94 protein-coding genes and 1 tRNA gene (1 of these 95 cut by a window edge) are annotated in these 115,343 nt (G+C 33.8%); 27 read left to right on the forward strand and 68 right to left on the reverse strand.

Annotated elements, in window-relative coordinates; translation table 11 throughout:
- Positions 1 to 85 precede the first annotated feature (85 nt).
- A complete protein-coding gene (locus Q0857_RS02325; RefSeq protein ID WP_298531555.1) occupies positions 86 to 604 on the forward strand; it encodes a hypothetical protein in 519 nt (172 codons plus the stop codon).
- A gap of 72 nt (positions 605 to 676) precedes the next feature.
- Here the strand turns inward: Q0857_RS02325 and Q0857_RS02330 are convergent, their stop codons facing one another.
- Complete coding sequence (locus tag Q0857_RS02330; RefSeq protein WP_298531558.1) at positions 677 to 1,390, reverse strand: hypothetical protein; 714 nt, start codon at positions 1,388 to 1,390, stop codon at positions 677 to 679.
- A 208-nt stretch (positions 1,391 to 1,598) separates the two neighbouring features.
- Here Q0857_RS02330 and Q0857_RS02335 point away from each other — a divergent pair, with 208 nt between their 5' ends.
- Positions 1,599 to 2,066: a CBS domain-containing protein gene (locus tag Q0857_RS02335; RefSeq protein ID WP_298531559.1), complete on the forward strand. Its 468-nt coding sequence runs from the start codon at positions 1,599 to 1,601 to the stop codon at positions 2,064 to 2,066.
- Between the two features lie 80 nt (positions 2,067 to 2,146).
- Here Q0857_RS02335 and Q0857_RS02340 read toward each other — a convergent pair whose 3' ends face one another.
- From Q0857_RS02340 to Q0857_RS02355, 4 genes are read right to left on the reverse strand one after another with little or no spacing between them, the layout of a single operon-like run.
- Positions 2,147 to 2,497 (reverse strand): hypothetical protein, encoded by a 351-nt coding sequence (locus tag Q0857_RS02340; RefSeq protein WP_298532162.1) that lies wholly within the window; start codon positions 2,495 to 2,497, stop codon positions 2,147 to 2,149.
- 2 nt (positions 2,498 to 2,499) lie between these two features.
- Positions 2,500 to 3,030, reverse strand: a complete 531-nt coding sequence (locus Q0857_RS02345) for a GNAT family N-acetyltransferase (protein ID WP_298531562.1) — start codon at positions 3,028 to 3,030, stop codon at positions 2,500 to 2,502.
- Positions 3,031 to 3,040: 10 nt separating this feature from the next.
- The gene (locus tag Q0857_RS02350) at positions 3,041 to 3,991 is read right to left on the reverse strand and encodes an aldo/keto reductase (RefSeq protein ID WP_298531567.1); all 951 of its coding nucleotides are present in this window, start codon (positions 3,989 to 3,991) and stop codon (positions 3,041 to 3,043) included.
- 53 nt (positions 3,992 to 4,044) lie between these two features.
- Complete coding sequence (locus tag Q0857_RS02355; protein ID WP_298531570.1) at positions 4,045 to 4,554, reverse strand: DinB family protein; 510 nt, start codon at positions 4,552 to 4,554, stop codon at positions 4,045 to 4,047.
- A gap of 179 nt (positions 4,555 to 4,733) precedes the next feature.
- Here Q0857_RS02355 and Q0857_RS02360 point away from each other — a divergent pair, with 179 nt between their 5' ends.
- Positions 4,734 to 5,066, forward strand: coding sequence for a single-stranded DNA-binding protein (locus Q0857_RS02360; protein WP_298531573.1), 333 nt, complete (start codon positions 4,734 to 4,736; stop codon positions 5,064 to 5,066).
- Positions 5,067 to 5,120: 54 nt separating this feature from the next.
- Here Q0857_RS02360 and Q0857_RS02365 read toward each other — a convergent pair whose 3' ends face one another.
- The 5 genes from Q0857_RS02365 to Q0857_RS02385 are packed head-to-tail and all read right to left on the reverse strand — an operon-like array spanning position 5,121 to position 9,805.
- Entirely contained in the window at positions 5,121 to 5,924 is an 804-nt protein-coding gene (locus Q0857_RS02365; protein WP_298531574.1) for an alpha/beta hydrolase-fold protein, read from the reverse strand.
- Positions 5,925 to 5,962: 38 nt separating this feature from the next.
- Positions 5,963 to 7,078, reverse strand: coding sequence for a Zn-dependent alcohol dehydrogenase (locus Q0857_RS02370; protein ID WP_298531576.1), 1,116 nt, complete (start codon positions 7,076 to 7,078; stop codon positions 5,963 to 5,965).
- A 9-nt stretch (positions 7,079 to 7,087) separates the two neighbouring features.
- Positions 7,088 to 8,329, reverse strand: a complete 1,242-nt coding sequence (locus tag Q0857_RS02375) for an FAD/NAD(P)-binding oxidoreductase (RefSeq protein WP_298531578.1) — start codon at positions 8,327 to 8,329, stop codon at positions 7,088 to 7,090.
- A gap of 5 nt (positions 8,330 to 8,334) precedes the next feature.
- A complete protein-coding gene (locus Q0857_RS02380; RefSeq protein WP_298531580.1) occupies positions 8,335 to 8,643 on the reverse strand; it encodes a 2Fe-2S iron-sulfur cluster-binding protein in 309 nt (102 codons plus the stop codon).
- Positions 8,644 to 8,647: 4 nt separating this feature from the next.
- Positions 8,648 to 9,805, reverse strand: a complete 1,158-nt coding sequence (locus Q0857_RS02385) for a cytochrome P450 (protein ID WP_298531583.1) — start codon at positions 9,803 to 9,805, stop codon at positions 8,648 to 8,650.
- Between the two features lie 126 nt (positions 9,806 to 9,931).
- Here Q0857_RS02385 and Q0857_RS02390 point away from each other — a divergent pair, with 126 nt between their 5' ends.
- Positions 9,932 to 10,777 (forward strand): AraC family transcriptional regulator, encoded by an 846-nt coding sequence (locus Q0857_RS02390; RefSeq protein ID WP_298531586.1) that lies wholly within the window; start codon positions 9,932 to 9,934, stop codon positions 10,775 to 10,777.
- A gap of 20 nt (positions 10,778 to 10,797) precedes the next feature.
- Here Q0857_RS02390 and nadB read toward each other — a convergent pair whose 3' ends face one another.
- The 3 genes from nadB to Q0857_RS02405 all read right to left on the reverse strand — a co-directional run bounded on the left by nadB (position 10,798) and on the right by Q0857_RS02405 (position 15,307).
- Positions 10,798 to 12,351 carry an L-aspartate oxidase gene (gene nadB, locus Q0857_RS02395; RefSeq protein WP_298531589.1) on the reverse strand — a complete coding sequence of 518 codons (1,554 nt, stop codon included), beginning with the start codon at positions 12,349 to 12,351 and terminating at the stop codon, positions 10,798 to 10,800.
- Between the two features lies 1 nt (position 12,352).
- Entirely contained in the window at positions 12,353 to 13,279 is a 927-nt protein-coding gene (nadA, locus tag Q0857_RS02400) for a quinolinate synthase NadA (protein ID WP_298531590.1), read from the reverse strand.
- Positions 13,280 to 13,498: 219 nt separating this feature from the next.
- On the reverse strand, positions 13,499 to 15,307 hold the full coding sequence (locus tag Q0857_RS02405) for a hypothetical protein (RefSeq protein WP_298531594.1): 1,809 nt from the start codon (positions 15,305 to 15,307) through the stop codon (positions 13,499 to 13,501).
- Between the two features lie 303 nt (positions 15,308 to 15,610).
- Here Q0857_RS02405 and Q0857_RS02410 point away from each other — a divergent pair, with 303 nt between their 5' ends.
- The 4 genes from Q0857_RS02410 to Q0857_RS02425 all read left to right on the forward strand — a co-directional run bounded on the left by Q0857_RS02410 (position 15,611) and on the right by Q0857_RS02425 (position 22,454).
- Positions 15,611 to 18,202 carry a phosphoenolpyruvate carboxylase gene (locus Q0857_RS02410; RefSeq protein WP_298532165.1) on the forward strand — a complete coding sequence of 864 codons (2,592 nt, stop codon included), beginning with the start codon at positions 15,611 to 15,613 and terminating at the stop codon, positions 18,200 to 18,202.
- A gap of 296 nt (positions 18,203 to 18,498) precedes the next feature.
- Entirely contained in the window at positions 18,499 to 19,644 is a 1,146-nt protein-coding gene (locus Q0857_RS02415; protein WP_298531597.1) for an AraC family transcriptional regulator, read from the forward strand.
- A 156-nt stretch (positions 19,645 to 19,800) separates the two neighbouring features.
- A complete protein-coding gene (locus tag Q0857_RS02420; RefSeq protein WP_298531599.1) occupies positions 19,801 to 20,916 on the forward strand; it encodes an alpha/beta hydrolase in 1,116 nt (371 codons plus the stop codon).
- Positions 20,917 to 20,954: 38 nt separating this feature from the next.
- Positions 20,955 to 22,454, forward strand: coding sequence for an amidohydrolase family protein (locus tag Q0857_RS02425; protein WP_298531602.1), 1,500 nt, complete (start codon positions 20,955 to 20,957; stop codon positions 22,452 to 22,454).
- A gap of 226 nt (positions 22,455 to 22,680) precedes the next feature.
- Here Q0857_RS02425 and Q0857_RS02430 read toward each other — a convergent pair whose 3' ends face one another.
- The 4 genes from Q0857_RS02430 to Q0857_RS02445 all read right to left on the reverse strand — a co-directional run bounded on the left by Q0857_RS02430 (position 22,681) and on the right by Q0857_RS02445 (position 26,932).
- Positions 22,681 to 23,919, reverse strand: a complete 1,239-nt coding sequence (locus Q0857_RS02430; RefSeq protein WP_298531605.1) for an ammonium transporter — start codon at positions 23,917 to 23,919, stop codon at positions 22,681 to 22,683.
- A 21-nt stretch (positions 23,920 to 23,940) separates the two neighbouring features.
- Positions 23,941 to 24,279, reverse strand: coding sequence for a P-II family nitrogen regulator (locus Q0857_RS02435; RefSeq protein ID WP_298531608.1), 339 nt, complete (start codon positions 24,277 to 24,279; stop codon positions 23,941 to 23,943).
- Between the two features lie 238 nt (positions 24,280 to 24,517).
- On the reverse strand, positions 24,518 to 25,801 hold the full coding sequence (locus tag Q0857_RS02440; RefSeq protein ID WP_298531609.1) for an ammonium transporter: 1,284 nt from the start codon (positions 25,799 to 25,801) through the stop codon (positions 24,518 to 24,520).
- A 102-nt stretch (positions 25,802 to 25,903) separates the two neighbouring features.
- Positions 25,904 to 26,932, reverse strand: a complete 1,029-nt coding sequence (locus tag Q0857_RS02445) for an outer membrane beta-barrel protein (RefSeq protein WP_298531612.1) — start codon at positions 26,930 to 26,932, stop codon at positions 25,904 to 25,906.
- Positions 26,933 to 27,440: 508 nt separating this feature from the next.
- Between Q0857_RS02445 and gltB the strand changes: the two genes are divergently transcribed.
- Both gltB and Q0857_RS02455 read left to right on the forward strand, forming a co-directional pair.
- Positions 27,441 to 31,955: a glutamate synthase large subunit gene (gene gltB / locus Q0857_RS02450; protein WP_298531615.1), complete on the forward strand. Its 4,515-nt coding sequence runs from the start codon at positions 27,441 to 27,443 to the stop codon at positions 31,953 to 31,955.
- 4 nt (positions 31,956 to 31,959) lie between these two features.
- Positions 31,960 to 33,423 (forward strand): glutamate synthase subunit beta, encoded by a 1,464-nt coding sequence (locus Q0857_RS02455; RefSeq protein ID WP_298531617.1) that lies wholly within the window; start codon positions 31,960 to 31,962, stop codon positions 33,421 to 33,423.
- Between the two features lie 63 nt (positions 33,424 to 33,486).
- Here the strand turns inward: Q0857_RS02455 and Q0857_RS02460 are convergent, their stop codons facing one another.
- From Q0857_RS02460 to Q0857_RS02485, 6 genes are all read right to left on the reverse strand, one after another.
- Positions 33,487 to 34,014, reverse strand: a complete 528-nt coding sequence (locus Q0857_RS02460) for a nuclear transport factor 2 family protein (RefSeq protein WP_298531619.1) — start codon at positions 34,012 to 34,014, stop codon at positions 33,487 to 33,489.
- Positions 34,015 to 34,116: 102 nt separating this feature from the next.
- Positions 34,117 to 34,695, reverse strand: coding sequence for a nicotinate (nicotinamide) nucleotide adenylyltransferase (gene nadD, locus Q0857_RS02465; RefSeq protein WP_298531622.1), 579 nt, complete (start codon positions 34,693 to 34,695; stop codon positions 34,117 to 34,119).
- A 9-nt stretch (positions 34,696 to 34,704) separates the two neighbouring features.
- Positions 34,705 to 35,292 carry a guanylate kinase gene (gene gmk, locus Q0857_RS02470; protein WP_298531625.1) on the reverse strand — a complete coding sequence of 196 codons (588 nt, stop codon included), beginning with the start codon at positions 35,290 to 35,292 and terminating at the stop codon, positions 34,705 to 34,707.
- A 15-nt stretch (positions 35,293 to 35,307) separates the two neighbouring features.
- The gene (locus Q0857_RS02475; RefSeq protein WP_298531627.1) at positions 35,308 to 36,165 is read right to left on the reverse strand and encodes a YicC/YloC family endoribonuclease; all 858 of its coding nucleotides are present in this window, start codon (positions 36,163 to 36,165) and stop codon (positions 35,308 to 35,310) included.
- A 118-nt stretch (positions 36,166 to 36,283) separates the two neighbouring features.
- The gene (locus Q0857_RS02480; protein WP_298531630.1) at positions 36,284 to 37,387 is read right to left on the reverse strand and encodes a BamA/TamA family outer membrane protein; all 1,104 of its coding nucleotides are present in this window, start codon (positions 37,385 to 37,387) and stop codon (positions 36,284 to 36,286) included.
- Between the two features lie 107 nt (positions 37,388 to 37,494).
- Entirely contained in the window at positions 37,495 to 39,063 is a 1,569-nt protein-coding gene (locus Q0857_RS02485; RefSeq protein ID WP_298531633.1) for an arylsulfatase, read from the reverse strand.
- A 203-nt stretch (positions 39,064 to 39,266) separates the two neighbouring features.
- Between Q0857_RS02485 and Q0857_RS02490 the strand changes: the two genes are divergently transcribed.
- Positions 39,267 to 39,896 (forward strand): outer membrane beta-barrel protein, encoded by a 630-nt coding sequence (locus Q0857_RS02490; protein ID WP_298531636.1) that lies wholly within the window; start codon positions 39,267 to 39,269, stop codon positions 39,894 to 39,896.
- A 65-nt stretch (positions 39,897 to 39,961) separates the two neighbouring features.
- Here the strand turns inward: Q0857_RS02490 and fbp are convergent, their stop codons facing one another.
- Positions 39,962 to 40,969, reverse strand: a complete 1,008-nt coding sequence (gene fbp, locus Q0857_RS02495; RefSeq protein ID WP_298531638.1) for a class 1 fructose-bisphosphatase — start codon at positions 40,967 to 40,969, stop codon at positions 39,962 to 39,964.
- Between the two features lie 119 nt (positions 40,970 to 41,088).
- Here fbp and Q0857_RS02500 point away from each other — a divergent pair, with 119 nt between their 5' ends.
- The 4 genes from Q0857_RS02500 to Q0857_RS02515 are packed head-to-tail and all read left to right on the forward strand — an operon-like array spanning position 41,089 to position 45,711.
- Positions 41,089 to 41,568 (forward strand): GNAT family N-acetyltransferase, encoded by a 480-nt coding sequence (locus tag Q0857_RS02500; RefSeq protein WP_298531640.1) that lies wholly within the window; start codon positions 41,089 to 41,091, stop codon positions 41,566 to 41,568.
- 1 nt (position 41,569) lies between these two features.
- Positions 41,570 to 42,820 carry an aspartate kinase gene (locus Q0857_RS02505; RefSeq protein ID WP_298531643.1) on the forward strand — a complete coding sequence of 417 codons (1,251 nt, stop codon included), beginning with the start codon at positions 41,570 to 41,572 and terminating at the stop codon, positions 42,818 to 42,820.
- A gap of 21 nt (positions 42,821 to 42,841) precedes the next feature.
- Positions 42,842 to 44,674 (forward strand): lysophospholipid acyltransferase family protein, encoded by a 1,833-nt coding sequence (locus tag Q0857_RS02510; protein WP_298531645.1) that lies wholly within the window; start codon positions 42,842 to 42,844, stop codon positions 44,672 to 44,674.
- Between the two features lie 8 nt (positions 44,675 to 44,682).
- Positions 44,683 to 45,711, forward strand: coding sequence for a carboxypeptidase-like regulatory domain-containing protein (locus Q0857_RS02515; protein ID WP_298531648.1), 1,029 nt, complete (start codon positions 44,683 to 44,685; stop codon positions 45,709 to 45,711).
- Here the strand turns inward: Q0857_RS02515 and Q0857_RS02520 are convergent.
- The 3 genes from Q0857_RS02520 to Q0857_RS02530 are packed head-to-tail and all read right to left on the reverse strand — an operon-like array spanning position 45,698 to position 47,196.
- Entirely contained in the window at positions 45,698 to 46,321 is a 624-nt protein-coding gene (locus Q0857_RS02520; protein WP_298531651.1) for a protein-tyrosine-phosphatase, read from the reverse strand. The genes Q0857_RS02515 and Q0857_RS02520 overlap by 14 nt on opposite strands.
- A gap of 12 nt (positions 46,322 to 46,333) precedes the next feature.
- Positions 46,334 to 46,822, reverse strand: a complete 489-nt coding sequence (locus tag Q0857_RS02525; RefSeq protein WP_298531653.1) for a DUF6428 family protein — start codon at positions 46,820 to 46,822, stop codon at positions 46,334 to 46,336.
- A gap of 50 nt (positions 46,823 to 46,872) precedes the next feature.
- The gene (locus Q0857_RS02530; protein ID WP_298531656.1) at positions 46,873 to 47,196 is read right to left on the reverse strand and encodes a helix-turn-helix transcriptional regulator; all 324 of its coding nucleotides are present in this window, start codon (positions 47,194 to 47,196) and stop codon (positions 46,873 to 46,875) included.
- A gap of 220 nt (positions 47,197 to 47,416) precedes the next feature.
- Between Q0857_RS02530 and Q0857_RS02535 the strand changes: the two genes are divergently transcribed.
- The 8 genes from Q0857_RS02535 to bglX all read left to right on the forward strand — a co-directional run bounded on the left by Q0857_RS02535 (position 47,417) and on the right by bglX (position 68,833).
- On the forward strand, positions 47,417 to 47,896 hold the full coding sequence (locus Q0857_RS02535) for a hypothetical protein (RefSeq protein ID WP_298531658.1): 480 nt from the start codon (positions 47,417 to 47,419) through the stop codon (positions 47,894 to 47,896).
- 177 nt (positions 47,897 to 48,073) lie between these two features.
- The gene (locus Q0857_RS02540; RefSeq protein WP_298531662.1) at positions 48,074 to 52,258 is read left to right on the forward strand and encodes a hybrid sensor histidine kinase/response regulator transcription factor; all 4,185 of its coding nucleotides are present in this window, start codon (positions 48,074 to 48,076) and stop codon (positions 52,256 to 52,258) included.
- A gap of 432 nt (positions 52,259 to 52,690) precedes the next feature.
- Entirely contained in the window at positions 52,691 to 55,705 is a 3,015-nt protein-coding gene (locus tag Q0857_RS02545) for a TonB-dependent receptor (protein WP_298531665.1), read from the forward strand.
- Between the two features lie 19 nt (positions 55,706 to 55,724).
- The gene (locus Q0857_RS02550) at positions 55,725 to 57,149 is read left to right on the forward strand and encodes a RagB/SusD family nutrient uptake outer membrane protein (RefSeq protein WP_298531667.1); all 1,425 of its coding nucleotides are present in this window, start codon (positions 55,725 to 55,727) and stop codon (positions 57,147 to 57,149) included.
- Between the two features lie 168 nt (positions 57,150 to 57,317).
- Positions 57,318 to 60,575 (forward strand): VCBS repeat-containing protein, encoded by a 3,258-nt coding sequence (locus tag Q0857_RS02555; RefSeq protein ID WP_298531668.1) that lies wholly within the window; start codon positions 57,318 to 57,320, stop codon positions 60,573 to 60,575.
- A gap of 14 nt (positions 60,576 to 60,589) precedes the next feature.
- A complete protein-coding gene (locus Q0857_RS02560) occupies positions 60,590 to 63,955 on the forward strand; it encodes a VCBS repeat-containing protein (protein WP_298531671.1) in 3,366 nt (1,121 codons plus the stop codon).
- A gap of 16 nt (positions 63,956 to 63,971) precedes the next feature.
- Positions 63,972 to 66,503, forward strand: a complete 2,532-nt coding sequence (locus tag Q0857_RS02565) for a glycoside hydrolase family 9 protein (RefSeq protein ID WP_298531674.1) — start codon at positions 63,972 to 63,974, stop codon at positions 66,501 to 66,503.
- A 47-nt stretch (positions 66,504 to 66,550) separates the two neighbouring features.
- The gene (bglX, locus tag Q0857_RS02570; RefSeq protein ID WP_298531676.1) at positions 66,551 to 68,833 is read left to right on the forward strand and encodes a beta-glucosidase BglX; all 2,283 of its coding nucleotides are present in this window, start codon (positions 66,551 to 66,553) and stop codon (positions 68,831 to 68,833) included.
- 47 nt (positions 68,834 to 68,880) lie between these two features.
- On the opposite strand, the gene Q0857_RS02575 is transcribed toward bglX, so the two are convergent.
- The 17 genes from Q0857_RS02575 to Q0857_RS02655 all read right to left on the reverse strand — a co-directional run bounded on the left by Q0857_RS02575 (position 68,881) and on the right by Q0857_RS02655 (position 87,551).
- Positions 68,881 to 71,073 carry a glycoside hydrolase family 3 protein gene (locus Q0857_RS02575; protein ID WP_298531679.1) on the reverse strand — a complete coding sequence of 731 codons (2,193 nt, stop codon included), beginning with the start codon at positions 71,071 to 71,073 and terminating at the stop codon, positions 68,881 to 68,883.
- Positions 71,074 to 71,097: 24 nt separating this feature from the next.
- On the reverse strand, positions 71,098 to 73,533 hold the full coding sequence (locus Q0857_RS02580; RefSeq protein WP_298531682.1) for a glycosyl transferase: 2,436 nt from the start codon (positions 73,531 to 73,533) through the stop codon (positions 71,098 to 71,100).
- 27 nt (positions 73,534 to 73,560) lie between these two features.
- Positions 73,561 to 75,168, reverse strand: coding sequence for an MFS transporter (locus tag Q0857_RS02585; protein ID WP_298531685.1), 1,608 nt, complete (start codon positions 75,166 to 75,168; stop codon positions 73,561 to 73,563).
- A gap of 321 nt (positions 75,169 to 75,489) precedes the next feature.
- Positions 75,490 to 75,894: a hypothetical protein gene (locus tag Q0857_RS02590; protein WP_298531688.1), complete on the reverse strand. Its 405-nt coding sequence runs from the start codon at positions 75,892 to 75,894 to the stop codon at positions 75,490 to 75,492.
- 54 nt (positions 75,895 to 75,948) lie between these two features.
- Positions 75,949 to 76,713, reverse strand: coding sequence for a sulfite exporter TauE/SafE family protein (locus Q0857_RS02595; RefSeq protein WP_298531691.1), 765 nt, complete (start codon positions 76,711 to 76,713; stop codon positions 75,949 to 75,951).
- A 33-nt stretch (positions 76,714 to 76,746) separates the two neighbouring features.
- Complete coding sequence (locus Q0857_RS02600) at positions 76,747 to 77,133, reverse strand: VOC family protein (protein WP_298531694.1); 387 nt, start codon at positions 77,131 to 77,133, stop codon at positions 76,747 to 76,749.
- A complete protein-coding gene (locus Q0857_RS02605) occupies positions 77,130 to 77,594 on the reverse strand; it encodes a DUF1801 domain-containing protein (protein ID WP_298531697.1) in 465 nt (154 codons plus the stop codon). Before Q0857_RS02605 ends, Q0857_RS02600 begins: the two co-directional genes overlap by 4 nt.
- Before the next feature lie 31 nt (positions 77,595 to 77,625).
- Positions 77,626 to 78,561 carry a 2-hydroxyacid dehydrogenase gene (locus Q0857_RS02610; protein WP_298531699.1) on the reverse strand — a complete coding sequence of 312 codons (936 nt, stop codon included), beginning with the start codon at positions 78,559 to 78,561 and terminating at the stop codon, positions 77,626 to 77,628.
- Between the two features lie 67 nt (positions 78,562 to 78,628).
- The gene (gene mgtE, locus Q0857_RS02615) at positions 78,629 to 80,005 is read right to left on the reverse strand and encodes a magnesium transporter (protein WP_298531702.1); all 1,377 of its coding nucleotides are present in this window, start codon (positions 80,003 to 80,005) and stop codon (positions 78,629 to 78,631) included.
- Positions 80,006 to 80,025: 20 nt separating this feature from the next.
- On the reverse strand, positions 80,026 to 80,820 hold the full coding sequence (gene rsmA, locus Q0857_RS02620; RefSeq protein WP_298531705.1) for a 16S rRNA (adenine(1518)-N(6)/adenine(1519)-N(6))-dimethyltransferase RsmA: 795 nt from the start codon (positions 80,818 to 80,820) through the stop codon (positions 80,026 to 80,028).
- Positions 80,821 to 80,874: 54 nt separating this feature from the next.
- A complete protein-coding gene (locus Q0857_RS02625) occupies positions 80,875 to 81,198 on the reverse strand; it encodes a DUF4286 family protein (protein WP_298531708.1) in 324 nt (107 codons plus the stop codon).
- 2 nt (positions 81,199 to 81,200) lie between these two features.
- Entirely contained in the window at positions 81,201 to 81,710 is a 510-nt protein-coding gene (locus Q0857_RS02630) for a GNAT family N-acetyltransferase (protein ID WP_298531710.1), read from the reverse strand.
- Between the two features lies 1 nt (position 81,711).
- Positions 81,712 to 83,490: a tetratricopeptide repeat protein gene (locus tag Q0857_RS02635; RefSeq protein WP_298531712.1), complete on the reverse strand. Its 1,779-nt coding sequence runs from the start codon at positions 83,488 to 83,490 to the stop codon at positions 81,712 to 81,714.
- Positions 83,491 to 83,710: 220 nt separating this feature from the next.
- Positions 83,711 to 83,833 (reverse strand): hypothetical protein, encoded by a 123-nt coding sequence (locus tag Q0857_RS02640; protein WP_298531715.1) that lies wholly within the window; start codon positions 83,831 to 83,833, stop codon positions 83,711 to 83,713.
- A gap of 158 nt (positions 83,834 to 83,991) precedes the next feature.
- A complete protein-coding gene (gene serS, locus Q0857_RS02645) occupies positions 83,992 to 85,263 on the reverse strand; it encodes a serine--tRNA ligase (protein WP_298531717.1) in 1,272 nt (423 codons plus the stop codon).
- A gap of 43 nt (positions 85,264 to 85,306) precedes the next feature.
- Complete coding sequence (locus tag Q0857_RS02650) at positions 85,307 to 86,623, reverse strand: HTTM domain-containing protein (protein ID WP_298531720.1); 1,317 nt, start codon at positions 86,621 to 86,623, stop codon at positions 85,307 to 85,309.
- Positions 86,616 to 87,551, reverse strand: a complete 936-nt coding sequence (locus Q0857_RS02655; protein ID WP_298531722.1) for a bifunctional riboflavin kinase/FAD synthetase — start codon at positions 87,549 to 87,551, stop codon at positions 86,616 to 86,618. The genes Q0857_RS02650 and Q0857_RS02655 overlap by 8 nt, the downstream gene beginning before the upstream one ends.
- A gap of 80 nt (positions 87,552 to 87,631) precedes the next feature.
- Between Q0857_RS02655 and Q0857_RS02660 the strand changes: the two genes are divergently transcribed.
- A complete protein-coding gene (locus Q0857_RS02660) occupies positions 87,632 to 90,328 on the forward strand; it encodes a reprolysin-like metallopeptidase (protein WP_298531725.1) in 2,697 nt (898 codons plus the stop codon).
- 8 nt (positions 90,329 to 90,336) lie between these two features.
- On the opposite strand, the gene pth is transcribed toward Q0857_RS02660, so the two are convergent.
- The 3 genes from pth to Q0857_RS02675 all read right to left on the reverse strand — a co-directional run bounded on the left by pth (position 90,337) and on the right by Q0857_RS02675 (position 92,657).
- Positions 90,337 to 90,963: an aminoacyl-tRNA hydrolase gene (pth, locus tag Q0857_RS02665; protein ID WP_298531728.1), complete on the reverse strand. Its 627-nt coding sequence runs from the start codon at positions 90,961 to 90,963 to the stop codon at positions 90,337 to 90,339.
- Between the two features lie 75 nt (positions 90,964 to 91,038).
- Positions 91,039 to 91,671, reverse strand: a complete 633-nt coding sequence (locus Q0857_RS02670; protein ID WP_298531731.1) for a 50S ribosomal protein L25/general stress protein Ctc — start codon at positions 91,669 to 91,671, stop codon at positions 91,039 to 91,041.
- A 44-nt stretch (positions 91,672 to 91,715) separates the two neighbouring features.
- A complete protein-coding gene (locus tag Q0857_RS02675; RefSeq protein WP_298531734.1) occupies positions 91,716 to 92,657 on the reverse strand; it encodes a ribose-phosphate pyrophosphokinase in 942 nt (313 codons plus the stop codon).
- Positions 92,658 to 92,801: 144 nt separating this feature from the next.
- On the opposite strand from Q0857_RS02675, the gene Q0857_RS02680 reads away from it, so the two are divergent.
- Positions 92,802 to 92,883 (forward strand) — tRNA-Leu (locus Q0857_RS02680).
- 24 nt (positions 92,884 to 92,907) lie between these two features.
- On the opposite strand, the gene Q0857_RS02685 is transcribed toward Q0857_RS02680, so the two are convergent.
- The 3 genes from Q0857_RS02685 to Q0857_RS02695 all read right to left on the reverse strand — a co-directional run bounded on the left by Q0857_RS02685 (position 92,908) and on the right by Q0857_RS02695 (position 95,867).
- The gene (locus Q0857_RS02685; protein ID WP_298531737.1) at positions 92,908 to 93,699 is read right to left on the reverse strand and encodes an adenylate/guanylate cyclase domain-containing protein; all 792 of its coding nucleotides are present in this window, start codon (positions 93,697 to 93,699) and stop codon (positions 92,908 to 92,910) included.
- Entirely contained in the window at positions 93,699 to 94,772 is a 1,074-nt protein-coding gene (locus Q0857_RS02690) for a carboxymuconolactone decarboxylase family protein (RefSeq protein ID WP_298531740.1), read from the reverse strand. The genes Q0857_RS02685 and Q0857_RS02690 overlap by 1 nt, the downstream gene beginning before the upstream one ends.
- 144 nt (positions 94,773 to 94,916) lie before the next feature.
- Positions 94,917 to 95,867, reverse strand: a complete 951-nt coding sequence (locus Q0857_RS02695) for a nicotinic acid mononucleotide adenyltransferase (protein WP_298531743.1) — start codon at positions 95,865 to 95,867, stop codon at positions 94,917 to 94,919.
- A gap of 131 nt (positions 95,868 to 95,998) precedes the next feature.
- On the opposite strand from Q0857_RS02695, the gene Q0857_RS02700 reads away from it, so the two are divergent.
- Positions 95,999 to 97,000: an NAD(P)H-dependent glycerol-3-phosphate dehydrogenase gene (locus Q0857_RS02700; protein WP_298531746.1), complete on the forward strand. Its 1,002-nt coding sequence runs from the start codon at positions 95,999 to 96,001 to the stop codon at positions 96,998 to 97,000.
- A 4-nt stretch (positions 97,001 to 97,004) separates the two neighbouring features.
- On the opposite strand, the gene Q0857_RS02705 is transcribed toward Q0857_RS02700, so the two are convergent.
- From Q0857_RS02705 to Q0857_RS02720, 4 genes are all read right to left on the reverse strand, one after another.
- Positions 97,005 to 97,748: a hypothetical protein gene (locus tag Q0857_RS02705; protein ID WP_298531749.1), complete on the reverse strand. Its 744-nt coding sequence runs from the start codon at positions 97,746 to 97,748 to the stop codon at positions 97,005 to 97,007.
- 9 nt (positions 97,749 to 97,757) lie between these two features.
- On the reverse strand, positions 97,758 to 98,153 hold the full coding sequence (locus Q0857_RS02710; protein WP_298531752.1) for a hypothetical protein: 396 nt from the start codon (positions 98,151 to 98,153) through the stop codon (positions 97,758 to 97,760).
- A 3-nt stretch (positions 98,154 to 98,156) separates the two neighbouring features.
- Positions 98,157 to 99,176, reverse strand: a complete 1,020-nt coding sequence (gene pheS / locus Q0857_RS02715) for a phenylalanine--tRNA ligase subunit alpha (protein ID WP_298531756.1) — start codon at positions 99,174 to 99,176, stop codon at positions 98,157 to 98,159.
- Positions 99,177 to 99,306: 130 nt separating this feature from the next.
- Positions 99,307 to 99,663, reverse strand: a complete 357-nt coding sequence (locus tag Q0857_RS02720; protein WP_298531758.1) for a hypothetical protein — start codon at positions 99,661 to 99,663, stop codon at positions 99,307 to 99,309.
- A gap of 78 nt (positions 99,664 to 99,741) precedes the next feature.
- Here Q0857_RS02720 and Q0857_RS02725 point away from each other — a divergent pair, with 78 nt between their 5' ends.
- Entirely contained in the window at positions 99,742 to 100,266 is a 525-nt protein-coding gene (locus Q0857_RS02725; protein ID WP_298531761.1) for a CvpA family protein, read from the forward strand.
- A 51-nt stretch (positions 100,267 to 100,317) separates the two neighbouring features.
- Here Q0857_RS02725 and Q0857_RS02730 read toward each other — a convergent pair whose 3' ends face one another.
- The 14 genes from Q0857_RS02730 to Q0857_RS02795 form a co-directional block, all read right to left on the reverse strand.
- Entirely contained in the window at positions 100,318 to 100,947 is a 630-nt protein-coding gene (locus Q0857_RS02730; RefSeq protein ID WP_298531764.1) for a carbonic anhydrase family protein, read from the reverse strand.
- A gap of 15 nt (positions 100,948 to 100,962) precedes the next feature.
- Entirely contained in the window at positions 100,963 to 102,825 is a 1,863-nt protein-coding gene (locus Q0857_RS02735) for a SulP family inorganic anion transporter (RefSeq protein WP_298531767.1), read from the reverse strand.
- Positions 102,826 to 102,955: 130 nt separating this feature from the next.
- On the reverse strand, positions 102,956 to 103,768 hold the full coding sequence (locus tag Q0857_RS02740; protein ID WP_298531770.1) for a universal stress protein: 813 nt from the start codon (positions 103,766 to 103,768) through the stop codon (positions 102,956 to 102,958).
- Between the two features lie 11 nt (positions 103,769 to 103,779).
- Positions 103,780 to 105,360, reverse strand: a complete 1,581-nt coding sequence (locus tag Q0857_RS02745; protein WP_298531772.1) for a SulP family inorganic anion transporter — start codon at positions 105,358 to 105,360, stop codon at positions 103,780 to 103,782.
- 105 nt (positions 105,361 to 105,465) lie between these two features.
- Positions 105,466 to 105,768 carry a hypothetical protein gene (locus Q0857_RS02750; RefSeq protein ID WP_298531775.1) on the reverse strand — a complete coding sequence of 101 codons (303 nt, stop codon included), beginning with the start codon at positions 105,766 to 105,768 and terminating at the stop codon, positions 105,466 to 105,468.
- A 48-nt stretch (positions 105,769 to 105,816) separates the two neighbouring features.
- Positions 105,817 to 106,575: a tetratricopeptide repeat protein gene (locus tag Q0857_RS02755; protein ID WP_298531778.1), complete on the reverse strand. Its 759-nt coding sequence runs from the start codon at positions 106,573 to 106,575 to the stop codon at positions 105,817 to 105,819.
- Position 106,576: 1 nt separating this feature from the next.
- Complete coding sequence (locus tag Q0857_RS02760) at positions 106,577 to 108,355, reverse strand: BatD family protein (RefSeq protein WP_298531781.1); 1,779 nt, start codon at positions 108,353 to 108,355, stop codon at positions 106,577 to 106,579.
- 50 nt (positions 108,356 to 108,405) lie between these two features.
- Complete coding sequence (locus tag Q0857_RS02765) at positions 108,406 to 109,245, reverse strand: tetratricopeptide repeat protein (RefSeq protein WP_298531784.1); 840 nt, start codon at positions 109,243 to 109,245, stop codon at positions 108,406 to 108,408.
- A 77-nt stretch (positions 109,246 to 109,322) separates the two neighbouring features.
- Positions 109,323 to 110,360, reverse strand: coding sequence for a VWA domain-containing protein (locus Q0857_RS02770; RefSeq protein WP_298531788.1), 1,038 nt, complete (start codon positions 110,358 to 110,360; stop codon positions 109,323 to 109,325).
- A 2-nt stretch (positions 110,361 to 110,362) separates the two neighbouring features.
- The gene (locus Q0857_RS02775; RefSeq protein WP_298531791.1) at positions 110,363 to 110,821 is read right to left on the reverse strand and encodes a cytochrome c oxidase assembly factor Coa1 family protein; all 459 of its coding nucleotides are present in this window, start codon (positions 110,819 to 110,821) and stop codon (positions 110,363 to 110,365) included.
- A gap of 2 nt (positions 110,822 to 110,823) precedes the next feature.
- A complete protein-coding gene (locus tag Q0857_RS02780; protein ID WP_298531795.1) occupies positions 110,824 to 111,828 on the reverse strand; it encodes a VWA domain-containing protein in 1,005 nt (334 codons plus the stop codon).
- Positions 111,828 to 113,486, reverse strand: coding sequence for a hypothetical protein (locus tag Q0857_RS02785; protein ID WP_298531798.1), 1,659 nt, complete (start codon positions 113,484 to 113,486; stop codon positions 111,828 to 111,830). Before Q0857_RS02785 ends, Q0857_RS02780 begins: the two co-directional genes overlap by 1 nt.
- Before the next feature lie 15 nt (positions 113,487 to 113,501).
- Positions 113,502 to 114,368 carry a DUF58 domain-containing protein gene (locus Q0857_RS02790; RefSeq protein WP_298531801.1) on the reverse strand — a complete coding sequence of 289 codons (867 nt, stop codon included), beginning with the start codon at positions 114,366 to 114,368 and terminating at the stop codon, positions 113,502 to 113,504.
- 42 nt (positions 114,369 to 114,410) lie between these two features.
- On the reverse strand, positions 114,411 to 115,343 hold the 3' portion of the coding sequence (locus tag Q0857_RS02795; protein ID WP_298532168.1) for a MoxR family ATPase. Its footprint extends 69 nt past the window's final position; only the last 933 of its 1,002 coding nucleotides appear in the window; its start codon lies off the right edge, out of view; its stop codon occupies positions 114,411 to 114,413.

The raw sequence follows: 115,343 nt of genomic DNA on the forward strand, positions 1-115,343 counted from the left end.
TCTAATCCTGATTTGATTGTATTATAATTGATTAAAAAAACAACTATTACTATATATTTGTAACATATCATTTCAAACAAAAGCTATGCGTTTTAAAATATTAACTTTATTAAGCTTAATACTCTTATTTTCTAGCTGTAAAAAAAATGCAGAAAACAATAAAGTTGCACCCCTTAAGGAAGGTAACGCCCAGGGGATATCTGAACGTAATATAATGGATTTGGATTATATTGAATATGCCCTTGACCAGAAAGTAGACACTATCGTTCAGGATTGGGATGAATACACCCAAATTCAAGATGTTATTGATGAAGTTAAAACAACTGATTTGAGTTTTTTTAACGATAACGAAAAGGCCATTAAATTACTTCTAAAAGATTTAAAAGTTAACATTCCAGAACCTTTAAAAGCAGCTTCCATTGAAGCCCGATTATTAGTTGTTGAAACCAAGCTTTATAAACTAGAAAGTTTATCAAATTTATCATCTACTAGTAAGGAAGAACTTTTATCCACGATAGAGGAGTTTTTAGTAGCTTTTTCTAATTTGAATTTACAAATGAATAAAAAGATAGAGTTTGACACAAGGGTTATTGAAAAACCTTAAGACATCTCTTTTCAAATAAAAAGGGCTGTTCTGAAATTTCAGAACAGCCCTTTTTATTTGAAAATGCTAAGCTTACTGCTTAGGTTGATCAGCTTGAGATTGTAGCACTTGCTTTTGCCTTAACAATTCATTTTTAGTAATCTGGATGAGATTAAAGTTGGGAGCTATTTTTAATGCCGCATCCAAGATATCAACAGAAGCATCAATATTCGCTTTAGTGTCTTTATTGTATGTGGACAAAGCATTTAGATACATAAAAGCTGCTCTTAATGGCACCTCATAAGGTTGCTGTGTCTCGTAAAACGCATGTTTCATATCATCCTTAGAATTTGCTAAACCATAAGCAATATGCTTATCAGCTTCCTCCAAATTTTTAATTTGCAAACTTAATTCAGCCATCTCATAAGCCACCGAAGGATTAGGTGCTCTTTTAAAAACTTCTTCAAATTGCTCTAATGCTAACTTCGGTTGCTTTACTGCCTTTAACGAAATGGCTTTAACCTCAACAGCAATATCAGAATCAGTAGTATTATTCTCAATACCAATAGTGTTTAAAGCCTGCACATACTTACCCTCACTCATATAAATATATGCCAAAGTGTCTTTTCGAGCTTGTGATGGCGCTAATATATTTAAGTGCGTCATTCCATTAATAATACCCTGCACATCTCCTTGAGATTTCATCTGTAAATAATAAGCTTCATAGTGCTCAATTAATTCTGAGTTAGCTTGCCCACTCATCATAAAACTGCTCATCACTAAAACCAATCCAACTACTTTTTTCATTTTTATAATTATTTAAATTTAGAGCGCTAAAACTATAAAAAATTAACATTTAAACTCTTAAAAGAATGCTAATTATTTGAAATTGTATTAAAACCCATCCTTGATTTAAACATTTTATAGCATATTAAAGGCTTCCTGATAAGATAATTTTCTAGGAAATATGAAAAAAAATAATTATATTTAAGATTACTAATTAAAGAAATATTATATGGGAATTAAGAGTTTTCAAGGGGCGAGGAGACAGCAATCAAGTAGTGCTGACTCACAATCGTTAACGGTAAGTGATTATATGACAAGAAATTTAATAACATTCACCCCAAACCAAACTATTGAAAGTGTTATGCAAGCGTTAATTAGCAACCGGATTTCTGGTGGCCCTGTAATTAATGATAAAAGAGAATTAATAGGAATAATTTCTGAAAGTGACTGTATAAAACAAATTAGTGAAAGTCGATATTACAATATGCCAATGCAAGATATGACCATTGAAAAATATATCACCAAAGATGTTGATACTATAGATGGAAATATGAATATTTTTGATGCAGCCAGTATTTTTGCTAAAAGCCCAAGACGTCGTTTCCCTATTGTTGAAAGAGGAAAACTCGTTGGTCAAATAAGTCAAAAAGATGTACTTAAAGCAGCAATGACTATGAAAGGGCAAACCTGGAAATAGAGTATTTTGTTTTAATGCAAAAAAGCCTTTAGTTTAAAACTAAAGGCTTTTTTTTATTTTTATCACTTGAAAGCAGCATATTAACTTTCTCTTTTAACGAGGGCGTAATATTCATTTTCTAGAGGCAAATATCCTTGATCGTAAACAAAATAATATACAGTTCCTACTTTGGTCGTATAAATATTAGTAAAGTAATTAAAATCAAAACCAGCTTCAATAAGTTTAGCTCTAGAGGTTCTAGTTTTTTGTTCGGGGTTTAAAGTTTCCAGTATTCTATAATTTTTACGAAGTCTATTATTAGTATTCCTAATGAGGTTCTTACTATCCTTATTTACCTTATTATTATAGGAATTCCGACAGCCATCACTACAAAACTTCTTATCAACCCTACCAATTATTTTATCCCCACATTCTAAACATTGCCTTTCCATCATTATTTATTTTCAATTTTATACCATCTTAGGTTTAACTTTTCATCTTCAAAATAGAAGTCTTCAACATAGTTCAATCCTATTTTTAATAAAGCGTTATGCGAGGCTTGATTTCCTATTTCTGTAGTTGCATAGAGTTCAGTTAATTTCATAATATTAAAAGCATAATCTACAGCAGCCTTTCCAGATTCGGTAGCATAGCCCTTGCCCCAAAATGGTTTCATTAATCTATAACCAACATCGTAATACTCTGTAAACCCGTTCATATTATACTCGGTATTTAATCTAATTCCAGACCACCCAATACATAAACCCGAAGATTTCTCAATAGCTATCCATCTGCCTATGCCTCTTTCTTCATATTGATTAAGAACACTTTCAATAGTATTTTGAGCCTCAACTCCAGTTTTAATAGGTTTATTTCCTAAATACCTATGCACCTCAGAGTCAGAATCCAATTCAAACATGGCATCTAAGTCACTGAGTCGCATATCTCTTAAAATAAGTCGTTCTGTTTCAATATTAAATATCATTTCTAACTGATTATGCCCAAATACTATCAAGCGTATAAGGACTACCTTCGTATACCCAGTGTTCTCCTGTTAAAAATCTGTAATTCATGTCCAGAGCAGCTATCGTATTCATTTCACTATCTGACAACTCAACAGCTTGTGCTTCATAATTTTGTACGATTCTACTAGGGTTAACTGACTTAGGTATAACCGATGTCCCTCTATGTAAAGCCCAACTTATTAAAATTTGACCGGATGTTGCATTTTTAGATTTAGCGATTTCAGTAATCACTGGATCTTCCAAAAGTCTAGGCTCATTTTCCGCTTTAAACTTCGCTGCTCTATCTCCTGAACCTAGTGGTGCATAGGCCGTAAGATGCATATCATTCGCTTTACAAAGCGCCAACATGTTATTCTGCTGATAATAAGGGTGTGATTCCACCTGATTTATTTCAGGTTTAATTTTGGAATTTGAGATCAGCTGCTTTAAGGCTTTAGGCCCGAAATTAGAAACGCCTATATGTTTTACTAATCCTAATTCCACCCCTTTTTCCATACCTTCCCAAGTTAATTCGTTTGGTAAATCTTCCAACGAAATAAAATCTTCTACCTTACTAACAAAAGGAATTTCCTTTTTTTGAGCAATTGGCCAATGAATTAAGTATAAATCCAAATACTCTAATTGTAAATCGCTTAAGGTTTGTTTTAATGCAAGAATAACATCATTTTTTGCATGCATATTACTCCATACTTTAGAGGTAACCCAAACATCTTCTCTAGTTACAACACCTTCTTCAAAAAGTTCAGATAAAGCCTTTCCAACTTCCTTTTCATTCCCATATGCTGCAGCACAATCAATATGTCTGTAACCTGCTTTAATGGCAGTTTTCACGGCATTATAAACGTCGCCTTCAGCCGATTTCCATGTACCTAACCCGAAAGCCGGCATATGATCATTATTTTTAAATTGTAGTGTTCTCATTGTTTATATAAGAGTTTTTATTTTTGATTTTACCGAATAAAAGTAAGTCGTTTTTACCAATTTCCTGCGTAACTCAAGGTTATTTTTGACGATGACATTAGGAACTCAAATTTATACCGAAGAATTTGCCTAATATGTAAATAATCATGAGCCAACCAATTGCGTAAAAATAATTCTCCTGATAAATCTCCAAGCTCTGGGTGGCTTAACGAACTGCTCCAGTTAACATCTTTAATTTGTTTCAACCACGCAATTGAATTTACACGCTCCTCTAGAAATAAATCAAGCACCTTATTAAAATCTTTATTACCATAATCATGAGATTTAACCCATCCTACAGGATCAATAGGCTCCAACTCGTTGTCCGGATATTCTAAAGCATGTTTTACCCGCGCTCTAAAGTCATAGATTTCTTCATCTAAAAGGTGGCAGACAATCTCTAAAAGATTCCACTTCTCCGGATTTGGTCGCCATTTATATTGCTGCTCCTCAATATTTTTTAATAGATTTTCAAAAACTAAACCATTTTTTTCTAATTGATCAAATATACCTTGAACCTCCATTTCTACTAAAATTTTGGTTAATATACGTAAAATACAATCGTTTACAAACGACTACAAACACTTACAAACGATTTTAAATAAGTAACAACCGAATAAAATTTGAAGACCATCAGATCTTTGCATTGTCGAAACATAAGAACTCGATAGTATTAACTGTTTAATACAAAAAATTTAAAATTATGAACACACTTAGAAACAAAGTACAGTTGATTGGTAACCTAGGAAACGACCCAGAAATCATCAACCTTGAATCAGGAAAAACATTGGCAAAATTCAATATTGCAACAAACGAAAGTTACACCAATAATAAAGGTGAAAAAATAACAGATACGCAGTGGCACAATATTGTAGCTTGGGATAAGACAGCTCAGATTATTGAAAAATATGTTGAAAAAGGGAAAGAAGTTGCTATTGAGGGCAAATTAACATCACGTAGTTATGATGATAAAGATGGGAACAAAAGATATATAACCGAAGTAGTATGCAGTGAATTATTAATGTTAGGAAAATAAATTTTCCTTCTCAATAAAAAAGAGTGATTTCAACTGAGGTCGCTCTTTTTGTAATTATTTATTTAACCCATTAAAAAAAAGCAAACTATCTTTTACATGCGTTTCCCAATAAATCCATTCATGCTTACCTGAAAACTCTTCGTATATGTGAGGAATATTTTCATCTTCCAATTGGGTATGTAGTTTTTGATTATGCACTATTAATTCATCATCACTTCCGCAATCAAAACGAAAAGGTGACAATTGATTTTTATTTTTTTTCATTAGTGCAATAACCGCTTCTTCCTCGTCATTCTCTTGCCTATAGTTCTCTAAGCCTTCTTCAACAAACAATGCCATTTGCGGAACATCTGTAATTGAACTATGCCCAGAAAAACCATCAAACACCTCGTGATATTTAGCACCAAGTCTTAAGGCTCCGTACCCCCCCATAGACAAGCCTCCAATAAATACTTTAGATGCCTTAGTAACTTCAGGTATATTTTCCTTTACAGCCGCTATTACATCTTCGGCTATCCATTTTTCAAAGTTTAAGCTATTGTGAGGTAAATATGCTGAACCGTCTCCCCATAACCCATCAGAAGGCATAGCAATAACCATGGGCTTTATAGATTTTTCTTCTATTAATTTTTGAGCTGTCCTATGAACGCCTGCTTTTTGACTCCAAATCCAAGCACTTCCATAAACACCATGCAACAAAATAACTAAAGGAGTATCCGTCGTTAATTCCACATTTGGCACAAACAGACAAATATCACCACGTCCTTTAAGATTTGGTGTTTTAACGGTTATAAATCTTAAATTATCCGATTCAAATTCAGGATTAGATATTTCTGTAGTTTTAAATTTTGATGCCATAAATAAAAAAAAATGTTTATAATGAAACTACATTTCATTTAATCAAATACAATTACCCCTTTAGCATTCTTACCTGTCAACATATCATCAAATGCCTGTTGTAAATCATCTAAAGGATAGGTTCTCGTAATCATTTCATCTAATAATAAATCTCCCTTATCATAAAGAGATACTAGCTTTGGAAAATCTATATGCGGACGACATTTTCCATATAATGGATTTATGTAAATCTTATCCCATTCAAACAAATTCATGTCTATGGTAATTTCCTCTTCAATACCACTTACCTGAACTGCAGTTCCTGCATTACGAACCATGGCCAATGGGGCCGCTCCTAGCGCAGGGATTGCTGTACATTCAAATGCAAAATCGGCTCCTCGACCTTCAGTCATAGTCTTTACTTTTTTAGCTGCAAGCGTTAAACTAGCATCATTTTTATCAGCTAGTATCGTATGTGTAGCTCCAAATTGCTTAGCCATCTCTAATCGATTTTCATTAATATCGATAGCAATAATTTTTGAAGCTCCAGAAATTCTCGCTCCTTGAATCACGTTTAATCCAACACCTCCAGTTCCTAAAATAACGGCAGAACTTCCAGCCGTTACTTTAGCAGTATTTACCGCAGACCCATAACCCGTCATCACGCCACAACTAATAATACTGGCCGACGGCATAGGCATTTCACCATCCAGTCTTACACAAGCAGACTCCTTAACAAGTGCATATTCTGCTATGGTTCCTATATTGAACGAACGTTCGACAGGTTCATCATTCCATTTACTGCCTTCTAAATGAGCATGTCCAGGAGTATATCCGTTTCCACCGGCGGTAACAGGTGAATTATTTTCACAGATATGCTGATTTCCTTCTTGACATTGAAAACACTTCATACATGGAGTTGCCCAGTTTAGAATCACTTTATCTCCAGACTTCAAACCAGATACATTTTTTCCAACTTTTTCAATTATTCCAGCACCTTCATGTCCTAAAACAATGGGTTTACCCCAAGTTAACGAATCATGATCGGTATGACACAACCCTGCAGCTAATATTTTTACGATGACTTCATCTTCTTTAGGATCTTCAATAACTAAATTTTCGATACTAAATGTTCCATCTCCTTTTGCAACTGCACTTCTAGAAATTAATGACATATTTTAATTTTATAAAAAACTTGTAGGCTTCATAGGAATTGAAGAGTCTACTAATTTTGTTTTGTTTATTTTTTGTTTTCCTTTTATAAACCGTGCGCCTAGTACGTAGGCTTTAGCATTGTTTACCGCATCAACAGCTAGCAATTCTTCATCTTTAAAATACCAAACTGAAAAACTTGTTTGTTCCACTTCTTCTTTTCTTACTAAGACCTCGTTATAACCCCAAGAAAGTCCAACCATTTGAAGTTTAATATCATATTGATCTGACCAAAACCATGGAATAGCATTATACTCTTGTTCTTTTCCGCAAATAGAAGCAGCAGCAATTTTACCTTGATCAACAGCATTTTGAACGGATTCCAATCTCACATAACGTTGATAATGTGAGTTATAATGATAGGTGCAATCTCCAATGGCATAAATATTCTCATCATTAGTTTGAGTGAATAAATTAACTTTGATACCATTCTCAATGTCTAATCCAGCATTTTTAGCCAATTCGGTATTTACACGAATACCAACACCAATTACAATTAAATCGGCGTCATAACACATTCCATCATCACAAACAACTTGATTATAGCCATTCTTTTTGCTTATAGAAACTACATTTTTATTGGTTAGAACCTTAACTCCTTTTTCTTGATGTAGATCTGTAAAAAAATCAGACATCACTGGGGCTGTAACCCTTGCTAATACGTGTTCTTCGCGCTCTAAAACAACTACTTTTGCACCCAATTTATTAAGAGAAGCCGCAGTTTCTAAACCTATATATCCACCTCCAATAATAACGACACGTTTAGTTTTTGATGCATCAACAGCATTTTTAATATTAATGGCATCTTCACCCGTTCTCATGGCAAATATACCTTTAGGATCTTCAATACCTTTAATAGGTGGAATAAATGGCCTTGCACCTGTTGATATGACTAATTTATCAAAAGCCTGAGCGCTTCCATCTTGTAAAGAAATCGTTTTATCAGCCCTATTTATACTGGTAACTGTTTGCCCTAATTTTAAAGTGATATTATCATGCTCATAACTCTCTTTTGGTTTTAAAAGATTTCCTTCCAAATCTCCCTCTGTAAGATACGCTTTAGATAATGGAGGTCTATGGTATGGTATCATTGGATCTTTGTCAAATAATATAATTTGGCCTTCCCAACCTTCACGACGCAGGTAAGACGCAAAATTGACACCTCCATGACTTGCTCCAATAACAACACATGTTTTATTTTTTGTGTCTGCCATAAAACTTATTTAGCTACCTTAAACACAACACCATCTAAATCATCACTTACTTGAAGTTGACAAGAAAGGCGACTATATTCGTTTGTTAAATCATCAAACTCTAGCATATCACTTTCAAGCTCGCTTGCCTCTCCTGTTTTTGATGTAAACTCAGGCTCAACATGTACATGACATGTAGCACATGAACACACACCTCCGCAATCTCCATCGATACCTTTTACATTGTTCTTAACTGCCAGTTCCATAACCGACCCTGAATTTCCCTCTACTGTAATAGTCTCATTATCACTTGTAATAAATGTAATCTTAGCCATTTCTTTATTTTTTATTAAATCTTACTGTTATACTATCAAAACCAACCTTTCTCTTCATTTTGTCGATTTCCTCAATATTTTCAACACTCTCAATAATGTCCATTGAATCTACTTTCTCTGTTAAAGTAGTCATTAAAACTCTAAGTATTTGTCTCGCATGAGTAGCTCCTAAACAACTATGTTTTCCAAACCCAAACCCAACATGTGGGTTAATTTTTCGATCCAAAACAACCTCATTAGCATTTTCAAAAACAGAAGCATCTCTATTTGCAGATGCCCAGCATAATGATATACGAGAATCGGCTTTAGCGGCATGTTCGCATACTTGAGTATCTTCTGTTACGACACGCCCCATTTGAGTAAGTGGAGAAAAATACCGAATAAGTTCCTCGATTGCAGTTCCTATTATTTCAGGATTATCCTGTAAATTTTGTAATGACTTTGGATGTTCAGCAAAATATGCGATTGTATTTGTAACTGCATTTATTACCGTATCTCTTCCTCCTGCAAAAGTTAAAATCATAACCCCTTTAATCTCTTCCTTGGTTAGTTTTTTACCATCAACTTCTGATGAAAGAAGCACAGAGTACAAATCTTCTCCGGGATTTTCAATAGCCTTATCTATTTGCTCGTCTATATAGTCATATAATATATTTGCTTTATCTGCATCTAATGCTGATTCTTCACTTCTAAAAACATGTGTTCCCCAAGAAATCCATAAATCTGCTTCAGAGTATGGAATATTGAGTAATAGGGTTAACGCACGAGATTGAAGAACTAAAGAAAATTCACTGATCACCTCAACCGCATCTTTCTCTAGAACCTCATCTAGTAATGATGAAATTTGCTGAGTTAATTTTGCAGTATAAACTTCCTCCAACGGCCTTTTAAACCAAGGCTCAACTAAATCTCTATATGACTTATGAGCAGGAGGGTCAACCTCAAAAGGAATTTGTCTGACGTCTCTAATATCGACTTCCGAAGGAATCACAATACGCCCAGGCACTGCTCCTGATTGAAATGTTTTCCAATTATGAGCACATTTCCTAACATCCTTATGCCCTAAAACCATCATTGCTGGATCATCTTGATCATTAATATAATCAACCCCTTTATCTAATCTGGCCTCCTCAAAAGCATCTGAAAATTTACTACTCTTCATATCTATACATTTTTAGGGTACAAAATTGTTATTAATCCTTTTATCATCACAGACGAATATTGTCAAATATTTGAACTATATTTCCGAAATAAAGATGATTTAACATAACTTAGACCATATTGAGTCATGAAAGCCATTAAAGAACATGTTTTTCAGCCCTATTTACAATCTTTTATAACTACGGAGTACAAACAAGATTACTTTGATTCGTCATGGCATTTTCATATTGAATATGAACTCACTTATATAAAATCTGGTTATGGCACTAGGTTTGTTGGAACTAGTGCAGAACTATTTAATGCTGGAGATCTTGTTTTAATTGGGTCTCAGGTTCCACATTATTGGAGGTGCGATAATGCTTTTTATCAAAACAAAGGGTTGCTTGCAGAGAGTCTGGTTATACAATTTAATGATGATCTGTTTTTTAAAAATGAACTCCCTGAAATGAAAAACATTCATTTATTGTTAAAAAAATCAGCAAGTGGGATTCTTTTTCCTAAAAGTGAAAAATATGAAACACAAATTAGGTCTCTTTTAAGCTCAAATGGCATGAACAGATTACTTGCTTTTTACGAACTATTAAATCAATTAAGTCAAGAAACCGAACACACCTTACTATCAACAACACAAGAATCTCAGTTTTATCAAGCTCAAGATAGTGTGACTTTTCAAAAAATATTGAATTATATTTTTAACAATCTACACCATGAAATCTCTCTTACTGAAATTGCTACGAAAGTACATATGAGTAAATCTTCATTTTGTAAATATTTTAAAAAAAGAACTAAAAAAACTTTTACGGAATATGTAAACAAACTCAGAATTGCTCATGCATCCAAATTATTATCAGAATCAGATTTAACCATCTCTCAAATATGCTTTGAATCTGGTTTCAACAGTTTAAGTTATTTTAACAGGCAGTTTAAAAAGTATAAAAAAATAAGTCCAAAGGAGTACTCTAAACTACGATAATAAGAAGTGAAGGTTCTGAGTTAGAGATTATCAATATTATAATAACCTCCTTTATTTTCAGTTCTATCCAAAGACTGCCTGATAATTAAATGCGCCACATTAATCATGTTACGTAATTCGCAAAGTGAAGTAGTAATTTTAGACTCTTTGTAGAGATCTTCTACTTCTTCATAAATCACATCTAAACGCTTTATTGCTCTTTTTAAACGCTTATTACTTCTCACAATACCAACATAATCGCGCATTAAAGCCTGAAGTTCTTTTAAATTATGCTGAATTAAAATATGCTCTTCTGGTATCTTGGTTCCTTTGTCATTCCAATCAGGAATATCAACACGAATCATTGCATGATCTTGCTTAGATAATTTTTTAAAAATATTATGAGCATACACTAATGCTTCTAGCAAAGAATTAGAGGCCAACCTATTGGCTCCATGTAATCCTGTTCTAGAACATTCGCCACAAGCAAATAAATTATTAATGGTCGTATTCCCTTTCTTGTTCACCTTTATACCTCCACATAAATAATGAGATGCGGGAACAACAGGAATCCAATCGGTTTTTATATCAATATGATGTTCTAAACACTTTTTATAAATATTTGGGAAATGATCCATAAAAGCATCCATATCCAAATGTGTACAATCTAAATAAACGTGAGACTCACCAGATTTTTTTAACTCACTATCAATACTTTGAGAAACAATATCTCGTGATGCTAGTTCGGCACGGTCATCGTAACCAGGCATGAATCGATACCCTTTTTTATTTCTTAAATACGCACCAAAACCTCTAACTGCCTCAGAAATTAAAAACGAAGATTCTCCTTCAACTTCGTATAAAGCAGTTGGGTGAAATTGGACAAACTCCATATCTTTTATACGTGCTTTTGCCCTGTATGCCATGGCAATACCATCTCCAGTTGCTATAACCGGATTCGTAGTATGACCATAAACACAGCCAATACCTCCAGAAGCCAATAAGGTGCTATTGGATTTTATGGTAAAAATTGAACCCGACTTTTGATTAAAAATATAGGCACCATAACATGCTAATTCCTCTGAATCTAAATCTTTTATATGGTGATTAGTTACCAAATCAATAGCAAAATGATGTGGTAAAATAGAAATATTTGATAATTGATGAGCTTTACTTAATAAGGCACGTTCAATTTCGAAACCTGTAATGTCTTTATGATGGATTATGCGATATTCAGAATGACCCCCTTCTTTTCCTAAATCGAACTTACCAGCATCATTAATATCAAAATTCGCCCCCCAAAGCAATAATTCTTCCAAACGATCTGGACCCTCCTTAACCACCATTTCAACAACATCTTCTTCACAAAGTCCGTCGCCTGCAATTAAGGTGTCGTTTATATGTTTTTTAAATGAATCTTCTTCTTTGTTAGAAACAATAGCCACTCCGCCCTGAGCATACTTCGTATTCGATTCATCTTCATTAGCCTTGGTAACAATAACCACTTTTCTCTCAGGAAATTTCTCAGCTATTTTAACGGCAAAGGTTAAACCCGCCACACCAGAACCAATTACTAAATAATCCGCAGTCATCATATTATTTTGATAACTCCAACATACGTTCTATAGGTAACAAAGCGCGATCAATAATGGCTGGATCGACCTCTACTTGAGGCGATTCGTTCAACAAACAATCATATAACTTTTGCATGGTATTCATTTTCATAAAATGACACTCACTACAAGCACAGGTATTATCTTCTTTCGCTGGAGCAGGCACCAACTCTGTATTAGGCATTTCCTGTTGCATTTTATGCAAAATACCAGCTTCAGTAGCCACTATAAATTTCTGATCTTGATGTTCTTTTACGTAATTAATCATCCCCGATGTAGAACCAATATAGGTCGCCGTATCTAAAATATGTGTTTCAGATTCTGGGTGCGCTATAATCTTATAATCCGGATATTTTTTATGGAGTTCAATAAGTTTATCCATTGAAAAGGCTTCGTGAACAATACAACTCCCATCCCAAAGCAACATGTCTCTTCCTGTTTCATTTATAATGTATCTGCCCAAATTCTTATCTGGAGCAAAAATAATAGGCGTCTCTTTTGGAATAGATTCTACAATTTTCAAAGCATTAGACGATGTACAAACAATATCACTTAAAGCCTTTATCTCTGCAGAACAGTTCACATAAGTAATGACAACATGATTTGGATGTGCCTTGGTAAATTTTTTAAAAGCGTCAGGAGGGCAAGAATCTGCTAACGAACACCCAGCATTTAAATCTGGAAGCACCACTGTTTTTGACGGATTTAAAATTTTTGCTGTTTCTGCCATAAAATGCACACCAGCAAAAACAATAATATCTGCATCCGTTTCTGCAGCCTTTTGAGACAAACCTAAACTATCTCCAACATAATCGGCTATATCTTGAATTTCACCTATTTGATAATAGTGCGCTAAAATAACTGCATTCTTTTCCGCTTTAAGGCGTTTTATTTCTTTTACTAAATCCATTTTAATCTTTGAGAATATTAACAAATACTAATGGTACAAGATAACCATTAATAAAGTTACAAATATCTTAATTAAAACCGTTAGTAAAATGCGAATTCCTTAAAAAATAGCATTGAATAGAAAACCTATAGTTTTTTTATTAAATCATTAAACTTTTGTTAAACAAACACTTTAATAATTGGCAAAACGGGAAACCTGTTTTAATAAAAAATCAACCTTCTAAGCCACAACAGACATGTTTTGAATATCTGCCTGTATTTCATTTAACTTTAACTCTGTCTTTTCAAGCTCATGCAATATAGTCCCTTTTACATCCTGAAAACTAACCTTTAAATTGCTAAATAAACCTTGGTAATAGTTTATTCCAGCCATCATATTTTTAGTAAATGTTTTAAGATACTTCTCTTCTTTCCTGTTCATAGCATACTTCGTCTCATCTAACTTATTCCTTAAATAATCCATATAAATATGAAGTTCTTTAATAAAGAAATTAGGACGATCAATTCTGGAAACCATATTAGCTCTTCCATAAATATGATCTGTAATATTTTCGAGACTCATTACCTTCGAATAATAAGCCATATTTGGGCCAGGACAAACAGAAACACCTTCACCTTCCACCTTAGTCTCTAATTTATATTTCAATAAAGCCGAGGTTCCTAAACCCACACAGGTACATGACTTTTCAATAATTTTATTATACTCTTTTTGATAACCTTCTGAATCTAAATTTTGCTCATCAAGTGCTTTAATTTTTAAATATTGAAACTCTCTTGAGGCTGTGCAAATTCCGGTTTCTTTAAATTCTTTATTCATAGCCACAAACTTCTTAGGGCACGAACTCCCTGGTCTACCTTTATTAATCAAAGTCTGCTTTTCGGCGTCCTTAGTATTGTTTTTTAAATTATTAAAAGGAATACCTAAAGGCGAAATATCACTTAAATACAAATCTTGCTCTTCAGCTTTAGCAAGTTTATTTAAGGTTTTATCATCTACTGTTGTTGCTTCTGGCACTAATAAAAAAGGACTTCCCCAACCTACTGAATCCAACTCGTAATGATCCAATAAAAAAGCATGCTCTTCTTCTGTTCCAACTCCACCTTGCGCTGTAATTTCAAAGGTTAATGGATTTGTTGGAATTTCTCTATTTTGATTTTGAAGTTCTTGATTTAAAACACCTTGTATAGCATCTTGCAACTCTTGTCGTTTCTCTTTAAACTCTGCTAAAACAGGCCCTAATAAATAGCCATCTGTAGCAAAAGCATGTCCGCCACAATTGAGACCTGATTCAATGCGATATTCAGAAACCCAAAGTCCTTTTTTTGCTAAAAACTTCCCTTGAATAAGCGCCGATCTATAATCACTTACTTTTAAAATAATTCGTTTTTTAAGGTTCCCTTTTTTGTCTGGAAAAAAGTCGTCAAATTGACCCATATAACTATAAAGCCTAGGGTTCATACCCGCGGAAAGCACCACCGAAGATTGTAATTTACTATTTGCAAAACCCCTTAAAGCTGCATGAGCGTCGTTATATTCAACAGGTAATTTCTCGTCTTTTTTATAATTATCCTTATCGACTTTAGTCATGATATTAACATCAATAGCTCCCATAACTAAATTCTTGGAAGCCCAAGCCTTAATTTCAGAAAAGTCAAATCCTCTTGATGTTAAATTTCTAAATTCTGCTTTAAGCTTAGAATTATCAGGTAACATATGAATATAGGCTAAAAGTTCATCACCCTTTTTAGCAGTCATATCTTTTAAAGATTCAAACTTTTTATCAGCTAAATCACTAATTAAGTCTAAGTAGGATGTAATTCTCTTAGCTCTAAAATCTTCTATTTTATCAGTAATCTCATGGTAAGGGATCTCAAATTTCTCACTATACATCTTTCTTAGTTTCTCTAGTAAAATGTCATCAACTAGAGAAATAACCGAATCCATACCATACTGTGCCACTTTTAAAGGAGTATCAATTGTAAAACCTATTCCCATAACTGGGATATGAAACGAATGTGCTTTTTTCATATATAAAATATTTAGACTATTAAATCACAGTAAACACTGGATTTTAGTGTTCATCATTTTGTTAATCGCCAAAAATATGGATGAATTCACTCCTATTATATGACATATGTCATAAGCCCTTGTATTCAAAATATGCCATTCCTTTGTAAAACTAAAATGAAAAACACGAGTATTACGACCTATTTTTTTAATTATCATCAAATTAAATTCACTATCGATTGTATATCTGTAAAACTTGTAAAAAGCTATGAGGTTAAGCCTTTCTTTAGTACTTTTATGCTCAATTTTCAACAGAATGATACTATGTCAGTAGAGCCAAAATTAACCCGATTTAATCAAAGTGTTTTATCAAAATACCAGATATACAATAGTATATTTATGACATTACCTTTTGATGCAGTCACAAAAACAGGAGTACTTCTTCCCTTATTTCATGAAACATGTGAAAAAGGATTCCGAAATGGAGATGATCCAACAAAAATTGTTGAAACCTTCTTCCAAAAATACCAAGGACGCAGAAATAAAGAAAGTCAAATAAACTTATTGTTTAGATTTATTCAATATATTGAAAGACAAGTGGTTTTATTTGACGCCATAGAAGATGCTGCCTTTTCAACAGTTAACAACATGGAAGGTGTTGGTACCTTAAGAAATTTAAAAGGATCTGCCAGATCTGAAGGAAAGCTTGACGAACTAAAAGAGTTTCTTGAAGAATTTAAGGTGCGTATTGTGTTAACTGCGCACCCAACTCAATTTTATCCAGGCTCTGTATTAGGTATCATCACAAACCTTACAGATGCTATAAAACGAAACGATCTTACCGATATAAATAATTTATTTGGTCAATTAGGGAAAACACCTTTCTTTAAGCATAAAAAGCCCACGCCGTATCAAGAAGCCAAAAGCCTAATCTGGTATCTAGAAAACGTGTTTTATGAAACTTTTGGTAATATTTACAACTATATCCAAACAAATATTTATGATGATGGCAAAAAACATAACGATATTATAAATATTGGTTTCTGGCCAGGAGGTGATAGAGATGGAAATCCTTTTGTAAAACCAGAAACCACTTTGAAGGTAGCTAAAAAACTTAAAAAAGCTATTCTTAAAAAGTATTATCAAGATTTAAGGGATTTAAGAAAAAAACTAACATTTAGAGGTGTTGAAGAGCGTATTATACGCTTAGAAACGATCATGTATGATTATAGCATCAACCTTAAAACCAAAAAGGCTATTAGTGCTAAAGAACTAAGAACTGAGCTTTTAGAGATAAGGAATATTATTGTTAATCAACACCAATCGTTATATGTTAATGAAATAAACAACTTAATTAACCGAATACACCTGTTTGATTATAGGTTCGCAACTTTAGATATTAGACAAGATAGTAGAATTCATCATGCTGTTTTCACAACGGTAATAGACCATTTAATCGCATCAGGAAACTCGTCTTTCCCTAATAATTACCATGATTTATCAGAATCTGAACAGATTGAAATTCTTTCCAAAGCAGATGACTCTATTGAAGATTTAGAAATCTTTGAAGACGAAATGGTACGTAACACCTTAAAAACTATTTCTGTTATTAAAGACATACAGAAAAGCAATGGAGAACGAGGTGCTAATCGTTACATTATTAGTAATAACCAAACAGCACTTAACGTCATGCAATTATTTTCTATGCTCAAAATAGTAGCATTTAAAGATGAGTTAACCGTTGATGTTGCTCCGCTCTTTGAAACTATCCCTGATTTGGAAAATGCGCCTGGTGTTATGGAACAATTATACCAAAACCCAGAATATATGGCTCATTTAAGAGCTAGAGGAAATAAGCAACACATTATGCTTGGGTTCTCTGATGGAACTAAAGATGGGGGGTATTTAATGGCTAACTGGGGTATTTATAAAGCCAAAGAGTTGCTCACAGAAATGTCAAGAAAATATGATATTACAGCGATATTCTTTGATGGACGAGGTGGACCGCCAGCACGTGGGGGTGGAAAAACACATAACTTCTATTCATCATTAGGACCTACTATTGAAGATAAAGAAGTGCAGATAACGATTCAAGGACAAACCGTGAGTTCTAACTTTGGAACAAATGATTCTTCTCAATATAACTTAGAGCAGCTAATTAGTTCTGGTATCAAGAATAGAATTGATGGAGAAAAGAACCGTTTATCTGATGAAGACAGAGTGGTTATGACTGATTTAGCTGAAACAAGTTATCAAACCTATAAAGACTTTAAAAGCCATGAGATGTTTATTCCTTATTTGGAGCGCATGAGTACATTAAAGTATTATGCTAAAACCAACATTGGTAGTAGACCATCAAAACGGGGTAAATCTGACAAATTAGTATTTTCAGACCTAAGAGCTATTCCTTTTGTGGGATCTTGGAGTCAATTAAAACAAAATGTACCTGGGTTTTATGGAGTAGGAACCGCACTAAAACAATATGAAGACAGAGGAGAATGGAGTAAGGTTGAACATTTATATCACAACTCTAAATTCTTCAAAACCTTATTAGAAAATAGTATGATGTCTTTAACCAAGTCGTTCTTTGATTTAACAAAGTATATGTCTAATGACCCAGAATTTGGTGGGTTTTGGACTATTATTTTTGAAGAATATAAAGTCACCAAAAGATTACTATTAAAGCTTACAGGCTATAGCGAATTAATGGAAAACGAGCCTTCTGGAAAAGCTTCTATTCAAGTTAGAGAGTCTATTGTTTTACCATTATTAACAATTCAGCAATATGCGCTTAAAAAAGTTCAAGAACTTGAAAAGGCAGGCGTCGCTGCAGATGACCCAGAAAAGTTAATTTTCGAAAAAATAGTAACACGATCTTTATTTGGAAATATTAATGCGAGTAGAAACTCGGCGTAAATATTTTTTAAACATAACTTATAAAAAAAGCCTTTACTCAAAAAGTAAAGGCTTTTTTTATGTAAGTCCAATTTTACATCTAATAACTTTAGCTATCTTTAGCCGAAAAAATTAAATTACAATGAAAACAAAATAGTGGTGATTTTGATTTGTGGGATGTGGCATTGCAGTTAGATTAGACAGTAAATCATAAGAAATAAAATTCTTTGAATCTTGAATTCCGCTCATACTTTTAATTCAAGGGGTTCTAATAAAATTATATATTAACTTTCGGATATAAAAAACAAAATGCTTAAATGGATTATTTTTTAAATGGCATCGTTTTAATTACAAGCTTTCTAATGCTGTTCTTTGCTTTTTTTCTAATAACAGTTAATATAAAGAAAAAACTACCTAACATACTTTTTGCAAGTTTCCTTATCTTATCTGTATTTGATATCAGTAGTCTTTTTATTTTTAATAGTATTAATTCGAGCTTGAATTTTGAGGTTTTTAGAATGACTATTAGTCTATTAATACTGCCAATATATTATTTGTATGTAAAATCGGTTTGTTATTCCGATTTTCAATTAAGTACTAAAGATTTAATTCATAGTATTTTATTTCTTATTGTTAATCTGATATTAATTCCAAGATTTTATCTAGGCGACACTAACGATATTTTATACATATCTCAGAACTTTAAACAAACATTTGAAATACGCTTTTTTTACATACTAAAAGAGCTACAATATGCTTTCTATATTTTTTTGATTTATAAATCTTTAAAGAAATACAAGAACATTTATGCTGAGAATCATACGAACTCGAATAATTCTTCTTATACATGGCTATTCCAAATGACTCTCTTATTATTAATAGCACATTGCTTTATTTTTATAAAACTAGTGTTTGTATATACAGGTAACGACCAATTCTTTAACTGGTTCAATAGTATTATCGGAATTTCTGCACTTATTATTAGTAGTTGGTTTGTTTTAAAAGCATTAAAAAAACCTAAGCTTTTTAAAGGTATTGACACGAACATGATCGCACTGAATAAAGAAATAGCAAAAAAAGCAATCACTTTAAACAAAAAGCCTATTCATGATTCTCAAAAGTTAGCTGAGATGACTTCACAAGTGAGTTTTGTGAAACAGTATATATTAGACAATGAACTCTTTCTTGAACCTTCTTTAACCATACAAGAAGTATCCAAACAAGTTAATATCCCTGTTCGCGATCTATCCCTTTTAATCAACCGTTATTCAAATCAACATTTTTTTGATTTTATAAATGAATTTCGCATTGAAAAAGCAAAGCAACTGATGAAATCTCCTTCTAATAAAGAGCTTACTATTTTAGAGATTCTGTACCAAGTAGGATTTAATTCAAAATCATCATTTAACACAGCTTTCAAAAAGTTCACAAATCAAACCCCTACTACCTTCAGAAATAACTGATTTTCAATAAATTTAAAAAAACAATACACTCGTATTAAAAAAGTCGAACGCTTATAATAACCACAAAAGCGTTCGACTTTTTTTAATCGGTCGATTCTGATGTTTTCAAGAACTAATTTTGATTCAAATTATTACGAACAACTAAAATTTGAAATCATGAAAACCAGATTTGTACTTGCATTACTCATTTCACCTTTTCTATGTTTAGCTCACTTGAACGAAAATAAAACCGAATTAACGTGTACTGAGACATCTGATAAAAACTTTCATAGTAGTAACTCTAAAGAGAATTCAATCAATGAAGAAAAATACATCCAAATAAATGGTATTGATCACTGGGTAACTATTAAAGGGAATCCTTCAAAACCAATCGTATTGTTTCTTCATGGGGGTCCTGGCAGTGTATTAAGCCCTTATGCAGATGCTATTTATGATGATTGGAAAAAAGATTTCATTCTAATTCAATGGGATCAAAGAGGCGCAGGAAGAACTTTTGGTCGCAGTGCTCCAATTGAATTAAGTTTAGAGTATTTTGAATCAAACCCATTAACGCTCGAACAAATGGTATCTGATGGAATTGAACTTTCTGAGTATTTAATAAAACATTTAGGAAAACAAAAAATTATCCTTTTTGGAACTTCTTGGGGCTCTATTCTTGGTACTAAAATGGCTATTAAACGTCCCGATCTATTTTATGCTTATATAGGCCACGCCCAAGTTGTAAGCCCTGCCGAGGGCTTTAATTATGCTTATCAAAAGGTCTGTAAGTTAACACAAATAGAAAACGATACAATAAGTATCCAAAAGCTTAAAACTATTGGTAAACCACCTTACCATAATGCCAAAAACTATGGTCAATTACTTCGTATTGTTAAAAAATATGAAAGGGACAATTCAATTCTAGCACCTACTACATGGTGGAAGCTACCACCTGAATATGACAATAAAAATGATATACAACATCGTTATTTAGGCGATGATTATTCCTTTGCAAGTTATGTGGGACACAAAGCTCTGGGAATTCAATCCATAAGTTCTGAAATTAATTTCATGAAAAGTGGTCTAAATTTTAAAATTCCCGTCTTCCTAATTCAAGGAGAAAAGGACATTTTAACCCCTAAAGAAATTACAACAGCATACTTCGATAAAATCAATGCACCGAACAAGGAGTACTTTTTACTTCCTGATGCAGCCCATGGTTTCAATGAATCTGTTATCAATACACAGTATAAAATTTTAAAACATTATATCACTCCATTGATTACACAATAAACTGAAAACAAAACGAATTACGTAAATATCGATCAAAAATGATTAAGAAAAAACACATTTTATTTATAGGTATATTATTGATTTTCTCCTGTCAAAAGAAAAAAGAACAATTATATCTTAAACAAGGTTTGTACATATCAAACGTAACTATTATCTCAACAGAAAATGGAAATTATGATCCATATATTGGCCATTTAGTAGTCGAAAATGATAAAATCGTTTATATAGGCAAGAATGAGCCAAGTATAAGCGGAATATTTGAACAGTTTGATGGAACTGGAAAATTTGTAATACCAGGATTGATTGATGGCCATGTTCATATGACAGAAGTACAAGGAATGTTGTATCGTCATATGGAAAAGTACCCCGAACTGGTTAAAGAATTCAAAAACCAAATGCCAAGGAGTTATTTATACTATGGTTTTACAACGATCATTAATCTTGGAGGGATATCAGATGAACAAATCAATTCTTTTAACAAACAACCACTAAAACCCGATTTATACCATATTGGATATTCTGGTGCTGGAGTAGCAAATGGTTATCCAATGATTTATGCACCTGAAGAGTTTCGATTTGAAAACCAGCCATATTTCTTATATCTGGAAAGTCAAGCGGAGCATATTCCAAAAAAATACAAACCAGCTGACCATACACCCAAATCGGTGGTTAGGCGTATTAAAAAATCTGGGGCAATTGCTGTAAAATCTTATTATGAATCAGGCTTTGGAATGATGTCTAATTTACCTTTACCGACTAAAAGTATGATGACTGAATTACTTAATGAGTCACATGCAAATGGACTGCCGTTAATCGTTCATGCTAATTCATTGACAGGACATTCTTTTTTGGCTGACATTGGAGTAGATATTTTAGCACACGGGCTATGGAACTGGGAAAAATATAAGCAAGTCCCAACAGACTCTCTACCATTAGAAATAAAAGAAATACTGGATTTACAAATTCAAAAACAAATAGGCTACACTCCAACATTAACAGTCATTGAAGGAGAAGGCGCTTTGGTTGACAAAAAATTCATCAATCAACCCGTCTTAAAAAAAGTGATTCCTAAAAAGTTACTTGAATGGTATAAAGCAGAAGAAGCACAATGGCTCGGAAAAGATCTATTTAGTCATTCTAATCCAGAAGAAGTGTATAAAAGCTACGGAAAATTACAGTCTCATGCCATGCTCGTTTTAAAATACCTTTCTGATAATAATGGACTCATTCTATTTGGTACAGATACACCTTCAGGACCAATTTACACAAATCAACCTGGCCATAATGGGTATTGGGAACTTACATTAATGAACGAAGCAGAAGTTCCTTTAAATAAAATTCTAGCATCTGCTACAATTAATAATGCGAAAGCTTTTCATTTAGACTCTTCTGTTGGTTCTTTGGCTATCGGAAAAAAGGCCAATATAATTATAATGGATAAAAACCCTTTAAAGGACATTGAAGCATATGATGCCATAGAAAAAGTGATTATAGGTGGTCAAGTTGTAAAAAGAGATGATTTAGAGGTTAAAGAATAAGAGCATATTTACAAAATAAGTTTTGTTTTTCAAGAAGAATCAGTACCCTCGCCATCCCACTTAAAATGTTTATAACAAAAAGACTAAGCTTCTACAGTTCGAAGATTGAGACACATCGAGAAGCTCCCTAATATTAAAGTAACAACAACACTTGTAGCGACTACCAAATAAAAAAGGATGTCTTTTTTAAAGACATCCTTTTTTTTAAAATTAAATTATATTTTGATTAGTGCTCATTTAAACGGAAGTCTGGATAAGCATCCATACCATGTTCATGCGCATCCAAACCTTCTAGTTCTTCTCTTTCAGAAACTCTAATTCCCACCGTTTTCTTCATTATAAAGAATATAATAAATGCTGAAGGAATACAGATTGCTGCGTAAGATAAAACACCAACTAACTGACTCACAAATTGATCTACACCTGCTAATGCACCAAAGATACCTACTGCTAGGGTACCCCAAATACCACAAATTAAGTGTACAGCAATTGCACCAACTGGATCATCTAATTTAATAGCATCTACAAATGCCACTGCAAATACAATAAGTGCACCTGCGATAGCTCCAATAGCAATAGCATTTTCAGGACTCATTTGATCTGCACCAGCAGTAATACCTACTAAACCACCTAAAATACCATTTAAAAACATAGTTAAATCTAAGTTTTTATACTTTAAGAATGATACTAAAGCAGCAACTACACCACCTGCAGCTGCAGCTAAACATGTAGTTACTAGTGTTAATGATGTTAATTCTGGATCTGCAGAAAGGACAGAACCTCCGTTAAATCCAAACCAACCTAACCATAAAATTAATACACCAGCTGTTGCTAATGGAATACTATGACCAGGAATCGCCTGAGGTTTACCATCTTTAAATTTACCAATACGAGAACCTAATAAATAAACAGCCACTAAAGCCGCCCATCCTCCTACAGAGTGCACCAATGTAGAACCTGCAAAATCATAAAAAGGTGTTTCTCTCATATCTAAAAATCCACCACCCCATTTCCAAGATCCAGCAAGTGGGTATACAATACCTACATAAATAACTGTAAAAATCATAAAGGGTCCTATTTTCATGCGCTCAGCAACGGCTCCCGAAACAATTGTAGCCGCTGTAGCAGCAAACATACCTTGAAACAAGAAATCTGTCCACCACGTGTAACCACCATCTGCATATTCTGGAGTCATTCCATTTTCTGGAGGTGCAATACCAAATCCTGCAAAATCAAAAAATCCGCTAGATCCTTCTGCAAAACCAGGATACATTAAGTTAAACCCTATTAAATAGTAAAGTAACAACCCTACCGTAATAATAAATATATTTTTAAATAAAATGTTTATTGTATTTTTCTGCCTAGTTAATCCTATCTCTAAAAATGCAAATCCTGTATGCATAAAGAAAACTAGTGCTGTACAGATCATCATCCATACATTATTCGCTGTAAATAATCCTTCCATTATAAATTGTTTTAAATAATATTATTTTAAAGTGTCTCCACCTTTTTCACCGGTTCGTATTCTATAACACTCATTGACATCTGATACAAATATCTTTCCATCTCCTACTTCACCTGTGCTTGCAGAATTAAGAATAGCCTGAATGGTTACTTCTTCAAAATCATCATTTACAACGATTGCTAAATGCCTACGCTGAATATCACTTGTGCTATATGATACCCCTCTGTAAACATGTCCTTCTTTCTCATTTCCAAGACCAGTTACATCCCAGTAAGAGAAAAAGTTCACACCAACTTCGTGAAGTGCATCTTTCACTACGCGATATTTGGATTTTCTAATTATTGCTTCAATTTTTTTCATAATGTCTATTTAGTTATTTTTAGTTAGATTTCAAAAGTATAAAATATTTAAAAACTTATATAGTTAAGTACTTCGCTTAAACGTAACCTAAGTATTTATTAATACACCCTTCCACATTCAAACATATTTAAAGGATGCCTGGTTTTTCACAAGCATCCTTTATCTATTCACACTTAAAATATACTAAACTAAATTTCTTTGAAATCTAAATAATTTTATTTGTTCGAAAAATTAAAAATTAGTCTTCAATTTCTCTTTGTCTTTTACCTGGATAAGCTAAAGCTCCATGTTCAGATAAATCAAGTCCTTCAATCTCAACTTTTTCACTAACTCTTAATCCTAATGTTTTCTTAAGAATATATAGGAAGATAAAAGAAGTTCCTACGGCCCATATTGCGTAAGCTAAAGTACCTATTAATTGTGCTACAAATTGAGCAGAACCGCCACCGTTTAATAACCCAATAGCAGTATCACCGTCAACTCCCCAAAGACCAATAACTAAAGTACCCCAGGCACCAGCTACACCGTGTACAGAAAAAGCACCTACAGCATCATCAATCTTAAGTTTTTGTTCTACAAACTCCATTGCAAATACTACAATAATACCTCCAATAAAACCAGCAATGATGGCACCACCTTCGGTCATGTTACCGCAACCAGCAGTAATACTTACTAAACCAGCTAAAGCTCCATTTAAAGTCATATCTAAATTTGGCTTTTTGTATTTGAACCATGATAAGAATAATGCCCCAACAGCACCTGCAGAAGCAGCAAGATTAGTTACTAACACGACCATAGAAGCACCAACAGCATCATCACCACCCCAAGCTAATTGAGAACCACCATTGAATCCGAACCATCCGAACCAAAGGATAAATACACCTAAAGCAGCTAATAATTTGTTATGACCTGGAATGTTTACAGCCTTACCATCAATATATTTTCCAATTCTTGGACCTACTAAAAAAGCAGCAACTAAAGCAGCCCAACCACCAACGGCGTGTACGACTGAAGAACCAGCAAAATCAATAAACTCAGCAGGCATAATTCCATCAGTATTGTTTAACCATCCACCATTCCATTCCCAACCACCAGCGATTGGATAAATGATAGCCGTTAATACAATTGAAAAAATAATGTATGTTGAATATTTTGTTCTACCAGCAATAGCTCCAGAAACAATAGTAGCAGCCGTAGCACAAAATACGGTTTGAAAGAATAAATCTGCTGGACCTTGATTAAACATAAATCCACTCCATCCTATCCATCCACTAGCCGATTCTCCGTACATTAAAGAGTAACCCACAAACCAAAATACTAATGATCCTACTGCGATGTCTAAGACATTTTTCATAGCAATATTCACAACATTTTTAGAGCGAGTCATACCAGATTCAACCAATGTAAATCCTGCTTGCATTAAGAATACTAAGATACCTGAAATAAGCATCCATAACATTCCCATATCGCCTTCAACTGCGGCGGTGTCTTGCATTATAAGGGGCATATTTAATAATGACATAATAAATAATTTTTAGGGTTAGTTAATTAAGAAAATGCAAGTCCTCTAAGTTTTAGAGAACTTGCATTTATTCTCTTTATATTTGTTTTTCTCTTTTCTTTCTTAGAAAGCGTAGATAGCTGCTAGCACAAAAGAACCTAAGCTTTTAGTTGGCATTAAGTCGTTATCAATAAATGCATCATCAGAAGCAGAATCCAATCTAACCTCTGGCTTAATTGTTAAGTTTTCAATCTCAAAGCTACCTGTTAACGTTGCTGCAAAAACACTAGAATCTTCCATTCCTGTTCCTATTGCTCCAAACTCTTTATCTTCAACAAAATACTCAGCTCTTAAACCTAAAGTAAAAGTCTCTGTTAATGACATTTGTGGGTACAAAGCACCACCGTAGAATCCTGATCCACCTAAACGCTCATCATCACCAGTCAAGTAAGCACCATTAATCCCTAAGTAGAAAGAATCAGTTAAGTCAAATCCACCCGTATAATCAATCTCTGTAAAAGAAGGATCAACTAATACATTTAAGAACTGCCCTTTATATCCTAACTGTGCACCAAATGCATAATCACCAGTTGGATTAAACTCAGTTAAATCTGTATCATTAAATACACCTAACATTAAGCTAAAATCTTCAGATAAAGCAATATCAGCTTTCAAACCAGTATGAGAAAATGGTCCATAAGAGAATAAATAAGATGTACTATAGTTAAAGTTTCCTGTAGGAGAAATAACTTCATACCCTAAAAAAGTATTAAAGTTACCCATTGTAAGTGTTACAGATTCACTAACATTCCAGTAAGCATATAATTGATTAACAATATTTCCTGTTGCAGAATACATAGGTGAAGCAAAAATAGCATCCGTTCCTCTTGGTCCGTAAACTAAGTCAGCAACAAAACCTGCTTTTTCACCTTCATAAGCAAATACAACGTTTGCCATACCTAAGGCAAATCCTGGTAAGTTGGCAAATGAAGATCCAGGAGCAATTGCATTCTCATCATTCGGAGCAGTAAAATTAGCTCTATAATAAGCATCAACAGAACCCGTAATAGAAAGTTTTTTTTCAGTCGCTTCTTCTTGAGCAAATAACGCTGTTGCTACAAAAAGCATTGAAAGAGTAAATAATTTTTTCATAATTGTTTTCATTTTAAGTTATTTAATTAAATAGATCCGATTATTTAAAGTTGTTTTTTTGGTTGTTTTTAGATCTATATTTTTCCTTAGAACGAGGCTAAACTATGTCAAAAAGTTTTAACCCCCATAAAAAATAGGGGTAATTGAATGACTTTTATCAATATTCGAATTTTTACCCTATTTTTTTGAGGGTATTAATAATAAATTATGATTTTTTGATTTTTCAACAACAATGGAATTTGAATTATTGTCAGTATTTTCTATGATTTAGTACTATAATTTCTAAGATTCAAAGTAAAACTTAAAAGAAATTCACATATCCGCATTTACACCTATATATTATCGGTTTGAATATTTATTAAAAAACACGTTTAATATTGATATATACCTATTTTTATCTCGACTTCGCTTCTAAAATCGAAATAATGAAATGGGCTCTATTGTAATTCAAAAACTAGAGCGTATCTTAGCCCTTCAACTCAAGTTTTTAAACCAATATTTGTTGATTATGCTGAAGAAACAAGGACTTTATTTACCGGAATTTGAACATGAAAATTGTGGTGCCGGTTTTATTTGTAATCTTAAAGGAGAGAAAACAAATCAAATCATCCATGATGCCTTAGAAATTCTAGTAAAATTAGAGCACCGTGGTGGTGTAAGTGCTGATGGAAAAACTGGTGATGGCGCTGGTTTATTAATAGATATCCCTCATGACTATTTTAACCGTGTTTGCGATTTTACGTTACCCGCTCAAAGAGAGTATGCGGTTGGTATGGTATTTTTACCAAAAGTAGTTAACCAGTATGAGTTTTGTAAAACCACTTTTGAAACCGAAGTTAAGGCTCAAGGTCTTTCCATTCTAGGTTGGAGAAAAGTTCCAGTTGACTCGTCTCAATTAGGTCAAATTGCATTAGCTTCTGAACCAAATATCGAGCAACTTTTTATTGGTAAAATTGAAGATATAGACGAAGCGACTTTTAAAGCAAAACTATATGCTGCTCGTAAAATAACCGAGCATACCATTAGAGAATCTAAAATTTCTGAAAGTGGGTACTTCTATGTGCCAAGTTTATCAAATACAACCATTATATATAAAGGTATTATAATGCCTGAAGATATCGGACCTTATTATACCGATTTACAGCAAATCGACTTGGTTACACGTTTAGCTTTGGTACACCAACGTTTTTCAACGAATACCATGCCAACTTGGGAATTAGCTCAGCCATTTCGCTTTATGTGTCAGAATGGTGAGATTAATACTTTAAGAGGTAACGTAAGTAGAATGCGTGTTCGTGAAGAAATCATGAAAAGCGATGTTTTTGGCCCTCAAATAGATAAATTATTCCCAATTATATTACCAGGAAAATCTGATTCTGCTTCAATGGATATGGTGGTTGAGTTATTAACTCACACCGACAGATCTTTACCAGAAATCATGATGATGATGATTCCTGAAGCATGGGAAAAACACGCTACAATGTCTGAAGACAAAAAAGCGTTTTACGAATACAATGGCTGCATCATGGAACCTTGGGATGGTCCAGCTTCAGTGCCGTTTACAGATGGCGATTATATTGGTGCTTTATTAGACAGAAATGGTTTAAGACCTTCGAGATATACCGTAACAAAAAGTGGAAAACTTATCATGTCTTCTGAAATTGGTGTGGTTAATGTGGAACCTGAGGATGTAAAAGAGCATGGTAGATTAGAACCAGGAAAAATGTTCTTGGTAGACATGAATGAGGGCCGTATTATTGAGGATGAAGAGATAAAAAGTAAAATTGTTTCTGAAAGACCTTACAAAGAATGGTTAGATAAGACTCGCCTTCACTTAAGAGATGTTCCATATACCAACGAAACATGTCCTATAGAAACTATTGACATTAAAACACGTCAACGCTTATTTAACTACACTTTTGAAGATATTCAAGAAGTCATTACGCCAATGGCGGTAGTTGGAAAAGAGGCCTTAGGCTCTATGGGAATAGACACACCATTAGCTGTGTTGTCTGACAGACCTCAATTGATTTCCAATTACTTTAAGCAATTATTCGCGCAAGTTACCAACCCTCCTTTAGATGGAATTCGTGAAGAAATCGTAACAGATATTAGCTTAAACCTTGGAAAGGATAGAAACATATTCAGTATTACCGAAAGACAGTGTAGAAAATTAAGAATTCAAAATCCTGTTATTTCAAACGCTGATTTAGAAAAAATTAGAAGCATACAAGTTGAAAGCTTTAAGGCTGAAACAATCCAGATGCTTTATCCTAAAGTACAAGGACTAAATGGTCTTGAAAACGCTTTAGAAGATTTAGTAAAACAAGTTGAAAAAGCTCTTGAAAGAAAAACGAACATTATTATTCTTTCTGATAGAGGTGTAAATGAAGAATACGCTCCTATCCCAGCTTTATTAGCTTGTTCTTATGTTAATCATCAATTAAACCGTTTACGTAAACGTTCTTATTTCGATATTATTATCGAATCTGCAGAACCACGTGAACCTCATCATTTCGCAACCTTATTTGGTTATGGAGCAAGCGCTATCAACCCATATATGGTTAATGAAATTATCAGAATGCAAGTTAAGGAAGGCTTCATTACTGGTATGGATGAACAAAAAGCCGTTGATAACTTCAACAAGGCTATTGGAAAAGGTATTTTAAAAGTGATGAACAAAATTGGAATCTCTACATTACATTCTTACAGAGGTTCTCAAATTTTTGAAATTGTAGGTTTCAATTCTCAATTTGTTGAAAAGTACTTCCCATATACAGCTTCTAGAGTTGAAGGTATTGGGTTATATGAGATTGAAAAAGAGATAGACCAACGTTACAAACAGGCTTATCCTGACAATAAAGTTAACAGAAAGCTAGGCTTAAATATAGGAGGTGATTACAGATGGAGACGTAATGGGGAAAGACATTTGTTTAACCCTACTACAGTTGCCAAATTGCAACAAGCAGTAAGGCTAAGTGACCAAAAAAGTTATGATGTTTACTCAAAAACTATAAATGAACAGTCAGAAAACCTAATGACTATTCGCGGCTTATTTGAGTTTGACAATCTAGATCCAATTCCATTAGATGAAGTAGAACCTTGGACAGAAATTGTAAAGAAATTTAAAACAGGTGCCATGTCTTACGGATCCATTTCTCGTGAGGCCCATGAAAATTTAGCTATTGCTATGAACCGAATTGGAGGTAAATCCAATTCTGGTGAAGGTGGCGAAGATAGAAAACGTTTCCAAAAAGATGTTAATGGAGATAGCAGAAACTCGGCTATCAAGCAGGTAGCCTCTGGTAGATTTGGAGTGACTTCGCATTATTTAACCAATGCTAAGGAGATTCAAATTAAAATGGCGCAAGGTGCTAAACCTGGTGAAGGTGGACAACTTCCTGGTGAAAAAGTATTACCATGGATTGCATCTGCCAGAAACTCAACACCTTTTGTAGGATTGATTTCACCACCTCCACATCATGATATTTATTCTATTGAAGATTTAGCACAATTAATTTTCGATTTAAAGAATGCGAATCGTGAGGCTCGTGTTAATGTAAAATTAGTATCTGAAGTAGGTGTTGGTACTATTGCTGCTGGTGTTGCAAAAGCTAAAGCCGATGTGGTATTAATTTCTGGTTACGATGGTGGTACAGGTGCTTCACCGCTTACATCATTAAAACATGCCGGATTACCTTGGGAGCTTGGTTTATCAGAAGCACAACAAACTTTAGTTCTTAATAACTTAAGAAGTAGAATTGTTGTAGAGTGTGATGGTCAGCTAAAAACAGGTAGAGATGTTGCTATCGCAGCTTTATTAGGAGCTGAAGAGTTTGGATTTGCAACGGCGCCATTAGTAGCTTCAGGATGTATCATGATGCGTAAATGTCATTTAAATACTTGTCCTGTAGGTATCGCAACTCAAGATAAAGAGTTACGTAAAAACTTTAAAGGTACACCCGAGCACGTGATTAACTTTTTCTATTATGTTGCAGAAGAGTTAAGACAAATCATGGCACAACTAGGGTTTAGAACCTTAGCCGAAATGGTTGGACAAACGCACAAAATAAACGCGAACAAAGCAATTAAACATTACAAAGCTAAAGGATTAGACTTATCAAGTATTTTACACAGGCCTTCAGTTTATAATGAACTTACTGTTCGCAACACAGAAGCTCAAGACCATAATTTAGATAGTGTCTTAGATTTTACAATTCTTAAAGATTCTCATAGGGCTTTATATAGAAAAGAAAAAACAAATCTGTCTTATCCTATTAAAAATATTGATCGTACGGTAGGTGCTATCGTAAGTAATGAAATTTCAAAAATTTATGGTCATTTAGGGTTACCTGAAGACACCTTAAATATAAACTTCACAGGATCTGCGGGTCAAAGTTTTGGTGCTTTTGGGGCACATGGTTTAACCTTCACAGTTGACGGTAATACAAACGATTACCTTGGTAAAGGGCTTTCTGGAGCAAAACTAATTGTTAAAAAACCGGCAACAGCAGATTTTATTGCCGAAAACAATATTATCATTGGTAATGTTTGTTTGTTTGGTGCTGTTCAAGGTGAAGCTTACATCAATGGTATAGCAGGAGAACGTTTCGCAGTTAGGAACTCTGGTGCTACCGCTGTAGTTGAAGGTGTTGGAGATCACTGTTGTGAATACATGACTGGTGGTAAAGTTATTGTTTTAGGTGAGACTGGAAGAAATTTTGCAGCAGGAATGAGTGGTGGAATTGCTTATGTATATGATCCTGACCATAAATTTGTAAATGGTTTATGTAACACAGAAACTATAGAATTTGAGGATATTACTTCTGAAGATGCTTCAGATTTAAAAACTTCAATCGAAAAGCATGCGCTTTATACAAATAGTAATAGAGGAAAAGAATTATTGGCAGACTGGGATACTAGCTTAGGTAATTTTGTAAAAGTTATGCCAATAGAGTATAAAAAAGCTCTTGCGCGTTTAGCAACAGGAGAAGTAATGGTAGAAGAATTAACAACAGCATAGTGTCATGGGTAAAGTAACCGGATTTAAAGAATTTGAAAGACAAGATGAAAAGTACACTTCTGTAGAAGATCGTGTGCAACATTATAAAGAATTTACAGTTCCATTAAGTGATACAGAGATCACAAAACAAGGATCTCGTTGTATGGATTGCGGAATACCTTTTTGCCATAGTGGATGCCCACTTGGTAATTTAATTCCAGATTTTAATCATATGGTACACCAAGGTGAATGGCAAAAGGCCTCTTGGTTATTACACTCTACTAATAACTTTCCTGAGTTTACAGGCAGACTGTGTCCTGCGCCTTGTGAGAAATCATGTGTATTAGGTATTATTGAAGATCCTGTATCTATTGAAAATATAGAAAAAAATATTGTAGAACGTGCTTTTAAGGAAGGTTGGATTAAACCTCAACCGCCAGAAACTAGAACAGGAAAAACTATTGCTGTGGTTGGTTCTGGACCTGCTGGTTTAGCGGCCGCTCAACAATTAAATAGAGCTGGACATACTGTTACTGTTTTTGAGCGTGACGATGAAGTTGGTGGGCTACTACGTTATGGTATTCCTAACTTTAAAATGGAAAAAGGGATTATTGACCGTAGAGTCGCTATTCTTGAAGCTGAAGGCATTACCTTTAAAACCAATGTAAATGTTGGAGTTAATTATGATGTTGAAGATTTAAAAGCTTTTGATTCTGTGGTACTTTGTGGTGGGGCTACTGAAAGACGTAGTTTACCAACTCCTGGTATTGATGCAGATGGTGTGGTTCAAGCTATGGATTTCTTAACCCAACAAACAAAAGTCTTGTTCGGTAAAAAGGTTGACAACCAAGTTATGGCTACCGATAAAAATGTTATTGTTATTGGGGGTGGTGATACAGGTTCAGATTGTATTGGAACCTCCAACCGTCATGGTGCTAAATCTGTGGTGAATTTTGAAATTATGCCAAAACCACCAGGACATCGTTCTCCAACCACACCTTGGCCTTTTTGGCCACTACAGTTAAAAACATCCTCTTCTCACCAAGAAGGTGTTGAACGTAACTGGCTGATTAACACTAAAGAATTTGTAAAAGATAGCGATGGTAAATTAACGGCTTTAAAAACTGTTAACGTAGAATGGAAAATGGTTCCAGGTCAGCGCCCTCAGCTTATAGAAATTGAAGGTACAGAAAAAACTTGGCCATGCGATTTAGCGCTATTAGCTTTAGGTTTTACGGGACCTGAAAGTACGTTAGCAGATAAGTTAGGTCTTGATACCGATGCGCGTTCTAATTACAAAGCGGAATATGGAAAATATCAAACTAACGTCCCTAACATATTTACTGCTGGCGATATGCGTCGAGGACAGTCTTTAATTGTTTGGGCTATTTCCGAAGGTAGAGAAGCTGCAAGACAAGTAGATTTATTCCTCATGGGTAAATCGAACTTACCATCAAAAGATGTAACTGGTGATTTAGTTACCATGTAAATATAATAACTTAGATGTAATAAAAAATCCAGCTGTAAGCTGGATTTTTTATTACAATCAATTTTAACTTTCCTTTTTAAGCGGAGAATGATGTTCGTGTACTATTTTCCATCCATCATCGGTATTCAAAAATAATAGCGTTATTTGATCATTAACTACAACAAGGTCTTCTCCGAATTTTAAATGAAAATCTGAATGAAAGGTCACATTAGCGACATCACCATAAACAGCAACTTTTAAATCTTTTGCATCAAATTTCACTACTTCCGTTACAGCACCAAACACAATACGCTCATGAGCTTCATTTGCCGCACCATCATTCCTTGGCTCTCCAGATTTAAATTCCGTGAACTTTGAACCATAAGCGTGAAAAGATATTAATTCATCAATATCCCCATCCTTCAGGCTTTGCGCGATAGCTCCGAAGGTTTCTATCACTTCTTGTTTAGCTTCCGGAAATTCGTCATTAATTAGATCTACTTTTTCTACAACCTCAACCACTTCAACAACTTCTTCTTTCTTTTCCTTACAGCCGTTAGATAAAAGAAATGCGCTAAATACTAAAACAGCTAATACTAATTTTGTTTTCATAATAATACGAGTTTAGTTTGTTAATTAAATAAGCTTTCTAATTAACCTTAAAGGAGAGTTTTTGTAAGTTACTGAATATTAGATCAAAACACAACTAATTACCTACTTATAAAAATTCATCTGATCTAAATATTCCCACACATGCTCAGGAAACATCGGTTTTACATTTTTGCCTTCGGCAATTGCTTTTCTAATAAATGTAGATGAAATTTGCATAACCGGCGCATTAATAAAATGAATTTTTTCATGGTCATTAAATTGCGTATCTACTTCTTTCCGTGAGATTCTAGGGTATACATAAATATGATGGCGCTTTAAGATCACCTCATAATTCTTCCACTTGTGTAAACCTTTCAAATTATCTTCACCCATTATCAATGCAAATTCGTAGTCTGGGTGTTTTTCTTCTAAATAAGCTAAAGTATTAACGGTATAATTAGGCTGCGGCAAGTTGAACTCTATATCACTAGGTTTTAAGTTTGGGTACTCTTTGGTGGCCCTAAACACCATTTCTAAACGTTGATAATTATCTAAAAGAGTTGATTTCTTTTTAAATGGATTATGAGGTGTTACTACAAACCAAACCTGGTCTAAGTCACTAAATTCAGCAATATGGTTTGCTATAATTAGGTGCCCAATATGAATGGGGTTAAAAGAACCAAAATATAATCCAACTTTCATGATAAGGACTTAAGACTTAATAAATGCACTTATTTTTTCATGCGCCTCTTCCTGTGCATGTTCTAAAGTATCATTAACCACAATAGTATCAAATAATGGTGCTGTCGCTAACTCTGCAGACGCTTTGGCTACGCGCATGTTTATTTTATCTTCAGACTCTGTTTTTCGCTTTTTTAAACGAATCTTTAATTCATCAACACTTGGTGGTTTGACAAAAACAGCGAGGGTTTCTTCTGGATATTTTCTTTTTATGCGAAGCCCTCCAGAAACATCAATATCAAAAATAACGTTCTTGCCTTGTGCCCAAATACGCTCTACTTCTGTTTTTAAGGTCCCATAAAAATTATCCCGATATACTTCCTCCCACTCTAAAAATTCATCGTTTTTTATTTTGGCCTTAAATTCTTCAGCAGATAAAAAATAATAATCTTTACCATGTTCTTCCGTACCACGTTTTGCCCTTGAGGTTGCCGATATTGAAAACTCTAAATTTAAATCTTCTATACCTAATAAGTGCCTAACAATCGTTGTTTTTCCAGAACCTGATGGCGCAGAAAAAACTATAAGTTTACCAGTAGCTGGTGTTTCTTTTTTCACAAATAATATCTTTAATTAAAGTACATTCAACAATTGTTCCTTAATTTTTTCCAGCTCATCTTTCATCTGAACTACGAGCTGCTGCATTGGGGCATAATTACTTTTAGATCCAATGGTATTAATTTCTCTTCCCATTTCTTGACTAATAAAACCTAATTTCTTTCCATTAGATTCATTAGAATTTATGGATTCGGTAAAATAATTCAAATGATTCTTTAATCGTACTTTCTCTTCAGTAATATCGAATTTTTCAATATAGTAAACCAGTTCCTGCTCAAATCTGTTTTCATCATACTTCTCTTTCAATTCTTCAACACCTCTCAATAAACGTTCTCTCACCCCTTCAACACGCTCAGGATCCATAGCTATCACCTGCTCTAATATAGTTTCAATTGATGCAATTCGGGCATTAAAATCTTGCTCTAAAACCTTGCCTTCATCCAATCTGTGTTCGGTTAGATCTTCAACCGCTTTATGAATTTCAGCTTCTATGGCTTTCCATTCGTTTTCATCTATTTCTTCTCGTACCGTATTTAAAGCATCAGGAAATCTTACAGCCATTTTAAGAAGCTCAATATCATTTCCATCAACAACATTCTTCAATTGCGCGATATATTGTTTAACAACGGGGGTATTAATTTGAGATGATGTATCCTCTGCGGTAGCTTCAACATAAATTGAAAAATCAATCTTACCGCGTACTAATTTATCAGCAAGAACTTTTCTTATTGCCAATTCTTTTTCTCTATAAACAGATGGCATTCTTGCATTTAAATCTAAATTTTTACTATTTAAAGATTTAAGTTCTATAGTCACTTTTTTCGTGGGTAGTTGCAATACAGATTTTCCATAACCTGTCATTGAGTATATCATAAAGACTTAATTTAAGTTATGCAAAGGTAACAAAACCCTAAGGATAGAAAACAGAATATGAAAAGCAACTTTCACTTCTAATGAATTTCTCTAATTCGTTATAAAAAACTAATTAGAACTATCTACCAAAAGATTCTCCAATTCTAAAATACAACCCCCAATCTCCCTTTCCAGCTGCTACATCTACACCAATATTAATGCGCTCTTTTGGAATCATCATATATCTAATCCCAACACCCCCTCCTGGTAATATCTCTGCTTTACCTAAGCCTGAAAAATTCTCTACAGCTGTGGCTAGTCCAAAGAAACCAACCATACCAAATTTATTCTCAAAACGCCACCTATATTCAGATTGGATCGCATAGACCTGATTATCTCGGTATTTCCCGTTGGAATATCCCCTGATATCATCTTGACCTACCACATTCTGTCCTTGAAAAGGTACATCGCCAGTAGCAATAGATGCAGTAGCACGAGTCACTATAATTTTTCGTTCTGAACTTAAAGGATAGTAATGATTATATGTTAATTCGAAACTCTCAAAATCATCTTCACTATTAAGCCATTTTCTGAAAAAATCATTTTTAAACTCAACATTAAAACCTTCGTACGGGTTTAATTGATTATCACGTTCGTCATAATTAAACAAGTATCCTAAACTATTCATACGTCTCTCATCAGTTAATAGTTCAGGTGGTAGAAAATCGGGTAAATCAAAGTCTGTTTTACTGGTTGAAATTACAGTCCTAAGCCCCCCGTACAATTTTCCTACTAATTTTCGTTCTACCTTTAACATGGCAAACTCAGCCCTAGTATTAAAACCAATAAAATCGCCCCCAACTACGGGAATTTCCTGCCAATATTGATAATTAATATTACCTAATCCTAGACCAAACATAACACGCCATTTATCTTCATTTAAATATAGTTTTTGAAATGCCGCAGCAAAGAATGTATTATTCGTTGAATACATCCCAAAAACGCCTGTTGAAGACGTTGGAGAAATGGTGTCTTTTTCGCTCACTTTATAAAACATTTGGCCCATAACTCCTGCGCTTAAACCAATAGCATTGCTATAATTAATAACGGGAATGCCAGCAAAATTCACCTTTTTAATAGAGTCATTTTTCTTTTGCGCAAACCCGCCCAAACAGAGACTCAGAATTAACACAATCACTAAATAAAATTCCCTATTTAACACTTGTCTTATCCCCGTATTCATTATATGACAATTTTTATATAACACAAAATTACCAAGTTATGAAATAAAAAAGCATTCTATTAATAAAAAAAGAATGCTCAATTATGCTTCTAAAATAACTCTTTAAACTACTTCAACTCCAGTTTTTGAGTTTCCTGTTTATAACCTTCACCTCTAATAGCTTCAAATTTGATCACCATATCTCTAAGTTTGTCTTGATTTGTTCCAGCCAAATTATTCTGTTGCCCTCGATCATCTTTCAAATTATACAATTGAAAGTCCTTAGAATTACCAATTTCAATATTTACTGCACTAAGGATTTCTGGTCCATTATATGGAGGAATCATAACCCAATCACCTTCTTTATAAGCTGTTTTTGAATTGGCTTCAATAATTAAATTTTCTCTTCCATTATTAGATTTTCCTAAGAAAACATCTAATAAATCCTCACTGTCATTAGCTTCCACATCACTATCTACAAACTTTGCTAGAGACGATAATATATCTAACTGACAAACTAATGCATCCGATACTCCTGGTTGAATAGTACCTTTCCAATATGTAAAAAACGGTACCCGTGTTCCAGCTTCAAACAGACTGTATTTCCCTCCTCTTAAGCCTCCTCTTGGTGTATGGCTTCCTAATTTTTCAACAGCATCATCATAATATCCGTCATTTAATACGGGGCCATTATCACTTGAGAAAATGATTAAGGTATTTTTCAAAACACCTTCTTCTTCTAGCGTTTTAATAAACTCTCCTATACACCAATCTGCTTCAACAATTACATCTCCTCTAGGCCCAAGCCCTGAAGCACCAACAAATCTTGGATGTGGTGTTCTTGGCACATGTGGTTGTTGCATGGCGTAATACAAGAAAAAAGGCTCGCTCTTGTGCTGTTTCACGTAATTTTGAGCTCCTTTTAAAAAGTGATCCGCCATATCTTCATCTTTCCACTTTGCTGCTTCTCCACCTTTCATATAACCAATACGCGGTATTCCATTTACAATACTACTATTGTGTCCATGGTGCCATTTCATTTTTAATAATTCTGGGTTATCAACACCATTTGATTGCCCTTCAAAATTTTTGTTGTAATTAATCTCTATGGGGTCGTTAGGGTCTAAACCAACAACATCTCCGTTTTCAATATAAACGGTAGGAACCCGATCTTGAGTTGCTGCCATAATATAAGAGTAATCAAATCCAACTTCATTAGGCCCCGGACTTACCCGCTCATTCCAATTTACATGTCCGCTCCCTAATCCAAGATGCCACTTCCCTACAATACCTGTGTAATATCCTTTTGATTTCAACATTTTTGGAACTGTCATTTGATCAGTACCAATAATTAATGGAGCAGTACCTGGTAATATTTTAGCATCTTTTTCTCGCCAAGGATATACGCCTGTTAACAAAGCATATCTACTAGGCGTACACGTTGCCGAAGATGCAAAACCATTAGTAAAACGCACGCCGTTATTGGCTAAACTATCCATATTAGGAGTTTTGATTTGAGTCGCACCATTAAAACCAACATCTCCATAACCTAGATCATCTGTATAAATAATTACAATATTGGGTTGTGTAATATCTTCTGCTGATACCGCTTCTGTAACTTCTTTTGATTTCTCTTTACAGTTCACAGTTATAAGTGCTAAAAGCACGTAAAGTATCCCTTGGTTTAATCTTTTCATATATGGTTAGTTTAGTTTTATATTTTAAAAAAAAAATCTTGTTCTTAAATAGAGTTTCTTTCTAATTTATTAATCCCATTTTTAGAGTATGCAATATAGAAAAAAAGACTAAAATTTTTGTCTAAAAACAAGCCTCATATGGGTTGAACTGTAGTAAATGTTTTATATTTGAGTAAACTAGAACTAGTAAAATTAAGACTATTATGAAACATACTACTTTAAAGCATGTATTTCTAATTCTTATGGCGATTTGCTTCTCAAGCTCAGCCATAGCTCAAGATGAAGACATCAAAGATAAAAAAGAACGTAAAGCCAGAAGCTCGTTTAAAATATCTGCAGGTGTAAACTTAAACGGCCTTAATATTGACACTGCCGAAAACCCTATAACTTCTGATGCAACCGTTGGTTATAATTTTGGAATATCATACAAACGAGGACGTTTCTTTTACTATGAAGTTGGAGCAAGGTATAATAAAAGACCTTATGATTTCACTAATTCCTTTGATAGCAGTATGACTTCTGATTTTTCGATGTCGGCACTGGACATTCCAATAACAGGAGGTTTAAATATTACTTCGTTTGCAGATCGGCTGGTAGGTGTTAGAGTTTTTGTTAGTGGTATCCCTTCTTTTGTCCTATCTAAAGATCCTGGAAGCTCACTTGATTCTGAAGATCAAATTGAAAACTTTATTTTTTACGGGCAACTTGGTTTGGGTGTAGATATTGCATTCTTTTTTGTTGAATTAGGGTTTAATTATGGGTTTGATGACATGGTAAATACCCTAAACTCTAATCCTGCTCAAGGCTACCTTAACCTAGGTTTCAGATTTTAAAGAAGATTCCCTTTAAATAAAAAAAGCGAACCTTTCAGTTCGCTTTTTTTTTACGTAAATGTTATTTAAAGCATGTTTTTCATAAATTCTTCCGCCTTTTCAACCATATTTTTACTTCCACAAATAAACGGAACACGCTGATGTAATTCTGTAGGCTCGACATCCATGGTTCTCGTAAATCCGTCGCTAGACTTACCATTAGCCTGTTCTGCCAAAAACGCCATAGGATTACATTCATAAAGCAAGCGTAATTTCCCGTTAGGGTTTTTCGAGCTTTGTGGGTATAAATAAATCCCTCCTTTAATCATATTTCTATGAAAATCTGAAACCAAAGACCCTATATATCTAGAAGTATACGGTCTGTTTCCTTCTTCTTCTTGACAATATTTTATATAATTTTTTATGCCTTGTGGAAAATGAATATAATTCCCCTCATTCACAGAGTAAATATTACCATATTCAGGAAATTTCATATCCGGATGCGATAAATAAAACGACCCTATTGCAGGGTTCAAAGTAAATCCATTTACACCATCTCCAGTTGTGTAAACCAGCATCGTAGAGGTGCCGTAAACCACGTAACCTGCAGCTACTTGTTCACTTCCTTTTTGTAAAAAATCTTCTAATTGGACAGGGGTACCTACTGGTGTTATACGCCTATAAATTGAAAATATAGTTCCCACAGAAACATTAACATCAATATTTGACGAACCATCTAAAGGATCAATTAAAACCACATATTTATTTTGATGATTTTCGTCTTGACTATTGATAGCGATAAAATCATCTTCTTCTTCACTCGCTATACCGCAAACAATATTTCTTTTTGTAAGCGTTTGAATAAATTTCTCATTAGCATACACATCTAACTTCTGCTGATCTTCACCTTGAATATTAGTGTCACCCACAGCTCCAATAATATCAACCAATCCTGCCTTATTAACTTCGTGGTTCACAATTTTGGCAGCTAATCTTATGGAATTTAGTAAGCTTGAAAGTTCCCCTGAAGAATATTGAAAAGACGACTGATTCTCAATAATAAACTCCCCAAGAGTTTGTTTTTTGTTAGACATATAAGATAATTTTAATTTCTACAAATATCTGCAAAATTTACCTAACTACATCGTTTTCGAAAAGGTAATACATCGAATATCTTTAACTTTAAACTATATTTGACTGAATAATAATAACTATGGATTTTACTATTAGAAATGCCCAAATTGAGGACATGCCTCAGGTCCTTAAATTGATTCATGAACTAGCTGTTTTTGAAAAAGAACCAGACGCTGTTGAAATCACTTTAAAAGATTTAGAAAATGATGGGTTTGGCAAAATATCCTATTTTCATTGCTTCGTTGCCGAAGTAAATTCTAAGATAGAAGGAATTGCCTTAATCTATAATAGATACTCTACTTGGAAGGGAAAAGCAATTCATTTAGAAGATTTAATTGTAAGTGAATCTGTTCGTGGTACTGGTATAGGTACAGCTCTTCTGGATGAAGTTGTTAAATACGGGCACCAATTAGGTGTTAAACGTATAAATTGGGAAGTACTTGATTGGAATGAACCTGCCATTGCATTTTACGAAAAAAAAGGTGCTAATGTGATGCGAGATTGGAACGTGGTACAACTTGGGGAAGAAGGTATTAAATCATATATAGCTAATATATAAGATGCAAGTATTCAAATTTGGCGGGGCTTCCATAAAAAATGCGAAAGGTGTAAAAAACTTGATATCTGTTTTACAAAAAACGGGTTATAAGAACACTTTAATTGTTGTTTCGGCTATGGGTAAAACCACTAATACTTTGGAGCTGGTTGTTAAAAACTATTTTGAAAACAAAAAAGACTTACAAAGTTCATTACAGGAAGTTAAAAAGTACCATATTGAAATATTATTAGACTTATTCGATAGTGAAAATCATGAAGCCTTTAAAAAGGTCAATGCTTTTTTTGACGAACTCAATGTTTTATTAAAAACTAATAAGTCTCCAGATTATAATTTTGTTTACGATCAAGTTATTGGGTTTGGCGAATTAATTTCTACCACAATCATTAGTACCTATTTAAATGCTGTTGGATTTAATAATAATTGGGTTGATGCAAGAAATCATATCAAAACAGACAATTACTATAGGAGAGCAAACGTAAACTGGGAAGGTACTCAATCATTAATACACTCCAATCTAGATACCTCTAGCTTAAATATTACACAAGGCTTTTTAGGAAGTGATGCCAATAATTTTACAACTACTTTAGGTAGAGAGGGCAGCGATTATACTGCAGCCATTTATGCCTACTGTTTAAATGCAGAAAGTGTTACGATTTGGAAAGATGTTCCTGGAGTCCTAAATGCGGATCCTAGATATTTTGAAAATGCACAGCTACTTAACCAAATATCATATCGAGAAGCCATAGAGTTAGCCTTCTACGGGGCATCTGTAATACACCCTAAAACATTACAGCCTTTACAACGAAAAGAAATTCCGTTACATGTTAAGTCTTTTCTTAAACCAGATTCAGAAGGGACGCAAATTGGTAAAAATGTTACTTTGGAACCTATGATTCCCTGCTTTATAGTCAAGAAAAATCAGGTTCTTATTTCGTTATCGTCTTTAGATTTTTCTTATATCGTAGAAGAAAACATAAGCGCTATTTTTAAACTACTACATCAATACAAAATGAAAGTTGACGTTATTCAAAACTCAGCCATTAGTTTCTCGGTTTGTATTGATAACATTTATAATAATCTGGAGAAATTATTACAACATTTAAAAGCAAAATTTAAAGTCTCTTGTTATAATAATGTTTCTCTTTACACCATTCGGCACTATAATCAGCATGCCATAAATGAAATTGAATCAGGTAAAACTGTGTTGTTAAAACAATTAACTCCAGAAACCGTTCAACTAGTAACTAAATAAACATTTAGTACATTTACACACATGAGTAAGGAGCAAGATTTAGGATTAGTAAGTGCTAAGGAAGTTGCCAAAGCTATACAACTAGATAAGTATGGTTTTATTGGAACTTTTATAGGTTGGATTTTAATGAAGGTTCTGAAAATATCAACCCTTAACAAAGTCTATAAAAGAAACAAACATTTAAGTGAGCTCCCCTTTTTAAATGGTATTTTAGATGATTTTCAAATAAAGTTTGATATTCCTGACGAAGATTTAAAACGCTTACCAAAAGAGGGTGCTTATATTACCATATCCAATCATCCCCTTGGAGGTATTGATGGTATTCTTCTCTTAAAATTGATGATAGAACAGCGTAAAGATTTTAAAATTATAGCTAACTTTTTGCTACATAGAATCGAACCTATGAAACCATACATCATGCCTGTTAATCCTTTTGAAGATAGAAAAGATGTAAAGTCAAGTATTGCTGGCTTTAAAAATGCTATCCTTCATTTAAGAGATGGACATCCGTTAGGCATATTTCCTGCCGGAGAAGTGTCCACTTATCGGGATGGTAAGTTGGTTGTGGATAGACCTTGGGAAGAAACTGCTATGAAATTAGTGAAAAAAGCGGGGGTTCCTGTTGTTCCTATATACTTTCATGCTAAAAATAGTAAGTTGTTCTATAAACTCTCAAAAATTAGCGATACGTTTAGAACTGCTAAATTACCTTCCGAATTACTTACCCAAAAGCGTCGCACCATAGGTGTAAGAATTGGTAAACCTATTTCTGTTGAAGACCAAAAAGAACATGCTTCGCTTGACGAATTTACCGAATTTTTAAGACGAAAAACCTATATGCTTTCTAACGCATTTGCAGACAAACCCAAAATATTGGATAATATTTCGTCTACCTTAAAAACGCCAAAACCTCCAAAACGCATTATCACCCCAGTTGAGCAGAATTTAATGATCCAGGAAGTGGATGCACTAAGAGCTAGTGATGACAGACTCTTAGAAAGTAAGAACTATGAGGTGTTTTTAGCCGAAGCTGAAAAAATTCCAAATATCCTCCAAGAAATAGGAAGGCTAAGAGAAATTACCTTCAGAGCCGTTGGTGAAGGGACCAATGAAGCTATAGATCTAGATCCATTTGATAAGTATTATCATCATATGTTTTTATGGGATAATGAAAAAAAAGTACTTGCTGGAGCTTATAGAATGGGGTTGGGGTCAAAAATATTTAAACGTTATGGTATTGATGGATTCTATCTTCAAGACCTATTCCGATTTGAACCCGAACTCTATAAAATGATGAGTGAATCCATTGAAATGGGGCGCGCCTTTATTATTAAAGGGTACCAACTAAAACCGATGCCTTTATTTTTACTTTGGAAAGGCATTGTACATATTACACTGCGCTTCCCGGAGCATAAATTTTTAATAGGTGGTGTGAGTATTAGCAACCAGTTTTCAAACTTTTCAAAATCCTTGATGATTGAGTTCATGAAATCGCATTACTATGACCCATACATCGCACAATATGTACATCCTAAAAAAGAATTCAAAGTAAAACTAAAAGATGCTGATAAGGATTTTGTTTTTGACGAAACTGAGGCAGACCTTAATAAGTTTGACAAAATTATTGATGAAATAGAACCAGGAGCACTGCGCTTGCCAGTACTTCTTAAAAAGTATATCAAACAAAATGCGAAACTAGTTGCTTTTAATGTTGATCCATTATTTAACAACTCCGTTGATGGGCTTATGTATATTAAAATAGCCGATCTGCCTGAAAGCACTGTTCGTCCTGTCATGGAAGAGTTTCAGGCAGAGTTAGAAAACAAATTTAAAGAGAGTAAAAAAGAAGCTTAAAGAAAATAATGAGACCTAAGATTTTTCTAGTTATTTGTTTTTTAAGCCTTAGATATACTTGTATTTCGCAAACCATTACTGGAGTAGTTATAGATGCAAAAACCAAAAGCCCTATAGAAACTGCCACTGTATATTTTGATAATACAACGCGCGGGGTAGTAACTAATAAAAGAGGACAATTTTCAATTTCTTATAATGAGGCAGTACAATCACCGTTAATAGTTTCATTTCTAGGTTACAAAAGACAAATAATTACTGACTATAGAACAAAAAACCAAATTACAATTCAACTAAAAGAAACCAAAGAAATTTTAGATGAAGTAATTGTAAAAGCAAATGATGGCTTAAGCCGAAAACAAAAATTAAGATTATTTAGAGCAGAATTTTTGGGGACTTCCAAATTTGGAAAATCTTGCAAAATTTTAAACGAAAATGATCTTGTAATAAGATATCATAAAAAACACAAATTACTAACTGCCAACGTCAAAGCCCCTATTAAAATAGAAAATAAAGGCTTACAATATTTAATGACTTTCGACATGGAACTTTTTGAAATAAGTTTTAAACATGTTGATGAAGACCAAAATATATTTAACGTCGGTTCCGTAAAATTCATAGGTAATACCTATTATCAAAACTTAAAAAATTCAGATAAAAAGAAAGTTTTAAAAAACAGAAACAAAGTTTATGCTGGTTCAAGACTAGAATTTATGCGTGCCCTATATGCAGAAAACCTAGAAGACAACGACTATCAAATATTTTATAACAAACTTAAAACGAACCCATCAAAACATTTTAATTTTAGACAACATAACAACCCTCAAGTTAAACTTGTCACACTAAACGAACGCGTGTCTATTCTGTATAACAAAAGAAAACAATCTTCTATAGAATTTTTAAATACTTCGATTCTTTTGGACGCTTATGGAAATTATACCAATGTAATCAAAGTACGTTTTTCTGGCGCTATGTCTAATCAACGTTTTGGTGATTTATTGCCTTTTAATTTTGGAATAATGAATTCTATCCCAAACTAGAAAAAACGTACTTCATTTCAGTTGCAATTTGTAAACTTCTTTTGAAATAGGTTTCTGTTTGTTGTGGAGTACCATCAGACTTTTTAGGATCTTCATAGGTAATTGCTATACGCTTATCGCACCCCAAAACTATTGGACAGGCCTCATCTGCTGAAGAACAAGTCATAATCGCCGCAAACTCCGAATCTGGATTAAAATCGTTACTAAACGTTTTAGAAAAGGCTATTACTGATGGCTCATTTTCAGAAAATTTAATACTATAAACAGGATTATTTTTTTCTGATAGCTTATCAATTTTAAATCCTTGTTTGCTTAAAGTCTCCCCAACTTTTGGAAACATCTCTGTCGCTTCTGTACCTCCAGAATAGCAAGACACCTTACTAACATCAAAATAGAAGGCCATAGTTTGCGCCCATATTTGCGATAGATGACTACGGCGTGAATTATGTGTGCAAATAAAATTTAATCGGATACTCGTCCCAGCTTTAATCTTATCATTTAAATAATCAATTAACGGATTAAGAATCCTTCTCCTTTCTTCCGAAACATCATTAGTATCTAATATATCTATAGTTTTAGATATCGTTTCAAACACTTTTTTATTATTCATATATACTTTAAATTAACAACAACCCGAACTAGGCGAACAGCATGATTCAACTTTCTCAACTTCTTTTTCGGGAACTCCGCATAGCTCTTTTGCCTTACAATCTGTTTTTTCAATAGCTAATTTGATAATCAAGTTTTTACCTTGTATTTCAAAATCATTAACAAATAATTGAGTCGTATGAAATTTACTGTTACTATATTCCAGCTTTAATTCTGCATCTGATGTATAAGGCTTCATTCCTCCTACCTTTTTAAGGATAGCTAGGGCTTTATAAACCGCCATATACTCCGTTTTATCTAACTCATTAGGACTTTCCCAGAGTTGAATAATTGTTTCTCTCCACGAATCTATTTGCGATCCGCAATCGACAGAATCAACCAAAATATGCTTCACTTCTGTAATATGGTAATTGGCTCCTACTAATAAATTAGGCGCATATTCAAACAATAAAGATTTATCTTTATGTTGCTCCAGTACGTTAAAAAATTCTTGTGTTTTCATTTATTCAAGATTTATTAATTTAAATAATGCTTCTAAATGTTTTATTAGATCTAGCAGCAATTTGATTTTGTATTATTAAAAAATGTATTTAATTCGCTTTGAACTTCAGTCCAGCGTTCTATATTAATACAATAACACATGCTTTTTCCTTCTATTTCACCTTTAAGTAACCCAACACTTTTAAGTTCCTTTAAATGCTGAGAAATAGTAGCCTGAGCTAATCCAATTTCTTCAACTAAATCATTACAAATACACGAGTTTTGCTTACTTATATGTTGTAAAATGGCAACTCGGGCAGGATGACCAAGCACTTTAAAAAACTGTGCTAAATCATTTTGTCTTTCGTTGAATATTTGTGACTTAGTAATCCCCATGCTTATTATAATTATATATTGCAATATTACGATAATAAAATTAACTATCAAAAAAATAATTAAAAAATAGAAGTTAAAAACGCCTATAAATCAATTGATTTCCTTTTATAGTTGGTAGCAATTTGACCAACTCGTCCCTTAAAAAGAACAATTCAGTAACTAAATCTTTCAAAAATAAAATTGTAACCCGAATTTTATATTGAATTAATATCTATTGATAATGCATGACTATGTCAACACACCACTTGGTTGGTTCCATTTTATAACAGCATTGATTTCAATGCTTTCAGGCACATACGTTTTATTTAAACCAAAAGGAACACAATTACATAAACAGATTGGATATTTATATGTCTTATCAATGATTTTGGCGTGTGGTTCGGCATTGGGAGTTTATAATATTACAGGTAATTTCGGAGTTTTTCACACCTTAGCAATTGTCGGACTTTTGACTTTGTTTCTTGGAATTTCACCACTTTTCTTGAAAACCATTAATAGTAAATATAAAATTTTTCATGTATGGTTTATGTATTATTCTGTACTAGGGCTTTATGCAGGATTTATTTCCGAATTAACTTTAAGAATACCGGAAAAACCCTCATATAGTATGGTAGGGATAACTTCAGTTGCTGTATTTATATTTGGCTCATTTTTTATATTTTTTAAAGAGAAAACATGGAAAAGTAATTTTAAATATTAAAAACACCCCCAGCAACATGTATAATTGCATTAAGCCTCTACTTGAACTATGCTGCAACGAAATGCATCATTTGTCATAGTATTTGCTCCATATGAAATAACACTATTTAGAATGATAAAGTATTTTTATCTTGTACCTTCCTAAATTCCGACATTCAAAACAGGAAGACACTATTCAATGGCTAAAAAACTAATATATTGTATTATTGTTTCGATCGTCTCAACCATTCATCTATGGTCGCAACAGTTAGTTGAAAACTATAAATTTGTTAGCATAAAAGAAGGTATTTCTAAAGTGGGCGTATTTACAATAACGCAAGATGATGCGGGATTTATATGGCTTGGGACTAATGGTTCTGGACTTTACAGGTTTAATGGAATAGATTACGATTCCTATAAACATATTTTAAACGATTCGACTTCAATTAGCAGCAGTTTAGTTTATTCTTCATTCTTAGATCACAAAAAACGACTTTGGTTTGGCACAGAAGAAGGTTTAAACTTATACGATAAAGAAAAAAATCAGTTTAAGAGAATCCCTATTTCAAATGCCAATAACGATAGAACAAACAGCTCTATTAGAAGTTTGGCTGGAGACCAAAAAGGGAATCTTTACATAGGAACATATGAGCACGGTTTCTTTAGACTTAACCTTAATACCTTTAAAATAGAATCCATAGCCATAAAGGGTTTTAGCTTTACAAACTCATTAAATATCAATACTTTAGCTTTTGATAAAAATGACAAACTATACGTCGGAACAGACTTAGGACTTGGTGTATTAAACTTGATGGGAGATACTCTTATACCTGCCGAATTTAATGCGAGCAACGAAGAATTATTAACTGGTAAAGCTATACAGTCTCTTCTTTTTGGTGAAGACAACGACCTTTGGATAGGTACAGTATCTGATGGGTTAATTCATGTTAGTCAAACGTCGAATAAACCAGAAAACAATTATATAATTTCACAAATTGGGATAACAGATAATATGATTTTTTCAATCATTCAGTTATCTGATAATACCATAATGTGCGGAACAGAAAATGATGGTCTATTTCACATCGGAAGCAATGAAAGAGTTTTAAGAAATTACAAAACGAACAAATCAGACAATGAAAGCTTATTATCTAATTCTATATGGTCACTTTTTTTAGACAAAAACGAACGTATTTGGATGGGGTACTACAACAAAGGCGTGTCGTTTTTTGATAAATTATACGATAAGTTTCATCATGTTGAAAGTATAAAAAACACTCCAAATTCGCTCCAAATACCTTCAGTTACTTCTATTACAAAAGATAAGGCAGACAACTTATGGATCTGTATGGACGGTGGTGGTATTGATATTTTTGATATAAATACAAACGAATTCACGCATATTAACAAACTTAATAATCAAACTTACAAGGGGTTAACAAGCGACTATATTGAAAATATATTTGTTGATAGCAATGAAAATATATGGGTAGGAAGTTGGGATCAAGGTCTTTTTTATTTGAAAAAAGGAACTAGAACTTTTGTGAATTTTAATATTGAAAATTCTAATGGACAATTGCAGTCCAATACAATTATGAGCATCGCTGAAGACTCTAAGGGGATAATTTGGTTAGGCACATACTATAAAGGCCTGCATTCTTTCAACCCAAAAACCAATGAATTCAAATATTATAATTCTAAAGCATTTACCGAAAATAATTTGTCCAACACTAATGTTGGAAAAGTCTTAGTCGATTCTGAAGACGACCTATGGCTAGGAACAGTTAGAGGCTTATTTAAGGTTAATAGAAACCCTAATAATGGAGAAATTACGGTTGTTTCGCATCGCTCAAGAATGTCTCAGGCTTATAATAATCATACAAGTGCCAATCATATATTGTCACTTCATCTATCAGACGACCAAACACTTTGGATAGGAACTAGAGGTGCTGGTTTATGCCAATACGATATTTCCAAAAACGCCTTTACTTGGTATAACAATACAAATGGGTTAATTGAAGATAATGTATGCGCCATTGTAGAAAGCCTAGATAAAAGTATTTGGTTAGCCGGAAATTCTGGTATTACTAAGTTCAATCTTAAAAACTCAAGTTTTACTAATTATACCACGCATGACGGGCTTCTTTCAAATGACTATAATATAAATTCAGCATTTAGAGACGATTCTGGTAATCTGTATTTTGGTAATTTTCAAGGTGTAGATTATTTCAATCCGGACAAAATTGAAATCAACAAAAACTTACCCTCCTTATATCTATCAGGTTTTAAACTGGCTAATAAAGATGTTGTCCCCGGATTAAAAGATTCTCCTATACAAAAGGTTATATCCGAAACAGATAGTATTTCCTTAAATAGTAGTCAATCGGTTTTCACCATTGAATACGCAGGCATTAATTATACAAGGCCAGAAGAAAATGAGTATGCTTATTATTTAGAAGGTTATGAGACCGATTGGAATTATGTGGGTAAAAACAGATCTGCCACATATACAAACTTAGATCCAGGTGACTATGTTTTTAAATTAAAGGCATCTAATAACGACGGTATTTGGAATGAAACACCTTTGAATTTAAAACTAACCGTTCTACCTCCCTGGTGGAAAACAACATTAGCTATCTATTCGTACATTATATTGATTCTCTTGGGCGTTTTCTTATTAAATAAGATGACTCAAAGCAGACTAAAAGAAAAACAGACTATACAGAATGAACGTATAATACGTAAACAAGAAAAAGAATTGAATGAAAAGAAGTTTCAATTCTTTACTAATATCTCTCATGAATTTAGAACACCTTTAACCTTAATTCTCAGTCCACTTAAAGACATTCTAAAAGATCAAAACCTCAATTTACCCGAACGTGTTAAGGAAAAGCACAATGTTATTTATAAAAATACAGATAGACTTTATAGACTCATCAACGAACTTTTAGATTTTAGAAAGCTCGAATTAAGTAAAATGAATATTCGCGCTAAAGAACTAAATCTCATGAATTTTTCAAATGACATATTAAGTCATTTTAAGGAAGAAGCCTTAAATAGAAACATTCAGCTTAGTTTGGACGCCGACATAAAAGATTTAACAGTTTGGGCCGATGAAAGTATGCTTGAAAAGATAATATTCAATTTACTTTCAAATGCAATTAAAATAACACCAGATGGAGGGCTAATTAATATTAGTACACATTATAATGACTCCCCTATTCTTTTACCATTAGTACATAAAACTACTCCTGTTAAAACCGTAGAAATAGATATTTCTGATACGGGTCCAGGCTTAGACAAAGATCAATTAAGTAAAATATTTGAAAGGTTTTATCAGGTTGAACAAATGAATAAAACCTATTATGGTAGCACAGGTATTGGCCTTGAGGTGGTTCAGAATTTTGTTCAATTACATAAAGGAAAAATTGAAGTTGAAAGTGTTAAGGGCGAAGGGACAACTTTTAAAGTTATTTTTCCGGCAGGTAACTCACACTTAAGTGAAGAAGAGATATCCATGGAAAAAGCACAAATAACCTCTCAAAAAGATCAATTTGAAAGAACTAACACCTCATCAAGCAATAAAACTAAAACCCCTGAAAATTTAGAAAAAACTGAAGTCGCAGGCAATCAGACCTTGCTTATCGTAGAAGACAATGTAGAACTAAGAAATTATTTAAAAACTGAGCTTAAACAAATTTATAAAGTTATAGTAGCCAATAACGGCAAAGAGGGTTTGCAAATGGCGCAAGAACACCTTCCTAATATTATTCTTACTGATGTTATAATGCCCGAAATGAATGGTCTAGCGTTTTGTCAAAACATAAAAAAAGATTTGCGAACAAGTCATATCCCATTATTAATGTTGACTGCCAAAGCAAGAATAGATGACCGTATTGAAAGTATTCAATTTGGCGCTGATGCATATATGGTTAAGCCTTTTGATATGCGTTTACTTAAATTAAGGTTAGCACAGCTAATTACAAGTAGACAACTTATTTTCAATAAATACTTCAGTGTCATTTCAGATGTTCCAGCAAATGTTAATACCAGTTCTTTAGATAAGGAGTTTATCGATAAGGTTCTGAATTATATAAATGAAAATATTGGTAATCCCGATTTAAGTGTTGAACTTCTAGCATCTCAACTGCACCTTAGTAGAAGTCAATTCTATAGAAAAATTAAAGCTTTAACAAACCAAACGGCAAATGAGTTTCTACGAAATATTAGATTACAAAAAGCTAAACAAATAATAGAGTATGGCAATTCAAATATTAGTGAGGTTTGTTATTTAGTTGGGTTCTCTTCACCATCATATTTCACGAAATGCTTTAAAAGTAGTTTTGGTATGTTACCAACCGAGGTCGCAATCAAAGAAGTATAACAATTCGTTTGGATACTGATTCCTTTATCAAGGGCACGCCTTCCAAACAAATAACACTTTTATTATTCCAAAGTTATATTCGCAACATAATTACACATAAATTTCATCCATAATATCATAACTAATTGATTATAAATTCTATATGAATGATAATTTTGTAGCACCGCTTATTACAAATGTTGTAAATCATATGTATTAAGCACTTTTTGCATCATACCTTTTATTAATCGCTTAATAATTCCCAAAACTCTATTTAATAAATATTTAACATTGACATATGAAAAAACAAAGAAGCAAATGGAGTCAAATTGGTGAAGTAATTTTAATAGCAGCAATTGTAGGTCTTTTCGTTTTCTTAGTGATTTTTATTTTTTAATAGCATAACATATTTAATGAAAAAACTAAACTATTTACTAACTTAAACTATTTAATATGACAAAACTAAAACTAACGATCATTACGTTGGCAATGATTTTTACACAAATCGGTTTTTCGCAAACTAAAACTGTATCAGGGGTAGTAAGCGATGAGTCTGGTGTGCCTATACCTGGTGTTAGCGTCATTGTTTCAGGATCGCAGAATGGATCGAGCACAGACTTTGATGGTAACTATACACTTGAAAATATTGGTGAAGATGACCAACTAATATTCTCTTATGTTGGGATGTCTTCCCAAACAATCACAGTTGGTGGTCAAACAACAATCAACGTTTCATTAAAGGAATCTCTAGAGGCCTTAGATGAAGTCGTTATTGTAGGTTATGGAACAACCACAAGACGCAAAGTAACTGGTGCTATTTCATCTGTTGATTCAGATGCCATAGTAAGAACTCCCGTAGTCTCAGCTGATCAAGCCTTGCAAGGAAATGCCGCAGGGGTTACTGTAACAAATGCAGGATCTCCAGGAACAAATCCGCAAGTTCAAATTCGTGGATTACAAACGTTTGGAAATAGTCAACCGTTATATGTTATTGATGGTGTTATATCTGGAGGGCTAAATGAAATAAACCCGAATGATATTGAAACGATGGATGTTTTAAAAGATGCATCTACAGCAGCAATATACGGTTCGCGAGCATCAAACGGGGTTGTTATGATTACTACTAAAAAAGGTAAAGCAGGTAAAACTCGAGTAACTTTAGACACTTATATCGCATCTCAGTCAACTCCTAAAACCTTAGATTTATTAGACACCAATCAGTTTGCTCAATTCACTAGCGAGACTTTTGGGCAACCAAATAGATATTCCGCAGATCCAGAATCAACACAAGTAAATACCGATTGGCAAGATGCAGTGTTTAGATCTGCTACCATGAAAAATATTAATGTTGGTGCTTCAGGAGGTAGTGATCATGCTAATTTTGCAATTTCTGCTGGATACCTAGATCAAGAAGGAATTATTATTTCAACAGGCTTTAAAAGAGCATCTTTAAGAGCAAACAGTGAGTTCAAATTAGGTGACCGATTTAAAATTGGTCAAACATTATCTGTTGCCGACTCTTATCGCCAAAATGAAGAAAATAGTGGAGGCAGAAGTTTAATGGAGCATATGATGAAATCATTACCATATACTCCTGTTTATAATGTTAACAACCAACCAGGAGGCTATGGCGGTACAGATACCACACTTGATAATGGTTCTGATGCCGAAAATCCAGTTAGGATTCAACAGCTACACACAAATGAAACGGACCAAACTAAGATTTTAGGTTCAATCTATGCATCCTATGATATTATTGAAGGGTTAACATTCAAAGTACAGTATGGTTTTGACAGAGCCACTACAGAGAATAATATTTTCAGACCATCTTATAATGAAGGTATAAATAATAGACCAGCTGCTTTTATACAACAAGGCACAAACACCTTCAGTTCTAACAACTTTACAGGATCTTTAAACTACTCAAAAACGTTTAATGAAAACCATAATCTAAACTTATTATTTGTTGCGGAAGAGTTTAATAGTTCTGCAAGAAATACGTCTGCTCAAAACTCAAACCCTATTACTGATGCTATTCCAATTGTACAAGGAGCGGGGCAAGTTAACAATGCATTGTTTGAATATGCGTTGGTGTCTTATATAGGAAGAGCAAATTATGACTATAAAGGCAAGTATATCTTAACCGCTTCCTTAAGACGTGATGGTTCATCAAGATTCGGTTCTAATAATAGATGGGGAACATTCCCTTCAGTTTCTGCTGGTTGGGTATTATCTGAGGAAGATTTCTTAAAAGATTCTAACAGTATTAGCAATATGAAATTGAGAGCATCTTGGGGTGTAACGGGTAATGATGGATCAAATGATTATGTATATTCATCAGGATTAGTTTCAGGGTATAATTATGTAGGATTTGGCTATAATGACGGATGGTCAAATTTCGGTGCTGCAAATCCCGATTTAAAATGGGAGGAGTCTACACAATCTAACATTGGACTTGATTTAGGCTTTATGAACAATGCACTAACATTATCATTAGAGTATTACAATATTGAAAGTAAGGACATTATTGTTCCAATACCAAATGTGGCATCAGATGGCCTTGGAGCTGGATTTACTCAGAGAAATGGAGCTACTGCTGAAACTAACGGTTTTGAAGCCAGTATTGGTTATAATCACAATAACGGTGGTGATTTCTCATGGTCTGCAAGTATGAACTTAGGAACGGCAAAAAATAAAGTGACTGATTTAGGTGAAAGTCTAGAATTTATTGAAAGTTCAACGTTTGAAGGTGAGAATCTGCAAAGAATTACTAAAGGTGAATCATTGTTTTATTTCTACGGTTTGCAAACAGACGGATTATTTCAAGAAGGTGATGACACTAGCGCTCAACCAAACGCTGGACCTGGAGATATTCGTTTTGTAGATAATTTCCCAGATGGTGTAATTGACAGCAAAGACAATGTTAAAATTGGAGATCCGCTTCCTAATTTTACTTATGGTCTTAACCTTTCTGCAAATTACAAACAATTTGATTTCTCCCTATTCTTTACAGGAGTTAGTGGAAATGATATTTATAACACCACGACTTACGACCTTGAGGGTATGACTAGATTATTCAATTCAGGAACTGCAGTCCTTAATAGATGGACACCTCAAAACAACAATACATCTGTACCTAGGTTTACAGCAGATCATTCAGATAATGTAAATAGATCAGATCGTTTTATTGAAAATGGAGCATACTCTAAACTAAGAAACTTAACCATTGGTTATAGTTTAAGTGACCAAGTTCTAAATAAAATAGCCAAAGGCTCATTATCAAAGTTTCGGGTGTATTTATCAGGCCAAAATCTTCTTACTATTACAGATTATTCAGGATACGATCCTGAGATTGGCGGAAGTACAATTACGGATGGCCAATTATCTAATGCAGCTGGTATTGGTATTGACCGAGGAAATTACCCACAACCTAGATCTATAATTGCTGGATTACAATTAGCATTTTAATAAAAAAACAAGAAAAGAAATGAAGAAATTTAAAATCACATTTATGTTAGCTTTTGTTGCATTTGCTTTTGGTATCATAGCATCTTGTAATGAATCTGACTTGGAAAAATCGGATCCTAATCAATTACAACCTGATACATTTTTTCAGACTAGCACCCAATTAACGGCAGCTACAAATGCAGTTTATGCATATCTACAAGATGTTGGAAACTATGGTAGATATCAGTTTTACATTAATGATAATGTAGGAGGAGAAAACTATGCTGCCGGAAACCTGGAGGCTGATAAAGTTCAAATGATAAATAGAGATGTTGATGAAGCTAATAATGGCAACAATCAATTTTGGCAACATAATTATCAGGGTATTGGACGTGCCAACTTTCTAATAGCCAATGAAGATAAATTTAACCCAGATATCCCCTCCGCTGAGGCACAATCAAGATTAGGAGAAGCACGCTTTTTACGAGGACTCTACTATTTTAATATTGTAACCAAATATGGTGAGGCACCGTTAGTTTTAGATTTAGAAACGGTTCCAGGAGGAAGACCAAAATCGACCGTAGCCGATATTTATTCAGCTATTATTTCTGATCTCCAGTTTGCAGCTTCAAACCTTTTACCTAAAGGCACTCAGGAAACGGGAAGAGCAACATCTGGTGCTGCAAATGCTTTGTTAGGTAAAGTACTATTGCAAAATGGAGATGCTGCCGGTGCTAAAGCAGCATTGGCTAATGTAAGCGGATATACTCTTATGGATGATTATAGAGATAATTTTACAGATGCCAATGAGCATAACGATGAAAGTATTTTTGAAGTAAATTATGATGAGTCTACTGGACCTGGAGATTCTTGGAACCAAGATGGTAGAGGAAATTCTGAAACTACTTTTAGAGCCCAAGAATATTCTGGTTGGTATAACGTAAAGCCTAGTGAAGATTTATTAAATGAATATGAAGACGGCGATACACGTTTTGCAGCAAATTTCTATTCCATTGACGATAGTTATAATGGAACCATGACTAACACCTACAATAATGGAGAAAGCACATTTGAGTCCGGAGGAATAGGTCCTGATGACAATCCAGCATGGCGGAAATACCAAAACCTAGATAATAGAGCTTCTGAAACCACTGATAGTGGAATTAACGCTAGAGTATTACGTTATGCAGATGTATTACTTATGAAAGCTGAAGCCGAAATTCGTTCAGGAGGTTCAGAATCAGTGGCCTTAGGATTTATAAATGAAGTTCGTACAAGACCTTCAGTCTCATTACCTGCCATAAATGTTTCTGGAACTCAAGCCATACTCGATGCCATAAAGCACGAACGTTGGGTGGAGCTTGCTGGTGAACAATCAAGATGGTTAGATTTAAAAAGATTTGATAACGATAGTTATTTGATGCCAATTCCTAATGTGGAATTGCAAGCAAATACCAACTTATAAGTTTTATTTTGATTTAGTTTAATTTGTTTAGAGAGTAGAAAGAAAACTTGTATAACTTTGGTTGTGCAAGTTTTCTGAGTTTAAAAATAAAACACATTAATGAATAAATACACCTTCTTAATATTGATATTGATTTTCACTTCTTGCTCTAAAAGTAATAATCATAATATGCAATTTTCATTGGTTGCATCCAATAAATCTAATATTTATTTTAATAACCAACTTACTGAATCAGACAGCCTTAATTATTTTAACTACCCATATATATACATGGGAGGAGGTGTTGCCGTTGGTGATTTTAATAATGATAACTTACAAGACCTCTATTTTACAGGAAATATGGTTTCCAATAAACTCTATTTAAATAAAGGTCATTTAGTTTTTGAAGATGTTAGTAAATCAGCCAATATTGAAATGGATAACTCCTGGTACTTAGGTGTTACAACTGTTGATATAAATAATGATGGATGGTTAGACTTGTATTTAAGTGTTTCAGGAAAAACAACCTCCTGCCCTAATAAACTTTTAGTTAATCAAGGAAAAGATGCTAATGGTAATATTTCTTTTAAAGAAGAAGCTCAAGCATATGGCATTGCAGATAAAGGCCACAGTACTCAAAGCACTTTTTTCGATTATGATAATGACGGTGATTTAGACCTATATGTAGCAAACTACCCCATTACTCCTTTCAGTACCACACCCGATATATTTAAAAAACACATCCAGCATGCTTCATCTATTCATTCTAATCACCTATATGCAAATAACGGAGATGGAACATTTAAAGATGTTACAAAAGCAGCCGGAGTTTTGTCGTATAGTCTTTCTCTAAGCGCAACCATAAGTGACCTAAACAATGATGGGCTCAAAGACATTTATGTAAGTAACGATTTTGCTAGTTCAGATTTCTGCTATATAAACAATGGAAATGGTACTTTTAGGAATACGCTTGAACAATCTACAAAGCACACGGCTCTCTATGGGATGGGGGCAGATATCGCCGATTTTAATAACGATGGGCATCTTGATATTTTCCAAGTGGACATGGATGCTTCAACAAATAAACGTTCCAAGGCTAATATGGCTAGTATGAATCCTCAAGTATTTTGGGATACTTATAACTCGGGGCTATATTATCAATACATGCATAACTGTCTTCAGCTAAATACAGGAATACAAACACCAGATGGCAATCCTATTTTTAACAATATTTCTAGAATTGCAAATATCTCTTCTACAGATTGGAGCTGGGGCCCACTATTTGCTGATTTAGATAACGACGGTTGGAAAGATGTTTATGTCTCAAACGGAACAAGAAGAGAAATTAATAATACTGATTTTTTTAATAAAATTAAAGAAGAAAGATCTGCTTTTGCTAAAAAGCCCACTCCAAACAATGCTCTTAAAAAATCGCTAAGCATCCCTTCTGAGAAAACGGATAACTTTGTGTACAAAAACTCAAAAGATTTGACTTTTGAAAAAATAAATAAACAATGGGGGTTAATTTTTGAAGGGTTTACAAATGGGGCTACATATGCTGATTTAGATAATGATGGTGACTTAGAAATTATTTTAAATAATATTGATGATAAAGCTGTTATTTTTAAAAACAATAATATTGAAAACAAAAATTCGATAGCTTTAAAGTTCACTGGTCCAACCTTAAACCCCAGAGGTATAGGTGTTAAATGTACTGTAATTTCAAAAGAGATAAAACAATTTCAAGAATTAACTATAGAACGTGGGTATTTATCGGCCGTTGCTCCAATTTTACATTTTGGCTTAGGAAATAATAAAGTAATAGATACATTACTGGTTGAATGGCCTGATGGGAAATCTCAAATTATTAATAAGGTTAAGCCAAACCAGACTCTAGTTATTGAATACTCAGAAGCTATAAATCTTCCAAAAACAAAAAGAAGCAGTCCGAAATCAAAGTATTTTGATTCAAAAATTAGCAACCTAGATTCCTTATATAAACACAAAGAAAATGATTATGATGATTTTACTAAAGAAATACTACTACCTCATAAAACATCAACTTTTGGCCCTTATGTTTCAGTAGGAGATCTCAATAACGACCAGCTCGAAGACTTTATAATAAGTGGAGCTTCTAAGCAAATGAGTGGATTATTCTATCAAAACAAAAATGGCTCTTTTGATAAGGAGGAATTTGATTTTTCAGAAAATCAACTACAAGAAGATATGGGGTCTCTAATTTTTGATGCAAATGATGATGGCAATATGGATTTATACATGGTAAGTGGTGGTAACGAATTTGACCCTCATTCTGAACTGCTACAAGACCGTTTATATGTTAATAACGGCAATGGCGTTCTATCTATTTCTCACAATGCACTGCCGGAAATAACATCGAGTGGATCTCGAGTTTACAATTTTGATTTCGATAATGATGGAGATGACGACCTACTCGTTTGCGGCCGCTTAGTTCCACAAAATTACCCTTCCCCTGCTAAATCTTATATTCTAGAAAATATCAGCACAAAAAATAAAGTTAAATTTAAGAATGTAACAGCCAATATACTACCTGAATTTGAAAACTTGGGCTTGGCAACATCAGCTTCAATTGAAGATATAGACGGTGACGGTTGGCATGATATAGTAATCACTGGTGAATGGATGCCTATACGTGTATTTCGAAATAATTCGGGTAATGAGTTTATAGAAATATCTCAAAACCTAGGCTTAAATAACTCAACCGGATGGTGGTTTAGCCTTTCAAGTGGCGATTTTGATAATGATGGAGATATTGATTTTATTGCAGGAAACCTAGGATTAAATTACAAGTACAAATCTTCAGATGATGAAACATTTGACATTTATTTCAATGATTTTGATAATAATAACAAAGGAGATATTGTGCTAAGTTATTATAATGAAGGTAAAAAATACCCTGTTAGAGGCCGTTCCTGCTCTTCCCAGCAAATAGGAGCTATTAAAAATAAATTTAAATCTTATAATGAATTTGCTGAAGCAACTCTAGTCGATGTTTATGGTAAAGATGAGCTTGAAAACGCATTACATTACCAAGTAAATACCTTTGCAACATCATACATTGAAAATAGAGGTGATAAATTTATTTTACATGCCCTACCTAATGAGGTGCAACTATCGAGTATAAATCAAATCATTGTACAAGACTTTAATAGTGATGGTAATCTTGATGCCATAGTTGCAGGTAATTTATATGGTTCTGAAATTGAAACACCAAGAAACGATTCTGGCACAGGAGTTTACTTGTCTGGACAAGGAAACGGTACGTTCAAAGCCTTGTCTATTGAGGAAAGTGGATTCTATGCCCCAAAAGATGTTAAAGACATGGCCCTTATAAAAGTGGGAAACAAACAAAAAGTTATAGTTGCTAATAACAATGATTTTGTGAAATTTATTTCTGTTAAAAATTAAGCGATAAAACTATTATGAATATCAGAAAAGATAAATACTTTCTTATTCCACTTTTTCTTGTACTTCTGAATTCATGTAAAGATGAAATCTCCGAAACCATCGTTGAAAAAAAGCAAACTCTATTTAGTAAAATGGAGGCGTCAAAAACAGGAATTACATTCAACAATACCATAAGTGAAAACCTAAATAATTTTTTTGTGGTATATAACTATGCTTACAACGGCGGAGGTGTGGCTATAGGTGATATTAATAATGATGGTCTAGCCGATATATATTTCACCGGAAATCAGGTAGAAAATAGACTTTACCTCAACAAAGGCAACTTTCAATTTGAAGACATTACAAAAAAAGCTGGAGTAGCTGGTCACTTTGGTTGGAATAACGGAGTGGTTATGGTCGACATAAATGGTGATACGCTGCTTGATATTTACGTATGTCGTGGTGGTTGGAAAGGATCAAATACCGAACGTGCTAATTTGCTTTTTATAAATAATGGCAATTCAACTTTTACCGAAAGTGCAGCGAAGTATGGTATTGCAGACATTGGCTTCTCAATGATGGCCTCATTTTTTGATTTTGACAATGATAACGATTTGGATTTGTACATCATTAATCGTCCACAGAAATTTAATCTTTCTCACAATGGTATTGCCAAAGGCAGAAAAGACCAGCATCCGCTTTTCAGACATAAATTATACGAAAACAATAACGGCATTTATAAAGAAGTTGGATTAGAATCGGGAATTGACCAAACCTTTTCATATGGCTTAGGCTTGGTCACTTCAGACATAAATAATGATGGATTCTCAGATGTTTATATAGCTAACGATTATTTTGAGAGTGATTACTTCTTTAAAAATAATGGTAATAAAACCTTTACTCAAGATATTAAATCAATGACCAACCATGTAGCCTTTTACGGTATGGGCGTTGATGTTGTAGACTTTAATAATGACGGGTATGAAGACCTTATAGAACTAGAAATGACACCGTCTGATCATGAACGAGCTAAAATGAATATGGCGAGTATGGATGTAGAAGGTTTTAATAGAATATTAGACCATGGCAATCACTATCAATACATGCATAATATGCTTCAAATTAATAATGGCAATGGTTTTTTTAGTGAGATAAGCCAACAAGCTGGTGTTGCAAAAACAGATTGGAGTTGGTCTTGTTTAGGTAGTGATTTTGACAATGATGGTCACAGAGATCTATTTATTACCAATGGGTTTAGAAGAGATGTTTTTGATAAAGATGCAACAACAACGTTTATGGCTTACTTAAAATCTGATGAAAAGAAAAGAAAATCAAAAGTAGAAAACCTGAACTATATCGTTAATTTATTTAATGAAAATAAAATCTCAAATTATATCTATAAAAACGAAGGAAATTTAAAATTTACATCTAAAGTTGACGATTGGGGTTTTAATGATGTTAGTTTTTCCAATGGCGCTGCTGTTGGGGATTTAGATAATGATGGGGATTTAGATTTAGTAGTGAATAATATAAACGACCCCGCATTTATCTATAGAAACAACAGCGAAAAAGAAGGATATAATTATTTAAAAGTCAAACTCAATGGTCCAAAACAAAATACCGTAGGTCTTGGAGCTAAAATCACATTATATTATAAGGATAGTATTCAATACCACGAACTCAAAAATGTTAGAGGTTACTTATCGTCTGTTGATCCAATAGCCCATTTCGGATTAAAGAAAAGAAACAAGGTAGATTCTATTAAAGTTCGCTGGCCAGATGGGAAACTTAGCAGTTCATATAATGTTGACGTTAATAAAACGCTTGTTATTGATTACCAAAATTCAAATAACAAAAACCAGCTTGACTCTGCGCAACCTAAGGATCCTGTATTGATTGATATCACCGACAAGGCATTTGTAAGAGCATCCGCAATACATCAAGAAAATGAGTTTAATGATTTTAAGGACCAAATATTGTTGCCTCACAAACTTTCAACGGAAGGTCCAACTATAGCCGTTGCCGATGTTAACAACGATGGCTTAGAAGATTTTTATTTAGGTGGTTCTGCCTCTTTTGAAGGACAGCTATTTCTTCAGAAAAAAGATAAAACCTTTTCCAAATTAACTCAACCAAGTTTTAAAACAGATAAAAGTTTTGAAGATACTGCATCTATTTTTTTTGATGCCAATAGTGATGGTTATCAAGATTTGTATGTGGTAAGTGGTAGTAACGAGTTTGGAGAAGGTTCTGCAATGTTGCAAGACAGATTGTATTTGAATAATGGAAAAGGACAATTTAGTAAATCAAGTAACCTACCAAAAATCCTTACTAGTGGTGGTTGTGTCATACCATTAGATTACGATAATGATGGTGATTTAGATTTATTTATAGGAGGTAGGTTGGTTCCAAAAAAATATTTAAAAACACCAAGAAGTTATATTTTAAATAACGACAAGGGCCTGTTTACGGATGTCACGTCGCAAATAGCACCTAGCATTCAAAATATTGGGATGATTACCGATGCTACATGGGTAGATATGGATAACGACCATAAAAATGAATTAATAATTGTTGGCGAGTGGATGCCTATTAGTGTTTTTAAATATAAAAATGGTGGTTTTCATCAAGCGCAGATGCCCGCATTAAAAAACTCTAGTGGGTGGTGGAATTGTATCATCTCCAAAGATATTGATCAAGATGGTGATTTAGATTTTGTTGTTGGAAACTTGGGCGAAAATTACAAGTTCAAGGCTTCACCAAAAAAACCTTTTTATGTTTATGTTTCAGATTACGATAATAACGGTACAAATGATGTGTTTTTAGCCAAACCCTATAAAAACAAAATTGTTCCAATACGAGGAAAAGAATGCTCAACACAACAGTTACCAGGTTTATCTGAAAAATTTAAAACTTATAGCGAATTTGCACAGGCAGATATCGCTACTATTTTAGATGATTCAGATGAAAAATCACAAAAACACGAAGTGCAGTTGTTTCAATCCGTACTTCTTAAAAACAAAAATGGACAATTATCCATTCAGCCCTTACCCTATCAAGCACAATATTCAACTATTCAGGATGCCGTTATAAAAGATTTTAATAAAGATGGTATTCAAGATATACTTGTGGGAGGCAATAAATTTAATGTAGAAATTGAAACGACAAGGGCAGATGCGTCGATTGGTTTATTATTAAATGGCGACGGTCATTTCAAGTTTAAACCTTCTGCAACGCGTTCCAGTGGTGTATTCTTACCAAAGAACGTTAAGACTCTTAAGGCAATTCGTTTAGGGCTAGAAACCGAAAAAGCAATACAAGGTGTTTTGGTAGGCGTTAACGATGCTAGTATTCATTTGCTAATAGAAAACCCTAAATCAGCTAAAACTTCTACTAATTAGATATTTTTTCTTCATTATGAAACCAATATTAATAGGACTTTTAATTTGTTTTAATCTATCCTGTTTAGCCCAAGACAAGAACATATTCAAAATTAATAAACAAGAGTATCTTGAAAAACAGGGAGCTAATGTTATGCTTGCTCATGACTTTTATCCTGAAAGTCATCAAGGAGGTGTTGGTATTATTCAAAACGGAATTCGTATCGCTACAAATGGAGATTTAAGACTAGAACCTACGCCTGGACAGTGGCAGTCTGTACCTAAAGTTGGAGAACGCTTGGTAAACAAAGAGGCGCAAACCATTAGTGTAACCATGCAGTACCCTGATGCTAGTAAAAAAACGGGGTTTAATCCTATTAAATATCCTGAATTAGAACTTTCATATACGCTAAGTGTAAAGGCGGAAGGTACTTCTTTTAAGATTATTGTTGACCTAGATAAACCTCTTCCTTCTGAATGGATTGGCAAAGTAGGTCTGAATATTGAATTATTCCCTGGTGAACTTTTTGGGAAATCTTATTACATGGATAACCATTTTGGGATATTTAATAGGCAAGCCAATGGTCCTGGCTATTATGATAATGATAATCAGTACCAAATAAAACCTATGGCTTCTGGCACTGAATTAGCCATTATTCCAGAAAACGAAAACCGAACGCTACTTATTAAAAGCCTTCAAAATAACACTTTGGAACTTATTGATGGAAGGGCCCAACATAATAATGGATGGTTCGTTGTACGCTCATTAATTCCTGAAGGTGCAACAAAAAATGCTATAGAATGGTTAGTAACCCCAAACACAGAAGAAAACTTCATTTATAACCCAGTGGTTCAGGTATCTCAAGTAGGATATCATACTACCCAAGAAAAAATAGCAGTAGTAGAAACAGACCTTAATGATACTCGTATTGAAAACATCAAATTATATAAAGTAAACCATACTGGCGGACTAGACGAAATCAAATCAGAGACTCCAAAAAACTGGGGTAAATTCTTAAGATATAATTATTACCATTTTAATTTCTCTGACGTTAAGGAATCTGGAATGTACGTCCTAAAATACAGGACGTTCACAACGAACCCTTTTCAAATCAGTAAAACCATTTTTAATAGACATATTTGGCAACCCACCTTAGAGTATTTTTTACCTGTTCAAATGTGTCACATGCGCGTTAATGATCGCTATAAAGTTTGGCACGGCCTCTGCCATATGGATGATGCAAGAATGGCACCTACCAACACGAATCATTTTGACGGGTATGAACAAGGCACTACCACCTTAACAACCTATAAATCTGGGGAACATGTTCCATGGCTAAATATTGGCGGTTGGCATGATGCAGGCGATTATGATTTGCGCATTGAATCTCAAGCATCAACTATTCAAGGGCTCTCGTACATTTATGAATTGTTTGATGTTAATTATGATAATACAAGTATAGACCAAATCTCCAAAGTAGTAGAGATTCATAAACCAGATGGCAAACCTGATGTTTTACAACAAATTGAACATGGTGCGCTGTCTATTATTGGCGGTTATAAATCTATGAATCGTTTCTATAGAGGAATTATTGTGCCCACTAAACGTCAATATGTATTGCTTGGAGACCCCGTTAATCATAGCGATAATTTAATATATTCTAAGGATATTAATAATGAAGAAGATCTTTCTAATTTTAAAAACAACAACGGGAAAAACCTCCTATTTAGCCCTGAAAGTGAGTCTATTGAAAATGGCGAATTAGGAGCACCTGACGATCGTTGGGTGTTTACGGAAAATAACCCAAGAAGGACATATAATACAGCTGCAGCCTTAGCTGCTAGCTCTAGAGTCCTAAAAATGTACAATGACAGTCTTTCTATTCAGTGCTTAAATATTGCTAAAACTGTTTGGACCAAATCAGAAAGTGATAATCCTAAATTAAAAATAGCATTGGCGATTGAGCTATTAAAAACTACAAAAGAGAAAACGTATCATAATTTTCTAGAATCCCAAGAGCAATATATCATAGAAAATATTTCTGATTTCGGCTGGTTAATAGGTCCTGTGTTGTCTTTAATTGAAAATCAAGAATTTAATGCTAACATCAAAGCGGCTGTTCAGGTCTACCTAAAAGACATTGAACAATTAGGCAAAGAAACCCCTTATGGCGTACCATATAAGCCTAATATTTGGGGAGCCGGTTGGGGCATTCAAAATTTTGGTGTACAGCAGTATTTCTTGCATACATCTTATCCAGAAATTTTTCCGAAAGCATATATGTTGAATGCCATGAACTTTATTTTAGGAGTACATCCAGGTGTAAACACCTCTTCGTTTGCTTCGGGTGTGGGAGCTAGATCACTAACACAAGCTTATGGAGTCACCAGAGGAGAACGTTCATTCATCCCAGGAGGTATTGGATCTGGAACGGCTTTAATTAGACCTGATTTCCCCGAGCTATTAGAATGGCCTTTTTTATGGCAACAAACCGAATATGTGTTAGGGGGAGGAACTACGGATTATATGTTTCTTATAATTGCCTCCGATTACTTATTAAACAAATAATTTTCCATAGTCATCAATATAACCTAATTTAGAAACTAAAATTCATTATGAAATCAAATACTACCATAGCGCTTTTTATTCTTGGAATAATTCATGTTTCTATAATTGGATGCCAATCAGACCTAAAAATGACACCCAACGAACATAATAATGCTGTTGAAACCAAATTAGATTCTTTGTTAGCTCTCATGACACTAGAGGAAAAAGTTGGTCAAATGAATCAATACAACGGGTTTTGGGAAGTTACGGGACCTGCTCCTAAAGATGGGGCTGCTGCTAAAAAGTATGAGCATTTACGGAAAGGGTTGGTTGGTTCCATGCTTAATGTGAAAGGCGTTAAAAATGTTGTTGAAGTTCAAAAAATTGCTGTTGAAGAAACACGATTAGGTATACCCCTAATAATAGGATTTGATGTGATACATGGCTATAAAACTATGAGTCCGATTCCCTTGGCTGAATCTGCAAGTTGGGACTTAGAGGCTATGAAAAAATCTGCAGCAGTTGCTGCCGATGAAGCAGCTGCTTCTGGCATCAATTGGACATTTGCTCCTATGGTTGATATTTCAAGAGATGCACGCTGGGGAAGAGTTATGGAAGGTGCTGGAGAAGATCCCTTTTTAGGAGCTAAAATTGCAGAAGCCAGAATAAGAGGTTTTCAAGGTGAAGATTTATCAACCAACAGTACTATAGCCGCCTGTGCGAAGCATTTTGCAGCTTATGGTTTTGCTCAAGCAGGGCGTGATTACAACACCGTAGACATTGGTACTTCCACGTTATTCAATCAAGTATTCCCTCCTTTTAAAGCTGCCTCAAAAGCAAAAGTAAAAACGTTTATGAACGCATTTAATATTCTAAATGGTATTCCGGCTACCGGAAATTCGTTCTTACAGCGAGATATTTTAAAAGGTGAATGGGGCTTTGAAGGTTTCGTAATATCTGATTGGGGTTCACTCAAGGAAATGATACCTCATGGTTATGCTAAGGATTTGACTCAAGTTGCAGAAATTGCAGTTAATGCCGGCTCAGATATGGATATGGAATCTTATGCCTATGTTGAAGAGTTGGTTAAACTTGTTAATGATGGTGTAGTTAAAGAATCACTAGTTGACGATGCGGTAAAACGTATACTTAAAGTAAAATTTGAGTTAGGCTTATTTGATGATCCTTACAAATATTGCTCAATAGAAAGAGAAAAAACTATTGGAAGACCAGAGCTGCAAGAAGCGGTTTTAGATGTGGCCAAAAAATCAATTGTGCTATTAAAAAACGAAAACCAACTACTTCCTCTTAAAAAAAATGGACTTACAATAGGTTTAATTGGTAGTTTGGCAGGAGATAAAGATAGTCCGCTTGGTAGTTGGCGTGCTGCGGCTGAAAGTAATTCAGCTGTTTCTGTTTTAGAAGGATTACAGAAGTATTCAGGTAACACCATACACTACGATAAAGGCGTTGATGTACTCACACAAAACCCTGGTTTCTTGATGGAAGCTGAGGTTAGTTATGACAAAAGTGGTTTTAAATCAGCGATTGCAACGGCAAAAAAATCGGACGTAGTTATTATGGTGTTGGGTGAACATGGTTTTCAAAGTGGTGAAGGTAGAAGTAGAACTCAAATTGGATTACCAGGAGTACAACAAGAATTATTGGAAGAGATTTATAAAGTCAATAAAAACCTAATTCTAATTTTAAATAACGGTAGGCCATTAGCTATTCCATGGGCCGCAGAAAATATACCTTCTATAGTAGAGGCATGGCATTTAGGTACTCAGAGCGGAAATGCCATTGCAGAAGTGCTGTATGGTGATTATAATCCGAGTGGAAAATTAACCATGTCATTCCCAAGATCTGTAGGTCAGGTGCCTATTATGTATAACAGATATAACACAGGAAGACCCATTAATGCCGAAGCTAATGTGTTTTGGTCTCATTATTCTGATGAATTAAACGAACCTCTTTTTCCTTTTGGTCATGGTTTAAGTTATTCAACGTTTAAATATGAAAACTTGATTGTAAACTCTAACTCCAAGAATGAAATAACGGTATCTGTTGATATTACAAATACAAGTAAAATTGAAGGTAAGGAAGTTGTACAAGTTTATATTCATGATTTGGTAGCTAGTGTGGCACGACCTATTAAGGAGTTAAAAGGATTTGAATTAATTAAATTGAAGGCAGGCGAAACTAAAACTGTTTCATTCGTTTTGAGCAAAGAAGAATTAGGATTTTACAACAATATTGGAAAATGGGTAGTGGAATCTGGAGATTTTAAAATATTTGTCGGGGGGAGCTCAGAAACTCGCTTGGAAACTCACTTTACATATACTAATTAATGAAAAACTAATCAGGATAAGATTGAGTCAAAAAACTAAGTTTAGTACTACTTAATATTTACTATTTTCTTTTTACTAATGTTATTGGATGCATTTCCGACATAAATATCGTATTTACCAGATTCAAAATTCCACGCCGATAATTCAGTGTCATAATATTTCAACTTAGAAATATCAATTGAAATCTTTACTGTTTTCGTTTTTCCTTTTTGAAGGAACACTTTGGTAAAACCTTTAAGTTCTTTTTTAGCTCTCTCAATTTTAGAATTTGGTTTCCCAATATAAACCTGAACCACTTCAGCGCCCTCTATTTTACCAACGTTCTTAACATCGCAGCTAATTTCAATAACCTCGTCTCTCTGATAAGACTTTTTATTAATCCCTATATTTGATAACTCAAAGTTTGTATAGGAACCTCCATACCCAAAAGCAAATAGTGATTCTATTTTTTTTGTTTCGTGCCATCTATATCCAACTAAAATATCATCTTTATAATACTGATTTACTCCATCTCCAGGGTACGACATCTCCCCAAAATAATGTGCAGAATTATCTTTTAGATGTTTAGGGAATGTAAACGGTAATTTCCCTGAAGGGTTTACTTCTCCCGTAATTACATCGGCAATAGCATTTCCTGCCACACTACCTAAATACCAACATTGCATAAGCCCTTTTGTTTTAGACAGCCATGGCATATCAATAGCATTACCAGAAACTAAAATAATTCCTAAATTTTTATTTACTTCATAAATATCATTTATAAGGATATCTTGATTAAATGGCAAACCAAACTCCTTTCTATCATCACCTTCACAATCTTGTGAATTACTTTTGTTTAATCCTCCAATAAACAAAACTATATCTGCTTTTTGAGCTACATCAATAGCTTTGATTTTCAATGAATCTGCATTTAATTTCCCAGGTACAACTCTGCTATATTCAGAAGGTCCAGATTCATAACCCATTGTATGAAGTATAGCCGCATTTTTGAAACGCTTTTTAATACCATCTAAGGGAGATATTTCAAATTTAGGTTTTAATTCAGATGAACCACCTCCCGCAGTCATTGATCTAGTAGCGTTTTCTCCAATAACTGCTATGGTAAGACTCCTATTATCCTGAATTGGGAAAAACTGCTCTTCGTTTTTCAATAAAACTATTCCTTCGGTAGCAACTTTATATGCAACCTCAATATGTTCTTGATTATTTACTCGTCCTAATGGTCTGCTAGAATTCATATTAGTGCGGAACATTAATCTTAAGATCCTTCTTGCTTTATCATTTACAATAGATTCCGGAATTTCCCCTTTTTTAAGTTTCTCTAAAAATGGATTTGCTAGATAATAATAGTCGTAATGGTTTTCCTTATTTAGTCCTAGGCCATCTGTACCTGTTCCCATCTCAATATCTAAACCATATAAAGCAGACTCCATTGTTGAATGTGCAGCACTCCAATCACTAATTACTACTCCGTCAAAATTCCAATCATCCTTTAAAATTTTGTTATTAAGCAACTCATTATGCGTAGCATATTGACCTCTAACTTTATTATATGCACCCATTATAGACCAAACGCCTGCTTCTTGAACTGAAGCCCTAAAAGCTGGCAAATAAATCTCATGTAACGCTCTATCACTTAACTCGACATTTATAAGGGATCTCCAATGTTCTTGATTATTCAAAGCATAATGTTTAACACATGCTGCAACACCATTTTCCTGAACGCCTTTTATATAAGGTACTGCCATAACTGAAGCTAAATAAGGATCTTCTCCCATATATTCAAAATTCCTTCCATTAAGTGGCGTTCTATAAATATTAACTCCAGGGCCAAGTAACACATCTTTTTCTCTGTATCTAGCTTCTTCTCCAAGACTAAAACCATATTGTCTTGCTAAATCAGGACTGAACGTTGAAGCCAGACAAGTAAGTGCTGGAAAAGCAGTAATAGAATCGTTCGTCCAACCAGCATGATTCCAAGAGTCCCAACTAATTTCGGCTCTTACACCATGTGGACCATCAGCCATCCATATTTCAGGTATACCTAACCTAGAAACACCTTTAGTGCTGAATTTTGATTGTGCATGGCATAAATCAACTTTTTCCTTTAAAGTAAGTTGACTTAAAATAGAATCGATTTTCTTCTCAATACTATCATTGCTCTTTTGAGCATTTATATGGATTGAAAACAATAAAAATGCACTTATATATAATTTAATGTACTGCTGCTTACTTTTCATGTTTTTATAATAACAACTTATAAACTAACCCATTATAACCTTAACATGGTGTTCCTCACCTTTTTCTAATAATGGAATAATATGACCAGATATCTTATTCCCATTTACTGTAATTTCTTTAACACCTTTACTTGTATGATCTGGATTGCAAACTTCTATATGGTAGATAGCTCCTCTAAATGTTCTTTTCATTTTAAAACCATCCCATTTTTTGGGAATACAAGGATTAATCAATAAACCATCATAATCTGGTTTAATCCCTAAAATATACTGGGTTATGGCATAAAAATTCCAAGAAGCAGTACCTGACAACCAAGAATTTTTCGCTTCTCCTGGCATATGAGCTTCTTTACCAGCAATCATTTGACAATATACATAGGGTTCTACGCGATGTAATTCAGAAATATCTTCTAAAAAACTGGGCGCGATTTTAGTATAATAATCATAGGCAGCATCACCTCTTCCAATCATAGTTTCTCCAATCATAATCCATGGATTATTATGACAAAATATCCCTCCGTTTTCTTTATATCCTGCAGGATAAGTTGAAATTTCGCCATATTCAATATAATATTTGGTAAAAGCAGGACTATTTAAAACGATACCATAATCACAATCTAAATGTTCTTTTACGGAATCCAAAGCATTTTCTACCATACCTTCTTCTTTCCCGATTTCTGCCATGGAACACCACCCCTGCGACTCAATGAATATTTTCCCTTCTTCATTTTCATTTGATCCAACTTTATTACCATAATAATCATAGGCTCTAAGATACCAATCGCCATCCCATCCATGATTTTTTACAGCCTCAATCATGTTATCAACATGAATTTGTGCCTCATTCGCTTCCGTTTCATTTCCTATGCGCTTGCATAGTTTAATAAATTCCTTCCCGTAGGTTACAAATAATCCAGCAATCATTAATGATTCTGCTTGACCATCTTTTTTATTACCTGTGGTTTGAAAAGAGTCGTTAGGATTTGTAGAAAAACAATTTAGATTTAAGCAATCATTCCAATCTGCTCTTCCTATTAGCGGTAATTCACGTGGTCCTAAATTATTTACAACATGATAAAATGATGCTTTAAGGTGTTCGAAATGTGTTTTCGCTCTAGAGGCATCATTATCAAAAGGAACCATTTCATCTAAAAGTGAAAAATCTCCTGTTTCTTTTATATATTCTGAAGTAGATAAAATTAACCATAGTGGATCATCATTAAAATCTCCACCAATGGCGGCGTTACCTTTTTTAGTAAGCGGTTGGTATTGATGATAACAAGAGCCATCTTCAAACTGTGTTGAAGCTATGTCAACAATGCGTTCTCTGGCGCGTTCTGGGATTTGATGCACAAAACCAATTAAGTCTTGATTAGAATCTCTAAAGCCCATACCTCTTCCAATTCCAGATTCAAAGAACGAAGCTGACCTTGACATATTAAAGGTTACCATACACTGGTATTGATTCCAGATATTAACCATTCTATCAAGCTTTTCCTCTCCAGAGTCAATTGAAATTTTTCCTAATAAATTATCCCAATACACGCTTAACTCTTCTAATGCAGCATCGACTTTCTTAACCGTATTATACTTTTCAATCATTTGCTTAGCAGGCAACTTGTTAATGACATGCTTACGCTCCCATTTATCATCTTTATCTACTTCAACGTAACCAAGCATGAATACATAATCACTTGATTCTCCTGGCTGCAATTCAATCTCTATATAATGAGATGCTATTGGAGACCAACCGTGAGCTATAGTGTTTTTAGGTTTACCCTCTTGAACAACATCTGGCGAATCAAAACCATTATACAAGCCAACAAAAGATTCTCTATCTGTATCAAAACCATTAATTGCTTTATTCACTGAATAAAAAGCGTAATGATTTCGTCTTTCTTTAAATTCTGTTTTGTGATAAATAACGGAATCTTCTACTTCTATCTCTCCAGTACTATAATTACGTTGAAAATTAGTCATATCATCCTCTGCATTCCACAAACACCATTCTATAAAGGAGAATAATTTAATTTTCTTCACCTTAGAAGTTTTATTTTTTATGGATACTTTTTGAATTTCGCCCCAAAATCCCAACGGAATAAACTGTGTTATTTCTGTTTGAATTCCATTTTTAGAGCTCTTAAATTTTGTGTAGCTCATTCCATGTCTACATTCGTAAGAGTCTAATTCTGTTTTTACAGGTTTCCAACTGGGAGACCACACAGTATCTCCATCCTTAATATAAAAATACTTTCCACCATCATCTACCGGTACATTATTATACCTGTAACGCGTTAATCGTCTAAACTTTGCATCCTTATAAAAAGTATATCCGCCGCCTGTGTTTGAAGTTAATGAAAAGAAATCTTCATTTCCTAAATAGTTAATCCATGGGTAAGGTGTTTTTGGGTGTTCAATAACATATTCCCTATTTTCATCGTCAAAATGTCCGTATTTCATATACAAATTCTTCTTTTTCTTAATCAATTATTGTTCTAAGGTTCTTCTATTATTTAATTCTGAAGTAATTTCACTAAGTTTTTTTTGAGTTAAAGGGTAGAACATCATTAATCCTGCAGCTAATATTGCAACAATAGCTGGCACCCAGCTCATCAGCATTACTATACCTGGTACAGCGCCTTCAATAGTTGAAGCATCCTGTCCATTATATTGAAAGAACCCTAGAATTAATCCTATAATTGCACCTGCTATTCCTCCTCCAAATTTTGTTGCAAAAGATCCTGCTGAATAAATTAGACCCGTTGCTCTTCTGGTGTTTTTAAATTCTGAATAATCAGCGGTATCGCCAAGCATTACAAAAAACAAAGTTGGAAAGAATGCGGCACCAAATTCTGAAAGTACACCAATAATGAATATGGCACTAATATCTTCAGGACCACAAAAAGCAAAAAGTACATTAATGCCTCCTGAGAAAATTAAAGCATAAATAAACAGGTTTCGTTTTCCTATTCTATTGGCTAATGGCGCAGTCATCATAGCACCAGCAACGGATGCTAACATTAGACATACTAAAAATGTAGCTGCTAAAAGTTGATTATTTAAATAATGGGTGAAATATATAATTACTATGCCTTGCTTAATAGCGTTGTATACGTTGAATAATAGGCCCACTACCAATAAAACCACCCACGGTCGATTTCTTATTAAATCGAAAAAATCCCTTTTTAAATTATTTATCTGCGACTTTGGAGGTTTTACCCTTTCTTTAGTACTATAAAATGTTATAAACATTAACAAGGCTAGGAACACAGACATTAAATACATAGAATAGCTATATCCTTCCTTTTGGTCAATTATAGAAATATCTTTCTTTGTCAACCCCTTTTCCCCATGGACAATCAAAGCATACTTCTCGTTGGCCTTCATTGAAAAACTTTTTCCTTTAGTTGGTTGATTTTTACCAGAGCTTAAGCTTGAATCTTCCCAAGAAAATTGAGCAATGCCATTCTCCGTTTTAATATTAACATTCTCAACATTTTCTGAAACAGAAACTTCAATTCTGTATGTCTCATCATCTATTTTGTTAACGTCAATCATCGGGTTGATGTTTCCAAAATAAGCTACTAAAAAAAGTAAGGCGCCTTGAACAAGCATACCTCCTGCAAAAGCCCCTACCATTCTATAAGAACCTAGAGTTGTTCGTTCCTTATCATCTCCAGTCATTACAGCCATTAAAGCACCATAAGGAATATTATTCGCCGTATAAATTAATGTAAATAGTATATAAGTTACATAAGCGTAAATTATCTTCCCTGTAGAATTTAAATCTGGGCTTGTAAATAATAACGATAGAATAATTGCTAGGGGAATAGCTGTCCATAAAATCCAAGGTCTAAATTTTCCATATTTAGACTCTGTTCTATCTCCAATAATCCCTATAACAACATCACTAATACCATCACTAAACCTAGCTACTAAAAATAATACGCCAACTGTTACTGGACTTAATCCAAAAACATCAGTATAAAAAATGAATAAAAAAGTAGTAACACCTCTCCATGCAATATTTGCTGCTCCATCTCCTAAAGCATATCCCACTTTTTCTTTAAAAGCCAATTTGGTTTTTACCTGCATAATTTGCTCATTATTTCTCCCTAGTCAGATTATTTACTTATAACTAACCTTACTAATTCTATAATTTTATTGACTAGAATTTTAGTTAAAAAAGGCGGTCATATTGAATGATGTGAAACTACCTGAAAAAGAAAAATACCAATACTACTAATGGGGCAATTTTTGAAACATTTGTTGCAATAACCCAAGTGATTTTCCTTTATTTGCAGGACTTAACAAGATGTTTTGAATTTAACCAAACAAATACTGATGAGAAGAAATGACATAAAAAAAGGATTAAATAATTATTTAATCCTTTTAACTGTTAATCTAAAGTTTTTTCTAAAACCAAGGTTTTTTTCCAGCCTGATAGGTGTTGTAAAAATCGGCGTCAGATTTGGTTAGATAAATAATACCTTCTACAAAGCCAACTACCCCAGGTATCCAAACAAACAAAATCCCGATACCTACACAAGAAAGTAAAATCCCAATAAGGGTTGCCCCTAAAAGTATTCCGCCTTCCTTATTATATCCTAAAATAAATTTATGAATCCCTAAGCCTCCAAAAAGGATACCCAAAATACCCGCAAGTATTTTTTTATTATCCGTAGAGCCCAAAGTTTCTTTTGCATTTTCGGCGAATTCAGAAGCTGTTTCTTTTGCTTCTTCAGCAAATTCTTTAGCTTTATCTTTAGCATCACCTAAAGCGTCATTTAGGTCATCTTTTAAGTTTTTATCATCAGACATTTTAAAATTGATTTTTGTTATTCTATAAAATTAATAAAAATCACCTCTAATTGTTTATCTAAACAGCATTATTATTCCTCCCAAAGCTGTAACAAAAAGAACAAAGCGCCTATAATTCACATTTGAAATAAATTTTACAATATAAACTCCAAGAAAAAATCCAACAATAACTATTGGGGTTAACGCTGAATTAAGAATCAAACTTTCTTTTGTCACCGTATTCCAAATGAAAACATGAAATGGTAATTTAAATACGTTAATGATGAAAAACAACCATGCTGCTGTTCCGATAAATTGATTTTTTGGAAAGCGCATGGCTAGGAAATAGATATTAGAAATTGGTCCCGCTAAGTTCCCAATCATGGTTGTAAACCCAGTTAAAAAACCTGTTCCGCTAGAGAATAATGTATTGGCAGGAATTTTTTTTGAGTTTCTATTTTCAATATAAAACATAATACAAACCGATACGATTATAATAACCGCCATGAGCCGTTTAAATAGGAACTCTGAAATATCATTGCCAACCCATACACCTACTAAAACACCTATCACCATCCATGGCATGAGTTTTTTTATATACTTCCATTGGGCATGCTGGTTATAATAAATTACTGCTAAAATATCAGCACATATTAGCTGAGGCAGTAACACTCCTGTTGAAGCTTTTTCTCCAAAAACAAAAGCCATAATTACAACAATAATGATGCCTATGCCCTTAATACCAGATTTCGATAAACCTAATAAAAAAACTGCTACACCAATTGAGATCCATTGTGCAGCAGTTAATTGATAAGATTGTAATACCTCTAAATAAGTCAATTAGGAATGATTCTTAATTTTAAGATGACAAATTTACTTAAATGCTTCATCAACTGGTTCCCATAATTCAATTTTGTTACCATCATTATCTAAAATCCAACCAAACTTTCCATATTCATACTCTTCTACTTCTCCTACAACAGTAACACCTTCCTTTTCTAAAACTTTCAATAATTCTTGCAAATTTTCTACACGATAATTAAACATGAACTCTTTTTTTGAAGGCTCATAGTATGTAGTGTCTTCTGGAAACGGGCTCCATTGTGTTGAGCATTTATTCCCATTTTCATCTTTCCACCAAAATGTACATCCATAGTCGTCTGTATTGAAACCTAAGTGTTTTTCATACCATGCTTTGGAAGCCTTTGGATCTTTAGTTTTGAAAAACAGACCTCCAATTCCTGTGACACGCTTTTTCATTTTTTACTTTTTTTTCTTGAATTTTCATAGATGTTAATCCATTCTTTTGCATTTACTTTTGTTGTTAACTCCCCAATAAGTTCAAAAGGAATATCATCCATTCTCTTAAACCTAATACAGCTTTTACCCATATCCAACTTATACTTGCAACGCTTAGCATACTCTGGAGTAAACCAATCCATAACATCAGGTTTTGCATAAAGCACCATGCTATAAACAGCCACAAAGTTTTTTTGCGATGCTAAATTCATAAAAGGTAATGGTAATTTGGGATCACAATGATAACCATCCGGATAAACCGTATGGGGGATAACATAACCCAGCATACCATAATTCATTGCCTCTTCTATACCCTCTGGCAGATTATCTAAAATTTGCTGTCTTAGTTTCTCAACTGGAACTTTTCTATCTTCGGGTAATTCCGCGATGTATTGCTTTGGTGTTGTTGCTTTTGACTGCATACTTTATATACTTTTTTGAAAGTATATAAAGTTAGCAAAATTTAACTTTTATTTTATCCACTATAGTTTGCGCTAGTTTTTCTTTACTCTCAACAGTCCATCCAGCAACATGTGGAGAGAGTAAAACATTTTCAGAATCTACCAGATACTGGAACGCCTCGGGTAGTTGAGAAGAAAATAAAGTTTCAAATGAAGCTTTTTCATATTCTAAAACATCAAGTCCTGCGCCTAGTATTTTACCTGATTTTAAAGCTGAAACTAAATCTTTTGTCACCACACTTTTTCCTCGTGCCGTATTAATTAACCAGAATGGTTTTTTAAACTGATTAACAAAATCGATGTTAATCATATTAAGTGTTAAAGGCGTTTGGGGTGTATGCAAGCTCACAACATCCACCCGTTCCTGAAATTCTTGTAATGTTACCTGAGTAGCGTTTGTATCGCTAACTTGATCTTTAATATCGTAACAAAGCACTTCAACATCAAAACCTTTTAGTTTTTTTGCAAAAGCTTTCCCCATGTTTCCATACCCAATAAGACCAATGGTTCTGCCATCTAGTTCTATTCCTCTGTTTACTTCCCTTAACCATCTACCAGATTTTACTTCAGCATCAGCTTTGTTAAGCTTATTAAATAATGATAATAACATTCCTAAAGCATGTTCGCCCACGGCATTTCTATTGCCTTCTGGAGCAGATATAAGATAAACTCCTTTAGATTCCGCATAACCACAGTCTATGTTTTCTAAACCCGCACCAACACGACCAATAAACTTCAAATTCGTCGCAGCATCTAAAAACTGTTTATCCACGGTAAACCGGCTACGTAAAACAATACCGTCATAATCTTGAATTTTGGTTTCTACTTCTGATTTTGAAGATGTGTAGTCTTCATGATTTACATACCCCAGGGCATTCAATTGATGTATTAATAGCTCGTGATTTGTGTCTAGGTGAAGGATTTTCATTTGTTATAAAAATAAAGTTTAAAAGTAAAAAGAATGCGATCTTGAAACAAGTAAGGCGGAACGATTATTATATACCAAGAATCAATTTGGCAATCATAAAGTAGATTAATATTCCAAAAATATCGTTACTTGTTGTAATAAAAGGCCCTGTTGCAATGGCGGGATCAATACCCCGTTTGTTTAAGAATAGCGGCACAAAGGTACCTATTAAGCCTGCAACAATAATGACCATAACAAGTGACACCGAAATGGCCAAAGCTGTGTTTAATGAGCCTTCTGTAACCCAAACAAACAAAAACAAAAACAATGCTAAAATTAAACCGTTAAGTGCGGCAAGGAGCATTTCTTTTATTAATCGGCTATTTATACTTCCTTTTACATCATCGTTTGCTAAACCTTGAACGATAATGGCACTTGACTGTACACCAACATTTCCTGCCATAGCTGCAATTAATGGGGTAAAAAAGAACAGTACAGCATATTTATTAAAAACACCTTTAAATCCTTCCATAATTAAAAAGGCCCCTATACCTCCTACAAGACCAAGGAATAACCAGGGTAAACGCGCTTTGGTAAGTTCAAGAATCGTATCATCTGAATCGACATCACCAGTAATACCTGCGGCCATTTGGTAATCTTTGTCGGCTTCCTCTTTCATAACATCTACGATGTCGTCAATGGTAATTCGACCCAAAAGCACTTTGTTATCATCACTTTCAATAACGGGTATAGCTTCCAAATCATATTTCGCCATGATTTTCGCTATTTCCTCAACATCTTCGTTAACGTTAACATAATCGACATTAACCTTAACTAATTCTGAAATTTTCTGATCACTTTTAGCAATTATTAAATCCTTTAAAGAGAGGCGTCCAACAAGTTTTTCTTCTTTATCTACAACATAAATAGAGTGTACTCGTGTAACCTCTTTAGCCTGACCTCGTATCCTCCGCATGCACCCAGCTACCGTCCAAGTTTCATATACTTTTACGAGCTCTTTTGCCATAAGTCCGCCCGCTGTATCTTCATCATAGGTTAAAAGCTCCTTAATTTCTGCTTTATGTTCCTCATCTTCAATTTGGGCTATTACGGCTTGCTGACGCTCTTCGGGTAATTCTAAGATTATATCTGCAGCATCATCGGTATCTAGCTCTTCCACTTCTTCAGCAATTTCTTTGGCTGAAAGACTTTTTAGAACTTTTTCCCGAATGTCTTCATCTAACTCCGTTAATATATCTGAAGTGGTATCTGAATCTAGAAGTTTAATAACATATATGGCTTGTTCTAGATCTAACTCATCTAAAATTTCAGCAATATCAGCGTAATGAAACTCGTCAAATAACTTCTTTAGTTCTTTATCGTTTTCTTCTTCGATAAATAATTCAACCTGCTCAATGAGTTCATCAGTTAATTGAAATTGTATGTTTTCGCTTTCTTCTGACAAATGGAAAAGTTTAATATGTTTTATTCGTCTTTTTCAATTAATAAGGTGAGTTCAATAAATTCTTGAACGTTTAATTGCTCTGGACGTTTGCCAAATATACTATTTGCTTTTAAATTATCAGATAAATTGAATGTTTTTAAACTGTTACGAAGTGTTTTTCTACGTTGCTGGAATGCTGTCTTCACCGTTCTAAAAAACAGTTTTTCATCGCAGGGGAGGGCGTAATTTTCTTTCCTAACAAGTCTGAGAACTCCAGAATCTACCTTTGGAGGCGGGTTAAAAACATTAGGGGGCACGGTAAATAAATATTCGGCATCATAAAATGCTTGTGTTAAAACTGAGAGAATCCCATAAACCTTACTACCTTCTTTTGAACATATACGCTGCGCCACTTCCTTTTGAAACATGCCTGAAAATTCCGGAATTTGGTCGCGCATTTCTAAGGTCTTAAACACTATTTGAGTAGAAATATTGTAGGGGAAATTTCCAATTATAGCAAAAGGTTCATGTTTAAGTACCTCATTCAAATCATACTTTAAAAAGTCTTTTTCTATGATTCTTGGTGCTAAATTTAAATAATTAGCTTGTAAATATTCTACCGATTCCGTGTCAATTTCAACAACATAGGTGGTCATATCCTTTTTAAGCAAATACTTGGTAAGCACACCCATTCCCGGACCAATTTCCAAAACATTTTTATAATGCTTTAAGGTTAAGGTATCAGCTATTCGTTCTGCCACACTTTCATCATTCAAAAAATGTTGCCCTAAATGCTTTTTTGCTTTTACCGAATGTTGGTTGGGGTTATATGCCACGAATTCAAAGAAATTATATTGTTAATAGTTCTTCAACTTAAGTACAAATCTAAACTATTTAAAGTTTACCGTGTATTCGTCTATAATTTGAAGTTCTGTCCTAAAAGCAAGCATTTTATCGGCAAACTTCTTTAAAGCTTCACTTCTAAATTTTGGCGCATCTTCTTTATAAAAAGCATCTAAAGCTTCTCTGGAGTATGATTTATACTGAATTGAATATGTAACTCCTCCCATATCTTCTTCAACCAAAACTCTAGTTAAAGTCGCTTTTTCGAATTTCCCTGTCCCTAAAACTTGTGGTATATGCTCTTTAATCCATATAAGCCATTCGTCGTGAATTGATTCCTCTATATTGGCCGTTACATTATATATGTACATAATTATAAGTTTTTTGCAAATAACAGGAGTTCTTCGCCATCTGCAAAGGGCTTTACCTTTTTTTCATAATTTAAACCCAATTTTTCTATAAGTCCGATAGATTTTTCATTCTCTGGATTTATAATAGCAACTATTCTTTGAAGCTTGAAGGCCTCTTTAGCTAGTTTTATAGTTGCAGTCGCAGACTCATAACCAAAACCTTTGCTTTCATATTCTGGTAAAAATGCGAAACCAATATCTACATCATCTAAGGTATCTCTTTTTATGAGTCCACAAGTGCCGATAGATTTATTATTTTCTTCCTTTAATTGAATTTTGTAGAACCCAAAACCATGTGTTTCATAACTTTTAAAATGACCGCTAATGATTTTCTGTTCTGCATCCTTAAGTGTTTTGACATTTTTATCTCCAATGAATTTTATCCAATGTGGCGAATTCACTAATTCAAAAAAGAATGGTGCATCTTTAAGCGTAAATTTTGATAATATTAGGCGTGGTGTTTCGGCTATCATTTTATGAGTTTATAGCATCGCCTCGTAAGGTTCTAAACCGTTTTCTAGCCTCAACAAAATAGATGCTATCTGCATGATTAAATATGATTTTTTCATACAACAACTTTGCCTTCTCTGGCTGATTGAGTTGTTTCTCATATATTTCAGCCAAATGAAAATAAGCATCATCAATTAAAACACCATCTCTATAATTTGCAATGATCGCTTCATAATTAACTAGAGCTTTTTCGAACTGTAATTTAATCTCAAATAGTTGAGCTTGTTTATATAAGGCCTGTGCTATTATGGGCTCTGTTTTATGCTCATCTAAAATTCTATGAAGTAATTCTATAGCCTCATCATTTCTATTCTGAAAAGATAATAAATCTGCTTTTGCGTAAAGCTTTAAGGCCGTTTGAAGTGAGTCTTCATATTTGTTATCTGAAATCAATAATTTCAAATCTAAGGCATCATTCGCAATGAGTTGTGATGTTGAAGCCTTTAAAATTTTAAGTTGAGATTCTGCCCATTTAAAATCGCCCTTATAGTAACTGGTTTTTGCTACCTTAAAACGTGCTTCTTGAGCAATCGTGCTGTTTTTAAGATTACGTTGAATTTGCGTAAAATAAATAAGGGCTTTATTAAAATGTTCCTTTAAAACTAAAACATCCCCAAGCTTTAACTTAACCTGTGCCTTTTCCATTCTACTTAAAGGTTCCTTCAACGTTTCTTCTAAAAAAGATATAGCCACATTAGTTTCTTCCATATAAAACGCCAAAAAATGGGCATATGATAGCTGTAGATTTAAAGTTTCTCCATTACGTCCGTAAACATTCAACAATTCTAAATACTTGTCTCTGTAAGTTTCATAACTAGCATTCGAAGCTCCTTTGATTTCTAGTTGAAGTAAATCATAATGTGCTTTTAGCTTTGTTTCATTATCTAAGGCAGTATCAATAACATAGTTATAAACTTCCTTAGCTATATCTATTTCATTTTCATGGGCCGCTATAGAAGCTAATTCTAATATTCTGTCTAAGCTTTCTTGTTCTCTTTTAAAAATGGCTTTCTCCTGCATAAAAGCCTTTTTAAAATCTTTTTGCTGAATAAACAACCAGCTCAATAAAGAATTCCAAAGTGTATTTGGTTCTTGTTGAAGTCTTTTTAGCAAAATCTTCCTTAATAAAACATTATTCTCGTTATAACCATCTTCACTAATAAAATCGTTAATCGCTCGTTTCACATCTCCTGCGGCAAGCGGATTAATTTTAGCGTAATTCATATAGCTATTAAACATTTTTTCAATATTACCCTGCTCACCGTAAATCTGGGCAAGCTGTACATTAAAATTGAAATCAGGCTTTAAGAGCATTCCTTTTTCATAGGCCAAAGAAGCCTCTTCCAAAAGGGAATGATTTTGAAAACCTCTAGCTACGGTGAAAACATTGGTAACTTTATCATCTATACTGGCTAAGGCCTTTTGGTAATTTAATTTCGCATTATCAAAATCATTTTTAAGCTGAAAATTATATCCTAACTCCACATAAAAAGCGGGGTAGTTAACGCGCTCCATGAGCTTTATCAAAAAATTTTCGGCTTCATCATACTGCTCTAACTGTTGATGGGTATTAACAATTTGATTGATATAACTAATATTTGATGATGCTCTGGCATAAAGCTTTTTATACTCAATTAAAGCCTTTTCATATTCACCATTTTTAAAATATTCTTTTGCTATGATATCTCCTTGAGAAAATAAATTAGAAGATATTAATAAAAAAAAGATTAATAGTATTCTCATATTGTAAATATAACAAATGTAGGATGTTGAATTTCTAAATATTAATATAAAAAATGCCCGAATAAAATTCGGGCACTAACCAACCAAAAATAAATCTTCTATTAACTACTGTTAATTAAATACTCGATTGGGGACAGTCTTTAAAATCTTGTAAAAACAAGAATGACTATTTCAAAAAATTTTCAGATTGCATCAAGAAATATGTTTTGGAATGCATCCCTTATTTGCTTACAATAGCCGTGTTGTTATCGTCGGATTTGATTAATTCAAAATCTGAAGACAAAACTTTACTAGCAACAAAAATGAGAGTAATTAAAAGCACTAAGCGTTTAAAATTCTTCATGGTTAGTAGGTTTAATAGATTTGGTAGCGCTAACTTGAAGAATATATACTAAAAAGACAAGGAAATTAATTAAAAATCGTCAAACAGCATGTTTTAAATGCATTTCATCGATTAAAAAATAAAAATTCAGGCATATCTGTAAGAAAATAAACCTATTATTAATTAATAATAGAAAAGCCTGTATAAGGTTGTAAAACCTCAGGCACTACAATTCCCTCTTCTGTTTGGTAGTTTTCTAATATCCCTGCTAATACCCGAGGTAAAGCTAACGAGCTCCCATTAAGCGTATGCGCCAATTCATTTTTACCTTCGCTATTTTTAAATCGAAGCTTTAATCGATTGGCCTGAAAAGTTTCAAAATTTGAAACTGAAGATATTTCTAACCATCTATCTTGTGCTGTTGAAAACACTTCAAAATCGTAAGTTAACGCCGATGCAAACGATGTATCTCCTCCACATAAACGAAGTATTCTATATGGTAATTTAAGATCTTTCAAGATGTCCTTTACGTGATCCACCATCCCATCTAAAGCCTTATAAGATTCACTTGGATGTTCCACCCTAATAATTTCAACTTTATCAAATTGGTGCAATCTATTTAGACCCCTAACATGCGCACCGTAACTACCAGCCTCTCTACGAAAACAAGGTGTGTACCCCGTTATGCAAACTGGAAGTTCGCTTTCACTTAAAACCACATCCCTAAAAATATTAGTCCCTGGCACTTCTGCTGTAGGAATTAAATATAAATTGTCTTCAGTAACATGATACATTTGGCCTTCTTTATCGGGCAGCTGTCCTGTTCCTATACCTGATGCTTCATTAACTAAAAGAGGCAGCTGATATTCGGTATAACCTGCAGCTGTATTCTTATCTAAAAAATAAGCAATTAAAGCACGTTGTAACCTCGCTCCTTTACCTTTATATACAGGAAATCCTGCTCCAGTTATTTTATTACCTAATTCGAAATCTATAATATCATATTTTTTTGCTAATTTCCAATGTGGCAATGCCTTATCATGTAACTTTGGTACGGTACCGGCAGCAAAAACTTCCTCATTATCCAACTCAGAATTACCTCTAGGCACCATCTCATTTGGAATATTGGGTATTTTATAAAGTAACTCGGTTAAAGCTTCCGTTTTAGAGCCCAATAATTCAGAAAGCTCTTTTGAAGTATCTTTCAACAGGCTCGTTTTTTCTTTTAAAACATTAGCTTTTTCAACTTCACCAGATTTATATAAGTTTCCTATTTCTTTTGATAGTCTATTAGACTCTGCCAATGTTGTATCCAATTCCGCTTGAAGGCGCCTTCTGTCTTCATCAAAAGTAATCACATTATTAATCATTTCAACCGCATTAATATTCCGTTTTGCTAAGCGTTCAACAACTAATTCTTTATTTTCTCTAATGAAGGCAACTTGTAACATCTCTTAAAGTTTAAGGGACAAATTTAATGAATTACCAAGATAATCAATCTTGTTTTGAGGGTAAAATCCATGGACTATGTTTAAAAACATGCCATTCAACACTAGCAATGTCAATGTCAGGATTTATAAAAGCTTTAGATGGTTTGCCATTAACACTTACACGGCTTTCTACATACACGGCTACATCCTGACCATCCTTTTTAAACTTTTCCTTCAAGCGCTGAGAAAATTGCCAAATCACATCTGGTTTTGTACTAGCAGATCGCTTTTGTTTTCTGCTTAAATAATGGTTTAAATCTATCTTAAGACGTTTCCCTGTTTCCTTATTTTCAACCCAATAATTGGTATGACCAACTTTAGTTCTTAACATCATACGCCATGACAACCTATGTCCTTCTTCTGTCCAAAGCACATCATCTTCAATAAAATGATGTCGTAACGGTAAGCCTATTTGAATAATAAAATACACTGAAAATACTGCGATTAAAGGTTTTTGCAGTTTTGGAATGAATACTTCTCCTTTTTCATAAAACACTTTCTTTTTAAGAAAACGTTTTTGAATAACATCTGAAGGAAAAAAGAACAACGTAAATGCCAGTGACAGGTAAGGAAAAATACCAATTTGAAACACAAATGAATTAAAAAGGTGAAAAAAGATAGAAGCAATAAATGCATACTTCCTAGTCCGCCTATAAAGTAACAATGGAACAATTAATCCATCAAATAAAATACCACCGTAAGCCAATATATAGTGCAACCATTTTTCTTGAAGAAGTTCACCTATTATAAAATAATCTTGTTTCCCGCGCATCAAATTAGCAATAACTGTCGTGTTTAACCAATCTGGATATAACTTTGCTACAGACGCATAAGTATATACTATAAAAAGCTGTAAGATAATCACATACTGGCACCACTGCGGCATGGAATCACTTTTTAATTCAGGATTATTTTTAGCATCAATTGATGCTTGTTTATGAGCCGGTAAAAACACCATTAAACTGCTAAGAAGCATCAATAAATAGTAATGGTTATTGTAAGAAGATTTTTGCATCAAATACGTTGCAGACCACATTAAGGCAAAACTAATCATGCTAAACCTGTATTTATAACCTATCATTACAAATAACCCAAAAACCCCCATAACTGCATAATAATAGTACATTCCATTTCCTGGAAGTGGCTGCAAAAACTCAAACCCAATAAAGTTAAATGTAAATTCAGGATCTATTAACGTTCGCTTTACCCATCCTGTAAATATGGCGCCTACAGATTCTAAAAAACATAGTAATCCAAAAATAATTCTAAATACGACTAACGAGGAATTATCTATATGTTTAAATAAAAACCTATTAAGCATGGTGCTTTGAAATATATTCTAGTGCGGTTTCTCTATCTTTTGCTAGTTGCTGTTTTAAAGCCTCAACCGATTCAAATTTTTGTTCATCTCGAATACGATGTAATAAGTCTATTTGAACAGTTTCGCCATAAATATCTTTATGAAAATCAAAAAAATGAATTTCAATGGTTTGTTTACTACCATTTACTGTAGGATTCATGCCTATATTCATCATTCCATGAACAACAGAGTCTCCAATAATGGAACTTATAATATATGATCCTTGCTTAGGAATAATTTTATAATCTTCCTGAATTTCAATGTTTGCGGTTGGAAAGCTCAATTGTTTACCAAGCCCTCTTCCTTTAGTCACCTTTCCTGATAACATAAAGTTATAGCCCAAATAAGCATTTGCTTTTTGAACATCACCTTCCTTTAAGGCGGTTCTTATTTTTGTAGAACTTACAGCAACATCATTTATATCCTGAGCCGAAATTTCTTCAACCTCAAATCCGTAAGCTTCTCCATATTTTTTCAGATCATCAATATCGGCATTCCTATTTCTTCCAAATCGATGATCGTAACCAATTATAACTTTTTTAGCATTTATTTTATCTACTAAAATCTCTTTGACAAAATCTTCAGCAGAAAGTCGAGAAAATTCTTGAGTAAACTTCTTAATAAGTAATAAATCGAGTCCTAGGTCATCCAAAATATCGTGACGTTCCTTAATCGTATTAATAAGCTTTATATTGGAATCTTTTTGTAAAACCATTCTAGGGTGCGGAAAAAAAGTAAGAATTACAGATTTTAGTCCCTCCCGTTTTCCCGTGTTAATTAAACGCTTAATAATTTTTTGATGTCCAATATGTACCCCATCAAAAGTACCAATGGTTACTACTGTAGGTTTACTAGACTTATAAGTTTCAATATTCTTTACCTTCCGCATGCAATGAGTAAAATAATTTAAACGTTTAAAACATTAGATATTATTATCTTTGATAACAAAAATTAGCCTGAGATCTGTTTATGACAGCAAAACTAAACTATGTTTTAACAATCGCAATATTTCTGTTTGCGTTTTCTGGATTTGCGCAAAACAATTTTTTTGTAAAAATAGGCAATCGCACATCTTCACAAAAATCTTTATCTAACAAACAGATTTTAAACAAGGAATCTATTTATAGAATTAATTATTTAGGTTTATCACAAACGCTTTCTTCGTTATCTCAAAAAACAGGTCTTTCTAAATCAAAAAGTACGATTATTCAGTTACCAAATACCGCCGGTGAACTAAAACCTTTTCGAGTGGTAGAATCGTCCGTCCTCCATCCTGATTTACAGGCTAAATACCCTGAAATTAAATCGTACGTCGGATATTCCATAGATCCAAATCCAACCTATATGCGTTTTAGTTTATCCCCTTACTATGGCTTATCAGGAATAGTTTTAGGAGAGAAAACAACTTTAGTATATGAACCTGTTATTGGAAATCCAGATCAAGTGGTTGTTTCAAAAAAATCTGATCTTGTAAAGAATAGTAACTTTAATTGCCATAGCTTAGATCTTAATTTAAAACAAACGCTTAAATCGGCCAACCAAAAAGATGCAGACGACAGTAAAAAGCGCACGTATAGAATTGCTATTTCTGTTTCTGGGGAATATTCGCAAGCCAATGGAGGTACATTCGCCTCTGTAAATGCAGCCATAAATGCAACTCTAACCAATGTAAATGCAGTTTATGAAAATGATTTAAACATAACTCTACAATTAATTTCGTCTAATGATGATGTTATTTATCTAAATCCAGCAACTGATCCATACACAGGACTAGGAAGTTACAATAGCCAACTTGCCAATACATTAGACACGGAAATCCTTGAGGCAAACTATGATGTTGGACATTTACTAGCGGGCATTAATGATGCTAATGGCGATGGTACCGGGGATGCGGGTTGCATAGGATGTGTTTGTAACAATGGAGGTTCCTACCCTACAAGGAATCATAAGGGTTCTGGATATTCTACCAGCTCAAATCCTAACGGTATTAATTTTGACATCGATTTTGTTGCTCACGAAATAGGCCATCAATTTGGAGGAACCCATACCTGGACTCATGATGGAAACGAAGGTAATAATTCGCAAGTTGAACCAGGATCTGGCTCTACAATAATGGGGTATAGTGGTATTACAGGCGCTACTAATTTACAATTACATAGCGACCCTTATTTTCATGCGATATCAATTGAACAAATAACCAATTTCGTTAAAAGTACAACGTGTGCCACCATAACGGACACGGGCAACACCACACCCATTGCAAATGCAGGGAGTGATTTAGTTTTACCTGTTGGAACAGCATTTAAACTCATAGGTGAAGGCAGTGACTTAGATAGTGATGCTATTACGTTTTGTTGGGAACAAATCAATGAAGATAACGCCGCTACAACTTACCCTAACCCCAATTCGTCAAACTCAAACTCGGTATTATTCAGATCATTTCCACCTACAACAGATAATACTAGATATTTCCCAAATTTGTCTGATTTAAAATTTGGAGTTAATGCTACACAATGGGAAAAGATTCCTAGTGTTAGCAGAACTGCCGACTTTAGATTGACGGTTAGAGACAATAGACCTGGAGGAGCAAATAATACGCATGATGATATGCGTGTTAACTTTGATGATTCTTTTGGCCCATTTGAGGTTACTTCTCAAAATAATGAGAATATTATTTGGCAAAGTGGAAAAACAGAAACTATTACCTGGAATGTAAATAATACGAACAGTTTATCTGGAGCATCAACCGTAAACATATTACTTTCTCTAGATGGTGGACTCAATTATTCCACAACATTAGCAACAAACATAGCTAATAATGGTAATTATAGTTTTACTGTGCCAAACATTGCCGCACCATATTGCAGAATTTTAATAGAACCTACTAACAACGTTTTTTATGCCATAAACTCAACCAACTTTGCTATTAATTATGAAATCAACACAACCTGTACGCGCTATAGCTCAAATAATAATTTGAATATTTCGATTACAGATAATGGTAGAAGTTTTACGGAATCTCATTCTATCAATGTAAATGCATCATCAACAATTACTGATGTTAATATTGGTGTAGATATCTCACATACCCATATTGGAGATCTGGAAATTGCAGTGGTAAACTCAGGTAACAATGAGGTATTATTAAAATCTCATCAAGATTGTGGAAATGGGACAAATATGAAGTCAGTTTATGATGATGAAAGTATACCATATAATTGTTTAGGTGCCGATTCTAATAATTCTTTTCGATCGTCAAATGATTTACTGGCTTTGTTCAATGGTCAGAACGCTGCTGGAAATTGGACCATTAAATTAGGAGATTTTGAAGTTGACGATATTGGCACTTTAAATTCATGGTTTATAGAAATTTGCGACACTTCAGAAATACCGCTTGATGTAGAACCACCAATAAGAAACACAGAATTTAAATTATTCCCTAACCCAAATAATGGTGAGTTCACTATAAAATTATTTAATCCTTCTGTAAATAGTATTCATATAGATGTATTTGATCTCAGAGGACGCTTAATCTACAAAAGGGTTTATGAAGGAATAACCGATTTTGATGAGGATATTAAACTAAAACAAGTGCAGTCTGGTCTTTACCTTTTAAAGATTTATTTTGGCACTGAACTATACACTCGTAAAATAATTATTAAATAGAAAAGCAGCTATTTACCGTTAAAAGAATTCATGGTATTGTTCACCCCAGCAAGCCCAAACGATTTTATAAGTTCTGTAGATTGCTCTAGTCGTTCATTCAATTTATCCAACTCTTCTGGAGTCCATTCCCCTAAAACATAATCTACCTGCCTACCTTTACTAAAAGCATCACTAATACCAAATCTGGAACGATTATACTTTGTGGTATTTAATTTGTGTTGAATATCTTTTAAACCGTTGTGTCCACCATCACTCCCTTTGGTTTTTAAACGGATGCTTCCAAAAGGTAAGTTTAAATCGTCTGTAATTACTAATAAGTTTTCCAACGGAATTTTCTCCTTTGTTAACCAATATAAAACAGCCTTTCCGCTTAAATTCATATAGGTATTAGGTTTCATAAAAATAAAGGTTCTACCCTTTAGTTTATAGGTAGCAATATCACCTAATTTCTGGGTTTCAAAAATTAATTCTTCCTGCTTTGCAAAAAAATCTAAAACCTTAAACCCTATATTATGGCGCGTATTTTCATATTTCTCACCAATATTTCCTAAACCAACTATTAAAAATTTCTTCATGGGATGAATGACTTCTATGTCCTTGTTTTTTCTAAAAAGTCTATGTAAAAACGACCACATAAGAGTTTATTTCTGTAAAAATAAAAAAGCATCCTGAAAATACAGGATGCTTTTAATAATTAGTTAAGAATAATATTATTCTTGAGTAGCTTCTGCCGCTTCAGTTGCAGGTGCTTCTGCTCCTTCTTCTAATTCTTCTTCTTCTTCTTCATCTTCAACTGCTGTTCTAGATGTTCTTACTTGACATACTACAGTATTATCAGAATGTAAAAATGTGTAATCTTCACTTGGTAAATCACCTACAGCAACTTTATCACCAATTTTAAGAGGCGTAATATCTATTTCTATAAAATCTGGTAAGTTAGCTGGAAGTGCTTTGATACGTAATTTACGGTTATTTCTTCTTAAAACACCACCATTTTTAACACCTCTAGAATTACCTACTAAATTAACAGGTATGTTTAATGCAATTTCCTTATCTTCAAATAACTGATAGAAATCTATGTGTAAAATTCTATCTGTTACTGGGTGAAATTGAATATCTTGAAGTACAGCATTTAAAACTTCACCATTTTCTAAATTAATCACAACTGTATGCGCATTAGGCGTGTATACAAGTTTTGAGAAAGCTAATTCTGGTGCTGAAAAATGCACTGGCTTATCTCCTCCGTATAATACGCAAGGAACCTGACCAGCATTACGTAAGGCTTTTGTTGATTTTTTGCCCACGCTTTCTCTTTGAGATCCGTTGATTGTAATTGATTTCATTTTTTATTTATATAATTTAATTAATACTCTTATTAAATTGCGATTTACATCACAAAGTTTGAACTAATAGATTGATTATTATGCACTTTCTCCATAACCTGAGCAAACAAATCTGCACAACTTAACACTTTAATTTTATCGCTTAAAGGTTTAACAGGAATAGAGTCTGTTACTATTAATTCTTCTAATTTTGAATTATTTATGTTATCGTAAGCTTTTCCAGATAAAATAGGATGCGTACATATAGCTCGAACACTTAATGCACCACGCTCCATCATTAAATCTGCTGCTTTTGTTAATGTACCTGCTGTATCAACCATGTCATCAACTAAAACTACATTCTTACCTGTAACATCTCCAATAAGTTCCATATGAGAAATCACATTGGCTTTTGCACGTTGTTTATAACAAATTACAACATCACTTTGTAGTGCTTTTGAGTAGGCGTAGGCTCTTTTCGAACCACCCATATCTGGCGAAGCTATGGTTAAATTATCCAAATTCAAACTTTTTAAGTATGGTAAGAAAATGGTAGACGCAAATAAATGATCTACAGGTTTTTCAAAAAACCCTTGAATTTGATCTGCATGTAAATCCATAGTAATAATACGTGTTGCTCCTGCGGCTTCAAGCATTTTTGCTACTAATTTGGCAGCAATAGGAACACGCGGCTTATCTTTTCTGTCTTGTCTAGCCCATCCAAAATATGGTAATACAGCTGTTATATGTCTGGCTGAAGCTCGTTTTGCAGCATCAATCATTAACAACATTTCCATCAAATTTTCGGGACCAGGATTGGTTGAACCAATTATAAAAATTCGAGTTCCTCGAATAGACTCCTCAAAAGATGGTTGGAATTCTCCATCACTATAAGTAGATGTAATTACATTACCTAACTCAGCACCAAAGGCTTTGGCTATTTTTTCACCAAGAATTTCACTCTGTTTACATGCAAAAATTTTAGCTTCTGTAATAACAATTGGCATAGTTAACTTGTTGTTTTAGAGCGTGCAAACACGCTTGATTTTTAACGAGGTGCAAATTTATGCATTTATTTCAACCTAAAAAGTATATTGGCTATTATTTTTATGCTTTATACCGAAAAAATATATATTTTTGCTTTCCGAAATGCTCAAGTGGCGGAATTGGTAGACGCGCTGGATTCAAAATCCAGTTCTTTCGGGAGTGTGGGTTCGATTCCCACCTTGAGTACATAATAAACCCATAATACAAAAATTATGGGTTTTTATTTTTTTGCAAACCTTTTACCGTATATGTTATAACAGGCTCTGACTTTCCTTTTACCATAACCGGTGGCATGGGCTCCAAGACAAATCTATTATCAAGTTCAACCTTAATTTTTTCGGTTATTAAAATATCTGTGTCGTGTTCTCTTGTTAGGGCTTCAACTCGTGCTGCTACATTAATAGGGTCGCCTACAACTCCAAACTTACTTAGTTCATAGTTTCCCATAACCCCAGCTAAAACTTTACCTTTATGAATTCCTATTCCAAAAGCCAACTCAGGAAATGATTTTGCCTTCAATTCTTTATTATATTCTTCAAGTGCCAACCTCATATCTAAGGCTGCCATTACAGCATCCTGAACCTGCCAAGGATTATTCCTTAATGCTCCAAAAAGCGATAATATCCCATCCCCAATCAACTCTGTTACCTGCCCATGATGACGTGTTAACACTTTGCTCATGCAACGAAAATAGCCGTTTAAAATATTTACCATGTCAGACGGCTCAATTTCTTCACACATTTTTGTAAACCCTTTAAGATCTGCAAACAACACGGTAACAGGACGCATGGTAGGTTTAAATGCGCTATCAGAATCTGTAAGATGCTCGATTACCTCTTCTGGCGTAAATCGGCCAAAATGAATTTGAAGTCGCTCAAGCTTTTCGTTAGTATGAGTTAATAACTTTTCTAATTTTTGATTACGCTTTTTTTGATTTAGAATAACTAAGCATAAACCAGCTACTAAAACACCAATAATTAAAATATAAATTATCATATCCATTAACCCAAAAGTACAGCTAATCTAACAGTTGAATTGGCAAGAGAGGCAATCCCAATAGCCTCAAGCATCATAGGTTCTCCAACCTCTTGGGCTAACTCTTTAACTCTGGATTGCATTGGCCCATTCTGAAAATGTATGGTTTCTCTAGTCCAGGATAGTATTTTTTCTTCCTTAGTGTTCAAATGTACTGAAGACAAGGTATTCAATGCTGTTTTAAATTCCTCTTCGGTAAAACCGCATTCTAACGCCATAGAATGCGTTTCTTCCTTACAAAATTCGCAATCTAGACTATTAGCTACTACGGCAAACATAAGCACTTTCAATTTTCTTGAAAGTGCATCAGAGTTTAATGCACCTTCCAAAGTGTCGTTCATAGCTCTTGCGGCTGGAAGTCCTAATAATTTTTGTACTACCCCAGGAAAAGAATCTGGATCTCCTTCTAAAGGTCTATTTTCAGTCCATCCCATTTTTCTTAATTTCCATCCTATTAGGGGTCTTAAAAGTCGCCCTAAAAAGCTATTTGGAAGTCGTTCCAGATCATCCATAGGAGGAACTGCCAAAAACGTAGATACCCTATTCACAAAACACTGATTTACAATCAGAAAAGCCATTTCTGATACCGCTAACTCAGAATACCCTAAACGAATAAGTTCATCTCTATCTTTCTTTGGTGGTGTGGGATTTGACCTTGATAAATTTCTGCAAAAACGAATAAAAGCACGTTCTTTTTCATCCATTTCAGCCATTTGAACACTACGTTCTATATTATTTATCATTTTTTTGGAATACCCCCAAAGCCTCATCCAAGACCTTGCTACCCCGTAACAATATCTACAGGCATTCTCTTGAGCCGCGACCAGTATACAAATATCAGCTAGTTTTCTTGGAAATTCCTGCGCCTCATACCTCGGCCACTTCAAAATAGTTTTCCGTAACCATTTACTATTAGATGTTCGCATATGAACATCCATAACTCTACCTATATCTGCCTTCACCTCAGATTCCCACTCAAGATCATGAACTATAGACAAGGTTGGCTCACTCCATTCTATATCATTAAGTAATTCGGCCATTTTTTTGTGGTTTATACCTATCAAGATTCTATAAACTTAACACTTTTTTCATAGACTAAAAACAACAAAGACCTAGAAAACAAAAGAAACCGCCTAAAGTTGAGGACTTTAAACGGTTTCTAACTAAATAACCAACCAAAATTTTTATTTAACCCTTGTATTTTCTCTGGGGTTATCTACTCTATCTTTTTTAAACTTACGCTTTTTGTTTTTCTTTTCTTTTTTACCATTAGTAGTTTTTAAGTACTGTATGTATCCTCTGCCTTTAAATTCATAAACGGTTTCAGATGTTGGGTGAAACAACTCTATGGTTTCATCATTTATAACGGTCAATTCAAAAAATTCATTGCCCATATAATCATAATCTAATGTTAAAATTTTTAAATAGAGATCGTCTGTTACGTTTCCTACCCCATAAAGTCCCGTATAATCCCATCTTATAAAATTAGGGTTTAACCCAAATTCATCTTTAGAACTTCTAAACTCAGAATCATTTCCTCCTGCCAAAAACTGTAAATAATTTTCTTGATCAAACTCATTTATTGCACCAAACTCACTTGTATAAGTCTTCTCCCATGCCTCATACTCCTGCAAGAAGTAGTGTATATTATCATAAAAAACAAAATCATAATCAAAATCGTTACGTTGGTAACCATCCAAAAAATACGAGGTATCGTTATTAGGATTATATAACTCAATTCGGCTATTGTTTACCTGAAATACATCAAAAGTAGAAAACCCATCTAAATCATGATTAACATCTAGTATCATATCGTAGCCATTATAATCTGCAACATCAATTCCAAAACCATCGCCACTATGACCAATACCCACAATATTATTATTAGCGTACAAAACGCCATTTAAAAACGAAACTGTAAAAGCTTTTTGTAAAAAAGGGGTTTCACCATAACCTATCGTCGCGTTAATATCTACATACCAAAGTTCGTAAGCGCTTAGTAATTCATTTACGGTAAGCGGTATTTCTTCAATAGGTTGTTCAATAACCACGGTTTCAACCAGAGTTTCTCTGTAGCATGAGGTAAAAAGAGTAGCCGTTAAAATAAAGCTTAAAAGTATTTTTATCGTTTTCATAGTTTAATTATTTAGGGTTCTTGATTTAAGGGTTTCAAAACACGTGCCAAAAAAGAAATCACTTCCATTATATAGTTTTAATTACCATTAATATTTTGTGTATTTTTGGATAATAAATTGATTTATTTTTTATGGATAAACCTTTAAAATACGCGGTTTTTGGAGCTGGAAGCTGGGCAACTGCTATTGTAAAAATGCTTTCTGAAAATTTAGATGAAATTGGTTGGTATATGCGAAGTGTTTATACCAAAGAGCATTTATTGAGAGAACAACATAACCCAAATTATTTAAGTTCTGTAGAGTTTCATTTAGAACAGTTAAAACTAAGTAACGATATAGATGAAATAGCGAACTATGCGGATGTTTTAATTTTTGTAATCCCTTCAGCTTTTATTCATAGTGAACTAGAAAAAATGACAGTTGATATTTCTAATAAAATTATTGTATCTGCTGTAAAAGGTATTATGCCAGAATCTGGTTTATTGGTTGGAGAACACTTTCATGAGGTTTACAAAGTACCTTACAATAATATAGCTGTAATAGCAGGACCTTGTCATGCAGAAGAAGTCGCCTTAGAACGATTATCATATTTAACTATTTCATGTGCGGACGCTGATAAAGCGAAAGCTATTGCCAAAAATCTATCTAGCGATTATATCAAAACTAAAATTAGTGATGATATTATTGGCGTTGAATATGCCGTAATGCTCAAAAACATATATGCCATTGCCGCCGGTATTGCCCATGGTTTAGGTTATGGCGATAATTTTCAAAGTGTTTTAATGAGTAATGCTATACGTGAAATGAAGCGCTTTATTAAGAAAAGACACAAAATGAAACGTAATATTAATAATTCAGCTTATTTAGGTGATTTATTAGTTACAGGGTATTCCATATTTTCGCGAAACCGTATGTTTGGTAATATGATTGGCAAGGGGTACACCGTTAAGTCTGCACAAATGGAAATGAATATGGTTGCTGAAGGGTATTACGCCACTAAAAGTGCTCACCTACTGCATGAAAAGAGTGCCCGAAAATCACAAATCCCTATTATAAATGCTGTTTACGAAATTTTGTACGAAAATAAAAGTCCGAAAAAAGTATTTAAAAAATTAACTGATAAGTTGAATTAAGCTATTATTGCTTTTTCCAGACTTTCAGGTTGTCAACTGTTACTTTTCTAGGAACCAAAATACGTAATAAGTCTTTTGAGTGATGCTCAAAACCTTCTGATGCAAATACACCTACCTCTACATCATCAATAAAAACACTTAAAGTATCTCCAGAAATTTTTACTAGAACTTTATGCCATTGTTTAGGCATAAGATTATGAGGTATCTTTTTAACTTTTGTCTTTAAAAGCGCTTTCTGTTCGTTAGTTAAAGTTTTACTCATTCTAGCTTTTTTAATAGCTAAATTAAAAATACCCGTTTTTAAATCATACAGTTCAATAGTTTTTGCCTTAATTTTTACATCTACTAAATGTCCAGCATGAACAGATTTACAAGAAGGGTCTGCAATATTTAAAACTAAAATATCATTTTCATGATCTAACCTAAAATCTATTGCCAAAGCACCATCTGTAAAGCCCATTTTATGCCTTACAGACACGGCATGATTAGCTTCCTCATGAATATAAATATGCATATGTCCATTTCGTAGATCAACTTCCTTATGGCCTTTAGCTGTTTTATCACTACTTGTGGTCCAATTATTCCCTACTTCATCTTTATGCTCTTGAGATTCATTCCTTTCAAAATCATCAGAAAAAATTAATGTTCCATAATCCTCAGAGGTTGTATTACTCTCTTGTCCGAAAGAAAAAAAACTACATAGACATAAACTTGCTTTAAGTATTAGGCTTGTAAATATTCTAATCATAATAATTGCCTATTTAACTAGAACCCCTTTTACATCCATTAAAGGCACAGGCTGTAAAGCCTTTAAATTAATAGTGTTTTTTCGAAATAAGTAGGTTTTATCAAGCATTTGATTTCCTTCAAAAAAAGACACTTTAAAAGTGTTATTAAGTGCAAACAACTCTTCTTGCATCAATTCTATTTTGGCATAACTTTTTCTAGGAAGCACATCTAACTTCTTTCTAAAAACAGAGGTTGTCTTTTCTTCAGAATATCCGCTAGTTACAATCAAAACCATTTCTAAATCGATGGTCTTATCATTAATGATATAGGCATTCCAATCTTGAGTTTTGTAAACATCGTTGTATTCATTTACCACAGCAATGTAAACGCCTTCAACCTCATGGATCTGGATATCTTTTTTCATGTTTTACAAAACAGACTTAAACTGCTCTAAAAACCTAACATCATTCTCACTTAATAATCGAATATCACCAATTTGATGCAACAACATAGCTATACGATCTATACCAACACCAAAAGCAAAACCAGAATACTCTGTAGCATCAATTTTACAGTTTTCAAGAACATTAGGGTCTACCATACCACAACCGCCAATTTCCAACCAACCGGTTCCTTTAGTGATTTTATAATCGGTTTCAGTTTCTAACCCCCAATACACATCTATTTCTGCACTTGGTTCTGTAAAAGGGAAGTAAGACGGACGTAAGCGTATTTTAGATTTCCCGAACATTTCGGTAGTAAAATGTTGTAGTGTTTGCTTTAAATCTGCAAAACTCACATCTTTATCAATATACAAACCTTCTACTTGGTGAAAGAAACAATGCGATCGCGCCGATATGGCTTCATTTCTATACACTCTACCAGGAGAAATAGTACGGATAGGTGGTTTGTTATTTTCCATGTAACGTACCTGTACCGAGCTGGTATGCGTACGTAATAAAATATCGGGATTGGTTTGAATAAAAAATGTATCCTGCATATCACGTGCTGGGTGATATTCTGGTAAATTTAATGCCGTAAAATTATGCCAGTCATCTTCAATTTCTGGCCCTTCACTAACATTAAACCCGATACGGGAAAAGACATCAATAATTTGATTTTTAACTATAGAAATAGGATGACGTGCACCAATTTGAATAGGTTCTCCCGGACGCGATAAATCGCCATAAACACCTTTTATTTCTTCTGTGCTTTCTAGCTGATCTTTAAGCGCATTGACTTTATCTTCAGCCGTTTTTTTAAGTTTATTTATAGTTTGACCAAATTCCTTTTTCTGATCATTTGCCACATTCTTAAACTCAGAAAAAAAGTCGTTTAACAGTCCTTTTTTACCTAAATACTTTATACGGAATGCCTCAACCTCTTCCTTTGATTGTGCTTTAAACGCTTCAGCTTCTTCTATAAGTTCTTTTATCTTATCTATCATGACCTTTTACAAAATGATGGCAAATTTACTGTTTTTTACGTGAATTGCGTTAGGGATTGTAGAGGAAATCCTTTTTATGAGGCACACATAAAAAGATTGTAACAAAAAGCCCGACCCTTGTGGTAACGCCTTAACTAATATACTCGGTTTCTAAAAAGTAACCCACAATTGCTTCTTTCATTAAAACACTTTGCTCGCCTGCTTTAAGATGTGGTAATTCTTCAAGTATTTTATAATGGGGCCAGCCTTCATCATCAACAAAATCCAGCTCATAATATCCGTATGGCATCAACAACTTACAAATAGCTATGTGCATGAGATCTAACTTCTGATCTTTTTTAAATGATCTTTCCAACTGTCCTAACTCCTGAACACCTATTAAATAAATAATCGCATCAAGATCTAAGGTGTCTCCATCTGCAAATTGATTTGATAGCTTTTCAACCACCTCCTCCCAGCGTTCTTTTAATTGTTGGTCTCTAGACATAATAATTTGAAAGCTGCAAAGTTAATAAACCATATGGTGACTATTATTTATATTTGCTGAAATTGTGAAGTAATACGTATGGGTGTAATTGATATTGTTTTAGGGGCTTTAATTTTATTTGGTCTCGTTCGCGGTTTTATGAAAGGGCTTTTTGTTGAGGTCGCTTCTTTAGTGGCTTTAATAGCTGGTGTTTATGGTGCCATACACTTTAGTAATTTTGCCGCTGATTTTTTACAATCTAAGACAGAATGGAATGAAAAAACTATAAATATTGCGGCTTTTGCAATTACGTTTGTTGTGATCGTTTTAGCCATAGGATTAGCTGGAAAAGCATTAACTAAACTAGCAAATTTTGCAGCCTTAGGCATTTTAAATAAACTACTTGGTGCTCTATTTGGAGCATTAAAAACTGCTTTGATTTTAAGTGTGGTCTTGAATATCTTTAACAAAATGAACAAGACCATGGCCTTTGTTGATGAAGATATTATTGAAAATTCAATATTATATGCTCCTGTTAAAACATTAGTACCTTTAATTTTTCCAAATATTTTAGAGTACGAAAAAGAACCTGAAAGTCAAGACACCCTAAATAACAATGCTTGATTAAGATGCATGGTTAAAAAAGTGTCTTGACTTTTTTAAAAACTTTTTTAATTACAGTAATTCTACCTTTCCTGTATGTAAATTGTAAACCCCACCAACAATTTTCACTTCTCCATTATCTTCCATCTCCCTCAATATTTGGCTCTTTTCTTTAATACGATCAATCGTAAGCTTTACATTATTCTCTACCGTTTTAGCCACAAACTCTTTATTTGAAGAATTTAATTCTCCATCAACCTCTTCTGCACTTTTCTTAACTGCTGGCAAAATATTGCTTAGCATGGCTGTAATATTACCCAATTCTACACCATCGCAAGCCGCTTTCACCGCCCCACAGCTTTCATGCCCTAAAACCAGTACCAACTTGCTTCCGGCAACTCCACAAGAATATTCTAGACTCCCTAAAATGTCAATATTCTCAAAGTTTCCTGCAACACGAGCTACAAAAATATCTCCGATAGCTTGATCAAAAACAGTTTCTACAGGCACTCTAGAATCTATACAAGATAACACAACGGCTTTTGGAAACTGACCTGCTGTTGTTTGATTAATTAGCGAAGCATTATCAACCGTTTGGCTGTTATTATTTACAAATCTATTATTACCTTCCATCAAGTCTTCTAAAACATTTGATGGTGTAAAAGCTGATTGAACTTCCTTTGTAATGGCGATATTTTTCATAATAATTATTATTAATTAATATTTGTTTTCTACGTTTTCTTTAACCCATTTCAAACACTCATTAAAGGTATTAAAAATATGGGTATCTGGAACAAAATCTGGAATGATATCGATTCGTTCCATCATATATCTTGGCTGTTTAAGAAGGTCTACAAACAAAACTTCAACACCATTTCTTTTTAAATCCTGCAGCATATCTTCCATAGCATACAAGCCCGATTGATCCATATATTGCATACGTCCTAATCTTAGAATAACGATTTCGGCTGTTTTGGGTATTTGGGCATACAAATTCTGAAAATCACTTGTGGACCCAAAGAACAATGGTCCTTTAAGGTGTTTAATAAACACCTCTTCTTGTAAACTCGCAGGGAAATCACCTTCATCATCCCAAGCCTCTTCTTTAAGCGTTTTCACGTCAGAGCGCTCTGCTGTTAAATCACCTATTTTTTTCATAAACATTAAAGAGGCAATAACTAAACCTATTCCTACCGCATAAACCAAATTCCAAAATGTAGAAAGCACCATAACCACTAACATAATAAGCACTTCCGAGCTTAACTTTAAAGGTCCTATTTTTATATCCTTTGGCAAGTTAGGTATGGCTTTTAAGCCTTTATAATCCATAACGCCAATACCTACAGTTATTAAAATCCCAGCAAGAACCGCAGCTGGAATTTTTGATGCAATTGGCCCTAGTCCCAATAATATAATCAACAACAAAATACCTGCTATCATACCAGATAGTTTTGTTTTACCTCCAGATGTAATATTCACAACGGTTCTTATCGTGGCACCCGCCCCAGGGATACCTCCAAAAATAGCGGCAACACTGTTCCCAATTCCTTGACCCACTAATTCTTTATTGGGCTTATGCTTCGTTTTCGTCATATTATCAGCCACTACACTTGTTAAGAGTGAATCAATTGCTCCCAATAAAGCCAGAGTCAAAGCGGTGAAAATATATGGAGTGATACTCTTCAATTTAAAATCGGTAATAATATCTAAATTAGGCATAGGTATACCACTAGGAATTTCTTCAATGGGTCTATACTCTAGTCCAAAGCCCACCGATATTCCAGACATTACGATTAAAGCTACCAATGTACTTGGCACTGCCATTGTTATTTTTTTAAAACCATAAATAATGAATATGGTTCCTAAAGCTAAAATAAGTTCGAGCCAATTAATATTTCGCAATGCTCTGGGTATTGCTTTTATAGAACCTAATGCACCTGAAGCTTCTTTAGCCGCTAGTGTTTGCGACTCAGTAAGAATAGCTTCGTCTGATATTTCATGAGCCCGTTCAATAGTTTCTTCAAAATCTTCAAGGACAAGTATACCTTCACCAGCTTCTTCTATTAAAATATTTTCCAATATAACTTCTTCTGCTTGCGGTTTAAAAGTGTTTACAAATTCCATATCATCTTTAGGATAATATCCTAATGAAGGCAAAATTTGAGTTAACAAGATTATGACTCCTATAGCCGTCATAAATCCAGAAACCACAGGATAAGGAATATACCTTATGTACTTTCCTAAACCTAAAACTCCTAACCCGATTTGCATTAAACCTGCTAAAAGGAACACAGTTAATATTGCAGGCAATGCTTTATTTACATCCCCATCATTAGCCGCAACTATCCCAGCTATAACAACCATACTTACGGCAGTCATAGGTGCTGTTGGACCAGATATTTGAGTATTTGTACCTCCAAAAAGTGCCGCAAAAAAACTTATAAAAATAGCACCATACAACCCCGCTGTTGGCCCTAATCCAGAAGATACCCCAAACGCTAAGGCCAGAGGCAAAGCAACAATTCCGGCGGTTATACCTCCAAAAGCATCTCCCTTAATATTTGAAAACAAATTTTTCATTAACTCTTTCTAGATTTAAACCTCTAAGTTAACTTAAATAGGCAAAAAAAATAAGCTCATATCAAAAATATCAGCTTATTTTTTACTCCAAAAATCTTCTTTCTAAAACACGCTATCGTAACTCATATTTCTACAGTCCGGCAATAAGCAAAGACACACCTAGTTTACCAACTACATCTCTTACATCATTCTTCATAAGTTTCACAGAGTCGTTAATCTGTTTAGTATCTCTTCCAACACATAGTAAATCAATATTATTTTTTGTTAGATACTTTGACAAGTTCTCAATGGCGTTGCCTCCATCTTCAAAAACATAATCTATAGTCTTTAAATCACTAAAAGCGTCTTGATTCCTTTTGGCATGAAGTGACCCTTTACCAATTTTAAATGACTTTAAAGGTGGATTGATATTTTGAATTAATTGATCTTTAAATTCAATATCTAAAGGTTTTTCATTCTCCTCAAAAACACCTAAGGATAATTTTTTGTTTGGCTCTAAGGCATTCTCCTCGGCTGCAATAAAAACAGGTCCCTTATGATGCTTAAGAATAAACTGAGTCATATTATCACCTCCAAAATTCAGGATTTTATGTTTTCGTTTACCCAAAACAATAACATCTGGATTAATCTCCTCAATACGATGTGTTATTTCGTTTTTTACATTTCCAATTGAAGACTTATATTTTATTTTTAAACTATACTCCTCTGAAATTGAACTTAATAAGGTTTTTATTTTTTTTTCAGAAGCAGTAAACTCGCTGTTAATAGTTCTTATAGCGGAAAATTGATTGTCTTGTTTAATAACATCTGTTGGCTTCTGTACATGAAAAAATTCTATCACACCATCAATCATTTTAGCCAAACTCACCGTGCTCTTTAAAATCGATTTAGTTGAGCCCTTCAAATCAGATAACACTAAAATTTTATATTGGTCTTTTTTCATAACTGGTGATTTTAAGCCGTTTTAGGTCTTAGCTTGAAAAAATCAATAAAACTCTCTGGATTTTCAACAGTACCACGCTCCGAAATCAATTGAATATCAATATTCCTTTCTGTTGCCTTAAATGCAAAATCCTCTAAAATTTCAATAATGTCATTATCCAGGTACCTCGTTTTGGTTACATCTAATTCCAAATAGGTATCTCTAGGTAAACTATCTAACTCTTTAAGGATTGCCCCCTTATTAAAAAAGGTTACTTCTTCCGCAAGTGTCATTTTTATTCTATGCTTACCATTACTTTTATCCTCGATATGCAAGAAATGCGAATTCTGAAAGCTTTTTATTAAAATGACCACTATACCTACACCTAGTCCAAGACCAATTCCCCATAGTAAGTCTACAAATACAATTCCTAATATAGTAGCTGTAAAGGGCACCCATTGCTTCCAACCTAAACTAAACATTTGCTTAAAAGTTGAGGGTTTGGCTAGCTTATATCCTACAAGAAGAAGTATAGCCGCCAATACAGAAAGAGGAATCATATTTAATAATGTAGGAATCACTATAACCGATATAAGCAAGAAAAAACCATGAATAATCGCTGACATTTTTGACACGCCACCAGACTGAATATTAGCCGAACTTCTAACAATTACCTGAGTTATTGGCAGTCCTCCAATCAATCCTGAAATAATATTTCCGGTACCCTGAGCTAACAATTCACGATTTGTAGGTGTCACATTTTTATGAGGATCTAATTTATCTGTTGCTTCAACGCACAATAAGGTTTCTAAACTTGCCACCAGTGCAATTGTGAATGCAACAACCCAAATATCAGGATTAGTAATGGCACTAAAATTAGGAAAGCTAAACTGAGCGAAAAACGAGGCACTATCTTCGGGCACTGGCACACTTACCAAGTGCGTTTTCGCGATACTCAAAGTTTCATTTGATTGGGTTAAAATATAAAAAACAATACCCACAACCACGACAACCAGCGGACCTTGAATCAACTGAAATATCTTTGCCTTTTTTGAAAGCACCTTTTCCCAAAGAATTAAAATAGCCAGTCCAACTATTCCTATTATTGCGGAACCAGGGGTTATAAATTTTAAAGTTCTAAACAAATCTGAAAACGTGTTTTCTCCATCTACCTGAAAAAAGGCAAAATCGCCTTCGGGATCGGCATCATAACCAAAAAAATGAGGTATTTGCTTTAAGATAATTATGATCCCTATTCCAGTAAGCATCCCTTTGATAACAGAAGACGGGAAATAATACCCGATAATTCCAGCTCTCAATACTCCAAATAGTAATTGAATTACTCCTCCTAAAACTACAGCTACCAAAAAATTTTGGTAGCCTCCTAAAGCCCCAATAGCAGTCAAAACAATAGCTGCCAAACCAGCAGCTGGCCCACTAACACCAATATTGGAACCACTTAATGCGCCTACCACTATACCACCAACAATACCAGCAATTAACCCCGAAAACAGAGGAGCGCCACTAGCTAATGCAATCCCCAAACACAATGGCAAAGCCACAAAAAATACAACAATACTAGCTGGTAAATCTTTTTTAATCGTTTTAAACATATTATAATAAATTATTCTTTTGAAATACTTAAGTATTTCAAAAGTTGTTAAAAATTAAGCCTCAGACCGTTTGTTTCCTTTAAGCAGTCCTGATAATCTAAAAAATTATACTATGAATAATTCTGGTGGCGGGGAAATAAGATTTAAATGTGGTTTAGGGTACTTCTTGAAAAAGTAAACCAAATTATTTTCAGTTTCATTTAGGTCAAGATCTGATAATGCTTTGGAAAAATCAAAAAGCAATAGCTCTTTATCTTTATTTTTTTCATGACTTTTTTCTTCCTCTTCAGTAGAAGAATAAAACATAGATACATCAACAGAATCATCAATAATCATTATAACCGTTGGCGCTATAACAAATAGCATGAACAGTGCTGATAATGATATTGAAATAACTTGTTTTGTCACAAAAAAATGGTTTAAGAATATAAATATAGAGTTTTTGTTCAGTTTTTGCTAAAAGTTATTTAACAATTTAATGTCTTCAGAAGCCACCCATCCTATTTTACCATCAGCCAATTTAATTTTTTGCCAATTATTATAGGTCTCTAGTACCTGTACTTTTGTTCCTTCATGAAGTCTAAACGCCTCCTCTCCATTTGGATTAGGTGTGTTCCTAACTTTGCTTTCCTGAATAAAAATAATGGCAGGGTTGTTTTTATTATCTAAGTTATATTTATGAAAAGCAAAAGCCAGAGTTACACAAACCAATAATAAGGTAGCCAAACTGCCAATAAAAGTAAGACGCTTTCTAAGTGTAGTATATGAAAAGTAATAGATTAAAAACAATATCACAAAACAAAACACCAAAACTACAGATACTATAGCCCAAGAATCGAAGGACAGCTCATTTGCGACAGTCTTCAATACTTTTGCAAGTCCAGCCTCTGGGATCACATCTATAACATCAATAGTCATATTTCTGGCAAAAGCTAGATTATGTTTGATGTCCGCATCATTAGGTTCTAGAATTAAGGCTTTCTCGTAAAAATATATACTTGGGGCTATATTATTTAACTTATAATTCGCATTACCCAAATTAAAATATACCTCTGCAGAGTGTTGCCCACTTTCAAGAATTGCCTGGTAATTATCGATAGCCTCGGCGTATTTACCATCATTATAAAAGGCATTGGCTTTCTCAAATAAATCTTGAATTTGAGCATATCCGCCAATTGTAAACAAAAACGATATGATGTATAAAATATGTTTCATTTTAACGTGCTTGTTTATCAATTAAAGAAATAGTTTTACTAGCTTTTTCATAATCTGCTTGCATAGTCACGATATCTATAGGCGTATAACGTGCTAACTCACAATTTTCTAATATACCATTGAAGTCCTTAATTACTTCACCTTCCACATTTCTCTCAAGAAGTAATTCTGTGATTTTATCTTTACTTAATTCATTAGTTTCAATATGCAATTTCGCTTTTAAATAGTTATGCAAAGCCTTTTCTAAGGCAATGTAAAACTCCTCTTTTTTTCCTAAAGATTTTTTCGCACCTTTTAAATATTTTCTCGCCAATTTATCGGCTTTTCTAATTCTATTTCCATATACATCAGCATCTCGAACCTCTTTCTTTTTGCGGATTACAATTGCTAAAGGAATTGCTAAAAACGGAAGTAATAATAAACTCCAAAATGATTGTGTTTTAAAGAAATGACTTTGTTTAACCTCTGTAAAACTGGATTTAGTTTTTATAAATGCAAACAGATCGCTATTAAGCACTACAGCTTGTTTATTTCCACCTGAAATAGTATTGTTTTCATTAGTTCCAGCAACGCTTGAAGGACCATTTAAAACATTAATTACAATCTCATCTGAAGACAATCTCTTGTAAGATTCTGTTTTTAAATCAAAATATGAAAATGAAATACTTGGTATAGGGTATTTACCTTTAAACTGAGGTACTACGGTATAACTATCTGATATACTTCCTTGCATTCCTGCAAGATTTGTTTTCACTTTCTCGTTATGTTCAGGTTCATAAACCTCTAGAGAGCTTGGTAAAGATATTTTAGGTAATTTAAATAGTTTCAAGTTTCCATTACCTTTTACAGCAACCTTCAATTGTAAAGATTCTGTTGCGTCTAATTCTGTTTTGGAAGCATCAACATTAAAAGTAAAGTTTCCAACTGCTCCTGTAAAATCTAGTGGTTTTCCAACTTCGGGAAGTGGTTTTACATTAATAGTTTTTCTCCCAGCAGAAACTGTCTTATTCGCTCTACTCATTAAAACACTACCAAAAATATCCCGTCTATTTGTAGGTACCCTTAATGAAATATCTAAACTTAATGGCTCAATATCTAGTCTACCTGTTTTTTGCGGATATAATACCGCCTTTTTATATACTACGTAACGGTAATCCTCACCATTATATGTTCCACTTTGAATTTTTTGATTTTGAGTATCAATATTTTGACTCCAAAAATCATTAAACCTTGGAGTATCAATTTCGTTTACGTTATCAACTGCTATTTTATGAGAGATATATAATTTATAAACCACAGTAATGGCCTCATTTAAATAGGGCTTAGTATCTGAAACCTCAGCTACTAAATGGATATTTTGAGATGCCAAGTAATTGGGGTCATTGGGGTCTTTTGGAATTTCGACAGCCGCGGTAACCTCAATTCTTATCGGTGTTGTTTTATACACATTATCATCTATCTCTATTTTCGCTTGTGCTATATTAAAAACCCCTCGTTTTTTTGGAGCAAGCCAATAGCTATACGTTTTCTTATAAGATCTAACACCATTAATCCATGAGTTACTTACTGATTGGTTTGGGCCACCCAAAACCGTAAACATAGAAAAATCTGGTGGTGTAAAATGATCGCCATCCTGATTCATCACAAAATCAATACGTAAGCGCTCGTTAATCCCTAACTTTTGCTTACTTACTTTCGCAACAAATTCGACCTCTTGTGCGAATGAAGCACTTATAAAAAGTATAAATAGTAATGCTGATATGTGTTTAAAAAACTTCATTTGTAATTAGCGAGATCTCCTTATTTGAAGAAACAACAAAACTATAAAATTTACCAATCTTTCTCCGTTTTTATTCTAACGCCTTTTTGCTTTTCAGCATTCATTTTTTCCTGCACTTTTTGCTCTTGATTATTCATAGCTTCTAGCAGGTTTTTTATTTGCTGAGGAGATAATTGCCCTGGTTGTGGTTGTGGCTTTTGAGGCTGTTCTTTCTTTTCTTCATTACCCTTTCCATCATCTTTCTTATCGTCTTCTGGCTTACCTTCTTCATCCTTCTCATCTTCACCTTCTTTTTCTTCCTCGTCTCCTTTGTCCTCTTGATCGTCTTTATTATCGCCCTCTTTATCTTTATTTTCTTGATCTTCTTTTTGATCCTTGTCGTCTTTATTCTCGTCGTCTTGATCTTGATCTTGATTCTGATCGTCTTGCTGTTTCTGTTCTTCTGCACAAGCTTTAGCGACACTTAAATTATATCGTGTTTCATCGTCTGTAGGATCATTTCGTAAAGCGCTTTTATAAGCTTCAACAGCCTCCTTACATTTTTCACTCTGCATCAACACATTACCAATGTTATGGAAAGCTTTATGTTTCTCACTTTTAGAACCGGATGCTTTAGCTGCTTGTTCTAAACGAAATAAGGCTTCAACAGGACTACCGTTTTTAATATATGCATTAGCCAAATTATATGCGCCGGCAACAGAAGTGGATTGTTCTGAAATCGCTTTTCTGTATTCCATTTCTGCAGAAATAAAATCGTCTTCAATTAAATTATTCCCTTCATAAACATGATTATTAGCTTTTTTCATAGCCAAGGCTTGTTGCTTATCTTCTTCTTGCGAAAAAGAAAAAAGCGACACGCATAATATTAAAAATGTTATTAAACCTTTCATTTTTTATTTCTAAAGTATAAAACCTTCTCTTTTATATGAGTTAAAGAAGTTATAAATAATAACATCTGCTCATTAATTTATAAATTCTCATTAAAGAGATTTAACTTTTTTAACCACTTTGTTTTACGTTCTAAAAGGAAAACATCCAATAACAAGAAAAAGATTCCGAAACCTAAAAACCATTGAAACTGATCTTTAAAATCTGCAAATTGTTTGGCTTCAAACTCCGTTTTATCCATAGCATTCAAAATCTCACGAACACTTTCTACCACTTCATTAGTATTTCTTCCATTAATGTAAACACCGTTAGCTTCACTCGCTATTTCTTTTAGCGTATCTTCATTTAATTTGGTAATAACTGTTTCCCCTTGACTATCTTTTTTATAATTTAAAACAACGCCATTTCGCTTTTCTGGAATAGGCCCTCCTTTTAAATCTCCAACACCAATAGTAAAAATTCTAATACCTTCCTCATTGGCTTCTTCTGCTACAGCTGCTGAAGCCTCACTATGATCTTCGCCGTCAGAAATAATTATCAGAACACGATTCGTCTGTTCTTCATTATCAAAATAGGTTCTAGATAATTTTATAGCCTCATTAATAGCAGTTCCTTGTGATGACAACATATCGGTGTTCATGCTTTGTAAAAACATTTTAGCCGAAGCATAGTCTGTCGTTATTGGCAATTGTGGGAACGCTTTTCCTGCATAAGCAATAATACCAATACGGTCGCTAGCTAAATTATTAATGATCTGCGTGACCAACTGCTTAGATTTCTCTAACCTATTGGGCGCAATGTCTTCGGCTAACATACTTTTGGAAACATCGACCGCAAAAACAATATCTACACCTTCTCTTTTTACAGTTTCAAGCTTGGTTCCTATTTTTGGGTTCACCAAAGCAATAGCAAGACAAAAGAATGCCAAACTTAATACCAAAACCTTTAAAGCACCCTTAAATATTGATCTGTTAGGACTTAACCTTTTCAGTAATTTTTTATCTGCAAATTTATTTTGAGCCTTATACCTCCAAAATTGGAGCACCAAAAAGAGTAGAATTATTATTGGAATAATACCTAATGCCCAAAACCATATTTTTTCTTCCAATTGATACATATTCAGTCTTCAATTATGAATTCATTTATCTTCTCTTCAAAAACAATTATTACTTGTCTGGGTTTTTTAATTCTAACACCAATTTTTTTATAAACCCATACTCCTTCATTCTTATAAGCAGTAATATCTAGTTTACCTTTAGATTTACTTCCTTTTATTCTTATACTTGATATAATTGAATTATCATTATTAGAATATCTAGTTGTTCCTTCTAAAATAGCAAAGTTATCTATGGGTTCTATTGTTCCAAACAATTGCACTACATCTTTATTTTTCTTTACTTTTTCCAAAGCATTTTCGTAAAGTGAGGCATCATTATAGGCTTTCGCAACGGTTGTTATACCTTCTCCTACCTTTGTAGTTGATATTGTATATATCCCTAACATAAAAAACATAAATAATGGCAAAAGCCATTTCCAATTTCTAGCAAACCAACTTTTATATTCTATTAAGTCATTCATCTTTAAACAAAACTCCTAAAAACCGTGAACCTCAACAGCAATTCTAATAACAATAACAATCCTGCTAGAATTACCAATGATCTATATTTTTCATCGTAATTATAAAACTTAAACTCTTCTATTTCGGTTTTTTCTAGTTTGTTGATCTCTTCATAAATCTCTTCAAGCTTCTTATTGTTGGTAGCTCTAAAATATTTACCACCAGTAGCATCTGCTATTTCTTTCAGTAATTCTTCATCTATCTCTACCTGCGCTCGTGCGTACTGGAAATTTCCGTTTTGTAATATAGCAACGGGTGTTAAAGCCATTCCGTTAGTACCTAGACCAATGGTATATGTTTTAATCCCATATTCTACAGCTAATTCACTAGCTATTTTAGGATCAATAAACCCTGAATTATTGACCCCATCAGTTAATAAAATAATCACCTTACTCGTTGCCTTGCTATCTTTTAATCGGTTAACAGAGGTCGCCAAGCCCATGCCAATTGCCGTACCACCTTCTATAATGGTGTTATATTTAATACCTTTTAAAGAACGCAGCACAATACCTTTATCACTTGTTATAGGCGTTTTGGTGTAACTTTCACCAGCGTATTCTACCAACCCAATTCTGTCATTTGGTCTTCCTTTAATAAACTCAGCTGCTACCTTTTTCAAAGCTTCTAACCTATTTGGCGACAAGTCTTTCGCTAACATACTAGCCGATACATCAATAGCCATTACAATATCAATACCACGAGTTGTTTTTGTTTTTGTAGACACGTCAACAGCTTGTGGTCTTGCTAAGGCCATAATCAACAAGGCTAAAGCCAAAAGTCTTAATCCAAACAAAACGTGTCTTAATTTTGGTAAAACAGAATTGGTGACTTTAAAACCTTTTAAACTTGAAATTTTCAATTCTGCGGTTTGTTTTTGATGTTTTAAAACATACCACAACAAAGCAATAGGAAGCACAAGAAGCAACCAGAAAAACTCTTTATTTACAAATTCAATTCCTTCAAACATTATTCTTCTGCCTCTTTAAGTTCAACCGAATTCAAAATACGTTCTACCATTTGTTCTGCATAAACATCAGTCTGTTTATGGAAAATCATAATTTGTTGCATAATACCTTCAGCAGCAAAACCTAAAATAACATATTTCCCTTTTTCTACCTGATCGGTTTTCAAAACAGGCACATCCATAGTCCCATAAACTTTCAAACCTTCCGCACCATTAGGCGTAATAAACTTGTCTCTTTTAGTCAGAATATTTTGTGCCCCAACATTTTCAAACATTTTTAAACTACCATCAATAGCCTTTTCAATATCTATTTCACCTTGGCCAGCATTTTTAAGAGTTGTTGTTGCAACTATAATTTGAAACCTGTCTATCAAACTACCGTAACTAAACTGAGTCATCTCCATTTGCTGTGCTATCTCCTCAGGAAGCTCTGGAGTCGTTCTTTTTAAAACTTTTGGTGTCGCTATCGTTACTGGAGGAAAACCATACTGACTTGTAACCCAATCGCCTTCTAGTAATTCCTTACTATCATGACCGATAATGGTGTCTTTCACAAAATCAAATCCGAATTTAAGGGACAGTCCAGTCAGTGTTCCTAAAAGAAGAAATACACTAATTCCAACCGTTAACCATATTTTTTTACGTTTACTCTTGCGTTCTTGCTCTTCTCGGTATTGTTCATCTAGAAGCTTTTCTTCTTCAGTAGGTTCAGGTAAAGACTCTTTTACATGATCAATCTCCAAATCAATTGTTTGCCAATCCATTTTGGCCAATTCCACATCAGGAGCAGATTTTGCAAATTTTACTAAATCTGCACGCTTTAAAATGCTCTCTAAATTCTTTATATCTTCCTTACTAATATCAATTTGATTGCCTTCTTTTAAAAGACTAAGTCTCTCAATAAGCTCATTACTGGTACTTTCAAGAGCTTTATCATATACTTTTTCTTCTAGATACTTTCTGATAATAAATGTTAACTCAGAGTAATAATCTTTTAGGTTTTCATGTTCCAAATACGGGCTTTCATCTAGCTTTTTAAGCGCTAACTTTGCTCTATCATAAGGTGGTAATAAAGCAATTTCTTCCTCTTCTGTAAGTGGTTTTTTCCTCCAAATAAACCAGTATAATAACAAGGCTGCAACTCCTAAAATTAATAAAGCTAAGAGTACATATTTCCACCAATTGCTTCCTGATTTTTCAACTGTAATAATTGGTTTTATATCATACAAACCTTTCGTGCTGTCAATAACCACCGTATTAACCTCAACCTGTAGCGAATCGGTAAAAAATGTTTTATCGCCAACAATAATTTTTTGTCTAGGAATGGTATAGGACCCCGAATCAAATTGGGTTAATCCATACTTTTTTATCAGGTTGAACTTATCTTTATTTTTTAAAGTATCTATATCGTAAGATTCGATCATTTCTAGAGGTGAAAATGTTTGCCCCTCAGGAAAAACCACCAATTTAGATGAATCTGTTTCGACTTGAATATGATAGGTAATTTGCTCTCCTATTTTTATCGATGTAGAATCAATTGTAGATTTTACTTGAGAAAAAGAAAAACAAGACATTAGAAAAAAGAGCATAGTGAAAATGGTCCCAGTTGATAAACCCATCATAGAACATGTTCCTTTTATAAATCGTAATCCGTTAATCATAAATCACTATTCTTTTTAGCCTCTTCTTTTAAAATAGCCCAACAATTTTTTAACATAGCTTTCGTCCACACGACAATCAATAGCACCTGCTCCAGATTTGGTAAAACTCTCCTTATAATAAGCTACTTTTTCATTATAAAACTTAGCATAATTGGCTCTCACTTTTTTAGAAGCTGTATTAACAAGCATATATTCTCCTGTTTCTTCATCCTGCATTTGTACAATTCCTAAATTTGGAATATCCTCTTCTCGCTTATCAAAAACCCTAATACCTGTTACATCGTGTTTACCTGAAACAATCTTCATGGTTTGATGGTAGTTATCAGTTATAAAATCAGATAACACAAATACAATCGCTTTCTTTTTCATGACGTTCTGCATGAATTTTAAAGCTTCTGCTAAATTTGTTTGTTTACTTTCAGGTTGAAATTCTATAAGTTCTCTAATGATTCGAAGCACATGAGAACGTCCTTTTTTTGGAGGAATGTATAACTCTACTTTATCTGAAAACAGAATTAATCCTATTTTATCATTATTCTGGGTCGCCGAAAATGCCAACGTAGCAGCAATTTCAGTGACGACTTCATTTTTAAATTGATCTTCTGTACCGAACATTTCTGAACCAGAAACATCAACCATAAGCATCATGGTTAACTCACGCTCTTCTTCAAAAACTTTTACAAAAGGTTCATTGTAACGGGCAGTAACATTCCAATCAATATTTCTAACATCATCACCAAATTGATACTGACGTACCTCACTAAAAGTCATACCTCTACCTTTGAAAGTAGAGTGATATTCTCCTCCAAAAATGTGATCAGACAACCGTCGTGTCTTAATCTCAATTTTACGTACCTTTTTTAGTAATTCTTTAGTGTCCATTTTTCAATCATCATTAATATGCAAGCAACAATCAAGAAACTACTATGGCACCTCTATTTCGTTAACAATTTTATTGATGATATCTTCAGAAGTTACGTTTTCAGCTTCAGCTTCATAAGTAATACCTATTCTATGTCTTAACACATCATAAACTACAGCACGTACATCTTCAGGAATCACATAACCTCGTCTTTTAATAAAGGCATAACATTTTGCAGCGGTTGCTAAATTGATACTTCCACGAGGTGATGCGCCAAATGAGATTAGTGGTTTTAAATCTGGAAGTCTATATTTTTCAGGGTATCTCGTTGCAAAGATAATATCAAGAATATATTTCTCGATTTTCTCGTCCATATAAACCTCTCTAACTGCTTGTTGAGCTCTTAAAATTTGGTCTATAGATACCACTGCCTGCACTTTATCCCAAGCACCTTTAAGGTTTGCTCTCATGATTAATTGCTCTTCAGCAATTTTCGGATAATCAATTACCGTTTTTAACATAAAACGGTCAACCTGTGCTTCCGGCAATGGATAAGTTCCTTCTTGTTCTACAGGGTTCTGAGTCGCCATTACTAAAAATGGTTTATCTAAAGGAAATGTTTCATCTCCAATTGTTACTTGTTTCTCCTGCATAGCCTCTAACAAAGCAGACTGCACTTTTGCCGGTGCTCTATTAATCTCATCTGCCAATACAAAGTTGGCAAAAATAGGCCCTTTCTTTATCGAGAAATCATTAACCTTCATATTATATATTAATGTACCCGTAACATCTGCTGGCAACAAATCCGGTGTAAATTGTATTCTACTAAAACTACCATCAACAGCTTGTGAGAGTGTGTTAATGGCCAATGTTTTTGCTAATCCAGGAACACCTTCTAATAAGATATGTCCTCTTCCTAATAAACCTATTAGTAAACGTTCAACCATGTGTTTTTGACCCACAATGACTTTATTCATTTCTAACATCAACAAATC

The organism is uncultured Algibacter sp. (assembly GCF_947495925.1).
Lineage (GTDB): Bacteria > Bacteroidota > Bacteroidia > Flavobacteriales > Flavobacteriaceae > Algibacter_E.

Coding starts and splice junctions, on each gene's coding strand:
- Q0857_RS02770 (WP_298531788.1), bottom strand. CDS start 110,360: ATGTATCAATTGGAAGAAAAAATATGGTTTTGGGCATTAGGTATTATT.
- Q0857_RS02720 (WP_298531758.1), bottom strand. CDS start 99,663: ATGTCTAGAGACCAACAATTAAAAGAACGCTGGGAGGAGGTGGTTGAA.
- bglX (WP_298531676.1), top strand. CDS start 66,551: ATGAAATCAAATACTACCATAGCGCTTTTTATTCTTGGAATAATTCAT.
- Q0857_RS02410 (WP_298532165.1), top strand. CDS start 15,611: ATGTCAGTAGAGCCAAAATTAACCCGATTTAATCAAAGTGTTTTATCA.
- Q0857_RS02600 (WP_298531694.1), bottom strand. CDS start 77,133: ATGAAAAAGCGTGTCACAGGAATTGGAGGTCTGTTTTTCAAAACTAAA.
- Q0857_RS02610 (WP_298531699.1), bottom strand. CDS start 78,561: ATGAAAATCCTTCACCTAGACACAAATCACGAGCTATTAATACATCAA.
- Q0857_RS02725 (WP_298531761.1), top strand. CDS start 99,742: ATGGGTGTAATTGATATTGTTTTAGGGGCTTTAATTTTATTTGGTCTC.
- Q0857_RS02480 (WP_298531630.1), bottom strand. CDS start 37,387: ATGAATACGGGGATAAGACAAGTGTTAAATAGGGAATTTTATTTAGTG.
- Q0857_RS02670 (WP_298531731.1), bottom strand. CDS start 91,671: ATGAAATCAATTACAATCAACGGATCTCAAAGAGAAAGCGTGGGCAAA.
- Q0857_RS02760 (WP_298531781.1), bottom strand. CDS start 108,355: ATGAAGTTTTTTAAACACATATCAGCATTACTATTTATACTTTTTATA.
- Q0857_RS02695 (WP_298531743.1), bottom strand. CDS start 95,867: ATGAAAACGATAAAAATACTTTTAAGCTTTATTTTAACGGCTACTCTT.
- Q0857_RS02585 (WP_298531685.1), bottom strand. CDS start 75,168: ATGCAGGTAAAAACCAAATTGGCTTTTAAAGAAAAAGTGGGATATGCT.
- Q0857_RS02490 (WP_298531636.1), top strand. CDS start 39,267: ATGAAACATACTACTTTAAAGCATGTATTTCTAATTCTTATGGCGATT.
- pth (WP_298531728.1), bottom strand. CDS start 90,963: ATGTGGTCGTTTTTACATAGACTTTTTAGAAAAAACAAGGACATAGAA.
- Q0857_RS02370 (WP_298531576.1), bottom strand. CDS start 7,078: ATGTCATTAATTTCTAGAAGTGCAGTTGCAAAAGGAGATGGAACATTT.
- pheS (WP_298531756.1), bottom strand. CDS start 99,176: ATGATAGATAAGATAAAAGAACTTATAGAAGAAGCTGAAGCGTTTAAA.
- Q0857_RS02530 (WP_298531656.1), bottom strand. CDS start 47,196: ATGGGGATTACTAAGTCACAAATATTCAACGAAAGACAAAATGATTTA.
- Q0857_RS02740 (WP_298531770.1), bottom strand. CDS start 103,768: ATGAAAAAAGACCAATATAAAATTTTAGTGTTATCTGATTTGAAGGGC.
- Q0857_RS02755 (WP_298531778.1), bottom strand. CDS start 106,575: ATGAAACATATTTTATACATCATATCGTTTTTGTTTACAATTGGCGGA.
- Q0857_RS02605 (WP_298531697.1), bottom strand. CDS start 77,594: ATGCAGTCAAAAGCAACAACACCAAAGCAATACATCGCGGAATTACCC.
- Q0857_RS02565 (WP_298531674.1), top strand. CDS start 63,972: ATGAAACCAATATTAATAGGACTTTTAATTTGTTTTAATCTATCCTGT.
- Q0857_RS02635 (WP_298531712.1), bottom strand. CDS start 83,490: ATGAGAATACTATTAATCTTTTTTTTATTAATATCTTCTAATTTATTT.
- Q0857_RS02350 (WP_298531567.1), bottom strand. CDS start 3,991: ATGAGAACACTACAATTTAAAAATAATGATCATATGCCGGCTTTCGGG.
- Q0857_RS02405 (WP_298531594.1), bottom strand. CDS start 15,307: ATGAAAAAAGCACATTCGTTTCATATCCCAGTTATGGGAATAGGTTTT.
- gltB (WP_298531615.1), top strand. CDS start 27,441: ATGCTGAAGAAACAAGGACTTTATTTACCGGAATTTGAACATGAAAAT.
- Q0857_RS02710 (WP_298531752.1), bottom strand. CDS start 98,153: ATGAAAAAAGATATCCAGATCCATGAGGTTGAAGGCGTTTACATTGCT.
- Q0857_RS02445 (WP_298531612.1), bottom strand. CDS start 26,932: ATGAAAAAATTATTTACTCTTTCAATGCTTTTTGTAGCAACAGCGTTA.
- Q0857_RS02515 (WP_298531648.1), top strand. CDS start 44,683: ATGAGACCTAAGATTTTTCTAGTTATTTGTTTTTTAAGCCTTAGATAT.
- Q0857_RS02475 (WP_298531627.1), bottom strand. CDS start 36,165: ATGATATACTCAATGACAGGTTATGGAAAATCTGTATTGCAACTACCC.
- Q0857_RS02575 (WP_298531679.1), bottom strand. CDS start 71,073: ATGAAAAGTAAGCAGCAGTACATTAAATTATATATAAGTGCATTTTTA.
- Q0857_RS02655 (WP_298531722.1), bottom strand. CDS start 87,551: ATGCGGAAGGTAAAGAATATTGAAACTTATAAGTCTAGTAAACCTACA.
- Q0857_RS02625 (WP_298531708.1), bottom strand. CDS start 81,198: ATGTACATATATAATGTAACGGCCAATATAGAGGAATCAATTCACGAC.
- Q0857_RS02390 (WP_298531586.1), top strand. CDS start 9,932: ATGAAAGCCATTAAAGAACATGTTTTTCAGCCCTATTTACAATCTTTT.
- Q0857_RS02355 (WP_298531570.1), bottom strand. CDS start 4,554: ATGGAGGTTCAAGGTATATTTGATCAATTAGAAAAAAATGGTTTAGTT.
- Q0857_RS02415 (WP_298531597.1), top strand. CDS start 18,499: ATGGATTATTTTTTAAATGGCATCGTTTTAATTACAAGCTTTCTAATG.
- Q0857_RS02340 (WP_298532162.1), bottom strand. CDS start 2,497: ATGGAAAGGCAATGTTTAGAATGTGGGGATAAAATAATTGGTAGGGTT.
- Q0857_RS02385 (WP_298531583.1), bottom strand. CDS start 9,805: ATGAAGAGTAGTAAATTTTCAGATGCTTTTGAGGAGGCCAGATTAGAT.
- Q0857_RS02525 (WP_298531653.1), bottom strand. CDS start 46,822: ATGAAAACACAAGAATTTTTTAACGTACTGGAGCAACATAAAGATAAA.
- Q0857_RS02545 (WP_298531665.1), top strand. CDS start 52,691: ATGACAAAACTAAAACTAACGATCATTACGTTGGCAATGATTTTTACA.
- Q0857_RS02660 (WP_298531725.1), top strand. CDS start 87,632: ATGACAGCAAAACTAAACTATGTTTTAACAATCGCAATATTTCTGTTT.
- Q0857_RS02380 (WP_298531580.1), bottom strand. CDS start 8,643: ATGGCTAAGATTACATTTATTACAAGTGATAATGAGACTATTACAGTA.
- Q0857_RS02505 (WP_298531643.1), top strand. CDS start 41,570: ATGCAAGTATTCAAATTTGGCGGGGCTTCCATAAAAAATGCGAAAGGT.
- Q0857_RS02785 (WP_298531798.1), bottom strand. CDS start 113,486: ATGATTAACGGATTACGATTTATAAAAGGAACATGTTCTATGATGGGT.
- nadD (WP_298531622.1), bottom strand. CDS start 34,695: ATGAAAGTTGGATTATATTTTGGTTCTTTTAACCCCATTCATATTGGG.
- Q0857_RS02485 (WP_298531633.1), bottom strand. CDS start 39,063: ATGAAAAGATTAAACCAAGGGATACTTTACGTGCTTTTAGCACTTATA.
- Q0857_RS02365 (WP_298531574.1), bottom strand. CDS start 5,924: ATGGCATCAAAATTTAAAACTACAGAAATATCTAATCCTGAATTTGAA.
- Q0857_RS02360 (WP_298531573.1), top strand. CDS start 4,734: ATGAACACACTTAGAAACAAAGTACAGTTGATTGGTAACCTAGGAAAC.
- Q0857_RS02705 (WP_298531749.1), bottom strand. CDS start 97,748: ATGATTAGAATATTTACAAGCCTAATACTTAAAGCAAGTTTATGTCTA.
- fbp (WP_298531638.1), bottom strand. CDS start 40,969: ATGTCTAACAAAAAACAAACTCTTGGGGAGTTTATTATTGAGAATCAG.
- Q0857_RS02775 (WP_298531791.1), bottom strand. CDS start 110,821: ATGAATGACTTAATAGAATATAAAAGTTGGTTTGCTAGAAATTGGAAA.
- nadB (WP_298531589.1), bottom strand. CDS start 12,351: ATGATGACTGCGGATTATTTAGTAATTGGTTCTGGTGTGGCGGGTTTA.
- Q0857_RS02500 (WP_298531640.1), top strand. CDS start 41,089: ATGGATTTTACTATTAGAAATGCCCAAATTGAGGACATGCCTCAGGTC.
- Q0857_RS02510 (WP_298531645.1), top strand. CDS start 42,842: ATGAGTAAGGAGCAAGATTTAGGATTAGTAAGTGCTAAGGAAGTTGCC.
- Q0857_RS02435 (WP_298531608.1), bottom strand. CDS start 24,279: ATGAAAAAAATTGAAGCAATAATTAGAAAATCCAAATATCGCGTAGTG.
- Q0857_RS02375 (WP_298531578.1), bottom strand. CDS start 8,329: ATGGCAGACACAAAAAATAAAACATGTGTTGTTATTGGAGCAAGTCAT.
- Q0857_RS02690 (WP_298531740.1), bottom strand. CDS start 94,772: ATGGCCGAATTACTTAATGATATAGAATGGAGTGAGCCAACCTTGTCT.
- Q0857_RS02745 (WP_298531772.1), bottom strand. CDS start 105,360: ATGTTTAAAACGATTAAAAAAGATTTACCAGCTAGTATTGTTGTATTT.
- Q0857_RS02790 (WP_298531801.1), bottom strand. CDS start 114,368: ATGGACACTAAAGAATTACTAAAAAAGGTACGTAAAATTGAGATTAAG.
- Q0857_RS02735 (WP_298531767.1), bottom strand. CDS start 102,825: ATGAAAAATTTGTTTTCAAATATTAAGGGAGATGCTTTTGGAGGTATA.
- Q0857_RS02555 (WP_298531668.1), top strand. CDS start 57,318: ATGCAATTTTCATTGGTTGCATCCAATAAATCTAATATTTATTTTAAT.
- Q0857_RS02700 (WP_298531746.1), top strand. CDS start 95,999: ATGGATAAACCTTTAAAATACGCGGTTTTTGGAGCTGGAAGCTGGGCA.
- Q0857_RS02590 (WP_298531688.1), bottom strand. CDS start 75,894: ATGTCTGATGATAAAAACTTAAAAGATGACCTAAATGACGCTTTAGGT.
- Q0857_RS02420 (WP_298531599.1), top strand. CDS start 19,801: ATGAAAACCAGATTTGTACTTGCATTACTCATTTCACCTTTTCTATGT.
- Q0857_RS02580 (WP_298531682.1), bottom strand. CDS start 73,533: ATGAAATACGGACATTTTGACGATGAAAATAGGGAATATGTTATTGAA.
- Q0857_RS02640 (WP_298531715.1), bottom strand. CDS start 83,833: ATGAAGAATTTTAAACGCTTAGTGCTTTTAATTACTCTCATTTTTGTT.
- Q0857_RS02535 (WP_298531658.1), top strand. CDS start 47,417: ATGCATGACTATGTCAACACACCACTTGGTTGGTTCCATTTTATAACA.
- Q0857_RS02550 (WP_298531667.1), top strand. CDS start 55,725: ATGAAGAAATTTAAAATCACATTTATGTTAGCTTTTGTTGCATTTGCT.
- Q0857_RS02325 (WP_298531555.1), top strand. CDS start 86: ATGCGTTTTAAAATATTAACTTTATTAAGCTTAATACTCTTATTTTCT.
- Q0857_RS02765 (WP_298531784.1), bottom strand. CDS start 109,245: ATGAAAGGTTTAATAACATTTTTAATATTATGCGTGTCGCTTTTTTCT.
- serS (WP_298531717.1), bottom strand. CDS start 85,263: ATGTTACAAGTTGCCTTCATTAGAGAAAATAAAGAATTAGTTGTTGAA.
- Q0857_RS02685 (WP_298531737.1), bottom strand. CDS start 93,699: ATGGATATGATAATTTATATTTTAATTATTGGTGTTTTAGTAGCTGGT.
- Q0857_RS02460 (WP_298531619.1), bottom strand. CDS start 34,014: ATGAAAACAAAATTAGTATTAGCTGTTTTAGTATTTAGCGCATTTCTT.
- Q0857_RS02540 (WP_298531662.1), top strand. CDS start 48,074: ATGGCTAAAAAACTAATATATTGTATTATTGTTTCGATCGTCTCAACC.
- Q0857_RS02520 (WP_298531651.1), bottom strand. CDS start 46,321: ATGAATAATAAAAAAGTGTTTGAAACGATATCTAAAACTATAGATATA.
- Q0857_RS02730 (WP_298531764.1), bottom strand. CDS start 100,947: ATGAAAAATATCGCCATTACAAAGGAAGTTCAATCAGCTTTTACACCA.
- Q0857_RS02455 (WP_298531617.1), top strand. CDS start 31,960: ATGGGTAAAGTAACCGGATTTAAAGAATTTGAAAGACAAGATGAAAAG.
- Q0857_RS02780 (WP_298531795.1), bottom strand. CDS start 111,828: ATGTTTGAAGGAATTGAATTTGTAAATAAAGAGTTTTTCTGGTTGCTT.
- Q0857_RS02675 (WP_298531734.1), bottom strand. CDS start 92,657: ATGCCAATTGTTATTACAGAAGCTAAAATTTTTGCATGTAAACAGAGT.
- Q0857_RS02560 (WP_298531671.1), top strand. CDS start 60,590: ATGAATATCAGAAAAGATAAATACTTTCTTATTCCACTTTTTCTTGTA.
- Q0857_RS02425 (WP_298531602.1), top strand. CDS start 20,955: ATGATTAAGAAAAAACACATTTTATTTATAGGTATATTATTGATTTTC.
- Q0857_RS02650 (WP_298531720.1), bottom strand. CDS start 86,623: ATGCTTAATAGGTTTTTATTTAAACATATAGATAATTCCTCGTTAGTC.
- Q0857_RS02430 (WP_298531605.1), bottom strand. CDS start 23,919: ATGGAAGGATTATTTACAGCGAATAATGTATGGATGATGATCTGTACA.
- Q0857_RS02345 (WP_298531562.1), bottom strand. CDS start 3,030: ATGATATTTAATATTGAAACAGAACGACTTATTTTAAGAGATATGCGA.
- nadA (WP_298531590.1), bottom strand. CDS start 13,279: ATGGATTTAGTAAAAGAAATAAAACGCCTTAAAGCGGAAAAGAATGCA.
- Q0857_RS02440 (WP_298531609.1), bottom strand. CDS start 25,801: ATGTCATTATTAAATATGCCCCTTATAATGCAAGACACCGCCGCAGTT.
- Q0857_RS02335 (WP_298531559.1), top strand. CDS start 1,599: ATGGGAATTAAGAGTTTTCAAGGGGCGAGGAGACAGCAATCAAGTAGT.
- Q0857_RS02630 (WP_298531710.1), bottom strand. CDS start 81,710: ATGATAGCCGAAACACCACGCCTAATATTATCAAAATTTACGCTTAAA.
- Q0857_RS02330 (WP_298531558.1), bottom strand. CDS start 1,390: ATGAAAAAAGTAGTTGGATTGGTTTTAGTGATGAGCAGTTTTATGATG.